General features: G+C 67.4%; 101 protein-coding genes and 1 tRNA gene (1 of these 102 cut by a window edge). 43 read left to right on the top strand and 59 right to left on the bottom strand.

Annotated features, from left to right (window positions below):
- The 10 genes from EJ903_RS00730 to EJ903_RS00770 all read right to left on the bottom strand — a co-directional run.
- Positions 1-252 (bottom strand): transposase (locus EJ903_RS00730; RefSeq protein ID WP_210211356.1); only part of this gene is annotated, 252 nt, incomplete at its 3' end.
- A gap of 62 nt (positions 253-314) precedes the next feature.
- Positions 315-509: a DUF6538 domain-containing protein gene (locus EJ903_RS28135; protein ID WP_377005523.1), complete on the bottom strand. Its 195-nt coding sequence runs from the start codon at positions 507-509 to the stop codon at positions 315-317.
- A 129-nt stretch (positions 510-638) separates the two neighbouring features.
- Positions 639-712 (bottom strand) — tRNA-Gln (locus EJ903_RS00735).
- Between the two features lie 179 nt (positions 713-891).
- The gene (gene bfr / locus EJ903_RS00740) at positions 892-1,368 is read right to left on the bottom strand and encodes a bacterioferritin (protein ID WP_126611188.1); all 477 of its coding nucleotides are present in this window, start codon (positions 1,366-1,368) and stop codon (positions 892-894) included.
- A 94-nt stretch (positions 1,369-1,462) separates the two neighbouring features.
- Positions 1,463-3,697: a 4-alpha-glucanotransferase gene (gene malQ, locus EJ903_RS00745; RefSeq protein WP_126611190.1), complete on the bottom strand. Its 2,235-nt coding sequence runs from the start codon at positions 3,695-3,697 to the stop codon at positions 1,463-1,465.
- Positions 3,698-3,852: 155 nt separating this feature from the next.
- A complete protein-coding gene (locus EJ903_RS00750) occupies positions 3,853-4,923 on the bottom strand; it encodes a response regulator (RefSeq protein ID WP_126611191.1) in 1,071 nt (356 codons plus the stop codon).
- 131 nt (positions 4,924-5,054) lie between these two features.
- Entirely contained in the window at positions 5,055-7,193 is a 2,139-nt protein-coding gene (glgX, locus tag EJ903_RS00755) for a glycogen debranching protein GlgX (protein WP_126611193.1), read from the bottom strand.
- A 405-nt stretch (positions 7,194-7,598) separates the two neighbouring features.
- Positions 7,599-9,854, bottom strand: a complete 2,256-nt coding sequence (gene glgB / locus EJ903_RS00760) for a 1,4-alpha-glucan branching protein GlgB (protein WP_126611195.1) — start codon at positions 9,852-9,854, stop codon at positions 7,599-7,601.
- A 129-nt stretch (positions 9,855-9,983) separates the two neighbouring features.
- A complete protein-coding gene (locus tag EJ903_RS00765) occupies positions 9,984-10,280 on the bottom strand; it encodes a hypothetical protein (RefSeq protein ID WP_126611197.1) in 297 nt (98 codons plus the stop codon).
- Positions 10,281-10,385: 105 nt separating this feature from the next.
- Positions 10,386-11,117, bottom strand: coding sequence for a DUF6065 family protein (locus EJ903_RS00770; protein WP_126611199.1), 732 nt, complete (start codon positions 11,115-11,117; stop codon positions 10,386-10,388).
- 247 nt (positions 11,118-11,364) lie between these two features.
- Here EJ903_RS00770 and EJ903_RS00775 point away from each other — a divergent pair, with 247 nt between their 5' ends.
- Positions 11,365-13,047, top strand: a complete 1,683-nt coding sequence (locus tag EJ903_RS00775; protein ID WP_158627855.1) for a methyl-accepting chemotaxis protein — start codon at positions 11,365-11,367, stop codon at positions 13,045-13,047.
- A gap of 38 nt (positions 13,048-13,085) precedes the next feature.
- Here the strand turns inward: EJ903_RS00775 and EJ903_RS00780 are convergent, their stop codons facing one another.
- Complete coding sequence (locus tag EJ903_RS00780; protein WP_126611202.1) at positions 13,086-14,063, bottom strand: threonine dehydratase; 978 nt, start codon at positions 14,061-14,063, stop codon at positions 13,086-13,088.
- 106 nt (positions 14,064-14,169) lie between these two features.
- On the opposite strand from EJ903_RS00780, the gene EJ903_RS00785 reads away from it, so the two are divergent.
- From EJ903_RS00785 to EJ903_RS00795, 3 genes are read left to right on the top strand one after another with little or no spacing between them, the layout of a single operon-like run.
- The gene (locus EJ903_RS00785; protein WP_126611204.1) at positions 14,170-15,048 is read left to right on the top strand and encodes a helix-turn-helix domain-containing protein; all 879 of its coding nucleotides are present in this window, start codon (positions 14,170-14,172) and stop codon (positions 15,046-15,048) included.
- Positions 15,049-15,102: 54 nt separating this feature from the next.
- Positions 15,103-16,221: a PLP-dependent cysteine synthase family protein gene (locus EJ903_RS00790; RefSeq protein ID WP_126611206.1), complete on the top strand. Its 1,119-nt coding sequence runs from the start codon at positions 15,103-15,105 to the stop codon at positions 16,219-16,221.
- 24 nt (positions 16,222-16,245) lie between these two features.
- Positions 16,246-16,605, top strand: coding sequence for a winged helix-turn-helix domain-containing protein (locus EJ903_RS00795; protein WP_126611208.1), 360 nt, complete (start codon positions 16,246-16,248; stop codon positions 16,603-16,605).
- 6 nt (positions 16,606-16,611) lie between these two features.
- On the opposite strand, the gene EJ903_RS00800 is transcribed toward EJ903_RS00795, so the two are convergent.
- Positions 16,612-17,007 (bottom strand): acyl-CoA thioesterase, encoded by a 396-nt coding sequence (locus tag EJ903_RS00800; RefSeq protein WP_126611210.1) that lies wholly within the window; start codon positions 17,005-17,007, stop codon positions 16,612-16,614.
- 110 nt (positions 17,008-17,117) lie between these two features.
- On the opposite strand from EJ903_RS00800, the gene parE reads away from it, so the two are divergent.
- Entirely contained in the window at positions 17,118-19,106 is a 1,989-nt protein-coding gene (parE, locus tag EJ903_RS00805) for a DNA topoisomerase IV subunit B (RefSeq protein WP_126611212.1), read from the top strand.
- A 92-nt stretch (positions 19,107-19,198) separates the two neighbouring features.
- Entirely contained in the window at positions 19,199-19,798 is a 600-nt protein-coding gene (locus EJ903_RS00810; RefSeq protein ID WP_126611214.1) for a hypothetical protein, read from the top strand.
- A 30-nt stretch (positions 19,799-19,828) separates the two neighbouring features.
- On the opposite strand, the gene EJ903_RS00815 is transcribed toward EJ903_RS00810, so the two are convergent.
- Together EJ903_RS00815 and EJ903_RS00820 are read right to left on the bottom strand one after the other, a co-directional pair.
- A complete protein-coding gene (locus EJ903_RS00815) occupies positions 19,829-20,539 on the bottom strand; it encodes an alpha/beta fold hydrolase (protein WP_246015042.1) in 711 nt (236 codons plus the stop codon).
- A 43-nt stretch (positions 20,540-20,582) separates the two neighbouring features.
- Complete coding sequence (locus EJ903_RS00820; RefSeq protein WP_126611218.1) at positions 20,583-21,137, bottom strand: isochorismatase family protein; 555 nt, start codon at positions 21,135-21,137, stop codon at positions 20,583-20,585.
- A gap of 218 nt (positions 21,138-21,355) precedes the next feature.
- On the opposite strand from EJ903_RS00820, the gene EJ903_RS00825 reads away from it, so the two are divergent.
- Both EJ903_RS00825 and EJ903_RS00830 read left to right on the top strand, forming a co-directional pair.
- Entirely contained in the window at positions 21,356-22,996 is a 1,641-nt protein-coding gene (locus EJ903_RS00825) for a DEAD/DEAH box helicase (RefSeq protein ID WP_126611220.1), read from the top strand.
- A gap of 4 nt (positions 22,997-23,000) precedes the next feature.
- Entirely contained in the window at positions 23,001-23,243 is a 243-nt protein-coding gene (locus tag EJ903_RS00830) for an Lrp/AsnC ligand binding domain-containing protein (RefSeq protein WP_126611222.1), read from the top strand.
- A 142-nt stretch (positions 23,244-23,385) separates the two neighbouring features.
- Here the strand turns inward: EJ903_RS00830 and EJ903_RS00835 are convergent, their stop codons facing one another.
- Complete coding sequence (locus EJ903_RS00835; protein ID WP_246015044.1) at positions 23,386-24,438, bottom strand: lytic transglycosylase domain-containing protein; 1,053 nt, start codon at positions 24,436-24,438, stop codon at positions 23,386-23,388.
- Positions 24,439-24,772: 334 nt separating this feature from the next.
- Between EJ903_RS00835 and EJ903_RS00840 the strand changes: the two genes are divergently transcribed.
- Positions 24,773-25,957 carry an efflux RND transporter periplasmic adaptor subunit gene (locus EJ903_RS00840; RefSeq protein ID WP_126611224.1) on the top strand — a complete coding sequence of 395 codons (1,185 nt, stop codon included), beginning with the start codon at positions 24,773-24,775 and terminating at the stop codon, positions 25,955-25,957.
- 5 nt (positions 25,958-25,962) lie between these two features.
- The gene (locus tag EJ903_RS00845; RefSeq protein ID WP_126611226.1) at positions 25,963-29,091 is read left to right on the top strand and encodes an efflux RND transporter permease subunit; all 3,129 of its coding nucleotides are present in this window, start codon (positions 25,963-25,965) and stop codon (positions 29,089-29,091) included.
- A gap of 15 nt (positions 29,092-29,106) precedes the next feature.
- On the opposite strand, the gene EJ903_RS00850 is transcribed toward EJ903_RS00845, so the two are convergent.
- Both EJ903_RS00850 and EJ903_RS00855 read right to left on the bottom strand, forming a co-directional pair.
- Positions 29,107-30,234: a patatin-like phospholipase family protein gene (locus tag EJ903_RS00850; RefSeq protein WP_246015045.1), complete on the bottom strand. Its 1,128-nt coding sequence runs from the start codon at positions 30,232-30,234 to the stop codon at positions 29,107-29,109.
- Positions 30,235-30,334: 100 nt separating this feature from the next.
- The gene (locus tag EJ903_RS00855) at positions 30,335-31,306 is read right to left on the bottom strand and encodes a DUF2061 domain-containing protein (RefSeq protein ID WP_126611228.1); all 972 of its coding nucleotides are present in this window, start codon (positions 31,304-31,306) and stop codon (positions 30,335-30,337) included.
- A gap of 398 nt (positions 31,307-31,704) precedes the next feature.
- Here EJ903_RS00855 and EJ903_RS00860 point away from each other — a divergent pair, with 398 nt between their 5' ends.
- Both EJ903_RS00860 and EJ903_RS00865 read left to right on the top strand, forming a co-directional pair.
- Positions 31,705-32,523: a TrmH family RNA methyltransferase gene (locus tag EJ903_RS00860; protein WP_126611230.1), complete on the top strand. Its 819-nt coding sequence runs from the start codon at positions 31,705-31,707 to the stop codon at positions 32,521-32,523.
- Positions 32,520-34,790, top strand: coding sequence for a helicase-related protein (locus EJ903_RS00865; RefSeq protein ID WP_126611232.1), 2,271 nt, complete (start codon positions 32,520-32,522; stop codon positions 34,788-34,790). The genes EJ903_RS00860 and EJ903_RS00865 overlap by 4 nt, the downstream gene beginning before the upstream one ends.
- Positions 34,791-34,815: 25 nt before the next feature.
- Here EJ903_RS00865 and EJ903_RS00870 read toward each other — a convergent pair whose 3' ends face one another.
- Together EJ903_RS00870 and EJ903_RS00875 are read right to left on the bottom strand one after the other, a co-directional pair.
- Positions 34,816-35,268, bottom strand: a complete 453-nt coding sequence (locus EJ903_RS00870; protein ID WP_126611233.1) for a DUF29 domain-containing protein — start codon at positions 35,266-35,268, stop codon at positions 34,816-34,818.
- Entirely contained in the window at positions 35,265-38,162 is a 2,898-nt protein-coding gene (locus EJ903_RS00875; RefSeq protein ID WP_246015113.1) for a [protein-PII] uridylyltransferase, read from the bottom strand. The genes EJ903_RS00870 and EJ903_RS00875 overlap by 4 nt, the downstream gene beginning before the upstream one ends.
- Positions 38,163-38,357: 195 nt before the next feature.
- Here EJ903_RS00875 and EJ903_RS00880 point away from each other — a divergent pair, with 195 nt between their 5' ends.
- Both EJ903_RS00880 and EJ903_RS00885 read left to right on the top strand, forming a co-directional pair.
- Entirely contained in the window at positions 38,358-38,684 is a 327-nt protein-coding gene (locus tag EJ903_RS00880) for a hypothetical protein (RefSeq protein ID WP_126611235.1), read from the top strand.
- Positions 38,685-38,879: 195 nt separating this feature from the next.
- Positions 38,880-39,224 carry a hypothetical protein gene (locus EJ903_RS00885; RefSeq protein WP_126611237.1) on the top strand — a complete coding sequence of 115 codons (345 nt, stop codon included), beginning with the start codon at positions 38,880-38,882 and terminating at the stop codon, positions 39,222-39,224.
- Positions 39,225-39,249: 25 nt separating this feature from the next.
- On the opposite strand, the gene EJ903_RS00890 is transcribed toward EJ903_RS00885, so the two are convergent.
- A complete protein-coding gene (locus tag EJ903_RS00890) occupies positions 39,250-39,759 on the bottom strand; it encodes a hypothetical protein (RefSeq protein ID WP_126611239.1) in 510 nt (169 codons plus the stop codon).
- Positions 39,760-40,061: 302 nt separating this feature from the next.
- On the opposite strand from EJ903_RS00890, the gene mutS reads away from it, so the two are divergent.
- Complete coding sequence (mutS, locus tag EJ903_RS00895) at positions 40,062-42,698, top strand: DNA mismatch repair protein MutS (protein ID WP_126611792.1); 2,637 nt, start codon at positions 40,062-40,064, stop codon at positions 42,696-42,698.
- Positions 42,699-42,762: 64 nt separating this feature from the next.
- Here the strand turns inward: mutS and EJ903_RS00900 are convergent, their stop codons facing one another.
- Together EJ903_RS00900 and EJ903_RS00905 are read right to left on the bottom strand one after the other, a co-directional pair.
- Positions 42,763-43,869, bottom strand: coding sequence for a fatty acid desaturase (locus tag EJ903_RS00900; protein WP_126611241.1), 1,107 nt, complete (start codon positions 43,867-43,869; stop codon positions 42,763-42,765).
- 167 nt (positions 43,870-44,036) lie between these two features.
- Complete coding sequence (locus EJ903_RS00905; RefSeq protein ID WP_126611243.1) at positions 44,037-45,293, bottom strand: Hsp70 family protein; 1,257 nt, start codon at positions 45,291-45,293, stop codon at positions 44,037-44,039.
- Between the two features lie 254 nt (positions 45,294-45,547).
- Here EJ903_RS00905 and EJ903_RS00910 point away from each other — a divergent pair, with 254 nt between their 5' ends.
- From EJ903_RS00910 to EJ903_RS00920, 3 genes are read left to right on the top strand one after another with little or no spacing between them, the layout of a single operon-like run.
- Positions 45,548-45,769, top strand: coding sequence for a sulfurtransferase TusA family protein (locus EJ903_RS00910; protein ID WP_246015047.1), 222 nt, complete (start codon positions 45,548-45,550; stop codon positions 45,767-45,769).
- A gap of 30 nt (positions 45,770-45,799) precedes the next feature.
- A complete protein-coding gene (locus EJ903_RS00915; protein ID WP_126611247.1) occupies positions 45,800-47,059 on the top strand; it encodes a DUF2478 domain-containing protein in 1,260 nt (419 codons plus the stop codon).
- 35 nt (positions 47,060-47,094) lie between these two features.
- Entirely contained in the window at positions 47,095-47,427 is a 333-nt protein-coding gene (locus tag EJ903_RS00920) for a DUF1244 domain-containing protein (protein ID WP_126611793.1), read from the top strand.
- 10 nt (positions 47,428-47,437) lie between these two features.
- Here EJ903_RS00920 and EJ903_RS00925 read toward each other — a convergent pair whose 3' ends face one another.
- Positions 47,438-48,064, bottom strand: a complete 627-nt coding sequence (locus EJ903_RS00925; protein WP_126611249.1) for a glutathione S-transferase family protein — start codon at positions 48,062-48,064, stop codon at positions 47,438-47,440.
- 131 nt (positions 48,065-48,195) lie between these two features.
- Positions 48,196-48,873, bottom strand: coding sequence for a substrate-binding periplasmic protein (locus EJ903_RS00930; protein WP_246015049.1), 678 nt, complete (start codon positions 48,871-48,873; stop codon positions 48,196-48,198).
- A gap of 438 nt (positions 48,874-49,311) precedes the next feature.
- On the opposite strand from EJ903_RS00930, the gene EJ903_RS00935 reads away from it, so the two are divergent.
- The gene (locus EJ903_RS00935) at positions 49,312-52,818 is read left to right on the top strand and encodes a response regulator (protein WP_246015051.1); all 3,507 of its coding nucleotides are present in this window, start codon (positions 49,312-49,314) and stop codon (positions 52,816-52,818) included.
- A 79-nt stretch (positions 52,819-52,897) separates the two neighbouring features.
- The gene (locus EJ903_RS00940) at positions 52,898-53,818 is read left to right on the top strand and encodes an ATP-binding response regulator (protein ID WP_126611253.1); all 921 of its coding nucleotides are present in this window, start codon (positions 52,898-52,900) and stop codon (positions 53,816-53,818) included.
- Here EJ903_RS00940 and EJ903_RS00945 read toward each other — a convergent pair.
- From EJ903_RS00945 to cobD, 4 genes are all read right to left on the bottom strand, one after another.
- A complete protein-coding gene (locus tag EJ903_RS00945) occupies positions 53,781-55,025 on the bottom strand; it encodes a PP2C family protein-serine/threonine phosphatase (RefSeq protein WP_126611255.1) in 1,245 nt (414 codons plus the stop codon). The two genes, EJ903_RS00940 and EJ903_RS00945, sit on opposite strands and share 38 nt — an antisense overlap.
- Entirely contained in the window at positions 55,015-55,320 is a 306-nt protein-coding gene (locus tag EJ903_RS00950; RefSeq protein WP_126611257.1) for an STAS domain-containing protein, read from the bottom strand. The genes EJ903_RS00945 and EJ903_RS00950 overlap by 11 nt, the downstream gene beginning before the upstream one ends.
- 168 nt (positions 55,321-55,488) lie before the next feature.
- Entirely contained in the window at positions 55,489-57,087 is a 1,599-nt protein-coding gene (locus EJ903_RS00955; protein WP_246015053.1) for a sensor domain-containing diguanylate cyclase, read from the bottom strand.
- A gap of 139 nt (positions 57,088-57,226) precedes the next feature.
- Positions 57,227-58,345 (bottom strand): threonine-phosphate decarboxylase CobD, encoded by a 1,119-nt coding sequence (gene cobD / locus EJ903_RS00960; RefSeq protein ID WP_126611261.1) that lies wholly within the window; start codon positions 58,343-58,345, stop codon positions 57,227-57,229.
- 70 nt (positions 58,346-58,415) lie between these two features.
- Here cobD and cbiB point away from each other — a divergent pair, with 70 nt between their 5' ends.
- Entirely contained in the window at positions 58,416-59,381 is a 966-nt protein-coding gene (cbiB, locus tag EJ903_RS00965) for an adenosylcobinamide-phosphate synthase CbiB (RefSeq protein ID WP_246015055.1), read from the top strand.
- A gap of 34 nt (positions 59,382-59,415) precedes the next feature.
- Here the strand turns inward: cbiB and EJ903_RS00970 are convergent, their stop codons facing one another.
- The 12 genes from EJ903_RS00970 to EJ903_RS01025 form a co-directional block, all read right to left on the bottom strand.
- A complete protein-coding gene (locus tag EJ903_RS00970) occupies positions 59,416-60,903 on the bottom strand; it encodes a cobyric acid synthase (RefSeq protein ID WP_126611265.1) in 1,488 nt (495 codons plus the stop codon).
- A 2-nt stretch (positions 60,904-60,905) separates the two neighbouring features.
- A complete protein-coding gene (gene cobO / locus EJ903_RS00975; RefSeq protein WP_126611266.1) occupies positions 60,906-61,529 on the bottom strand; it encodes a cob(I)yrinic acid a,c-diamide adenosyltransferase in 624 nt (207 codons plus the stop codon).
- A complete protein-coding gene (gene cobU / locus EJ903_RS00980) occupies positions 61,526-62,074 on the bottom strand; it encodes a bifunctional adenosylcobinamide kinase/adenosylcobinamide-phosphate guanylyltransferase (protein ID WP_377005531.1) in 549 nt (182 codons plus the stop codon). Before cobU ends, cobO begins: the two co-directional genes overlap by 4 nt.
- Positions 62,075-62,221: 147 nt before the next feature.
- Positions 62,222-62,500, bottom strand: coding sequence for a ribbon-helix-helix domain-containing protein (locus EJ903_RS00985; protein WP_126611267.1), 279 nt, complete (start codon positions 62,498-62,500; stop codon positions 62,222-62,224).
- A 191-nt stretch (positions 62,501-62,691) separates the two neighbouring features.
- Entirely contained in the window at positions 62,692-63,195 is a 504-nt protein-coding gene (locus EJ903_RS00990; RefSeq protein WP_126611268.1) for a pentapeptide repeat-containing protein, read from the bottom strand.
- Entirely contained in the window at positions 63,192-63,701 is a 510-nt protein-coding gene (locus EJ903_RS00995; RefSeq protein ID WP_126611269.1) for a thioesterase family protein, read from the bottom strand. The genes EJ903_RS00990 and EJ903_RS00995 overlap by 4 nt, the downstream gene beginning before the upstream one ends.
- Complete coding sequence (locus EJ903_RS01000; protein WP_126611270.1) at positions 63,698-64,105, bottom strand: HEPN domain-containing protein; 408 nt, start codon at positions 64,103-64,105, stop codon at positions 63,698-63,700. Before EJ903_RS01000 ends, EJ903_RS00995 begins: the two co-directional genes overlap by 4 nt.
- Positions 64,095-64,442, bottom strand: coding sequence for a nucleotidyltransferase domain-containing protein (locus EJ903_RS01005; protein WP_246015057.1), 348 nt, complete (start codon positions 64,440-64,442; stop codon positions 64,095-64,097). The genes EJ903_RS01000 and EJ903_RS01005 overlap by 11 nt, the downstream gene beginning before the upstream one ends.
- A gap of 78 nt (positions 64,443-64,520) precedes the next feature.
- Entirely contained in the window at positions 64,521-68,012 is a 3,492-nt protein-coding gene (gene metH, locus EJ903_RS01010; protein WP_126611271.1) for a methionine synthase, read from the bottom strand.
- Between the two features lie 39 nt (positions 68,013-68,051).
- Positions 68,052-68,525, bottom strand: a complete 474-nt coding sequence (locus EJ903_RS01015) for a DUF29 domain-containing protein (protein WP_126611272.1) — start codon at positions 68,523-68,525, stop codon at positions 68,052-68,054.
- Between the two features lie 74 nt (positions 68,526-68,599).
- A complete protein-coding gene (gene metF, locus EJ903_RS01020) occupies positions 68,600-69,502 on the bottom strand; it encodes a methylenetetrahydrofolate reductase [NAD(P)H] (protein ID WP_126611274.1) in 903 nt (300 codons plus the stop codon).
- Positions 69,499-70,482: an ArsR/SmtB family transcription factor gene (locus EJ903_RS01025; RefSeq protein ID WP_126611275.1), complete on the bottom strand. Its 984-nt coding sequence runs from the start codon at positions 70,480-70,482 to the stop codon at positions 69,499-69,501. The genes metF and EJ903_RS01025 overlap by 4 nt, the downstream gene beginning before the upstream one ends.
- A 386-nt stretch (positions 70,483-70,868) precedes the next feature.
- Here EJ903_RS01025 and EJ903_RS01030 point away from each other — a divergent pair, with 386 nt between their 5' ends.
- The 3 genes from EJ903_RS01030 (at position 70,869) to EJ903_RS01040 (ending at position 74,083) form a co-directional block, all read left to right on the top strand.
- Positions 70,869-71,651 carry an MlaA family lipoprotein gene (locus EJ903_RS01030; protein ID WP_126611277.1) on the top strand — a complete coding sequence of 261 codons (783 nt, stop codon included), beginning with the start codon at positions 70,869-70,871 and terminating at the stop codon, positions 71,649-71,651.
- A 139-nt stretch (positions 71,652-71,790) separates the two neighbouring features.
- Positions 71,791-72,423, top strand: a complete 633-nt coding sequence (locus EJ903_RS01035) for an MlaC/ttg2D family ABC transporter substrate-binding protein (RefSeq protein WP_246015059.1) — start codon at positions 71,791-71,793, stop codon at positions 72,421-72,423.
- Between the two features lie 181 nt (positions 72,424-72,604).
- On the top strand, positions 72,605-74,083 hold the full coding sequence (locus EJ903_RS01040) for a pentapeptide repeat-containing protein (protein ID WP_126611279.1): 1,479 nt from the start codon (positions 72,605-72,607) through the stop codon (positions 74,081-74,083).
- 6 nt (positions 74,084-74,089) lie between these two features.
- Here EJ903_RS01040 and EJ903_RS01045 read toward each other — a convergent pair whose 3' ends face one another.
- From EJ903_RS01045 to ettA, 3 genes are all read right to left on the bottom strand, one after another.
- Entirely contained in the window at positions 74,090-74,881 is a 792-nt protein-coding gene (locus EJ903_RS01045) for an SDR family NAD(P)-dependent oxidoreductase (protein WP_246015061.1), read from the bottom strand.
- Between the two features lie 64 nt (positions 74,882-74,945).
- The gene (locus EJ903_RS01050) at positions 74,946-75,773 is read right to left on the bottom strand and encodes a helix-turn-helix transcriptional regulator (protein WP_126611281.1); all 828 of its coding nucleotides are present in this window, start codon (positions 75,771-75,773) and stop codon (positions 74,946-74,948) included.
- A 77-nt stretch (positions 75,774-75,850) separates the two neighbouring features.
- Positions 75,851-77,527: an energy-dependent translational throttle protein EttA gene (gene ettA, locus EJ903_RS01055; RefSeq protein WP_126611283.1), complete on the bottom strand. Its 1,677-nt coding sequence runs from the start codon at positions 77,525-77,527 to the stop codon at positions 75,851-75,853.
- A 137-nt stretch (positions 77,528-77,664) separates the two neighbouring features.
- Here ettA and EJ903_RS01060 point away from each other — a divergent pair, with 137 nt between their 5' ends.
- The 3 genes from EJ903_RS01060 to EJ903_RS01070 all read left to right on the top strand — a co-directional run bounded on the left by EJ903_RS01060 (position 77,665) and on the right by EJ903_RS01070 (position 79,260).
- The gene (locus EJ903_RS01060) at positions 77,665-78,132 is read left to right on the top strand and encodes a YaiI/YqxD family protein (RefSeq protein WP_126611285.1); all 468 of its coding nucleotides are present in this window, start codon (positions 77,665-77,667) and stop codon (positions 78,130-78,132) included.
- 129 nt (positions 78,133-78,261) lie between these two features.
- Complete coding sequence (locus EJ903_RS01065; protein WP_126611287.1) at positions 78,262-78,786, top strand: GbsR/MarR family transcriptional regulator; 525 nt, start codon at positions 78,262-78,264, stop codon at positions 78,784-78,786.
- A gap of 96 nt (positions 78,787-78,882) precedes the next feature.
- Entirely contained in the window at positions 78,883-79,260 is a 378-nt protein-coding gene (locus tag EJ903_RS01070; protein ID WP_126611289.1) for a hypothetical protein, read from the top strand.
- A 101-nt stretch (positions 79,261-79,361) separates the two neighbouring features.
- On the opposite strand, the gene EJ903_RS01075 is transcribed toward EJ903_RS01070, so the two are convergent.
- Positions 79,362-79,622: a hypothetical protein gene (locus EJ903_RS01075; protein ID WP_126611291.1), complete on the bottom strand. Its 261-nt coding sequence runs from the start codon at positions 79,620-79,622 to the stop codon at positions 79,362-79,364.
- A 218-nt stretch (positions 79,623-79,840) separates the two neighbouring features.
- Complete coding sequence (locus EJ903_RS01080; RefSeq protein WP_126611293.1) at positions 79,841-81,244, bottom strand: FAD-binding oxidoreductase; 1,404 nt, start codon at positions 81,242-81,244, stop codon at positions 79,841-79,843.
- A gap of 449 nt (positions 81,245-81,693) precedes the next feature.
- Here EJ903_RS01080 and EJ903_RS01085 point away from each other — a divergent pair, with 449 nt between their 5' ends.
- Complete coding sequence (locus EJ903_RS01085) at positions 81,694-82,989, top strand: ATP-binding protein (protein ID WP_377005696.1); 1,296 nt, start codon at positions 81,694-81,696, stop codon at positions 82,987-82,989.
- 83 nt (positions 82,990-83,072) lie between these two features.
- Here the strand turns inward: EJ903_RS01085 and EJ903_RS01090 are convergent, their stop codons facing one another.
- On the bottom strand, positions 83,073-86,741 hold the full coding sequence (locus tag EJ903_RS01090; protein ID WP_126611295.1) for a hydantoinase B/oxoprolinase family protein: 3,669 nt from the start codon (positions 86,739-86,741) through the stop codon (positions 83,073-83,075).
- Between the two features lie 116 nt (positions 86,742-86,857).
- On the bottom strand, positions 86,858-87,421 hold the full coding sequence (locus tag EJ903_RS01095) for a GNAT family N-acetyltransferase (protein ID WP_126611297.1): 564 nt from the start codon (positions 87,419-87,421) through the stop codon (positions 86,858-86,860).
- 277 nt (positions 87,422-87,698) lie between these two features.
- Here EJ903_RS01095 and EJ903_RS01100 point away from each other — a divergent pair, with 277 nt between their 5' ends.
- The 6 genes from EJ903_RS01100 (at position 87,699) to EJ903_RS01125 (ending at position 93,460) form a co-directional block, all read left to right on the top strand.
- The gene (locus tag EJ903_RS01100) at positions 87,699-88,478 is read left to right on the top strand and encodes a TerB family tellurite resistance protein (RefSeq protein WP_126611299.1); all 780 of its coding nucleotides are present in this window, start codon (positions 87,699-87,701) and stop codon (positions 88,476-88,478) included.
- A gap of 97 nt (positions 88,479-88,575) precedes the next feature.
- Entirely contained in the window at positions 88,576-89,391 is an 816-nt protein-coding gene (locus EJ903_RS01105) for a hypothetical protein (protein WP_210211358.1), read from the top strand.
- Positions 89,392-89,490: 99 nt separating this feature from the next.
- Positions 89,491-91,317, top strand: coding sequence for an ATP-binding cassette domain-containing protein (locus EJ903_RS01110; protein ID WP_126611301.1), 1,827 nt, complete (start codon positions 89,491-89,493; stop codon positions 91,315-91,317).
- Positions 91,314-92,192, top strand: a complete 879-nt coding sequence (locus tag EJ903_RS01115; protein WP_126611303.1) for a DMT family transporter — start codon at positions 91,314-91,316, stop codon at positions 92,190-92,192. The genes EJ903_RS01110 and EJ903_RS01115 overlap by 4 nt, the downstream gene beginning before the upstream one ends.
- Positions 92,193-92,205: 13 nt before the next feature.
- Positions 92,206-92,952 carry an N-acetylmuramoyl-L-alanine amidase gene (locus EJ903_RS01120; RefSeq protein ID WP_126611305.1) on the top strand — a complete coding sequence of 249 codons (747 nt, stop codon included), beginning with the start codon at positions 92,206-92,208 and terminating at the stop codon, positions 92,950-92,952.
- A gap of 40 nt (positions 92,953-92,992) precedes the next feature.
- The gene (locus tag EJ903_RS01125) at positions 92,993-93,460 is read left to right on the top strand and encodes an NUDIX hydrolase (RefSeq protein WP_126611307.1); all 468 of its coding nucleotides are present in this window, start codon (positions 92,993-92,995) and stop codon (positions 93,458-93,460) included.
- 45 nt (positions 93,461-93,505) lie between these two features.
- Here EJ903_RS01125 and ychF read toward each other — a convergent pair whose 3' ends face one another.
- The 3 genes from ychF to EJ903_RS01140 form a co-directional block, all read right to left on the bottom strand.
- Positions 93,506-94,606: a redox-regulated ATPase YchF gene (ychF, locus tag EJ903_RS01130; protein WP_126611309.1), complete on the bottom strand. Its 1,101-nt coding sequence runs from the start codon at positions 94,604-94,606 to the stop codon at positions 93,506-93,508.
- A gap of 109 nt (positions 94,607-94,715) precedes the next feature.
- Positions 94,716-95,288 carry an aminoacyl-tRNA hydrolase gene (pth, locus tag EJ903_RS01135; RefSeq protein ID WP_126611311.1) on the bottom strand — a complete coding sequence of 191 codons (573 nt, stop codon included), beginning with the start codon at positions 95,286-95,288 and terminating at the stop codon, positions 94,716-94,718.
- Between the two features lie 100 nt (positions 95,289-95,388).
- Positions 95,389-95,982: a 50S ribosomal protein L25/general stress protein Ctc gene (locus EJ903_RS01140; RefSeq protein ID WP_126611313.1), complete on the bottom strand. Its 594-nt coding sequence runs from the start codon at positions 95,980-95,982 to the stop codon at positions 95,389-95,391.
- 153 nt (positions 95,983-96,135) lie between these two features.
- Between EJ903_RS01140 and EJ903_RS01145 the strand changes: the two genes are divergently transcribed.
- The 3 genes from EJ903_RS01145 (at position 96,136) to EJ903_RS01155 (ending at position 98,922) form a co-directional block, all read left to right on the top strand.
- The gene (locus EJ903_RS01145; RefSeq protein ID WP_246015063.1) at positions 96,136-97,104 is read left to right on the top strand and encodes a LysR family transcriptional regulator; all 969 of its coding nucleotides are present in this window, start codon (positions 96,136-96,138) and stop codon (positions 97,102-97,104) included.
- Positions 97,105-97,212: 108 nt separating this feature from the next.
- A complete protein-coding gene (locus tag EJ903_RS01150) occupies positions 97,213-98,463 on the top strand; it encodes an MFS transporter (RefSeq protein WP_126611315.1) in 1,251 nt (416 codons plus the stop codon).
- Between the two features lie 18 nt (positions 98,464-98,481).
- A complete protein-coding gene (locus EJ903_RS01155; RefSeq protein WP_246015065.1) occupies positions 98,482-98,922 on the top strand; it encodes a hypothetical protein in 441 nt (146 codons plus the stop codon).
- Between the two features lie 234 nt (positions 98,923-99,156).
- Here EJ903_RS01155 and EJ903_RS01160 read toward each other — a convergent pair whose 3' ends face one another.
- From EJ903_RS01160 to EJ903_RS01185, 6 genes are all read right to left on the bottom strand, one after another.
- The gene (locus EJ903_RS01160; RefSeq protein WP_126611317.1) at positions 99,157-99,585 is read right to left on the bottom strand and encodes a hypothetical protein; all 429 of its coding nucleotides are present in this window, start codon (positions 99,583-99,585) and stop codon (positions 99,157-99,159) included.
- Positions 99,582-100,127 carry a hypothetical protein gene (locus EJ903_RS01165; protein ID WP_126611318.1) on the bottom strand — a complete coding sequence of 182 codons (546 nt, stop codon included), beginning with the start codon at positions 100,125-100,127 and terminating at the stop codon, positions 99,582-99,584. The genes EJ903_RS01160 and EJ903_RS01165 overlap by 4 nt, the downstream gene beginning before the upstream one ends.
- A complete protein-coding gene (locus EJ903_RS01170; RefSeq protein ID WP_126611320.1) occupies positions 100,127-100,597 on the bottom strand; it encodes a hypothetical protein in 471 nt (156 codons plus the stop codon). The genes EJ903_RS01165 and EJ903_RS01170 overlap by 1 nt, the downstream gene beginning before the upstream one ends.
- Positions 100,598-100,865: 268 nt before the next feature.
- On the bottom strand, positions 100,866-101,588 hold the full coding sequence (gene phbB, locus EJ903_RS01175) for an acetoacetyl-CoA reductase (protein WP_126611322.1): 723 nt from the start codon (positions 101,586-101,588) through the stop codon (positions 100,866-100,868).
- A 170-nt stretch (positions 101,589-101,758) separates the two neighbouring features.
- On the bottom strand, positions 101,759-102,934 hold the full coding sequence (locus EJ903_RS01180) for an acetyl-CoA C-acetyltransferase (RefSeq protein ID WP_126611324.1): 1,176 nt from the start codon (positions 102,932-102,934) through the stop codon (positions 101,759-101,761).
- 112 nt (positions 102,935-103,046) lie between these two features.
- Positions 103,047-104,321: an alpha/beta fold hydrolase gene (locus EJ903_RS01185; RefSeq protein ID WP_246015066.1), complete on the bottom strand. Its 1,275-nt coding sequence runs from the start codon at positions 104,319-104,321 to the stop codon at positions 103,047-103,049.
- Between the two features lie 554 nt (positions 104,322-104,875).
- Here EJ903_RS01185 and phaR point away from each other — a divergent pair.
- The 6 genes from phaR to EJ903_RS01220 all read left to right on the top strand — a co-directional run bounded on the left by phaR (position 104,876) and on the right by EJ903_RS01220 (position 111,503).
- Positions 104,876-105,502 (top strand): polyhydroxyalkanoate synthesis repressor PhaR, encoded by a 627-nt coding sequence (gene phaR / locus EJ903_RS01195; RefSeq protein ID WP_126611328.1) that lies wholly within the window; start codon positions 104,876-104,878, stop codon positions 105,500-105,502.
- 331 nt (positions 105,503-105,833) lie between these two features.
- Positions 105,834-106,160 (top strand): ATP-dependent Clp protease adapter ClpS, encoded by a 327-nt coding sequence (clpS, locus tag EJ903_RS01200; RefSeq protein ID WP_126611330.1) that lies wholly within the window; start codon positions 105,834-105,836, stop codon positions 106,158-106,160.
- An 8-nt stretch (positions 106,161-106,168) separates the two neighbouring features.
- Positions 106,169-108,487 (top strand): ATP-dependent Clp protease ATP-binding subunit ClpA, encoded by a 2,319-nt coding sequence (gene clpA / locus EJ903_RS01205; protein WP_126611332.1) that lies wholly within the window; start codon positions 106,169-106,171, stop codon positions 108,485-108,487.
- A 168-nt stretch (positions 108,488-108,655) separates the two neighbouring features.
- Positions 108,656-109,510, top strand: coding sequence for an NAD kinase (locus tag EJ903_RS01210; RefSeq protein WP_174237225.1), 855 nt, complete (start codon positions 108,656-108,658; stop codon positions 109,508-109,510).
- A 56-nt stretch (positions 109,511-109,566) separates the two neighbouring features.
- A complete protein-coding gene (locus EJ903_RS01215) occupies positions 109,567-110,463 on the top strand; it encodes a CPBP family intramembrane glutamic endopeptidase (protein WP_126611334.1) in 897 nt (298 codons plus the stop codon).
- A gap of 80 nt (positions 110,464-110,543) precedes the next feature.
- Positions 110,544-111,503 (top strand): M14 family metallopeptidase, encoded by a 960-nt coding sequence (locus EJ903_RS01220; protein WP_126611336.1) that lies wholly within the window; start codon positions 110,544-110,546, stop codon positions 111,501-111,503.
- Positions 111,504-111,536: 33 nt separating this feature from the next.
- On the opposite strand, the gene EJ903_RS01225 is transcribed toward EJ903_RS01220, so the two are convergent.
- The 3 genes from EJ903_RS01225 to EJ903_RS01235 form a co-directional block, all read right to left on the bottom strand.
- Complete coding sequence (locus EJ903_RS01225; RefSeq protein ID WP_126611337.1) at positions 111,537-112,040, bottom strand: CreA family protein; 504 nt, start codon at positions 112,038-112,040, stop codon at positions 111,537-111,539.
- A 98-nt stretch (positions 112,041-112,138) separates the two neighbouring features.
- On the bottom strand, positions 112,139-113,239 hold the full coding sequence (locus EJ903_RS01230; RefSeq protein WP_246015119.1) for a DUF6352 family protein: 1,101 nt from the start codon (positions 113,237-113,239) through the stop codon (positions 112,139-112,141).
- On the bottom strand, positions 113,217-113,885 hold the 3' portion of the coding sequence (locus EJ903_RS01235) for an alpha/beta fold hydrolase (RefSeq protein WP_126611339.1). It continues 288 nt past the right edge of the window; the window shows 669 of its 957 coding nt (coding positions 289-957); its start codon lies off the right edge, out of view; the stop codon is at positions 113,217-113,219. The genes EJ903_RS01230 and EJ903_RS01235 overlap by 23 nt, the downstream gene beginning before the upstream one ends.

Here is a 113,885-nt window from a genome sequence, read left to right on the forward strand (position 1 = left end):
TTCCATCACGCTCGGCTCCGGCGTGATGGTCACCGCGACAAAGCCGGGCGGTTCGGCCACGGACGTCCCGCCGACCTTCATCAGGTCCCGCCAGCGATACAGCAGGCATTCGTGCACGCCCAACCGACGGGCCGACTCCGTCACCACCACGCCGGGCCGAAACGCCCCCTCCACCATCCGCACCTTCTCCGCCGACGTGCAGCTCCGCCGCCGTTCCCGGCCCGTCAAAACCTCGACCCGCTCATAAGCCATGACGTTTGCAACTCGTTTGCTGCCGCGCGATGATGCGCAACGCAAAACTCGGACGTCGGACCCTACTTTGCCAAGGCGGCACTCACCGGAGGCGTACTGTTGAGCGCAAGCCCCCGTCGGATGGCCGTGCGCCGGTCGCTCGTCTTGAGCGACATCTCGTATGTCGTCCGATGATCACCGCAGGGAAGAGCGCGCGGGCAGCGTCGGCGCCAATACCAGATACTGGAACGCAGGGAGAGGTGGGCCAGCTTCGCCACGCTCGGTCACTCCAGGCCGACCGGGGTGCGCGATCTGCGACAGCGTTGCGAGTCAGTTTCGCACACGCCCAGCGTTGCGGGGTGCGCACAGCCCGTAAGTTCCTGAAAGTGCTGACCGTTTGGAGAATATGGTTGGGGGACTAGGATTCGAACCTAGGCTGGCGGAGTCAGAGTCCGCTGTCCTACCGCTAGACGATCCCCCAGACCGTCACCGGAGCGGCGTTGTGTGCCGTGCTCCGTGGTGTGGGCGGGCTTATAGCAGTGGAGGGGTGGGTTGCCTAGAACTTTTTTCGCCGCTCCTCAAAAAAATGGCCGACGCTCGTGAGGAGCGTCGGCCATGGTCAACCGGTGGATGGAGCACACCGCCCCTTGGTCGCGGCTCTCAGCTGCCGCTGTGGATGTGCTGCTGCTGGTAGCCGGTGAGGCCGACGCGCTGGATCAGTTCCAGTTGGGTTTCCAGCCAGTCGATGTGCTCTTCGGTGTCTTCCAGGATTTCCACGAAGATTTCGCGGCTGTGGAAGTCCTTCACCGCCTCGCAGTCGGTGATGGCGGCCTGCAGGATGGCGCGGTTGTGCAGTTCCACGCCCATGTCGGCGTTGAACATCTCCGGCACATCCTCACCGATCTTCAGCTTGTGCAGGTCCTGAAGGTTGGGCAGGCCTTCCAGGAACAGGATGCGTTCGACCAGCTTGTCGGCGTGGCGCATCTCCTCGATCGATTCCTTGTAGACCTTGTCGGCCAGACGCAGCAGGCCCCAGTTCTTCAGGATGCGGGCGTGCAGGAAATACTGGTTGATCGCGGTCAGCTCGTTCGTCAGCACCGTGTTCAGATGCTTGATGATGGTGGGATCGCCCTTCATGTCCTAAACCTCCTGATGATCATTGTCAGCCCGTCGAACAGAGTTGCGAATGCGTCGCAAGTGCTTGAAACAACGGATGAATTTCTTCTGAGGCTTATTTAGCGGCCAATCCGTTGGACTGACCAGTGAGAGCGTCTCGCAAGGGTGCGACAATTTGTCGCACCTCCGAAAGAGCGTTCAAAACCTCAACCGGCTGGGTCAGGCGGCGGCGCCAGTTCGGGTGTTGATCGACGGTTCCGGGCAGGTTGGGTTGTTCGATTTCGCCCAGCATGTCTTCGATCTGCACCATGACGATGCGCGACGGGGTGCGGACCAGATAGCCGTGCAGGGCGGCGGCCAGCTCCGTGCGATAGGGTTGGTCGCCTTCGTCGTTGGGGTAGCTGGCCGGGCGCAGCCCCTGCCAGGACAGGGCCTGCAACAGCCGCCAACGGTCGACGCCACGGTCCCAGACATCCTTTTCCCGGCTTTCCGGGCTGGGGTAGAGGTCCAGGCGCTGCCGCCAGTCCAGATCGCGGCCGGTCCAGAAGCCCTTGAAGGTGGGCAGATCGTGGGTGCTGACGGTGGCCATGGCGTCGGTGGGGTAATCGCCGGGGGCCTTGAACGCGCCGTCGGCGTGGCGTTCGAAATAGAGCACGCGGTAGCTCAGCACGCCGGTGCGCTCCAGCGCCGGGCGGAAGCCGTCGGGGACGGTCCCCAAATCCTCGCCGATCACCACGCAACGGTTGCGGCGGCTTTCCAGCGCGACAATGCCCAGCAGATCCTCCAGCGGGTACATCACGTAAGCGCCGTCGCTGCCATCCTCCGGGATCCAGAACAGATGCTGCAAGGCCATGACGTGGTCGATGCGCAGCGCCCCGGCGTGGCGCATGTTGGCGCGCAGCAGCTCGACGAAGGGCTGATAGGCGGCCTCGCGCAAGCCCAGCGGCGACAGCGGCGACAGGCCCCAATTCTGCCCCTTCAGGTTGAATTGGTCGGGTGGCGCGCCGACATTCGCCCCCTGCACCAGAATGCCCGCGTCGCCCCAGGCCGCCGCACCGCCGGGATGGGCGGCAACCGCGAGGTCGCGGTAGAAGCCCAGCGGCAAACCGGCGGCGCGCCCGCGCGCGGCGGCCTCGCCCAGTTGGCGGTCGGCCTCCCATTGCAGATAAGCGTAGAAGGTGACGCGGTCGGCGCGCTCCTGGGCAAAGGCTTGCACCTCCGCGCTGTCGGGGGTCTGAAAGGCGGCGGGCCAGTTCCGCCACATCCACAGGCCCGGATCCTGGCGGTAGAACCGCTCGTGCAGCGCCTCGAACAGGGCGTGACGCTCCAGCGCCGCGCCCATCTCCTGGCGGAAGGCGGCGAAGGCGGTCTGGCGCGGGTGGTCGGCGGGCAGCGCGGCGAAGGTGGCGTGGAGCCGCTCCAGCAAGGGCAGCTTCAGCGCCGACACCGCCGGGTAATCGACCAGCTCCGCCGCGCGGGCGGCGGCGACCGCCGCCTGGAACTCCGGCGAAGCGATGCGGGCCTGGGCGTCGGGCGTGTCGGCCAGCTCCGGCACGCGGGTCACGTCGATGTACAGGATGTTGAGAAAGCTGCGGCTGGACGGCGAATAGGGCGCGATGTGGTGCGGGTCGGCGGGGTAGAGCGCGTGCAGCGGGTTGAGGCCGACCAGACCGGCCCCCAGCGCCGCCGCCGTCTCCGCGAAGCGGCCCAGACCACCGAAATCGCCCAGCCCCCAATCCGCGTCGCTGTTCAGGGCGTAGAGTTGCAGGCCGATGCCCCAGGTGCGGCCCGCCGGAACCACCTCCTCCACCGTCAGGCAGCGCTCGGGCGCGACGATCAGGCGGGTGTCGCCGCGCAGTTCCGGCGCGCCGCGCTTGGGGCGCAGGCTGACGGTCAGACGGTGATAGCCCTGGGGCAGACCGGCCAGCAGTTCCGCCGGAAAGGACCGCCGTTCGAAGGCGACGCCGTCCAGCTCGGTGCGGTTGCCAGCCGCCGGATCACCAACGGGCAGATCGCCAACCGGCAGCTTGCCGGTGCGCGCCCGCGCCTTGCCTTCGATCTCCAAGCGCCAGGACAGGGTCACAGCCTCCAACCCGGCGGGCAGCGACACCGACAGGTCGATCCCCTGCCCGTCCCGCACCACCCGCACCGGCGGCAGCAACCGACGCCACGCCCGCTGTTCGACCGACCGCAAGGACAGCTCCGCCTCGTCATCGGTGGCGGCGGGCAGCCCCATCGCCCCGACCAGCGCCCGCTTGGTCGCCGCCGAGGTCTCGCGCCGGTTGCCCCAAATGTCGTGGTAGAAGGGTTCAATCCCGACGAAATCGGCCAGCCGGTCGAGAGCGCTCATCCAAGAATCCCCGTGCGTTGTTCGGTCGCCTGCGTCTGCGGGCCGGGAACCGACGCGCCCACACGCGCCCTCCCCGCCCGAGGCAAAGGATCGCTTGGCTCCGGCGCAAGGTCCAGCCAAAGCGTGTGCAGGCGCACAAATTCCCTTGGAACGGGTTAGGGGGCCGAGGCTTGCGGTTGAGCGGCCCCAGCGCCAGCGGTGGGCGGAGCCGCCGCCCCGTCCTCCGCCGGGGGTGGGGCGGCCTGCACGGCCAGGGCGGCGGCCTTGGCCTGGGCCATCTGCTCCAGCCGGTTGCGGTAGCCGGTGACGGCGGTCGTCACCTCCCGCGTCATGTCGCCGAGCGAGCGGTCGGGATCCACCCCCTGCATCAGGGCGCGGGAGAGCGTCTGCAACTGCTCCACATCGTCGGAGTCGATCGCACCCTGTTCAGCGTGGGCGCGCAGCTTGTCGGCCAGCCGCTTGACCGATTTGGCGACGGTCTCGACGTGGGCGAGGCTGCCATCCTCCGGCAGACGGCGCAGCAGATCGTCGATGAAGCCGCCGATCCGCCCGATGTGGTCCAGGGCGGAGCGCTCCGCCACCGGGCGCAGCAGGCCCGGCTTGGCGAATTCGGCGAGAAAGGCCACCTGGATGGAGGCGCGGATCCGCTTCTGCTCGACGACGAAGGCGATGGCCTCCGCCATCAGGGGGCGGACGGCGGCGTGGCTCCATTGGCCGGTCGCCTTCATCCGCAGCGTGTTGGGGGCGTCGAGAACCGGGACCTGCGCGCCCTCGCGCGGGGCCTTGCGGCGGTCGGGGCCGGTGTAGTCGGCGGTGATGACGAAGCCCTTGCGCGCCTCGATCAGGGCGACCACCCGCTCCTTCACCTGCTTGGGCGACACGGGTTTCAGCAGCAGATCGTCGGCCCCGACGTTGGCGACGCGGCCCAGCAGCGCCGGGGTGGGTGCCCAGGTGGTGACGATCAGGCCGGTGAAGGGGTTGGGAACCCCCGGCTCGTTGCGCAGGGCGCGGATGAAGCGAAAGGCCTCATCCCCCTCCCCGTCGGCGTCGACCAGAATCAGATCGGGTGTGCCTGCGCTCATCAGGCCGATGGCGGCCTTGACCGAATCGAACAGCTCGATCCGGCGGAAACTCATCCGCGCCAGCACGTCGCGGAAGACCCGCGCCGTGTTCATTTGCGGGTCGATGATCGCGGCGTCCACCTGGGAAAAATCGTAATCCGGCATCGCTTTGTCCGACGGGTCGCAGGATCGTGCGACTCTAGCATGGTTTCACCACCGGCTGTTGCGGTTACTACGTCCCCGAAACAAAGGCCAGTGGGCAAAGCGGCGCACGCCCGATCACGGCGCGCGCCGTGTCACAGACCCGGCTGTTCGACCAGCGTGAAGACCAGCACGCTGCGCCCGTCGACCGGAACCGCACGACCGGACAGGTGCAACCGCTCGTCCCCGGCGCCGTCGGGCTGGCGGGTGTCGAGCGTGCAGCGCCAGCCGCGCCCGCCCGGCACATCGGGCAGGATCACCGGGACCGTGTCGGCGTGGGCGTTCAGCACGATCAGCAGCACGCCGTCGGTCAACGGCTGCCCATCGGGGCCGAGGTGATGGCCCGCCCGTCCGTTCAGCAGCAGGGAAATGCAGCGGGCCTGCGTGTTGCGCCAATGCTCGGCGGTCTTCTCCACCCCCTGGCTGTTGAACCAGACGATGTCCTTCAGCCCGTTGGCGGCGGTGTCGCGGCCATGCAGAAAGACCGGACGGCGCAGCACCGGGTGGGCCTTGCGCAGGGCGATCAGGCGGCGGACGAAGGCGAGCAGCCGGGCGTCCTGGCGCGACCAGTCGAGCCACGTCGTGTCGTTGTCCTGGCAATAGGCGTTGTTGTTGCCACGCTGGGTGTGGTTCAGCTCGTCCCCCGCCAGCATCATCGGCGTGCCTTGCGACAGGAACAGCGTGGCCAGCAGGTTGCGCTTTTGCCGGGCGCGGAGCGCGTTGATCGCCGGATCGTCGGTTTCCCCCTCCGCCCCGTGATTCCAGGAGCAGTTGGCGGAATGGCCGTCGCGGTTGTCCTCGCCGTTGGCCCAATTGTGCTTGTCGTTGAACGAGACCAGATCGTGCAGGGTGAAACCGTCATGGGCGGTGATGAAGTTCACCGAGGACCAGGGCCGCCGCCCGCGCTTTTCGAACAGGTCGGCCGACCCGGCGATTCGCCCGGCCAGCTCCGGCAGCATGCCGTCGTCGCCGCGCCAATAGCGGCGGACGGTGTCGCGGTAGCGGTCGTTCCATTCGGCCCAGCCGGGCGGGAAATTGCCGACCTGATAGCCGCCCGGGCCGACGTCCCACGGTTCGGCGATCAGCTTCACATCGGCCAGAACCGGGTCCTGCCGCACGGCGTCGAGGAAGCCCGAACCGGGATCATAGCCATAGGGTTCGCGCGCCAGCACGGTGGCCAGGTCGAAGCGGAAACCGTCGACGTGCATCTCCGTCACCCAATAGCGCAGCGAATCCATCACCATCTGCACGACGCGCGGGTGGGCGAAATTCAGGGTGTTGCCGGTCCCGGTGTCGTTGATGTAGTGGCGCGGGCTGTCGGGCATCAGCCGGTAATAGCTGAGGTTGTCGATGCCCTTGAAGGACAGGGTCGGCCCCAGATGGTTGCCTTCCGCCGTGTGGTTGTAGACGACGTCGAGGATCACCTCGATCCCCGCCTCGTGCAGGCGGGCGACCATCGTCTTGAACTCCGACAGCACACCGGTGTTCATGCAGCGCGGTTCGGGGGCGAAAAACCCGATGCTGTTGTAGCCCCAGTAATTGGTCAGCCCGCGCGTCAGCAGATGCTGTTCGTCGGCCATGGCGTGGACCGGCAGCAGCTCGATCGAGGTGATGCCCAGCGCCTTGAGATGCTCGATGACGGCGGCGGTGGACATGCCGGCGAAGGTCCCGCGCACCGGCTTGGGCACGTCGGGGTGCCGCATGGTGAAGCCGCGCGGGTGGGCTTCGTACAGGATGGTGTCGCTCCATGGGACCGGACGGTGGCGGTCATGGCCCCAGGTGAAGGCCCCATCGACCACCCGGCATTTCGGCATCCCGCGCGCGTTGTCGCGCCGGTCAAAGGACAGATCCTCGCGCGTGGATCCCACGCGGTAGCCGTAATGGGCATCCGACCATTTGAAGCCGCCGAACAGCGCGCGGGCGTAGGGGTCGATCAGCAGCTTGTTGGGGTTGAAGCGGTGGCCCTCCTCCGGCTCATAGGGGCCATGGACGCGGTAGCCGTAGAGTTGGCCGGGCCGGGCGTCGGGCAAATAGCCGTGCCACACCTCGTCGGTGTGTTCGGGCAGGGTGATGCGCTCCAACTCCCGCTGGCCGGTCTTGTCGAACAGGCAGAGTTCCACCCGCTCGGCGTGGGCGGAAAACAGCGCGAAATTCACCCCGAACCCGTCCCACGTCGCGCCCAGCGGGTGCGGCTTTCCGGGCCAGACGGCGGTGCGGGCGGCGGTCGAGGGCATCGGCGTCAATCCGGCAGACGGTGGGAGCAATAACGGGGGGAACAGGGCAACCCCTTGATCCCCATTAGAAAGCCTCGCGCGCCAACGTCAAGCGGGGATTGACGGGCCATCACCCCGCCGCCCCATCGCCGGGGACGGATCGGGGGCCTGTGAAACGGCGAATGGAACGTTTGAAACACCGTGCAACAGATTTCGCGCCCCTGTTCACCGGTTGCACGGGAGCCACAGCGGCGCGGCCTGCCTCTTGTCGAGAGCGGGGTGCCACGCCACGCAGCGGCGGCGGTCTGGTGGAAAACGGGGGGCATGGGACACTCCACGCGACGTGGTCACTCCTTCCTAAACCAGCCGGAAGGCTCCGGCAAAGTCCGCGCGGAAAATCCCGGAAGACGCATGCGGCGCGACCGGTCAGCCCTCCCACCGCTCAAGAATCAGCGTCGCCAGCGGCGGCAGGGTCAGGGTCAGGGAGTGGGTGCGGCCGTGCCAGCGCGTCGGTTCGGCCTCCACCGCGTCGCCGTTGCTGAGGTTGCTGCCGCCGTAAGCGGCGGAATCGGTGTTCAGCCGTTCGGTGTAGCGGCCCGGCAGCGGCACACCGATGCGGTAGCCATGGCGCGGGACCGGCGTGAAGTTGCAGACGACCACCACGATGTGACCGGACTCGTCGGCCTTGCGCAGGAAGGTGAAGACCGAATTTTCGCTGTCGTTCGATTCTATCCACTCGAACCCCGATGGGTCGCAATCGGTGCGGTGCAGCGGGGCAAGGTCGCGGTACAGGCGGTTCAGATCGCCGATCAGGGCGCGGATGCCCTGGTGGCGCGGCTGGTCCAGCAGATGCCAATCCAGGCTGCGCGCCTCGCTCCATTCCCGGCGCTGGGCGAACTCCGCCCCCATGAACAGCAGCTTTTTGCCGGGATGGGCGAACATGAAGCCGTAATAGGCGCGCAGATTGGCGAATTTCTGCCAGTCATCGCCCGGCATCTTCTCGATCAGCGATCCCTTGCCGTGCACCACCTCGTCGTGGCTGAGCGGCAGAACGAAGTTTTCGGAGAACTGATAGATCAGCCCGAAGGTCATCTGGTGGTGGTGGTAGCGCCGGTGGATCGGGTCGCACTGCATGTAGGACAGGGTGTCGTGCATCCAGCCCATGTTCCATTTGTAGCCGAAGCCCAGACCGCCGAGATAGGTCGGGCGCGACACCATCGGCCAGGAGGTCGATTCCTCCGCCACCGTCATGGCGCCGGGATGCTGGCCATAGACCAGCTCGTTCATCCGCTTCAGGAAGGCGATGGAGTCCAGATTCTCCCGACCGCCGAATTCGTTGGGGATCCACTCCCCCTCCTTGCGGCTGTAATCGAGGTAGAGCATGGAGGCCACCGCATCGACACGCAGGCCGTCCAACCCGTATTGGTCGAGCCAGAACAGGGCGTTGCCCAGCAGGAAATTCTGCACCTCGCGCCGACCGAAATTGTAGATCAGCGTGTTCCAATCCTGGTGGAAACCCTGGCGTGGGTCGGCGTGTTCGTACAGATGCGTGCCGTCGAATTGGCCCAACCCGTGCGGATCGGTGGGGAAATGGCCCGGGACCCAATCCAGCAGCACCCCAAGCCCGGCCTGGTGGCAGGCGTCCACGAACTCCTTGAACTCCTCCGGCGAGCCGTGGCGGCTGGTGGGGGCGTAGAGGCCGATGGGCTGGTAGCCCCAGGATCCATCAAAGGGATGCTCGGTGATCGGCAGCAGCTCGATGTGGGTGAAGCCCAGATCGGTGACGTAGGGGATCAGGCGGTCGGCCAACTCCCGATAGGTCAGGAAGCGGTCGCCCTCCTCCGGCACCCGCGCCCAGGATCCCAGATGCACCTCGTAGATCGACACCGGGGCGTTGCGCTCGCCGCTGTGCGCCCGATGCTCGCGCCACGCCCGATCCTGCCAGTCATAGGGCGGCAGGCCATGGATGATCGAGGCGGTGTGCGGGCGCAGCTCCGCCCGGAAGGCGAAGGGATCGGCCTTGGCGGGCAACAGGGTGCCACCGGGGCCGCGCACCTCGAATTTGTAACGTTGGCCGACGGTGGCGTGCGGCACGAAGATGTCCCACAGGCCCGACACGCCCCGGCGGCGCATCGGCAGGCGGCGGCCGTCCCAATTGTTGAAATCGCCGATGACCGACACGGTCCGCGCGTTGGGTGCCCACAGGGCAAAGGCCACGCCCGGCACGCCATCGACCGCGCGCGGGTGCGCGCCCAACCGTTCGAAGGCGCGCAGGTGGGTCCCTTCGTTCAGCAGATGGATGTCGAGTTCGCCCAGCACCGGCCCGAAGCGGTAGGCGTCGTCAAACTCCTCCGTCGCCAAGGGGAACTGGGCGCGCAGGCGGTAGCGGAACCGCTGGGTCCGGTCGGCCAGCGTGGCGACGAAAAAGCCGTCGTCGAGCAGGCGGACGGCCTCGCCCACCGGGTCGCCGCTGGCGCTGTCGATCACCCACAGCCGTTCGGCCCCGGGCACGAAGGCGCGGACCTCCACCGGCTGGCCCGGTCCGCTCTGATGCATGCCCAGCACGGCGAAGGGATCGCCATGCTCGGCCCGCGCGATGGCGCGCGCCGCGTCGCGCAGGGCGCGGTCGTCGGCCCGGCGTTGCTCCTCGGCGCTGTCCGTCGTCACCGCGTCGCTGGTCATCGGCTGCCCCCTGCCCTGTCGCTGTTGGTTGCCGCGCGCTGTGTCAGCGCGTGCGGCGTGATCGTTTGGCCCACAAGCTTACAGGGTTGCGCCCGGTCATACCACGCCCCAGCGGTCCCCGCCGCGCCGTCACGTCACCAGACGGGTCCGCCGCACCGCCCGCTCGCGCGGGGCGAAGCGGCCCTTCTGTTCGCTGGCGAGCGTCAGGGCTTCGTGCGCGATGCGTCGGCGGTAGTCGCGATCCACGCGCGCGAACATGCCGAAGGCGGTCTTCACCGCCTCCGGTGTCTTGGATCGGAGCGCCTCGCGCAGCGCGTTGCGCAGCATGCGCAGTTCCACAATGCCAGGCACGCAGGCCCGTTCGACCGCTTCCGCAAGGATTTCGATCGAACAGAGCGCCGCATCGTCGTCGAGCCAATGCTGCATTCCGAACAGCCTCGTCCCCGCCACGCCAAACCGTTGGATCAACCCGTTGCAATGTCTAACGATTGTGTGTGCGAATGACCAGACTTTCCGGCAAGGGAGAGGACGTTACCCCGCAGGAAACGGTTTCGGGCGCAGTTTGATTTCGTGGTCGGGCGGGCCGTCGCCGCCGTCGGGCATCTTTCCCCGGTAATAGCCCTTCTGCCAGCGCTCTTGCGCGGCGGTGCTGCCGGGGGTTTGCAGATCAGCGTTGAACTGGGTGCGCGAGGTCGCCCAGTGGCGGTATTGCGCCGCCGTTTCGGGATCGCTGTCCAGCGGGCGGATCTCCGGCTCCAGGCTTTCCAGCAAACCGCGCTGGATCGGCATCAAATGGGCGTAGGGTTCGCCACGCTCCCACGTCACCGGCACGCCGGGGGCGGTGAATTTCCAGTTCATGGTGAAGGGATAGGGCGACCAATCGGTTTCGATGATCCCCGACAGCCCCATGATCCCGTGCTTGGGGTGGTTGATCGGCCCCGTGACCATCAGATTGACCCCCGGCGGCGTGCGGAACAGCACGGCGACGTGAAAGGTCAGCACGCCGCTGCCGAAATGGCTGGCGGGAATCAGGGGATGCGGCTCTTCCGCCGTCACGGTGATGGCGTCCAGACCGCCCCCGCCGTCCCACACCGCCGTCACCCGGCAGGGGCTGCACACCTCCCACCCGTGCATGCTGGCGACGTTCAAGGGCAGGCAACGGTAGCCGTATTGTTCCGGCAACGCGTCGATCCAGTCGCGCGTCGCGCGCGCCGGGCGGATGTCGGGCATGGCCCCCGACAGCGGGTGTGCGATCAGAGTCATGGGACGCAGTCTGCCACAACCCAGGGGCACAGTTCACCCGTCCTTGTGCGGGGGGCAGGCCGCAAGGTCGGCGCGCGAAAGGCGTGGCGCGTTGTCGCAACACGGCCTCTAGGGTATACCCCAGCATGTTTTAACCTGGCGATGAGTCGTATGATTTTACGCATAACAAGCGGGCCATCGACGAGGTCCAACCTCGATCCCTTGTTTTTATGGCAAAATCAGACTTTCCGCCGAGGGTGCCATGCGCATGTCCGTCCACAGCATCCGTGCCAAGCTTCTCATCCTGCAAGCGCTGTTCATCGTCGCGATCCTCGCCGCCGGAATCTGGTCGGCCTACGCCAAGCGGGCGTTGATGATCACCGGCTACGAAAACTCGATTCGGGCGGTGGTCGAATCCGCGCTGACGATCACCAAATCCTATGACGAGCGCGCCAAAAAGGGCGAGTTCAGCAAGGAGGAGGCGCAAAAGCGCGTCAAGGATACGCTGCGCGCCGTCCGCTTCTCGGGCAACGAATACATGTTCGGCTATGAGTATGACGGCACGAACATGTTCCACCCGATCCGCGCGGATGTGGAAGGCACCAAGAAGCTGGCCGAGTTCAAGGACCCGAACGGCGTGTTCGTGGTGAAGGAGCTGGCCCGGCTGGCGCGGAACGGCGGCGGCTTCCTGACCTATCACTTCCCCAAGGCCACCGGCACCGAACCCCAGCCCAAGCTGGTCTACACCGTGGCGTATGAGCCGTGGGGCTGGCTGATCGCCACCGGCGTCTACATCGACGACGTCGATGCGGCGTTCCGCACCGTTCTGATGGAAACGCTGGCGGCGACGGCGCTGGGCGTGCTGGTGCTGGGGGCCATCGGCCTGCGCATGGCCTCGACCATCGCCAACGGCTTGAACCGCCTGAGCGCGGCCACGGAAAGCATCGCCAAGGGCGACCTGTCCACCAAGGTGACGGGCGACGAGCGGCGCGACGAGGTGGGAACGCTGGCCCGCTCCATCGAAATCCTGCGGCAAACGGCGGTCGAGGCCACGCAACTGCGCGCCAGCCAGGCGGCGATGGAAAGCCAGACGGCGGCGGAGCGGCGCAACGCCACCATCCGTTTCGCCGATGATTTCGAACGCACGGTCGGCGGGCTGGTCCGGTCGGTGGCCGAGGCGGCGAACAAGCTGACCTCCACCTCCAGCGCCATGAGCCAGGGGGCCGAACAGACCACCCATCTGATGGACAGCGCCGCCCAGGCGTCGGGCCACACCTCCGACAACGTCAACGCGGTGGCCGAGGCGACCGAACAGCTCGCCGGATCGATCCGCGAGATCGCCCAGCAGGTCGCCGAATCGACCGCCGGCTCCTCGCGCGCGGTCGAGGATGTCCGCCGCACCTATCAATTGATCGAGCAGTTGGACAACGTCGCCAAACGCACGGTCGAGGTGGTGGATTTGATCCGCAGCATCGCCGCGCAAACCAACCTGCTGGCGCTGAACGCCACCATCGAGGCCGCGCGCGCCGGGGAAGCGGGCAAGGGATTTGCCGTGGTGGCGAGCGAAGTGAAGAACCTCGCCAACCAGACCGCCAAGGCGACCGACGACGTGCAGGCGCAGATCGAGGCGATGACCAACGCCACCGCGTCGGTGGTGGAGGCCATGCGCGGGGTGGGCGGCGTCATCGAAACCGTCAACAGCGTGGCGTCCAGCATCTCCGCCGCCATCGAGGAGCAAGGGGCCGCCACCCGCAACATCAGCGCCAACGTGAACGAGGCCGCGCACGGCGTGGCCTCCGTCTCCAACAGCCTGACCATGGTGTGCAACCACGCCACGGCGACCGGCAGCGCGTCGGCGGAGGTTGCCGCCGCCGCGCGGGCCGTCTCCACCCAATCCGAACGGATGCAGACGGAGGTCGCGACCTTCCTGGCCCGCATCCGCCAGGGCTGACCCGTCGGCGGCCCCGTCACGCGCCGCGCGGCTCCGGGTTACGGAACGCGCGGCGTGCCGCCCGCCAGAACGGTGGCGAACGCGTCGCTGTCGATGTTGGCCCCGCTCAGCACCACGCCCACCGTCCGGCCGCGCAGGGCCTCGCGCTCCTGCATCACGGCGGCCAGCGCCGCCGCCCCGGCCCCTTCGGCGGCGTTGTGGGTGGTGCGGTACAGCAGGCGCATCGCCACCGCCACCGCGTCGTCGTCCACCGCGACGATGCGCGCGGCTCCCTTCGAATAAATCGCGAAGGCGTCGGGCACCGGAACCCGCACCGCCATCCCGTCGGCGAAGGTGTTGGCGGACGGGGTTTCGATCAGACGCCCGGCCTCGAACGACCGCTTGGCCGCCGCCGCTTCGGTGGACACCACGCCGACGATCTCGGTGCGCAGCCCCAGCGCGTCGCGCGCCGCGATCAGGCCACAGATGCCCGATCCGCAGCCGATCGGCGCGTAGACGACATCCAGGTCCGGAACCGCCGTGAACAGCTCCAGCCCATAGGTGGCGACGCCGCGCACGATCTCGGTGTGGAAGGGCGGGACCAGGAACAGCCCCTCGGCGTCCGCCCGCCGCATCGCCTCGCCGCGCGCCTCGTCGAAATCCCGACCGAACTCGATGACCGCGCCGCCCCAGCCGCGCATCGCCGCGTTCTTTTCAACGGAATTGCCGTGCGGGACGACAATCGTCGCCGACAGGCCGGCGGCGCGGGCGGCGCGGGCCTGACTCTGGCCGTGGTTGCCACGGGTGGCCGTCACCACGCCGCGCGCCTGCGGGTGGGCGCGCCGCAGCCATTCCATGAAGGTGATGCCGCCCCGGATTTTGAAGGCACCGGTCGGGGTATGGTTCTCGTGCTTGACCCACAGGGTGGTGCCGACCGCTTCCGACAGCAACGGCCAGTGGAGTTGCGGGGTGGGCAGCATATGGCGGTGGACGGTCGCCGCCGCCCGCTCCAGAGCGTCACGGGTGAACAGAGTCATGATCGGGATTTCCTGCTTGCGCGATGCCCCATCTTTCCCCTGAATCGCGGGAGCGCGCTTTCAGAATCCTGACACGAACGATCCGCGCCCAACCGGGAGGAAGCGCGTGGCGAGCGACGGCAAGGACACGGACCCGACCGAACCGATCCGCAAGCTGCGCCTGGGCCGCTGGACCGCCCAGCTTTTGCCGCGCCAGCCCTACGAAAGCCGTTACACGGCGGACCGCCCCGCGCTGGGCTTTTCCTTCGACCATCAAAGCGGCCACCATGCCATCGCCAGCGACCGGGTGACGCCGTTCCAGGCGATGCCGAACGGCCTGGCCTTCGTGCCCACCGGCTGCGACGTCTATTCCCAATCGCGGCGCGGCGGGGAGTATCTGGTGGTGAGCGGTTTCGATCCGCTCCATGATCTGGACCGCGACGGGGGCAAAAGCCTCCGGGATCCGTTCCGCGACCGCATCGACGCCCCGGCTGTGGTGGCCGCCCACGCCCTGCGGCGGACGCTGCTGCACCCCACCCCCGCCAACGCCCTGACCGGCGAGGCCGCCTGTCTGACCCTGCTCGACCGGCTGCGCGCGCCTTGCGGACCAGCGCCCGGCCAGCGCGACGCCGCGCGCTGGATGACCCCGGCCCGGTTGCGGATGGCGTTCGATGTGATCGAGGCCAAGCTCGACAGCGCCCTGACCGTGCAGGACATCGCCGACGCCCTGGGCCTGTCCGCCGGTTTCTTCGCGCGGGCCTTTCGCGCGGCCACCGGCCAGCCGCCCCACGCCCACATCATCGACCGTCGGCTGGCGCGGGCGCGGGCCGCGCTGGTCGCGGGAACGGGCGATTTGAGCGCGCTGGCGGTGGAGACCGGTTTTTCCTCCCACGCGCATTTCACCACGCAGTTCCGCCAGCGCTTCGGCCTCAGCCCGCGCGCCTTCCGCGACAGCCTGCGGGAACCTGGCCACACCCCTATTGCCCAAAAATCTGCTGTGGAATAGGGTGGCGGCGGAACCGTTCGCGCACTGGACGGTTCATCTTCTGGACAGGATTCCATGACCGCGCTTTCCGTTCCCCCGTCGCCCGCCCCCCGCTCCTGGCTCGATGAAGCGCTGCGCCGCATCGAGGCGGACGTCAACCGCTCCGCCGACACGCATCTGTTGCGCCTGCCGCTGCCCGCCACACCGGGCATCACCTTGTATCTGAAGGATGAATCGACCCACCCCACCGGCAGCCTGAAACACCGGCTGGCGCGGTCGCTGTTCCTCTACGGGCTGTGCAACGGCTGGATTCGCGAAGGGACCACGGTGATCGAGGCGTCGAGCGGCTCCACCGCCGTGTCGGAGGCTTATTTCGCCCAATTGCTGGAGTTGCCGTTTGTCGCGGTGATGCCACGCGGCACCTCCCCGGCCAAGATCGCGCAGATCGAGTTCTACGGCGGGCGCTGCCACATGGTGGAGCAGGCGTCGCAGGTCTGTGCGGAGGCCCGGCGGCTGGCCCGCGACGCGGGCGGCCATTTCATGGACCAGTTCACCTACGCCGAACGCGCCACCGACTGGCGCGGCAACAACAACATCGCCCAATCCATCTTCGAGCAGTTGGCGCGCGAACCGCAGCCGATTCCCGATTGGATCGTCTGCGGAGCGGGAACCGGCGGCACCTCCGCCACCATGGGCCGCTACGTGCGCTATCGGCGGCTGCCGACCAAGGTCTGCGTTCCCGACCCGGAGCATTCGGCCTTTTTCGAAGGCTTCCGCGACCAAAATCCGGCGGCGACGGTCGGGCGCGGCTCCGGCATCGAGGGCATCGGGCGGCCGACGGTGGAGCCGTCCTTCCAGCCCGGCGTCATCGACCGCATGATCCGCGTGCCCGACGCCGCCAGCGTCGCCGCCGCCTGGGTGCTGCGCGACCGGCTGGGCCGCTCCTGCGGCGGATCGACCGGAACCAACCTGATCGGTTCCATCAGCCTGATCGCGGAGATGGCGCGGGCCGGGCGGCGCGGCAGCGTCGCCACGCTGATCTGCGATCCGGGCGACCGTTACAGCGGGACCTACTTCAACCGCGACTGGCTGAACGCCGCCGGGATTGATATTGATCCCTGGATCGCGCGGGTGGAGGATTTCTTCCGCACCGGACAATGGAGCGACGACGGGCTGGATTCGGCGGCCCGCTGACCCGACACAGGCACAGGCCCCGGCATGACGCGTCTGCACATCCGCATCGATTTCGATCCCGCCGGGGCCATCGGACCGGGCAAGATCATGCTGCTGGAGCGGATCCGCGACACCGGTTCGATCTCCGCCGCCGGGCGGGCGCTGGGCATGTCCTATCGCCGGGCGTGGCTGCTGGTCGATGACATGAACCGCCTGTTCAAGGAACCGGTGGTCAACGCCGCCGTCGGCGGGCGTCAGGGCGGCGGAACCGTCCTGACCGCCTTCGGCGAACAGGTGATCGACCATTACCGCGCGGTGGAGCGGGAGGCGCGCGTCGCCACCGCCCACCGGCTGGCCGCCCTGCAAGCCATGGTCAACCCGGATTACCAGGCCGAGGAACCGTAAGCGCCCTCATTCCGGCGGCACCTCGCGCGGGGCGCGGTCCTCGCCGATGGCCACGTAGGTGAAGACGCCCTCCGTCACCTTGATCGCCTCCTCGCCGGAGCGCTGGCGGCGCACCCAGGTTTCGATGCGGACCCGCATGGAGGTGCGCCCCACCTTCTCGATGGTGGCAAAACAACTCACCTCGTCGCCGACGAAGACCGGCTTGTGGAAGGTCATCGCCTCGATCCCCACCGTGGCGACGCGCCCGCGCGACCGCCGCACGGCCACCGTTCCCCCGGCCAAATCCATCTGCGACAACAGCCAACCGCCGAAAATATCGCCGTTGGGATTGGTGTCGGCGGGCATGGCGATCGCCCGCAGGGCGGGACCATGGTCAAAGTCATAGGTGGCACCTTTGCTCATCGGACCCTCGCCGTCGTGAAAATTTGACGCAGCATCGCGCCGGACCTCGGTATATAAGCCCCACAGGATGCGCTTGCGCACCCCTGACGAAATTCCTACGATGCGCCCCCATGAGCGATCTTTTCGAGAACACCGGCCGCAAACCCGACAGCTACTCCGCCCAGGACATCGAGGTGCTGGAGGGGCTGGAGCCTGTCCGCCGCCGCCCCGGCATGTACATCGGCGGCGTGGACGACCGCGCCCTGCACCATCTGATCGCCGAAATCCTCGACAACGCGATGGACGAAGCCGTGGCGGGTCACGCCAGCCGGATCGATCTGGAGCTGATGGCGGACAACACGGTGGTGGTGCGCGACAACGGGCGCGGCATCCCCATCGACGACCACCCGAAATACCCCGGCAAATCGGCGCTGGAAGTCATTCTGACCACGCTGCACTCCGGCGGCAAATTCTCCAACAAGGTCTATGAAACCTCGGGCGGTCTGCACGGCGTCGGCATGTCGGTGGTCAACGCGCTGTCGGACCGGCTGACGGTGGAGGTGGCGCGCGACAAGCACCTGTTCGTGCAGGAGTACAGCCGGGGCGTGCCGCAAGGGCCGCTGACCGGCAAGGGCCACGTCAACCGGCGCGGGACCACCATCCGGTTCCATCCCGACGCCGAGATTTTCGGCGAGTCCGCCCGGTTCGAGCCGCACCGCGTCTACCGGATGGCGCGGTCCAAGGCCTATCTGTACCGGGGGGTGGAAATCCGCTGGAGCTGCGATCCGGCGATGCTGCCCGCCGATTCGACGACTCCGGCCAGCGAGACGCTGCATTTCCCCGGCGGCCTGCTCGATTACCTGACGGCGGCGCTGAAGGACCGCAAGACGCTGACCCCCGCCCCCTTCGCCGGATCGTTGGATTTCCCCAACGGTCAGGGCCGGGTCGAATGGGCGGTCGCCTGGCCCGACGACGACGAAGGCTTCTCCCACACCTATTGCAACACCGTTCCCACCCCGCAGGGCGGCACGCACGAGGCGGGGCTGCGCACCGCCCTGACGCGCGGCCTGAAGGGCTATGGCGAGCTGACCAACAACAAGCGCGCCGGGCAGATCACCGCCGACGACGTGCTGGGCGACGCCTGCGTGCTGCTGTCGGTCTTCATCCGCGAACCGCATTTCCAGGGCCAGACCAAGGAAAAGCTGGTCACGGCGGAGGCGCAGAAGCTGGTCGAGGCGGCGGTCAAGGACCATTTCGACCATTGGCTGTCGGGCAACCCGCCCTCGGCCAACGCCCTGTTGGACCGGCTGATCGAAAAGGCCGAGGAGCGGGCGCGGCGCAAGCAGTCCAAGGAGATGGGCCGCAAGACCGCCACCCGCCGCCTGCGCCTGCCCGGCAAGCTGGCCGATTGCTCGCGCAACTCCCCCGAAGGCACGGAAATCTTTCTGGTCGAGGGCGATTCGGCGGGCGGTTCGGCCAAACAGGCGCGCCAGCGCGAAACCCAGGCGATCCTGCCCCTGCGCGGCAAAATCCTGAACGTCGCCAACGCCTCCACCGACAAGATGAAGGCGAACCAGGAGCTGAACGACCTGACCCAGGCGCTGGGCTGCGGCGTCGGCAAGGAGTTTTCCACCGACAAGCTGCGCTACGAGCGGGTCATCATCATGACCGACGCCGACGTGGACGGCGCGCACATCGCCTCGCTGCTGATGACCTTCTTCTACCGGGAGATGCCGGGCCTGATCCAGAACGGTCATCTCTACCTCGCCCTGCCCCCGCTCTACCGCCTGAGCCACGGCAACAAGCAGGTCTACGCCCGCGACGACGCGCACAAGGACGAGCTGATGGCCCGCATGTTCAAGGGCAAGAAGCCGGACATCAGCCGATTCAAGGGCTTGGGCGAGATGATGCCCGCGCAGCTGCGCGACACCACCATGGATCCGGCCAAGCGCAGCCTGTTGCGGGTTGTGGTTCCCAACGCCGCCGACCCCGAAGAGCGTGAGGACAGCGAGCGCACCCGGTCCCTGGTGGAGGATTTGATGGGAAAACGCCCCGAGCTGCGCTTCAAATTCATCCAGGACAACGCCAAATTCGTGAAGGTGGACGACATCGACCTGTGAGGCGCACCGCGTGACCGGGCGCGCAAGGCCCCCTTGCTGGTCGCCGGGTTGGCGCGCCATAGTGGGGCGTCCTCATCCGTGGTTGGCCTTTGATGAACACCGAACGCGCACGCGCTGCACAGGGGCGGTTCCGCTGGATCGGCGGGGCGCTGCTGCCGCTGCTCGCCGCCCTGCCGGGCTGCGCGGAGCGGGTGGTGGCGGGCGACCCGGCTCCCGCCTATTCGATGAGCGAAGTGGCCTACGCCGCCAACGACCGCGACCTGCGCGTGGTGCTGCACGGCCTGCCTTTTGGCAGCGGCGCGGAGAGTCTGGCCCGCGCGGTGCTGCCGTCGATGCAGAACCGCATCATGGGGCTGCGCACCACCCTGACCACCACGCCAAACGACAGCGCCCGGCCCGATTACCGCGTTGTGCTGGTCTTCAACGCCACCGGCAATCTGCCGAGTTGGGGCGTTTGCCGTGACGATGCGGTGCCGACCCTGCCGCCGGGCGCGCCGCTGCCGGACAGCACGCTGGTCGTGCAGGGGGCCTTCTGCCGGGGCGGCGGGGCGCTGACCACCGCCACCGGCTGGCTGGACAACCCCACGGGGCTGGACGATCCAGGGCTGCGCCAGCTCATCAGCGACATGACCGTGTCGTTGTTCCCCACCCGGCGCAGCGACCGCGTGTGTTTTCTGCGGCCGGATTGCTGACGCCGCAACGCCCGCCGGCGCAACCCGGCGTCAGGGGCGCAGCAGCCAATCGCGCAGCAGCGCCGTCACCGCCACCGGCTGTTCCAGGCTGGACAGGTGGCCGCACTCTTCGATCAGGACCAGACGCGCGCCGGGGATGGCCTCGGCCATTTCCGCGTGCAGGACGGGCGGGGTCAGCGCGTCCTGACGGCCGCAGAGCACCAGCGTCGGGCAGGCGATGGCCGACAGGCCGGGGCGGCTGTCGGGCCGGGTGATGATGGCGGTCTGCTCGCGCAGATACCCGTCCACCCCCACCCGCTCCATCTGGGCCAGCACATCGTCGATCAGGGCGCGGTCGGCCAGCCGGTCGGGGTGGACCAGCCGCGCCAGGCCCGCCTGCATCACCGCCCGGTATTTTCCCTGCCGGGCGAGCGCCATCGCCTCGCGCCGGGTGGCGGTCTGTTCGGGCGTGTCGGCGCGGGCGTTGGTGTCGAGCAGGGCCAACCGTTCCACCCGCTCCGGGGCGCGGCGCAGAATCTCCAGGGCGACGTAGCCGCCCATCGACAGCCCGGCCACGGCAAAGCGCGGCGGGGCATTATCCAGCACCCGCGCGGCCATGGCGGCGATCGAATCCTCGCCGCTCAACACCGGAACCATCGGCAGGGCGATGTCGGCCAGATGGCGGGTCTGGTGCGCCCAGAGCGCCGCGTCCAGCGGCATGCCGGGCAGCAGGATCAAGGGGGTTCGGGAGGGGGTGCTCATCGTCAGCTCATCCTGTCCGTTTGCCGTCGACGCGGCGCACCGATCAGCGCACCAGCGCGCTGACCGCCTTGAACTGCGGGGTTCCCGCCCGCTCCATCCATTCGAACAGCGCCATTTCGGTGGTGACGACCGGCACCCCAGCCGCGCTCATCCGCGCGATGGCGGCGGCGTGATTCTCCGGCGTGCGCGACGACACCGCGTCGCCGACCAGCCAGGGCGACCGTCCGGCCTGCCGCAGCCCCAGCACGGTTTGCAGCACGCAGACATGCGCCTCCGTCCCGCAGACGACGATCTGGCGACGGCCCAACGCGGCCAGGGCGTCCAACGCCGCGTTGAAGGCGGGTTCGCCGGTGCAGGCGAAGGTGATTTTCTCGATGGTCGGGGTTCCGGCGGGCAGCGCGGCGCGCACCGACTCCACCGTCCCACCCAGCCCCTTGGGGTATTGTTCGGTGACGATCACCGGCACGCCCAGCAGCCCGGCCCCGGTCAGCAGCGTGGTGACGGTGCGCAGCACGCGGGCGGAGTCGTGGATGGCGGGCAACAGGCGGTCCTGCACGTCGACGACGACCAAAACCGACTCTTCGGCGCGGAGAATCATGGCTGCACACTTTTCCCTGAGGAACGGCACCGCGCCGCTCGGCCCATCAGCCTATCCCACAGGCGAATGTTCGCCAACCGCGCGCGTGAATCCCTTTATTTTCAGCCCAAAATGCGGGCGTCTATTGACATGAGGCCGCGATTACCTATTCTGCGGCACTGTCTAAGCGTCGAGCGTTGTTCGCTCGATTTGCGAACCCCAAAGCAGAAACAGGTTGGATGCTCTTTTCGGAACTTGGGCTCGGCCCTGACGTCCTGCGTGCCATCGAGGACAAGGGTTACACCCAGCCGACGCCCATTCAGGAACAGGCGATTCCCTGTGTCCTGCAAGGCCTGGATGTGCTCGGCTGCGCGCAGACCGGCACCGGGAAAACGGCTGGCTTCACGCTGCCAATGATTTCCATTCTGGCATCGGGCCGCGCCCGCGCGCGCATGCCCCGATCCCTGATTCTGGAACCGACGCGCGAACTGGCCGCGCAGGTTGCCGAAAGCTTTGAAACCTACGGCAAATACAACAAGCTCAGCATGGCCTTGCTGATCGGCGGGGAAAACTTCTCCGATCAGGTCAAGAAGCTCGACCGTGGGGTCGATGTGCTGATCGCGACTCCGGGTCGTCTGATCGACCTGTTCGAGCGCGGCAACATCATGCTGAACGACATCAAGATCTTCGTGATCGACGAGGCCGACCGCATGCTCGACATGGGGTTCATCCCCGACATCGAGCGGATCGTCAGCAAGCTGCCGAAGACCCGTCAGACCCTGTTCTTCTCGGCCACCATGCCGCCGGAGATCCGCCGTCTGGCCGACGCCTTCCTCACCCAGCCCAAGGAGGTGACGGTCGCCCCGCCCGCCTCTCCGGCGGAAACGGTGACGCAGGCCATGGTCCTGGTGAACGAGATGGACAAGCGCAAGGCGCTGCGCCATCTGCTGAACACCGAGGATGTGAAGAACGCCTTCATCTTCTGCAACCGCAAGCGCGACATCGCGGTGTTGCAGAAGTCGTTGGAACGGCACGGCTTCAACGTCGGCGCGCTGCACGGCGACATGGTGCAGTCCAAGCGCACCGAAACGCTGGAACTGTTCAAGAAGGGCGACATCTCCCTCCTGGTCTGTTCCGACGTCGCCGCGCGCGGCATCGACGTGCAGGGCTTGAGCCATGTGTTCAACTTTGACGTGCCGCTGAGCGCCGACGACTATGTCCACCGCATCGGGCGCACCGGGCGGGCGGGCAAGCAGGGGCGCGCCTTCATGCTGGCCAGCCCGGACGACGTCAAGCTGGTCGGCGCGATCACGCGCCTCATCAAACGGGAGATTCCGATGATCGCCGTCGACGGTCTCGAAACGGTCGAGTTTGGCGATGAGGATGCCGTGCGTCCCCGCCGTGGTGGACGTGGCGGTCATTCCGGTCGGGAACGGTCGGAACAGCGTGGCCGTGGTGGTCGCGACGAGCGTCCGGCGCGCGAGGAACGGTCTGACCGTCCCCAGCGTGAGGAACGGGCCGAACGCCCCGCCCGCGAAGACCGCGCCGAACGCCCGCAGCGCGAGGAACGGGCCGAGCGTCCGCAGCGTGAGGATCGTCCGCAACGCGACGACCGTCCCCAGCGCGAGGAGCGCCAGCCGCGCGAGTCGCTGGCCGCTGCCGAAGCCCGCCGCAACAACGGCGACAACCGCCGCGACCGGGACCGCAACCGCAGCCGTCGGCGCGACGAGGACGATGATGATGGTGTCATCATCGGCTTTGGCGATCACATGCCCGCCTTCATGCTGCGCTCGGCCCGCCCGCGCGTGGTGACGGAGGTGGTGGAGAACACCGCCGACGCCTCCACCAACACCGCCATCGAGTCGTCGCAAGAGGATTGAGCCGGTGCAGACCATCTTCATCATGGTCAAGTGCGAGCTGGGCAAGGCCTACGCCGTTGCCGATCAGGCCGTGCAACAGATCGAGGCGGTGTCGGAGGTGCATTCCATCTCCGGCCAATATGATCTGCTGATGAAATGCTATCTGACGCAGGAGGACGACATCGGCCGGTTCGTCACCGACCATGTCCAGACCCTGCCCGGCGTGCGCGACACCTTCACGCTGATCGCGTACAAGGCGTTCGCGTAAGCGGACGCAACAGTCAAACCGCTGCGCCCGACAGGGCTGGCGGTGATGGTCACGAAAAAGGGCGCTTTCCCGACCGGAAAGCGCCCTTTTCATGTTTGGCCGCTCGTGCTTGCGCGCGTTAGCCCGCGCGCTTGCGTGACGGTTACGACCCCGGGGCCAACGCCACGCACATGCTGCCCTTGCCGGTCAGGCTGCCGCAGCCCTTGGCGGTCTGCGAGATGAAGCGGATGACCACGCGCTGACCGGCGGCGACCGATTGCGGGGCCAGCAGCGCCTCGGCCACCTGGGTTTCGACGCTGCGCGCCGGGGCTGGGGCCGGAAGGGCGGCCACCTGAACCGGGGCGGGCTTCGGCACCGGCGCGGCGGCGGGCGGCTCGGCCTTGGCAACCACCACCGGACGCGGCTCGACCGGCTTGGCCGGGGCGGTGTCGGCGGGCGCGCTGGCAACCGTCACGCCGGTGTTGACCGCCACGGTGGTTTCCGTGCGTTCCGGGGTCTTGGCGACCGGGGCGGCTTCCGGGACCGCCATGGCGACCACCACCTGCCCTTCGCCCTTCTGCGGCTTGGGCGCGTCGTTGGGAACGACGGCGATCTCGATGGCCGAGGCCCCCGCCGATTGCGACGGCGTGCGCGGGGCCGACCCGCGCAGAACCGGGGTCAGGGCGGCGATGTACTGCTTGGTCTCGCGCGGCAGCCGCTGCTTGCCCGCCAGATGGCTGGCGTAGCAGGCCGGGCCGCAATTGTAGGCGGCCAGGAAGCCCGGCGCGCCGAACAGATCATACATCTGCCGCAGATAGGCCGTGCCCGCCATGATGTTGTCGCGCGGGTCCGCCGGGTCCGGCCCCAGGCCGTATTGGAAGCGCATCAGCTCATAGGTGCCGGGCATCACCTGCATCAGGCCGATGGCCCCGGCCGAGCTGGTCAGCGGCTTGCCGCTGCTGCTGGTCGCCCGGCCGTTGCTCTCGCGCATCATGACCGCGCGAATCCATTTCTCCGGCATGTCGTAGCGTTCGGACGCCTCGCGAATCAGCGGAACCCAGCGGCCCAGCGGATCCTTGGGATCGGGCACATAGGCCGTTTCCACCGTCCCGCTTCCGGTTCCCTGCGTGCCGTCCGTCGCACAGCCCGCCAGCCCGAAGGCAAGACACACCAAAGCACCAATCGTCGGAAGAGTCGCGAGAGAACGATGTTTCACGAGAACAGATCCCCGGTGGTGTCGCTGTGAAGCAAAGGTCGATGAGCTTTGTCGGTGCAGCGTGCGCCAGTGTCAAGCGACAACGGCACCAGGACACGCGAAGACTTCCGCTTTTCGCACGAGATCATGCGTGCATGGCTATTTCATCAAATCTCGGACATTGCGTCACACGACACGGATTCCGCCGGGCGCGTGCGCCGCGCGCGCGGCAAGCTTGACGCAAGCTTCGTATCACACCTAATCAATGGAGTTTCTTGCCTTTTGGTTTTTATCCGGGTAAAACGCGCCGCCGCCGGTCTCGCCGGTTGGCCACCGCCAACGCAGGACGCCCACCATGACCTCGCCGACCACGCACGACGTTCCCCGCAACGCAGCACCGGCGGCGCGGCGGCGATCCCGCTGGGTGTGGCTTCTGCTGCTGGTGGCGCTGGCGCTCGGCGGCGGGGCGGTGTGGCGCGCCCGGCTGGCGGGAGAGGCGGCGGCCACCGCCCCGCAAGCCCCGGCCACGCCCGCCGCCGAACGCCCGATTGAGCTGGCGGCCATCGAGGTGACGCGCGTCACCCCCCGCCGTCTGGCCGACACCGTGCGCCTCAGCGGCTCCATCACCCCATTGGAGCAGTCCTCCGTCAAGTCGGAGGTGGCGGCCAAGCTGACCGACGTGCTGGTGCGCGAAGGCCAGCCGGTGCGCAAGGGCGACGCGCTGGCCCGATTCGACACCGCCGACCTCACCGCCAAGCTGACTGAAAAGCTCAGCAATCTGGACGGGGCCAAGGCGCAATTGGATCTGGCGGCCAAGACGCGCGCCAAGAGCGCCACATTGCGCCGCAACGACATCGTGTCCGAAACCAATCTGGATCAGGCGCAAAGCAGCTTCGAATTCCAACAGGCGCAGGTCGCCGCGCTGGGCGCGCAGGTGGAGTTGGCGCGCAAGGCGCTGCGCGACGCCGTGGTGCTCAGCCCGATCAACGGCATGGTCGCCACCCGGTCGGTGCATCCCGGCGAGAATCTGGCGGTCAACGCGCCGATGTTCACCATCGTCGATCTCAGCCGGGTGGAGGTCGAAGCCACGGTTCCCGCCGACGAGGTGGCGCGCCTGCGCACCGACCAGCCGGTCAATCTGCGGGTGGAGGGGTTTGGCGACCGGCGATTCCCCGGCCGCATCGCCCGCATCAACCCGATGGCCAAGGCCGGGTCGCGCGCCATCCCCGTCTATGTCAGCGTGGACAACGCCGACGGATCGCTGCGCGGCGGCATGTTCGCCAGCGGCGAGGTGCTGGTGCAGGAGGCCGAACGGGCCGTCGCCCTGCCCCCGGTGGCGGTCCGCGCCGACGGCCAGGGTGATTTCGTGCTGGTCATCGCCGCCGATGGCCGGACGGAACGGCGGGCGGTGACGCGCCGGGGCCTGTGGGCGCGCGGTGATCTGGTGCAGGTCGATGGTCTGGCGGAGGGCGACCGCGTCGTCACCGGCAACCTGCCCGGCCTGACCGCCGGGCGCGCCGTCACCGTCATCGGGGGTTGAGCGCCATGCCGATCACCCGCATCAGCGTCGACAACCCGGTGTTCGCCACCATGATGATGGTGGCCCTGCTGGTGCTTGGGCTGTTTTCCTACAACCGTCTGGGCGTGGACCAGTTCCCGGACGTCGATTTCCCCGTGATCGTCATCTCCACCCAATATCCCGGGGCCAGCCCGGAAACGGTGGAAACCGACCTGACCCGCCCGATCGAGGACGCGGTCAACACCATCGCGGGGATCAAGACGCTGACCTCGCGCTCCTACGAAAGCCAGTCGGTCGTCATCGCCGAGTTTGACCTGAAGACCGCCTCGACCCAGGCGTTGCAGGACGTGCGCGAAAAGGTCTCCGCCATCCGCGCCACCTTCAACACCGACGTCAAGGATCCGCAGATCACCCGCTTCAACCCGGACGATCAGCCCATCCTGTCCATCGCCGTCAAATCCGATCTGCGCACCCTGCGCGATCTGACGACTCTGACCGATCAGACGATCCTGAAGCGCTTGCAGAATGTGCGCGGCGTCGGCAAGGCGACCATCGCCGGTGGGGTGAAGCGGCAGATCCAAATCCGCCTGAAGCCCGAACGGCTGGAGGCGCTGACCGTCGGCGTTGACGAGGTCATCCGCGCCGTGTCCAACGAAAACCAGGACCGCCCGGCGGGCACGGTGTCGGGCAACGGGGCCGAACGGGTGGTGCAGGTCGATGGCCGGGTCAGCGAGCCGCGCCAACTGCTGGACCTCATCGTCGCCCGCCGGGGCAACGCGCCGGTGCGTCTGGGGCAGGTCGCCGAGGTGATCGACGGGCAGGAGGAGCAGGACTCGCTCGCCCTGTTCAACGGCGCGCCCGCCCTGGCGGTGGATGTCGTCAAGGTCCAGGGGGCCAACACGGTGGAGGTGGCGCGCGGCCTGTACCGCGCCATCGCCGATCTGAAGACCGGCGGCGGCCTGCCGCCCGACGTGACGATGGAGGTGGTGCGCGACACCTCGCGCGGGATCACCAACTCGCTGAACAACGTGCAAAAGACGCTGGTCGAGGGTGGCGTCCTGACGATTGTCATCGTCATGATCTTCCTGGGATCCTGGCGCAGCACGGTCATCACCGCGCTGACGCTGCCGGTGGCGGTCATGGGAACCTTCGGCGTGCTGGCCGCCTTCGGCTTCACCCTGAACGTGATGACGCTGATGGCGCTGTCGCTGGCCATCGGCATCCTGATCGACGACGCCATCGTCGTGCGCGAAAACATCATGCGCCATCTGGGCAAGGGCCAGGGCCACCGGCAGGCGGCGTTGGACGGCACATCGGAAATCGGGCTGGCGGTGCTGGCCACCACGCTGACCATCGTCGCCGTCTTCCTGCCTGTCGCCTTCATGGGCGGCATCATCGGGCGGTTCTTCCTGCAATTCGGCATCACCGTGTCGGCGGCGGTGCTGATCTCGCTGTTCGTGTCCTTCACCCTCGACCCGATGCTGTCGAGCCTGTGGTACGACCCCGCCGCGCACGGGCGGCATGGCAACGGCCCGTTCGGCCGCTTCGCCCGCGCCTTCGAACGCGGGTTCGACGCGCTGTCGCACGGCTATGGCCGGGCGCTGGCCTGGGCCTTGCGCTGGCGCTGGCTGGTGCTGGTGCTGGCGCTGGGCAGCTTCGTCGGCAGTTTCCTGCTGGTCCCGCGCATCGGGGTGGAGTTCGTGCCCGCCGCCGATCTGGGCGAACAGGTGATCGATGTGGAGGCGCCGGTGGGATCCTCGCTGGACTACACCGCCGCGAAGATGCGGCAGATCGAATCGGCGGTGCGCGAATTTCCCGAAATCGCCTACACCTACGCCACGGTGAACACCGGGGTGTCGGTGGGGCGCAACCGGGGCAGCCTGTTCCTGCGCTACAAACCCATCGACCAGCGCAAACGCTCGCCCAGCGACCTCGCGCCGCTGCTGCGCGCCCGGCTGGCCGCGATCCCCGGCATCACCATCGGCATCGGCATCCCCGGCGTCGGCGGCGTGCAGAAGCAAATCCAGGTCTCGGTCCAGGGCCGCGACATCGGCGAGCTGGACCGCATCGCCAAGCACGTCACCGCCGCCATGGGCCGGATTCCCGGCTTCGTCGATGTGGACAGCAGTTTGAAGGCGGCCAAGCCGACCCTGTCGGTGCGGCTGAACCGCGATCTGGCCAGCGATCTGGGCATCGGCACCGCGCAGGTCGCCGCCACCCTGCGCCCGCTGTTCGCCGGGGACAAGGTGTCGAGTTGGAAGGCCCCGGACGGCGAAAGCTATGACGTGCAGGTCCGTCTGCCGGAGGGCGACCGGGTGGGCCGCCCCGATCTGGACCGGGTCTATCTGTCCGGCGGGACGGACGCCAACGGCGCGCCGCGCATGATCCCGCTGGCGCAGGTCAGCCGGGTGGACACCACGCTGGGGGCGTCGCAGATCAACCGCCGCGACCTGCAACGCGAGGTCAATGTGAGCGCCAACGTCCAGGGCCGGGCGGCGGGCGACGCGGGCAAGGATTTGCAGGCGGCCATCGCCTCCATCAGCCTGCCCCCCGGCTACCGCATCGTCTTCGGCGGCTCCACCAAGGACATCGCCGAGACCAGCAGCTACGCCGCGCAGGCGTTGGCGCTGGCGGTCATCCTGATCTACCTGATCCTTGCCTCGCAGTTCGGCAGCTTCCTGCAACCGCTGGCGATCATGGTGTCGCTGCCGCTGTCGCTGATCGGGGTGTTCCTCGGCTTGTTGGTGGCCGGGACCACGCTGAACATCTTCAGCGCCATCGGCTTCATCATGCTGATGGGGCTGGTGACGAAGAACGCCATCCTGCTGGTCGATTTCGCCAACCAGGCCCAGGCCAAGGGCAGCGACCTGCGCGCCGCCCTGATCGAGGCGGGCGTCATCCGCCTGCGCCCCATCGTGATGACCACCATGGCGATGATCTTCGGCATGATCCCGTTGGCGCTGGGCATCGGCGAAGGGGCGCAGCAGCGCGCGCCCATGGCCCACGCGGTGATCGGCGGCCTGATCTCCTCCACCATCCTGACGCTGCTGGTGGTCCCGGTCATCATGACCTACCTCGACGCGCTGTCGCGCCGGGCCAAGCGCTGGTTCGCCCACGCCGACCCCGACGCGCAAAGCCACGCGGCGGCGGAGTGACGGGCCTCCCCCCGTTTACGACAAGGCGGCGGTGCGCAGGGTGGCGCGCTGGCCGACCGCGTCGCGGTTGGCGGCCAACCACAGCTCCGCCGTCTGACGCCCGGTTTCGCGCAGCCAGCACAGAAAGGCCCAGTCCGTCACCAGCTTCGAATAGACGCCCAGATCGCGCAGGGCGGTGTCGGCCTCGATCAGATGCAGGCGCGGGGCGTCGGGCTGGGCGATCAGGCCGCGCAGTTCGGTGAGCAGCGGGGCGTTGAAGGTGATCTGGTTCAGGCGGGCGGCGATGGCGGTGGGCTGTTCGGGCGTGGTGGGGGCGGTCAGCGGGTTGATCGTGACCACCGCCACATCCGCCCCGGCGCAGGCGGCGACCAGCGGCACGACCGGCGGGTTGGCGACGTAACCACCGTCCCAGCACTCCACTCCGTCGATGGACACGGCGCGGAACAGGTGCGGCAAACAGGCCGAGGCCAGCAGGTGATCCACCCCGATCTGCGTTTCATCGAACAGCAGCAACCCGCCGCTGCGCACGCTGGTGGCGCTGATGAACAGGCGCAGGCCCGACTCGCGGATCAGCTCCGGCTCCACCAGCTCCGTCAACAGCGGGCGCAGCGGGTGGGTCTCCGCCCCTTGCGTCTGATAGGGCGAGACCCAGCGCCGCGCCCATTCCACCAGATGGCTGCCAAAGGCGTGATCGACGTTCCAACGGTCGCTGGCGATCCGCTCCCCCCAGCGGGCGAACAGGCGGGCCGACAGGCCGGGACGGATCGGCCCCAGTTGCCCCGCCGCGCTGATGCGCTCCCAAAAGCGATCCAGCTCGGCCCGCGCCCCGGCGCGTCCGCCGCGCGCCCAGCCTTGCGCCAGCATCGCCGCGTTCATCGCCCCGGCGCTGGCCCCGCTGAGACCGACCAGCGCGAAGGACTCCTCCTCCAACAACCGATCCAGCACGCCCCAGGTGAAGGCCCCATGCGCGCCGCCGCCCTGGAGCGCCAACGCCAACGTGCGGGGCGGCGGCGGTTGCGGTTCCGGCGTCGGCGCGGGCAAGGCGGCGGGTCCGGACGGGCGGACGGAAGCCGCGTCCCAGCCCCCATCCCATCCGGTGACGCGGTGCCGCAGGCTCTGCCAGAAACGTTTGAGGATCGGCACGACCGGACACTCCCCCGCGAAGACGGCTCCCGCTTATGCCGCACCGCAGCATGAGCCGTCCACCCGCCCCTGACAAGGCTGCCGTTCGGCCAGGAAAACGTCAGGACGCCCCATCCGCTCCCAGACCGGGGAGATCGACCGACCGGACCACCGGACCGCCGAAGCGTTCCCACGCCAGTTCATGGCCGATGTAGACGAAGGGGCCGATGACGAAGGCGAAGGCGGACAGACCGGCGGCGGCCACCGCGTCGCCGATCACCCAGTAGTTGGTCGAGAAATCGAGCGTGGTGACGATGCCGCGAAAGGTGATGGTCTTCCACACCGCCCGGCTCCATCCCCCGCCCTCCGGCCCCTCCACCGCCGCCGGGGTGGGCGCGGCGGGTGGCGTGGTCGACGCCCAGTCGGGCAGGCCCGTTCCCGTGGCCAGCCGGTTGCGGAAGCCACGTTCGATCTGATCCCACGCGCTGTTGACCCACCCCTCGTCGGGCGTGACCGGGGGGGTGTCGGGGGAACCGGCAAAGGCATAGCGGACCTGCACCGCGTCGCGCGGGTCGGTGACGCGAAAGGCGGCGGCGGCCCACCGCTCGGGCACGCGCCAGCCCTGGCGCTGCGCCTCGCCCAGGCTCTGCGTCCAGGCAGGATCAAGCGTTTCGCCCTCCGCCCCGGCCACCACGCTGACCCAGGCGCAGGAGCCGTCATGGTCGGAGGCGTAGCGCACGCGGGCCAGCGGCAGATCGCTGCGCTCGCAGGCCGGGGCCTTGCCCCACAACGGATCGGCCCCGGGGCTGGCGACCTGGATCAGCGCGGTGGCGTCCACCGCCCCGTCGCGCAGGCGCACCAGGCTGAGGCTGGTCACGGCCCCCGGCTTGTCGAAACCCGCCGGGGAATGGATGGCGCGCCCGGTCAGCCGCCAATCGCCTTCGGGCAAGGGCACCTGCTTGCCGTCCACGGTGACGCCGCCGCTCAACAGGCTGTTCGGGTCCAGCAGCGGCGCATCCGCCGCAACCGCCGCCGCCAGCGGCAGCAGCGCCAGCGCGCAAGCCGCGCCAAACAGAAGGGAACGCACACGCATCGGACGGGTTGGGCGCACGGTCGCTCTCCGGCATCACGGTCAAGGTCGCAAACGATTCGCAGCATCGCAGAAACCGGCGGGTCCGTCACAACAAGATTTGTTGACGATCCGCGGATTTTCCCGCACGGCAAAAGGTGACGTCGCTGTTGCTCGCCCCCGCGCTGATCCGTGATTGTTTTCCACGGCGACAACTCACGCACAGCCATCATCAACGCTTGCGGTTATTGCCGCAGAGACCCGATCCACGCCCATTTTTTACCCAACAACTGCCTGTTGCCCGATCAACGCCACCCCGATCACCCCCGCGCCGATCTGGCCCGCGCGGCTGGAAAGGCGGGGTGGAATGGTCTAAGCATGGCGCGCCCACCCTGCCCCCGCGCGTCAAAGGCCGCCCACCCGTGCCGATCCTCATCCCCATCGACGACCCCGACGACCCGCGCATCGCCCCCTACCGCGACGTGCGCGAACGCGATCTGGTCGGGCGCGAGGGGCGTTTCATCGCCGAAGGGGCGGTGGTGGTGCGCAGTCTGGTCGCCGCCACCGGCCATCGGGCGCTGTCGCTGCTGATCGCCGACAAGCGGGCCGACGCGTTGGCCCCGCTGCTGGCCCGCCTGCCCGCCGACACGCCGGTCTACACCGCCGGTCAGGCGCTGCTCGACCGTGTCGTCGGCTTTCCGCTGCACCGGGGTATTCTGGCCTTGGGCGAACAGGCCCCCGGCCCCAGCGCCGACGCCCTGCTGGCCGCCATGCCCGCCCGGGCGCGGGTGGTGATGCTGTTTGGCATCGGCAACCACGACAATCTCGGCGGCATCTTCCGCAACGCCGCCGCCTTCGGCGCGGACGGCGTCATTCTGGATTCCGGCTGCTGCGATCCCTTCTACCGCAAGGCGCTGCGGGTGTCGGTGGGGGCGACGCTGCTGGTCCCCACCGCCCGGCTGGCGGCGGGGGAGGATCCGCTCGCCCTGCTCGACGCCCATGGGTTCGAGGCGGTGGCCCTCAGCCCGTCGGGGGGCGAAACGCTGGCCCGTCTGGTCCCGCCCCGGCGCGCGGCCCTGCTGTTCGGGTCGGAAGGGCCGGGCCTGCCGCCCGCCCTGCTGGCCCGCGCCCGCAGCGTGCGGATTCCCATGGCGGGCGATTTCGATTCCCTGAACGTCGCCACCACCAGCGGCATCGTGCTGCACCATTGCGCCAGCGACGCGCCGGAGGAGCGGCCATGACCGACCCCAGCACCACGGACAAACCCGACGCGGACGGCCCCGAGGCGGACCCGCATCTGGTCCATGACCTCGCCATGGCTCACCCGGAGGTGACGACGCTGGCCGCCGCCGGGCTGTTGCGGATGACCGACGCGGAGGGCCGTGGGCTGGTGGCGCTGGGCCTGCCGCTGCCCAAGGGCAAGCGCGACCTGCTGGTTCCCGCCGACCGCCGCGCCGCCATCCTGTTGGAGATTCAGGGCCGCATCGACCGCGCCCACCGGCGCGACGCGCTGCTGGCGCAGGGGCGCCGGGCGCTGGCCGGGCGCGGCACCGCGCTGCTGGCCGCCGACCACAGCGTCCCCGATCACCGCACCCGCGTGCGCGCCGTGCGGGAGGAGGCGCTCCAGTGGCCCGGCCTGCCCACGCCGGTGCGGCTTCAGGTCAGCCGCAGCCTCGACGCGCTGGAGTTGGACGACCTCGACGACGCCACGCTGGCCGAGCGGCTGGAGCGCGACCCCACCCTGTCGCGCCGGATGGAGGACGCGTTGTCCCGCGTCGCCGCCGCCCTGCGCGCCTACGCCGACGACATCGGCGACCCGCCCGACGAGTGGGGCTTTCCCGCCTTCGCCGACCGGCTGGCCCGCGCCGCCCGCAACCGGCTGGACGCCGACGATCTGCTCGACCGGTGGGAGCGCGAGCACGACCAGTGGCGGCGCGATCGGGCGGAAGGGCGCGGCCACGCCTATGTCCGCCGCCATTTCGACCTGTCGCGCTTCGAGGGACTGTTCCCGATGGCGCGCGGCCTGACCCGCAAGCTGGTGCTGGTGATCGGCCCGACCAACTCCGGCAAGACCCACCACGCCCTGTCGGCCCTGCGCGCCGCCCGCGACGGCGTCTATCTCGCCCCGCTGCGCCTGCTGGCGTTGGAGGTGATGGAGCGGCTGAACGCCGACCAGACCCCCACCACCCTGGTGACGGGGGAGGAGGAGATCCGCACCCCCGGTGCCCGCCACACCGCGTCCACCATCGAACTGATGGATCCCAACCGCCCGGTCGCGGTGGCGGTGATCGACGAGATCCAGATGCTGGCCGATCCCGAACGCGGCTGGGCCTGGACCGCCGCCCTGATCGGTGTGCCCGCCGAAACCGTCTACATCCTGGGCGCGCCGGAGGTTCGCCCGCTGGTGGAGCGCGCCGCCGCCCATCTGGGCGAAACGCTGGAGGTGGTGGAGCTGGAGCGCAAGGCCCCGCTGTCCCCCCTGCCCCAGCGGCTGGATTGGCCGGACGTGGAGCCGGGCGACGCCCTGATCGCTTTTTCCCGGCGCGAGGTGCACAGCGTGCGCGACACGCTGCTGGCGCGCGGGCTGACCGTGGCCGCCGTCTATGGCGCGCTCGCCCCCGCCGTGCGTCGGCGCGAGGCCGCGCGCTTCCTGTCGGGCGAGGCCGATGTGGTGGTGGCGACCGACGCCATCGGCATGGGGATGAACCTGCCCTGCCGCCGCGTGCTGTTCACCGCGCTGGAGAAGTTCGACGGCGCGTCCGTCCGCCCGCTGACGGCGACGGAGATCAAGCAGATCGCCGGGCGCGCCGGGCGGTTCGGCCAGCATGAGGAGGGGTTTTACGGCGTCATCGGGCGCGGAACCCCGCAGGCGCTGCGCCAGTTGCTGGAAAAGCCCGACAGCCGCCTGCGCGCCGACGCGCCGCTGCCGGTCCGCCCGTCCCGCGCCATGCTGGCCCGGCTGGCCGACCATGTCGGGACCGCCGAAACCCGGCTGGTGATCGATTGCTTCGTCGCCGGGAACCGCAACGGCGGTGGCTCGGGTGGCGGTGGTGGCAACGCATCGCCCTTCCGCCTGTCCGATCTGTCCGGGCTGCGACGGGTGGCGCTGCTGGTGGATTCCCGGCGGTTGACGCTGGATCAACGGCTGGATCTGCTGCTCGCCCCCGCCGATCTGGAGGATGCCGCCGACGCCCGCGTCTTCGCCGCCATCCTCGACGCCATCGAACAGGGGGAGGTGTTGCCGCTGGGCCGCCTGCTGCCCGACCGGCTGGACGGGCTGGAGGCCGACGCGCTGGAAGCCTATTCCCGCGCCTGCGATCTCTATTTCTGGGCCGCGCGCAAATTCCCCGACGCCCTGCCCGACCGCGACCGCGTGCGCGCCGCCCGCGACGCGCTGGGCCAACGCCTGTCCGAAAAACTGTCCTCCCGCGCCCGCCGCCGCGAACCCCCGCCCGCCGCCGGGTTCCGGGGCGCACCGCGCAAACGCTTCGGCCCGAAACGGCGGTGAGGGGAACGACGGTGAGAGGGGCGGATCAGCCTTCCACCGGCTCCTCCGGCCAAAAGGCGGCGTCCATCATCTGGGCAAAGCTGTAGGGGCACTCCGCCGGGAACACGCGGCGGGGCAAGCCGGTTTCCTTTTCCGCCTCGATCAAGGCCAACCGGTAGGCGTCGCGGATGGCGTCGTCGAGTTTGGATTTGAGGCTGGGGTTGTCGTCCAAATGGCTGGACAGGCGGTAACGCTGCTCCTCGACGCTCAAACGCCAGGAGTTGCCGCGCAAACCAGGCTGGAACTGCCATTTCAGCAGATGCAGGGCCAGAACGACCAGGCGGTTGACCAGCTCCCGTTTTTCGCTCCGCCCCATGCTCTCGATCTCCTCGGCGATGTGGGCGATGTCGGCGTCGTTCAGCTTTCCGGCGCGCAGCAACGCCGCCTGCTGGGTCGCCCAGGCGTAAAAATCGGTGTCGTACAGGCTGTTGTCGGTCATGCCGCCCCCTCGCCCTCCGGGGTGGTTTCCGGGGTGGTGTCCGGCGCGCTCTCCGGGGCGGCCTTGCTGCGGGTGCGTTTGACCGGGGCGGCCGGGGGCGGGGCCTCACCCGACGGGTCGGCCAGCGCGTGCAGCAGCCGTTCGCGGATCTTCGCCAATTTGCCCTCGTGCATCACCTTCAGGCCGAAGACGTCCTTCACGTAAAAGACGTCGATGGCCTTTTCGCCGAAGGTGGAGATTTTGGCCGAGGAGATTTGCAGCGTCAGGTTCGACAGCGCGCGGGTCAGATCATAGAGCAGACCGGGCCGGTCGCGCCCGTTCACCTCGATCACCGTGTGGGTGGTGGAGGCGGCGTTGTCGATCAGCACGCGCGGCGGCACATGGAACACGCGGGTGCGGCTGGCGTGGGTGGTCTTGCGCGTCGCCAGCTCCTGCAACGGCTTCAGCTGGCCCGACAGCACCCGTTCGATCATCACCGACAGCTTGGCCAGCTTGTCGCCGCTTTCGAACGCCCCGCCCGCCCCGGCGTCCTGCACGGAAAACACGTCCAGCGCCATGCCGTTGGTCATGGTGAAGATGCGGGCGTCGACAATGTCCGCGCCGGACGCGGCAAAGGCCCCGGCGAGGCGGGAGAACAGGCCATGGTGGTCGCTGGCGTAGATCGTCACCTCCGTCACCGCGCGGGCGCGGTCGATGCGGGTGTCAACGGTCAGCTCGCGCCCGTCGCGTTCGGCCCCGCGCACGATGCGGGCGTGGTGGGCCAGCGTCTCGGCGTCGAAGGCCAGCCAATAGGCGGGATAGCCAAGCGTCTTGTGATGCTCATACGCCGCGTCGTCGAAATCGCGCAGCTCGTCGCGCAGGGCGGCCTGCGCCGCCTCGATCCGCCGCCCGCGCCCTTCGACGGTCATGCCGCCGGACATCAGCTCTTCGGAGCGGTTGTAGAGTTCGCGCAGAAGCGCGGCCTTCCAATTGTTCCAGCGCTGCGGGCCGACCGCGCGGATGTCGGCCACCGTCAGCACCAGCAGCAGGCGCAGGCGTTCGGGCGATTGGACCAGCGCCACGAAATCGCGCACGGTCTTGTCGTCTTCCAGATCGCGTTTGAAGGCGGTGTGCGACATGGCCAGATGCCAGCGGACCAGCCACGCCACCGTTTCGGTTTCCTCCGCCGTCAGGCCCAGGCGCGGGCACAGCTTTTCCGCCACCCGCGCGCCCAGCACCGAATGGTCGCCGCCGCGCCCCTTGGCGATGTCGTGCAGCAGCACGGCGACGTAGAGCGCGCGCTTCGACACGACCTTGTGGATCACCTCCGACGACAGCGGCAGTTCATTCACCAGTTCCCCGGCGGCGATCTTGTGCAGGATGCCCAGCGCGAACAGCGTGTGCTCGTCCACCGTGTAGACGTGGTACATGTCATACTGCATCTGCGCCACCACCCGACCGAAATCGGGGATGAAGCGGGCCAGCACCCCGGCCTCGTTCATCCGGCGCAGGGTGATTTCGGGGTCCTTCATCCCGGTCAGGATGTCCAGGAACAGCCGGTTGGCTTCCGGATCGACGCGCAGCTTCGGCCCGATGGCGCTGAGCGAGCGGGTGATGGAGCGCAACGCGTTGGGGTGGATGTCGATGTCGTTGAGCTGGGCGGTGTGGAACAGCCGGATCATGTCGATCGGCTTGTCCTTGAACTGCTTCTCGTCGCGGGCGTTCAACCGCTCGCCATCGACGACGAAGCCGTCCACATCCTTGCGCCGGGCCACCGTCGCCAGCCGCAGCAGGTTGAATTTCGGCGGGCGTTTCGATTCCGCTTCCAGCGCGGCGCAGAAGATGCGGGTCAGATCGCCCACATCCTTGGCAACCAGGAAGTAATGCTTCATGAAGCGTTCCACGCCCTTGGTCCCGGCGTGGTCGGTGTAGCCCATGCGCGCGCCGATGGAGGTCTGCACGTCGAACGTCATGCGGTCTTCCAACCGCCCGGTCAGGTAATGCAGGTGGCAACGCGCGGTCCACAGGAAATTCTGCGCCTTGGCGAAGCGCTGCGCCTCCTCCGGCAACAGGACGGAGCGGCCGACCAGATCCTCCACATTCTCCACGCGGTAGAGGTATTTGGCGATCCAGAACAGGGTTTGCAGATCGCGCAGACCGCCCTTGCCGTCCTTCAGGTTGGGTTCCAGCACGTAACGGCTGTCGCCCATCTTCAGGTGGCGGTTGTCGCGTTCGGCCAGCTTGGCTTCCACGAACTCCGGCCCGGTGCCGATCACCACATCCTTGTCGAAGCGGCGGCGCAGATCGGCGAAAAGCTGGCCCGGCCCCCAGAGGTAACGCGATTCCAGAATGGCGGTGCGGATGGTGACGTCGGCCTTGGACTGGCGGATGCAGTCATCGACGCTGCGCACGGCGTGGCCGACCTTCAGCCCCAAATCCCACAGGATGTAGAGCATGTATTCCACAACCTGCTCCACGCGCGGGGTGCGCTTGTAGGGCAGCAGGAACAGCAGGTCGATGTCCGACGCCGGGGCCAGCTCCCCCCGGCCATAGCCGCCGGTGGCGGCGATGTCGAACACCTCGCCCGCCGTCGGGTTGGCGGTGGGGAAGATGTGCATCACGGTGAAATCGGCCAGTGAGCCGATCAGCCGATCGACCAGATAGCAATTCTCCCGCACGCAGCTTTCGCCCGAGCCGCCCGCCTCGAACCGCCGCCGCACCTCCTCCCGCCCGGCGGCCAGCGTGCGGCGCAGGCAGGCGATCAGGGCCGGGCGCAGGCTGTCGCGGGTCCCATGTTCGGCGATCAGCGCCTCCAACTCCCCCGACAGCGCGCGGCGGGAGATGATCGCGCGCTTGTTGGGGATGCTGTGCGGCTTGGCGGGGGCCAGGGAAGCGGTGGCGCGTGCGGACAAAATCAAGGAACCGACCTCGCATCAACGGCTGTCCGGGTCTGGACAGGCCGTTCGGACTATAACGGCAAAGTCCCACCGTGGCATCCCCGATGACGGGACCGGGCCAACCACGCGGCGGCCTGTGACCGTCGTCACTGCCGACCCCGGCCGACCGGTTCAGGATGCTTCTGGAACGGCGGGGCGTGAGGGCGGCGGACCATGATCGACGGCATCGACAACGGGCGGCGGGAGTTGACGGCTCTGGGCGACGCCCTGACCAACGCGGAGCGCAAGCGGGTCGGCAGCGCGTCCCCCACCGCGCTGGCGGCGCGGCTGATGCGGGTGGCCCGGCATTTCCCCGGATCGGTCGATCACGCGCTGATGTGGCAGATCACCGATCTGGTCGCCGGGCGCGACATCGGCGACGCCTACAAGCTGACGATCATCCGCATGGGCTGGGCGTCGATCCTGCAAGCGGAGTTCAAGGCGCACGGCCTGCGGATCGTCGGCGCGGAGACCGTCCGCCCGCAAGCCCGCGCGGCCTGATCGCCACACCACACGGCACGCTTTTTCCCCGGCAGGCTTTACCCAGCGGGCAAAAACAACCGGGCGGCGGTTGCCCCTCCGCCCGCACCATCGCGCAGGGATCACGCGCCAGCGCTTTGATTCGCAATGATTTTTTGATGGTGGCACAACGCGTGCTTGCTCAAACGGCACCCCCGCCGTTTTGGGACGACCATCATGCAGGTTTCCGGTTACGCCAGCTACGCCACCAACCCCTACGCCCAAACCCGCGCGTCCTCGCGGACCAGCAGCACGGCGGCGGGGACGACGGATGAGAGCGCCAGCGGCAGTTCCGCGAGCAAGACCAGCGCCGCCGACGCCTTTCTGGCCGAAGCCAGGAAGACCCCGGCCCAGCGCATCCGCGAAGACTGGCTTGCCCGTCACAAGATGTCCGAAGACGACCTGAAGACGATGGACGACAAGCAGCGCGAGGCGGTCGAAAAGGACATCGCCGAAGAGATCAAGCGCAAGCTGACCGGGCAGGACAGCCAGCGCGGCGCGGTGGTCAATCTCAGCGCGTGAGACAAACCGCGCCGCGCGGCACCGCTCAAACCTCGCGCACCGACAAATGGACGTTCTGACCGCCTTCGCGTTCCAGCAGGGCGGCGGCGCGCACCTCCCGCTCGCCGTCGGTCACGGCCACCCACAGGATGACGCCCCCCGCTTCCAGGGCGCGGGAAAACTCGTCGGGCTTGGGGTGGCTGGTCAGTTCGTCCAGGTAATCCTTGATCGCGACACCGCCCAGGCTGGCGGCGACCAGGGCGGCAACCGCCGCCTCGATGGGGCCGCCGACGATGGCGATCAACCCGGCGGTGGTCAGGGGAAAGGCGTATTTCATCTCGCCCACCAGCCCGGTCAGCGCCTCGTCGCGCGGCTTGCCCGCCTTGGGGTCGGCGGCCTCCAACGAGGTGTGGCTGGCCAGGATCGACAGATCGGAGCGGTCGAACCCGTCGTCGATCAGGGTGGCGACGGCGCGGTCGAAATCCGCGCGGGTGGTGAACAGGGCCACGACCTCGCGCACCTCGCGGGGGGCGGCTTGTGCGGTCGATGACGTCATGATGGTCGGCTCCCTGGGAGTGTTTTGAGTCGCGCGGGCGGCGGATCAGTCCGCCATGGTCCCATCGCCGCGTTTCCATCATTGAACGCCCCGGCGCGCGCCCGCGTCAATGGTGGGGGCCATCGAAACGCAATCGTTGGTGCGCGTCCGATTGCCTCAGCGCCGATCCCCTCACGCCGCGTGTCGCTCCGGTCCCGACCGCGTGCTAGGGTGCGCGGCCTCGCCGCCTCTCTTCACCAGATCGAGCCTTTTCCGTGTCCGACACCGCCGCCACCATCATCATCCCGCCCGATGCCACGCCGATGATGGCCCAATATCTGGAGATCAAGCAGGCGCACCCGGATTGCCTGCTGTTCTACCGGATGGGCGATTTCTACGAGATGTTCTTTGACGACGCGGTGACGGCCGCCGCCGCGCTCGACATCGCGCTGACCAAGCGCGGGCAGCATCTGGGCGAAGACATCCCGATGTGCGGCGTGCCGGTGCACTCCCACGAAAACTACCTGCAACGGCTGATCCGCCAGGGCATCCGCGTCGCCATCTGCGAACAGATGGAAGATCCGGCGGAGGCGAAGAAACGCGGCTCCAAATCGGTGGTCAAGCGCGGGGTCATCCGCATCGTCACACCGGGCACGCTGACCGAAGACAGCTTGCTCGATTCCCGCTCCTCCAACTGGTTGGCCGCCATCGCGGAAACGGCGGGTGGGGTCGGGCTGGCGTGGCTGGAGATGTCCACCGGCGAACTGGTGGTGCAACCGGTGGAGCGTTCAAGCCTGGGGGCCGCGCTGGGCCGCCTGGACCCGCAAGAGGTGCTGATTTCCGAAAAACTGTCCCAGCAACCCGACCTGTTCGAGCTGTGGGCGGAGTGGAAATCCCGCCTGACCATCCAGCCCACCCCGCGTTTCGACAGCGAAAACGGCAAGCAGCGCCTGCACAGCCTGTACGGGGTCGGCACGCTCGATTCCTTCGGGGCCTTCACCCGGGCGGAGATCGCGGCGGCGGGCGCGCTGGTCGGCTATGTCGAGTTGACGCAAAAGGGCCGGGTGCCCCGGCTGTCGCCGCCCCGCCGCCTTGGCCCCGGCGCGGTGATGGAGATCGACGCCTCGACCCGGCGCAATCTGGAACTGACCCGGACCATGACCGGGGAGCGGCGCGGCAGCCTGCTCGCCACTATCGACCGCACGGTGACGGGGGCCGGAGCGCGGCTGCTGTCGGCCCAACTGTCGGCCCCGCTGACCGATCCCGCCGCCATCGCCGCCCGGCTGGACATGGTGGAGTTCGCCGTCGCCGAGGAGCGGTTGCGCGGCGATCTGCGCGACACCCTGCGCCGCTGCCCCGATCTGGAACGCGCGCTCACCCGCTTGACGCTGGGGCGCGGCGGGCCGCGCGATCTGGCCGCCGTGCGCGACGGGCTGATCCAGGCCGCCATCGTCCGCCAGTTCCTGACCGACGCCCGCCCCCTGCCCGCCGGGTTCGACCGGCTGGACCGGCGTTTGGGCGAACACAGCGAGCTGATCGGCCAATTGTCGGCGGCCCTCGCCGCCGATTTGCCGTTGCTGGCGCGCGACGGCGGCTTCATCGCGCGCGGCTATTCCCACGCGCTCGACGAGCTGGTGACGCTGCGCGACGAAAGCCGCCGCCTGATCGCCGGGTTGCAGAGCGGTTACGCCGAGCTGGCCGGGGTGCCGTCGCTGAAGATCAAGCACAACAACGTCTTGGGCTATCACATCGAAGTCACCGCCACCCACGCCGACAAGCTGATGACCGGCAAGGGCCGCGAGACCTTCATGCACCGCCAGACCATGGCCAACGCCGTGCGCTTCGGCACCGTCGAGCTGTCGGACCTGGAGCGCCGGATTTCGGAGGCCGCCGACCGGGCGCTGGCCGTGGAGGTCAGCCTGTTCAACGATCTGGTCACGGCGGTGTCGGCGCGCGCCGACGCCATCGCCCAGACCGCCCACGCCCTGGCCGAACTGGACGTGGCGACCGCGCTGGCCGAACTGGCGGTGGAGCGGCGCTACACCCGCCCGCTGGTCGATGATTCGCTGGCCTTTTCCATTCGGGGCGGCCGTCATCCGGTGGTGGAAGCAGTGCTGGACGCCGCCCAGGCCGGGCCGTTCGTCGCCAACGATTGCGATCTGGCCCCGGACAACCGGCTGTGGCTGCTGACCGGTCCCAATATGGCCGGCAAATCGACCTTTTTGCGCCAAAACGCCCTGATCGCCGTGCTGGCCCAGATCGGCAGCTTCGTGCCCGCCGACCACGCCCACATCGGCGCGGTGGATCGCCTGTACAGCCGCGTCGGCGCGGCGGACGATCTGGCGCGCGGGCGGTCCACCTTCATGGTGGAGATGGTGGAAACCGCCGCCATCCTCAACCAGGCCGGGGCGCGGGCGCTGGTCATCCTGGACGAGATCGGGCGCGGAACCGCCACGTTCGACGGGCTGTCCATCGCCTGGGCCTGCGTGGAAAGCCTGCACGACGTCAACCGCTGCCGGGCGTTGTTCGCCACCCATTACCACGAACTGACGATGCTGGCGTCGAAGCTGCCCGCCCTGTCCTGCCACACCATGCGGATCAAGGAATGGCAGGGCGACGTGGTGTTCCTGCACGAGGTGACGTCCGGGGCCGCCGACCGCAGTTACGGCATCCACGTCGCCAAGCTGGCCGGGCTGCCCCCGGCGGCGGTGGCGCGGGCCGAAGCGGTGTTGAAGCTGCTGGAATCGGGCGACCAGAACGCGGCGATCCACCGCTTGGCCGAGGATTTGCCGCTGTTCAGCGCCGCCCTGAAGCGCCCGCCCGCCCCGGAGGCAGCCGCCACGGCCCCCGCCGGTCCCTCCCCGGTGGAGGAGGCGTTGCGCGCGCTCGACCCCGACAGCCTGACCCCGCGCGCCGCGCTGGAGGAGCTGTACCGCCTGCGCGGCCTGCTGGGGGCGTAACAAAAACGCCCCTCCTCCGCGCGGGAGGAGGGGCGTCGGAACGCTCAAGAAACCGATGAACGCCTTACGCCGCCGCCCGCAGGTCGCGGAAACCGATCATGCGGCGGTTGTCCTCGTCGATCAGGGCCAGCCGCACGGTGGCGAAGCTTTCCCAGATGCCCAGCTTGGCCACCTTCTGGAAATCCTGGATCGCCAGATGGCAATCGCGCAGGCGGTAGTTCGGCACGCGCGAGGCCAGATGGTGGACGTGGTGATAGCCGATGTAGCCGGTCATCCAGTGCAGCCAGCGCGGCAGATCGTAGAAGGAGCAGCCTTCGATGGCGGCGTCGTGGAAATCCCACTCCTTTTGCGTCCGCCAATAGACGTTTTCAAACTGGTGCTGCACGTAGAACAGCCAAATCCCGATGGTCGCGGCCAGGATCACCACCGGCGCCCAGATCATCAGGACGTGCAGCGCGCCAAAGGCCAGCATGAACAGGGTCAGGCCGGTGCCGATCATGACGTTGGTGGACAGAACGCTGATCCACGCCTTCGGGTCGCGCTCCTGCCCGCTCAACGGAAAGCGGAACTTCCACATGAACAGCACCGTCGGCCCCAGGCCGAACAGCACCAGCGGGTGGCGGTAGACCCGGTAGACAAAACGCTGCCAACGGCTGAGCGCCAGATACTCGCGCACCGTCAGGGTGTTGATGTCGCCGGTCCCGCGCTTGTCGAGGTTGCCGGAGGTGGCGTGGTGCACCGCGTGGTCGCGCCGCCACACCTCATACGGCGTGACGGTGAAGACGCTGAGGCAGCGCCCGACCAGATTGTTGGCCCAATCCTCCTTGAAGAAGGAGCCATGGCCGCAATCATGCTGCAGCACGAACAGGCGGGTCAGGAACAGCGCCGCCGGGATCGCCAGCAGCAGGCTGAGCCAATAGCCGACCTCCAGCGCAAAGCCCATGGCGGCGACCAGGGCGGCCAGCGGCAGCAGCGTGCTCACCAACTGGCCCAGGCTGCGGCTCGCCACCGGGGTTTTGAAATCGGCCAACCGCTCGGCCCACAGACGGGCTTGGGCCTTGCGGTCGCGAAGGGTGGATTGCGGGGAAACGGAGCCGGTCAAAACGGCAGAAGCGGTGTCGGGGCGCGACGCGGGTGCGCCGAGATCCAGCGCCTGGGCAACAACGGTCATTGCGAAGGGGTTTCCGCGATCAAAGGTGGCCTTGGGACCATCCCGTTCGCGGGACCGTCCGCGTGGCAAAATACCTGAAGAGACGGCGGATTTCCGTCGCAAAAACACGGCGCGACAATTTTTCTAAAAATCGCGTCCGTCCGGGTCAATCCGCGCAACGCCTTGGCTCACCCCCCGTAACGCCGTTGCGCCTCCACGGTCAGGCCCAAACCGACGGAGCCGAAAATGTTGCCCTCGACCACGCGGGCGTCGGGCGCTTCGGCCAGGATCGCCGCGCGCACCTGCGGCAGCAGGGTGGAGCCGCCGGTCAGGAACACCGCGTCGATGCGGTCGGGCGTGACCCCGGCATCGGCCAGACAGTCGCGAATCCGGTTGCCGATTCGCGCCGCCAGCAATCCGGTGGCCCGGTTCAGGCCGGGCACATCGACCGGCAACGCCAGCGACCCCTCGCCCCAATCCAGGGCCAATTGGGTTTCGGCGTGGTCGGACAGGGCGATCTTGGCCCGCTCCACCGCCATCGCCAGCGCGTGGCCCTGGCGGTGCTCGACGATGCCGATCAGCCGCTCGATCTTCTCCGGGACCGCCGAATCGCGCATCAGCCGTTCCAGCTCGGCCAGCGCCTTGGTGGTGTAGAGGAAGTTGATCTTCGACCAGGTGGCCAGATCGAAATAGACGCTCTTCGGGGCCAGCAGCCCGGCCCGCTTCAGCGCGCTGCCGTGCCCCAGCTCCGGCATGGCGGTGGCGAGGCTGAAATCGCGGTCGAAGTCGGTGCCGCCGACGCGGATGCCGTCGTTGGCCAGAATGTCGGCCGACCGGTCGGGCTTGCCGCGCCGCTCCGGCCCGATGCGCACCACGGAAAAGTCGGAGGTGCCGCCGCCGATGTCGGCGATCAGGGCCAACTCCTCCCCCGTCACCCGCTGTTCGTAATCCAGCGCGGCGGCGATGGGTTCGAACTGGAAGGAGACGTTGCGGAAGCCCGCCGCCCGCGCGATCGCCCCCAGCGTCTCTTCCGCCGCCGCGTCGCCCGCCGGATCGCCATCGACGAAATGGACCGGCCGCCCGACCACCACGTCGCCCAGCTCCGCGCCCAGCGTCGCTTCCGCCCGCCGCTTCACCGTGTCGAGAAAGGTGCCGATGACCGCGCGGAAGCTGATGCGGCCCTTGCGCAGGGCGGTGTCGGCGTCGATCAGGTCGGTCCCCAGCATCGACTTGATGGAGCGCATCAGACGCCCCTCGACCCCGGACACATAGGAATCGACCGCCGCCTGCCCGATGGTGACGGCGTCGGCCTCGAAATCAAAGAAGACGGCGGTCGGCAGCGTCGTGCGCGGTCCGTCGAGCGCCAGCAGCCGGAAGCCGCCCGCCGCGTCCTGCACGCCCAACGTGGTGTTGGAGGTGCCGAAATCCAAACCGCATGCCGTCATCGCCCAACCCCCGCCGATCTGACCGCCGTCCCACACCATCCGCCGACGCAGTGGAACGCCGCAAAAGGGGCGAGCGTATAGACGCTCCCGCCCCGCCGATCAAGCCACAGTTTTGCACAGGGACGCCCGGAGTCCGAGGGATGGACGCAACCGGCTGGAGGTGGGGGGCGGAACCCGCTACAGTCGGTGACGTTATGCAGGAATCAACGCCAGACAGACGGGGACCACGGGCGGTGACGGTGAAGGAACTGGACGTGACCGGGCTGCAGTGCCCCTTGCCGATCCTGCGCACCCGCGCGCTGCTGGACCGGATGGAACCGGGGGAGGAGCTGGTGGCTCTGGCGACCGATCCGGCGTCGGTCATCGACTTCAAGCATTTCTGCAACACCACCGACAACCGGTTGCTTGCCCACGAAACCCGCCCGCACCCGGACCACGGCACCCTGTTCGTCTACCGCATCCGGCGCGGCGGCTGAGGCCGACACCAGACAGCAAGGAGCCGCCCGATGCCGCCGCAAGACCCCACATCGCCGATCACCACCCCGCTGCCGCCCGCCGTTGCGCCGCCGCTGCGCCCCGGTGCCGTCATCCACGGCCCCGGTTCGGCGGGGGTGGACGCGCTGCTGGAGGGCTTCGCGGCGGAGCTGAAGGCGCGTGGCTTCCGGGTCGGCGGTCTGGTCCAGCGCAACCATGGGGCCATCGACGATTGCGCCGAGGTGATGGAACTGGTGGACGTCGCCAACGGGCGGGCCTTTGACATCACCCAGCGGCTGGGCCGGGAATCGCAATCCTGCCGGGTCGATCCCACCGGCGTGGCCGACGCCAGCCAGGCGGTGCGCCGCGCCGTCGCCGACCGCGTCGACCTCCTCGTCATCAACAAATTCGCCGGTCTGGAAGCGCAGGGCGACGGGCTGGCCGACGAATTTCTCTCCGGCATTGCCGAAGGGGTTCCGGTGCTGACCAGCGTCGGCAGCCGCTATCTGAACGAATGGCAGGGCTTCACCGGCGGCTACACCGACCTGCTGACGCCCACCACCGACTCGCTGTGGCGCTGGTGGGGGCCGCAGCGCCTCTATGACGATCTGCTGCACGGGATGGCCGACGCCGAGGTGCGCAAGCTGGTGGTCGGGGCCAAATGGGTGCTGGTGGAAACCGCCCACGGCATGGGGGTGGCCGCCCGCCAAGGGGTGGAAACCGAACCGGTGGACCCCATGCGTTGGGCCGGGCTGGGTCTGCGCGATCTCGCCGCCCTGGCCGCCCGCGCCTGGGACCCGCTGGACATCGCGGTGGGGGTGGCGGCGATCAACGCCCATTGCAACCGCCCGGACCTGACCGGCGCGCCCGGCAACGGGCTGGATCTGTTCGCCGGGGTCGAGGGCCGCGTCGTGGTGATCGGCGGTTTTCCCGGATTGGCCCGCCGCCTGCCCCGCGCCCAGGTGATCGACCTGACGCCGCGCGCGGGCGAACACCCCGAACCGGCCAGCGACTGGCTGTTGCCGGGGGCCGAGGCGGTGGCCGTCACCGCGTCCGCCTTCGCCAACCGCACGCTGCCCCGCCTGCTGCGGCAATCTTGCGGCGCGCGGATGGCGATGATCGGACCCGGCACGCCGCTGACCCCACGCCTGTTCGCCTATGGCCTGCAATCGCTGGCCGGATTCGTCGCCGAAGACCGCGCGGCGGTCGCCCGCATCATCGCCGAAGGCGGTGGGTCGCGTGACTTTCTCCCCCATGGGCGGATGGTCACGCTTCACCGCCCCTCCATATAACTCGCCAGACCCTTCGCAACCGAGAGACCATGACCATGGCCGATCTGGATCCCCAGACCCGCATCGAACTGGAAGCCGCCGCCTTTCGCGGGTTGGTCGCGCATCTGCAAAAGCGCACCGACGTGCAGAACATCGACCTGATGAATCTCGCCGGATTCTGCCGCAACTGCCTGTCGAAATGGCTGGCCGCCGCCGCCAAGGAGCGCGGCGTCGCCTTCAGCGACGACGACGCGCGCGAGGCCGTCTATGGCATGCCCTACAGCGAGTGGAAGGCCAAGCACCAGTCACCGGCCAGCGCCGAACAGCAACGCCTGTTCGAGGAGTCCAAGCCCCTGCACGCCGACATCAGCGGGCACAACGCCCGCTGACGCCCCCCGCTCAGGGGCTGACGAAGAAGGGCTGGGCGATCTCCTGAAACACCGCCAGCCCTTCGCAGGCGTCCGCGTGCGCGGCCAGCGCCGCCCAGCGCGTGGCGTCGAACACGTCCGGGTGCGCCTCGCGCACAAAGCGCAGGACGCAGCCGACGGCGATGTCGGCGTGACCCATCCGATCCCCGAACCACCAGGGTCCGGGCCGCGCCGCCCGGTCGGCGTTCAGCGTGTCGAGCACGCCCGCCACCTGGGAGGTGCAGCGCTCCACCCACGGGCGTGAACTGTTCTGGTGCATGATCCGCTCATAGACCAGGCTCACCGCCTTGTCGCCCAACCCCATCGCCAGAGTCGCCACCTTCAGGGCGCGCCGCCGTTCCACCCCGGCGTGGGGAAACAGCGCGCGCTCCGGCCCGGCCAGCTCGTCCAGCCAATCCAGAATGATGGCGCTGTCGATCAGCACATCGCCGTCGTCCAGCACCAGCGTCGGCACCCGCTTCAGCGGGTTGTAGGCCGCCAGCGCGTCGGCATCGCCAAACACCGACCAGGGGCGATGCTCGAACGCCATGCCATAGAGCCGCAGCGCGATGGCGACGCGGCGGACAAAGGGCGAGTCATACTGACCAATCAGAATCATCGGGCGGCTCCGTCGAACGGGTGTGGATGAGGCGGATTCTCATCCGAGGTCGGATGGTACCACACCACCACCCATCGGCACCCCCAACCGTCATGCGGTCCGCACAACCCACCGTCCCGTCGCATCCCACCTCAATCGCGGGCGACGATGGGCGACAGCTTGTAGCGTTCCGCCGCCGCCGCCAACCGCCCGTCGGCCTTGATCGCAGCCACGAAGGCGTTGACCCGCGCCAGCCACGCGTCATCCCCCGGCACCACCGCGTAGGCGTAGGGGGTGGGCTGCACCGGCTGGTCGGGCACGATCAAATGCGCCCAGGGGTGAAAAGCCAACATGCGCTGGCCATAGGGGTAGTCGGTCAGGAAGGCGTCGGCGCGTCCGGCCTGCACCTCCTCCTCCCGCTCCTGCGGGCGGGTGACGGCGACGATGCGGGCGCGGGTCATGGCGTTGCGGGCGTAGCCGTCCATGAAGGTCCCGCTTTGCACAACCACGACGTTGCCCTCCTGGTCCAGATCGGCCCATTTGCGGATCTGCGTGTTGGTCTTGGTGGTGACGGCGTAAATGCCGCTGCGCAGGTAGGGCGCGCTGAAAGCCACCTGCGCGGCGCGGGCGGGCGTGGCCCCGATGGCGAACATGCCGATGTCGCAGCGATCACCGCGCAGATCGTCGATGAAGCGTGGGAAGCTGGTTTCGACGAACTCCAGCGCCACGCCCAGATCAGCGGCCAGCGCCCCGGCCATGTCGATGTCCACCCCCTCCAGCGCGTTGGTGCGCGGGTTGCGGAAGGAAATGGCGTAATAATCCGGCCACATGCAGACACGAAGTTTCTTGTCAGCGGCAATTTTCTCCAGCCGCCCCGTTGCGTTCGCGCTGCAAACACCAAACGAAGCGACAATGAACAATGCGGTGACGAACGTAAAAAGACGGTGGGCACGGGCGTTCATGGCGTCCCCTTCGCGTTGGTGTCTCAACCCGATCTTTCCGGGAGAGTCCCCGGATTGCCAGTCAGAGCAACAGGATACCATCACAAACGCCGCAGGGGCAGCGTATGCTTTGCGCAACTCTGCAACCGCTGTTACCATATGCCCCGGTTGTTCGCGATGAGGCGAACCCCCAATCATGCCCAGGCCCCTGCCTTTGCCCCCTGCTCTTCCCCTTAGCGCCGGAACGCCGCCCTGACCGCGCCTGCCCCGCCCCCCGTCCCCCGCATCGGCCTGAAAGACCTGTTCCTGCACCGGGGTGGGGTGCTGGTGTTCGGCCTGTTGGCGGTGATCGCGCTGCTGGTCAACCTGGCCTACCAGTCCACCGTCGTCCGGCGGGCGACCCTGGACCAGACGCGCGCCAACCTGACCAGCCTGACCAGCGCGCTGGAGGCATCGACCACCCGGACCATCCAGGCGGTGGACATCACCCTGTCGTCGATCATCGACAGCGTCGGCGACAGCGATCTGATGCGCGCGGACAACGGGAAGGACGAGATCGCCGCCCTGCTGAAGGACCGGCTGCGGCGATCCCCCCACCTGCGGGCGCTGGCTCTGCTGGACCGCAACGGCCGCTTGCTGCTGAGCACCGACGGCGCGCCGCGCGACCCGGTGTTCCTGGCCGAATTCGACATCGTCCGCAACCACGCCCAGGATCGGAACTCCGCCCTGGTGATCGGCGCGCCGATTCCGGGCCGCAGCCTGCTGACCGCCAACAACAAAATGGAGTTGTCGGGCCGCTGGCTGCTGCCGATGAGCCGCGCCCTGCGCGACGCCGACGGGGCCTTGGCCGGTGTGGTGGTGGCGACCGTCAACCCCGATTATTTCCAGGGGCTGTATCAGACCTTGCGGATGTCGGACAGCGCGCGGGTGGCGCTGTACCGGTACGACGGAACCCTGCTGATCGCCCAGCCGCAGCCCAACGCGCCGGGCGATCTGCGCATCGGCGGATCCGCCGCCGCCGCCCCGCTGTTCCGCGCCCGCCTGCCCGCCGCCGAACACGGCGTGTTCGACGAGGTTGGAGGCGATGGGGCCGATGGTCCGACCCGCATCACCGCCTACCGCACGACGCCGACCTGGCCGCTGGTGCTGGCGGTCAGCGTCGACGAGGCGACGGAGCTGGCGGTTTGGCGCGACACCATCCGGCAATCGGGCCTGTTGGCCGGAGGCTTCATCCTGCTGATCCTGCTGTTCGGCGTGCTGCTGGCGCGGTCGACGACCACGCAACGGCGGCAGGCCGCCGCGCTGGAGGAAAGCAACGCCCGGCTGCACGCCATCCTCGACACGGCGGTGGAGGGCATCCTCACCGCCCGCCCCAACGGCGTGATCGAAAGCGCCAACCCGGCGGCCCACGTCATTTTCGGCTGCCCGCCGGGCGGTCTGGTCGGGCGGTCGATCACCGACCTGTTGCCGCCGGAGATGCGGGCGGCGCAAACCCGTTTCCTCGACGACATCGCCGCCGGGACCAAACAGTACCGAACCGGCTTCAGCCGGGAATTGACCGTCACCCGGCTGAACGGGGAGCGTTTCCCCCTGCTCTTTTCCGTGGCGGAGATCCAGACCGCCGCCGGGCCGCTCTACGCCGCCATCATGCGCGACCTGACCGACGCCAAGCGGGCCGAACAGGTTCTGCTCGACGCCAAGCTGCGGGCGGAGGATGGCCAGCGGGTGAAGATGGAATTCCTGGCGACGATGAGCCACGAAATCCGCACCCCGATGAACGGCGTCATCGGCATGGCCGGGCTGCTGCTCGACACGCCGATGAACGACGAGCAGCGCGGTTTTGCCACGACCATCCGTGATTCGGCGGAATCGCTTCTGGTCATCATCAACGACATCCTCGATTTCTCGAAAATCGACGCCGGGCGGCTGGATCTGGAGATCGACGATCTGGAGCTGGTCCCGCTGGTCGAAAGCGTGCTGGAGATTCTGGCCCCGCGCGCCGCCGCCAAGGGGCTGGAATTGGCCAGCTTCGTCCCGCCACCGCTGCGCCGCCCCTATCGCGGCGATTCCGGACGGTTGCGGCAAATCCTGCTCAACCTCGCCGGCAACGCGGTGAAGTTCACCGACCAGGGCAGCGTCACCATCCTGCTGTCCGAAGAGCTGGGAGAGGCCGGAACGCCCCAGCTCCGCTTTGAGGTGCGCGACACCGGCATCGGCATCGCCGAGGAGGACCGCGCCCGCCTGTTCACCATGTTCACCCAGGTCGACGCCTCTCCCGCCCGGCGGCACGGCGGCACCGGTTTGGGGCTGGCGATCTGCAAGCGGCTGGTCGAGCTGATGGGCGGGCGGATCGGGGTGGACAGCCAGGTCGGGCATGGCAGCGTTTTTTGGGTGACGATCCCGCTGGAGCGAAGCACGGCGGTGGTCCAGACCCCCGCCCCGATGGCCGACTGGACCGGACGCCGGGTTCTGGTGGTCGACGATGTGCCGGTGAACCGCGATCTGCTGGCGCGTCACCTGTCCAGCTTCGCCATCGAAACCGAAACCGCCGAAACCGGGGACGAGGCGCTGGCCCGCATGATCGCGGCGGCCGAGGCCGGGCGACCTTTCGACGCCGCGATCCTGGACCATCGGATGCCGGGCATGACCGGCCCACAACTGGCCAACCGCATCCGGCAGACACCGGGCCTGTCGGGGGTGCGCTTGGCGCTCGCCACCTCCCACCTGTTCCCGACCGACGCACCGGACGGCGACCCCGCCGACGCCGCCCCGGTCGAAGCCAACCTGACCAAGCCGATCCGCTTCAGCGCCCTGTGCCAGGCGCTCGCCACCGTGCTGGACCGGCGCGCCGGAGGGGAAACGTCCCAGGCCGCGCGCGCCGTCATCGCCCCACTCCCCCCCGCCGTTCCCGCCACACCGGCGTTCCAGGCGCGCGTCCTGGTGGCCGACGACAACCCGGTCAACCAGCAGCTGACGCTGGCCCTGCTGCGCCGGGCCGGGCACAAGGCCGAAGCCGTCTCCAACGGCGAGGAGGCGGTGGAGGCGGTGTCTTCCCGATCCTACGATCTGGTGCTGATGGACGTGCAGATGCCGGTGATGGACGGCCTGAGCGCCACCCGTGTGATTCGCGGCCTGTCCGGTCCACCCCGCCACATCCCGATCATCGCGCTCACCGCCAACGCCATGCAGGGCGATGACGCGGTGTGTCTGGAGGCCGGGATGGACGATTACCTGTCCAAACCGATCAACGCGCGCAAGCTGGCCGAGGCGGTTCTGCGCTGGGCACGCCGAGCCGGTGCCCCCTGCGCGCCCGCCGCCATTGTTGGCACACCGCTGCCCAATCTTGCCCCTTGCGGTCCAACGCTTGCCCCCGGTGCCCCGGCGCGCCCTGCGCCCTGCGCCCCGCGCGCAGCCGATCGCCCGTCGCCCATCGCCTGGACGCCCCCCGACCCGGCCGAGGATCCGTTCAACCCGGTCAAACGGGCGGAGTTGCTGGCGGTTCTGGGGCCGGACGGCTTGGTGATGCTGATGAACGCCTTCTTCGCCGACGCCCCCCGCCACATTGATCTGCTGCGCGTTGCGGTTGTGGAATCCGATCATGAATCGGTTGCCCGCGAAATCCATGTGATCAAAGGATCGTCGGCGAATGTGGGGTTGGGGCGGTTGTCAAACCTTGCCGAGCAACTTGAGGCTGCAATTCGCCTGAAGAACTGGGCGGATGTGCGCCCGGAACATGTGGACGGACTTGCGGCGGAACTGGCCCATGCGCATGTGTGGAACGCGCGATTCTGTGGCGCGGCTGGCGCTGTTGTGTCGCCGGAGGCCGTTTCTTAGCGAACCTTTGACGGCACGGATGATCTGTGGCAGTTGAACACACGACCACCGCACGCACCATCAGGAGAAGTCCGCGATCATGGCCGAACCCGTCACAGCTTTGGTGGTCGATGACGAGGAAATGACCCGCGCCATCGTGGCGGGTTATCTGGCGCGCATCGGCTACCGCACGCTGGAGGCGTCCTCGATCGCCGAAGGGTGGGCGATCCTGTCCAACCCGGCCCACACCATCCACGTCGTGCTGCTCGACCGCCGGCTGGAGGATGGCGACGGGTTGGAGCTGTTCGAACGGATGAAGTCCCTGCCGACGCTGGCCGAGATTCCGGTGATCGTGCAAACCGTGTCGGACAGCAGCGCCGACATCGCGGCGGCGATCCGCGCCGGGGTGTTCTATTATCTGATGAAGCCCTACGACGGTGCCCTGCTGCGCTCGGTCGTGCGCTCGGCGGAGGAACGGTCGGGCCGCTTGCGCAGCCTGCAAGGCGATTTGCGCTCACGCGCCGACGCCATCGCGCTGCTGCGCGACGCCCGTTTCCGCTTCCGCACCCCGCAGGAGGCGCAAAATCTGGCCATCACCCTGTCCACCATCGCCGACACCGCCCACAGCCTGACCTTTGGCCTGTCGGAAATCCTGATGAACGCGGTGGAGCATGGCAATCTCGGCATCGGCTATGACGCCAAGAGCGAGTTGAAGGCCAATGGCGGCCTGATCCGCGAGATCGAAGCCCGGCTGGCCTCGCCCGAACATCGGGACAAATACGCCACCCTGCATGTGGAGCGCAGCGACACCCGCGTGTCCTTCACCGTCACCGACATGGGCCAGGGCTTTGATTCAAGCCGCTATCTGACGGTGGACGCCTTCCAATCGACCGCCACCCACGGACGCGGCATCGCGCTGGCCCGAATGGTCGGTTTCGATCAACTGACCTATGTCGGCACCGGCAACCGGGTGATCGGCGTGGTCAATCTGGATCGCCCGGCGGATCCGGTCGCCGACTGATCCACAGCGCGGTCAGATCGTCGGCCAACGGGCGCGGCATGCTGGTGAAATAGCGTTCCAGCAATTGCCGCAACGGCCCGCCTTCCAGGTCGGCGTCCTCGTCCAGCCCGCTGACCAGATCCACCACCCCCTGATAGCCGAAAATCTGCCCCTCCCAGTCGCGCGCCTCGAACAGCGCGTCGCTGAACAGGAACAGGAAGGACCCCGGTGGGAACGCCATCGCGCGGTTGCGGTAACTCGCCTTGGGTGACACGCCCAACGGCAGGCCGACGCTGGCCCCGACCTCCAGCCCGCCGTCGGGCCGCCCGATGATCGGTTTGGGCGCACCCGCCGTGGCGTAGACCACGGTCCCGGCCCGCACATCGATCACCGCGTAGATCATGGTGGCGAATTGGGTCTCGGGCAGCAGCCCCACCAGCAACCCGTTGATGGCGGCCAGGGTTTCCGCCGGATCGTCGCCGGGCAGCGCGATCTTGGTCAGCAGCGCGTGCAGACGGAAGGTGTTGAGCGCCGCCGCCACACCATGGCCGGTGAAATCGCACAGGAAGACGGCGAAACGGTGGTCGTCGAGGGCGCGCGCGCCCCAGATGTCGCCGCCCAGTTCCGAACTCGATTCAAAATGGCTGTCGAGCCGGATGGCGTAGCGCCGCTCCAGCCCGCCGCACTCCGCCAGCGTCGGCAGCAGATCAAGCTGCATGTCGCGCGCCAGCGTCATCCGCTGCACGGCCCCCGTGTGGTAGGTCTGGAGGCTGCCGATCACCGCCTGAAGCGACCGGTTGAGCGCGCGGTTTTCCAGATGCACCCGCAGGCGCGCCGCCAGTTCCGGCCGTGTCACCGGGCGGGGGATGAGGTCGGTCGCCCCCGCCTTCATCAAGGCCAGCCGCTCCCCCGCCCCGGCAAAACGGCCCAGCACCAGGATCGGCGCGTCGCGCATGCCGGGCAGCGCGCGCAGCCGCGCCAGCAGGTCCAGCCCGTCGGTCAGGATGCCCAGATGCAGCACCAGCAGATCGGGGGCACCTTGGGCCACCATCGCCAGCAGCGTGTCGGTGTCCTGCGCCACATCCATCGCCCGCACGCCGATGGTGCTCAACGCCGCGCGCAGCACCGCCAAAGCGGGCGGGCGGGGATGGGCAATCAGGACCCGCTGCCCCCCCACCGCGCGGGCGGCGTCGGGCGCAGCGGCGGCGGCGGTGCGGTCAGAACTCACAGGGGATGATCGTGTGGAATTCGGAGATTTCGATCATGTCGCGGACCTGCCCGCGCGGGTGCTTCATCTTCAACTGCACCGACACACGGTTCCCGGCGTTGTTCGCCAGCACCAACAACCCCAGCCCCGCCGAATCGATGAAATCCAGACCGCCAAGATTCAGCACGCATTCGACGATGCCGTCCTTTTCCATGCCGTCGATGATCTGGCGAAAGGCGTCGTTGGCCTCAAAGGTCAGTTGCCCGCGCAATTCCACCTCGCGGACCCCGGCCTGATCGCGAACCGTGTAGTTCATACCCCACCCACTTCCCTCGGATCCGATGCAAACGCGCACACCAAAGGATGAACAGGGTATCAGAACATGTCCATGAAAACGATGAAAACAGGGGCGCGCACAACCGCCCCCGATGGCGGTGGCCCCGATGGCGGTAGGGCGCAACGGCCGACCCGGCTCCGACCACCATCAGACGGATTGCATGCCCGGTTCATACACGACCACGCGGTTCCGCCCTTCCCGCTTGGCGCGGTACAGCGCCAGATCGGCGCGGTGGATCGCCTTCTCCAGCGTGTCGGACGCCCCTTCCAGCCCGGCAATGCCGATGCTGGTGGTCAGATGGAACGTGGTTCCGGGGGCCGGGATCGCCATCCGGGCCAGATTGCGCCGCACCCGTTCGGCCACCACGCGGGTTTCGTCGGCGGTGGCGCCCGGCAGGACAACGACAAACTCCTCCCCGCCCAGTCGCCCCAACAGGTCATACTCGCGCAGGATCGCCTGACAGCCGCCCGCCACCATCCGCAACGCGTCATCGCCGGTGGCGTGGCCGTAGGTGTCGTTGATCTTCTTGAAGTGATCGACGTCGAGCACGAACACCGCCAACGGTTCATGAAAGCGGTGGGCACGGGCCAATTGCTGGCGCGCCAGCTCCATGAAGGAACGCCGGTTGTGGATGCCGGTCAGCGGATCGCGCGACGCCATGTCGCGCAACGCCTCTTCCATGTTGCGGCGTTCGGTGTAGTCGTAAATCCAGGCGAGGTTGACCGGCGCGCCTTGAATCACCGCCTGATTGACGGTGAACAGCGTCCAGAAGGGCGACCCGTCGGCCTTTTTGAACTGGACCTCCATGTTCACGACCGCGCCGTTGCCGCGCAGCCGTTCCAGAACCCGTTGGCGCTGGTGGTCGTCCAGATAGTAATCGCGCGCCCGGCTGCCGATGAGCTGGTCGCGCGACAGGCCGATCAACTCGGCAAAGCGGGTGTTGACGAAGACGATGCGCCCGTCGTCGCGGCGGGACACCGACACGCCGATCGGGCTTTGCTCCAGAATGGCTTCCAGCCGCGCCTCGTAGGGCTGTGATTCGGTCAGGTCGTGCACCACGCCGACGATGCCGCCCGGCGCACCCAGACCATCGCGGTAGGACGCCTTGGACAGATCGATCAGGCGCAGGTTGCCATCGGCCAACGGAACCGCCTCCTCGTACCGTGTGGCCGCGTCGGTTCCCAGCAGCAGGCGGTCCTGTTCGACATGGGCCTGCGCCACCCCCGACCGCATCATGGCGAAGGAGGTCTTGCCGAGAAGCGCCTCCCGCATCAGGCCGGTGTAGCGTTCGAACGCCTGGTTGCAGGCGGTGAACACCCCCTGGGCGTCCTTGATGAAGGTCGGGACCGGCAAAATCTCGAACAGCGCGTCCAACTGCGCGACACGGCCTTGCAGAGCGATTTCGCGGCGCACCTGGGCGTCGACATCGGTGAACAGGTGCAGACGCAGCGCCTCTCCCGCCGGGCCGTCCACCGGCTGGATCGTCTCGGCAAACCAGCGCTCCGCCCCGTTCCGGTCGCGCAGCGCCCGCAAGCCGGGGCGCTCGCCCCCACCGGTTCCGTGGAACGACTCCAGCGGGCGGCCCAGAAGGTCCGGATCGGCAAGGCCAAGATGGGTGCGCAGCGCGCCGTTGACGTAACGGATCACGCCCGTGGCGGACGCCACGCACGCGCAAATCGGCAGATCGTCGTACACGCGCCACAGATCGCGCCGCGCGTCACCGCACCCACCCTCAACAGTCGCCACACCATGACCCACTTTCACCATAGGGGTGAGTGTCCCACAAAATATTATTGCTCCGCAATGATGGTATTTGACAAATATTGTTTGCTGTCCAACCATCGCCCCAACCAATCGTTGGCGCGACTCCAAATCCCCTGATTGTTCAAGGGGCTGACGGATTTTCACGTTTCAGAACGCGGTCGCAGGCCTCGGTCAGCCGCTGGGCCGACGCCGCGTCGGGTGGCAGGCCCAACCGCAACCACTCCGCCTGACGCTCGAATCGGCGGACCAGGAGTCCCGCCGCGCCCAGCCCCCGGTACAACGCCGCCGCGCGATGGTCAACCACCAGGCGGAACAGACTGGTTCCCCCCACCACCCGCAACCCCAGCGCCGCCAGCCGCGCGTCCAGCGCCGCCGCCGCGTCGGCCAGCCGTTGGCGGGTGGCCACAGCCCACGCCGCATCGGACAAGGCGGCGGTCGCCACCACCAGCCCCGGTCCCGACACCGCCCATGGCCCGATGGCCGCCCGCAGCGCCGCCGCCAGCGGCTCCGCGCACAACGCGATGCCCAGGCGCAGCCCCGCCAGCCCATAGAATTTGCCGAAGGAGCGCAGCACGATCAGCCCCGGTTGATCGGTATGCCCCGCGACGCTGGCCACCGGATCGGCGTCGGCGAACGCCTCGTCCACCACCAGCCACCCGCCGCGCGCCGCCTGCCGCTCCGCCAGCGCCAGCAGATCGGCCACCGGATGCACCCGGCCATCGGGGTTGTTCGGGTTGACAACGACGATCACCGCCGCCCCCGCCGCGTCGGCGTCCGCCAGCGTCGCCACCTCCCCCACCCGGTGCCCGGCCGCGGCCCAACAGGCCGCGTGCTCGGCGTAGGTCGGAGTCACCACCACCACCCGCCCCGGCGGACGCAGGCGCGGCAGCAGTTGAATCAACGCCTGCGAGCCGGACGCCGCCGCCACATGATGGGCCGAGGGCGCGCCGTAGCAGGACGCCGCCGCCGCCCGCAACCCGGCCTCCGCCCCGCGCGCGGGCAAACGGTTCCAGGCGTCGGCGGGAATCGGCGGCAGCGGATAGGGCCAGGGGTTGATCCCGGTGGACAGATCGATCCAAGGCAGCGGCGCGGTGGGGAAAGCCGCGCGCGCGCCGTCCAGATCGCCGCCATGCAGAATCCCCGGCCCGGCCCGGCCCAAGTCCACACCGGTGTCCGCACCCGTGCCGAGGCCCGCGCCCGCGCCGTCTGTCCCCTTGGTTGCCGTCCTGCTTTCGGCCATGATCCCCGCCATTGCACCCACCCATCCCCGCGCCGCCGGACCGGCGCCTTTGCCAGAAAGCCCGCCGCCCGTGTCTGCCTTTCACCCTGTATTGCTCGCCACAGCGCTGCTTGTCGAGGCGGCGGTCGGTTTTCCCGATGCGCTGTACGCGCGCATCCGCCATCCGGTGGTGTGGATCGGCGCGCTGATTTCCCATTTGGACCGCGCGCTGAACCGGGAGACGGACTCCTTTGACCGCCGCAAGGCGTCGGGCGCGCTGGCGCTGCTGGCGCTGCTGCTGGTCGTCGGCGGCACGGCGGCGGCGGTCGCCGGGCTGTGCCGGGCGCTGCCGCTGGGTTGGCTGCTGGAAGCGGCCCTGGCCTCCACCCTGCTGGCGCAACGCAGCCTGCACGAGCATGTCGCCGCCGTGGCCGAGGGATTCCGCAAAGGCGGCCTGGACGGCGGACGGGAGGCGGTGTCGCGCATCGTCGGGCGCAACCCGGCCAGCCTGGACGAACCGGCGGTCTGCCGCGCCGCCATCGAAAGCCTTGCGGAGAATTTTTCCGACGGCATCGTCGCCCCGGCCTTTTGGCTGCTGGTGGGCGGGCTGCCCGGCATCGCGCTCTACAAGGCGATCAACACCGCCGACAGCATGATCGGCCACCGCACCCCGCGCCACGAGGCGTTCGGCTGGGCCGCCGCCCGGCTGGACGATCTGGTCAATCTGCCGGGGTCGCGCCTGACCGCGCTGCTGCTGGTCGCCGCCGCCCGCCGCATCAGCGCCGACGCGGCGGCGCGGGCCTGGACGGCGGTGCGCCGCGACGCCCACCGCCACCGCTCCCCCAACGCCGGATGGCCGGAAGCGGCGATGGCCGGGGCGCTGGATCTGCGGCTGGGCGGCCCGCGCGTGTACGGGGCCACCCGGATCGAGGATGTGTGGTTGGGCAGCGGGCGCACCGCCGCCACCCCGGCCGACATCGATTCGGGCCTGCGCCTCTACCGTCTGGCCTGCCTGCTGCTGGGCGGCGGGGCGGTGGTGCTGGCGGTGGTGGGTTGAATCCGGTTCCGAAACGACGTTCTGTAAACGCTGCTCATTCCGCTGTCGCAAGAAACGCGTCGATGTCCATTTCCCGCTCCAGACGGTCGGCGATGGCGTTGAGCGCGTCCTCCACCGCCGCGTCATAGGACAGGCCGGACACCCGTCCGCCCAACCCGGACAGGCAGGCGGCACGGAAACCGTCGGCGGTGAACAGGCCGTGCAGATAGCAGCCCTGCACCCGCCCGTCGGTGGAGGTGGCACCATCGCTGGTCCCGCCGTCCAGATCGAGCATTGGGCGGGCGCAATCCGGCCCCTGCGTGCGGCCCATGTGCATCTCATAGCCGGACACCGCCGCGCCGGTCGCGCGCTCCACCCCGCGCGCCTCCTCCAGCACCTTCGGCCCCTTCAGCACCGTGTCGACGGCGAGCAGCCCCAGCCCGGCGGCCTCGCCCGGCGGTCCTTCGATGCCGTCGGGGTCGGCGATGGTCCGACCCAGCATCTGATAGCCGCCGCAAATGCCCAAAATCCGCCCACCGCGCCGGGCGTGGGCCAACAGGTCGATGTCCCAGCCCTGCGCGCGCAGAAAGGCCAGATCGGCGATGGTCGCCTTGGTCCCCGGCAGGATGACCAGATCGGCGGCGGGCAGCGGACGGCCCGGCGGGACCATCATCAGTTCGACCCCCGGTTCCTGCGCCAGCGGATCGAAATCGTCGAAATTGGCGATGCGCGACAGCATCGGGACCGCCACCCGCAGCGCGCCGCCGCCAGCCTCGCCTCGCGTCCGGGGGCGGTCGAGCGCCACCGCGTCCTCGGCGGGCAGAGTCGCCGCTTCCTTCAGCCAGGGAACCACGCCGAAGCTGGGCCAACCGGTGCGATCGGTGATGACGCGCAGGCCGGAATCGAACAGGCGGACGTCACCCCGGAATTTGTTGATGACATAGCCCTTGATCCGCGCCCGCTCCTCCTCCGGCAACAGGGCGTGGGTGCCGACGAGGCTGGCGATCACCCCGCCACGGTCGATGTCGCCGACCAGCACCACCGGAACCCCGGCGGCGGTGGCAAAGCCCATGTTGGCGATGTCGCCCGCGCGCAGATTGACCTCCGCCGGGCTGCCCGCCCCCTCCACCACCACGATGTCGGCCTCGGCGCGCAACCGCGCGAAGCTGTCGAGCACGGTGCCGAGCCATTCGCGCTTGCGCGCCTGATAATCGGCGGCCCGCGCGGTCCCCACCACGACGCCGCGCACGACGATTTGCGAGCCAACATCCGACTGCGGCTTCAGCAGCACCGGATTCATGTGGACGGTCGGGGCGACGCCGCAGGCCCGCGCCTGCAACGCCTGCGCCCGCCCGATCTCCCCGCCGTCGGCGGTGACGGCGGCGTTGTTGGACATGTTTTGCGGCTTGAACGGCCGGACGGACAGGCCGCGCCGGGTCAGCGCCCGGCACAGCCCGGCCACCAGCAGCGATTTGCCAACGTCCGACCCGGTCCCCTGGAGCATGATGGCGCGCCCCGGTCTGGCCCCAGCGGGTGTGACCATGCTCAGAACTCGATCCCGGCCTGGGCCTTGATCCCGGCCTCGAACGGGTGTTTGACCAGCGTCATGTCGGTGACGAGGTCGGCGGCGGCGATCAGTTCCGGCTTGGCGTTGCGCCCGGTGACGCAGACGTGCAGGTCGGGCCGCCGCGCGGCAAACACCGCCAGCACCTCGTCCAGCGGCAGGTAATCCATGCGCAGGGCGATGTTCAGCTCGTCCAGCACGATCAGGCGGTAACGCGGGTCGTCCATCATCGCCTTGGCCTTGTCCCACGCGGCTTGCGCGGCGGCGATGTCGCGGGCGCGGTCCTGGGTGTCCCAGGTGAAGCCCTCCCCCATCGTGTAAAAATCGACCAGATCGTCGAAGCGCTCCAGCGCCACGGTTTCGCCGGTGGACCAGGCCCCCTTGACGAATTGGACCATGCCGACCCGCATGCCGTGGCCGACCGCCCGCATCATCAGCCCGAAGGCGGCGGTCGATTTGCCCTTGCCCTTGCCGGTGTGGACCATCAACAGGCCCTTCTCCATGGTCTTGGAGGCCAGGGCGCGTTCCTGCAACGCCTTGCGGCGCTTCATCTTTTCGGCGTGGCGGCGGTTGATCTCCGCCTCATCAACGGTGGGGTCGGTCACAGGGCCTGTCCTTTTGCGTAAATCGGCAGCCCCGCCACGGTCAGAACGACGCGGGGGGCGATGGCGGCGATGGCCTGATGCAGCCGCCCGGCGTGGTCGCGGAAGCAGCGGGCCAGCGCGTTGTCCGGCACGATGCCCAAACCGACCTCGTTCGACACCAGCACCACCCGCCCCGGCAGCGTCGGCAGCAGGGCGACCAGCGCGGCGGTGTCGGCGGCGATGTCGGCGTCCTCGTCGGCGAGCAGGCGATTCGTCAGCCACAGGGTCAGGCAATCGACCAGCAGAGCGCCGCCCGCCGCCGCGTGGGCGCGCAAGGCCCCGCACAGGTCAAGCGGCTCCTCCACCGTCCGCCAGTGCGGCCCGCGATCGGTGCGGTGCTGGGCGATGCGGTCGGCCATTTCCTGGTCCCAGGCCCGCGCGGTGGCGATGTAGACGCGCGGCCCGTCCAACGCCGTGACCAGCCCCTCGGCAAAGCGGCTCTTGCCCGACCGCGCGCCGCCCAGCACCAACGTCAGGTCGGGGATCGGGGGAACAGCGGTCATCATGGGCAGGCGTCTCCGGCGGGCGGTGCGGGCGGATGCGGACTGTCGCAAACCCAACCCGATCCGTCAAACCCGCCACGGGGCCTTGGCCCAAACGCAAAAGGCCCCTTCCACCGGAAGGGGCCATGCGGCAAGGCACGTGACGTGACCTTATTGGATCGTCGCACCGGCGGGCATCGCCCGTTCCACCGCGCGGGTCATGCCGTAGCTGTCCAGGCCACGGACCAGACGGCGGTAATAGCCGACGATGTACACCCGCAGCGCGCCGGTCAAATGAGCCTCACCACGGGTTTGATCGATTTCCGTCAACAGGGAATGGATGGTCATGGCCCGGCGCTGGGCAATGTCCTGCGCCGCGTCCCACAATTCCGGCTCCATCCGCAAGCTGGTGCGACGGCCATCCACTTTCACATTCCGGCAAATCAGCATATCACGCCTCCATCATCCGACACCGGATGCATACCCGCGCAATACACCCCGCCGCAGTGAAGTCTTTCACAGCCGGGCCGAAACAATGGTCAGAATACGGTTCGGTAGGGAATAGCCAAGGGCATAGGCCCTTTCTCCAAAGGCCGCGCGACACCGGACCAAAGTCGAAAAGGCGTTGAGAACCCAGCGTGTCAGTGGCATTCCCCGACCGAACGCGGGCCGCACAGCCGCGCGCCGTCGGTCCAGCGCGCCCCACTCAGATCGGCGTTGTGCAGGTCGGCCCCGCCCAGCTTCGCCCCACTGAGATCGGCGTTGGCCAGCGATGCGCCCACCAACTTGGCGTTGCGCAGATCGGCGTCGCGCAGGGAGGCTCCGGCCAGATCGGCGCGGGTGAAATCGACCTCAATCAGGCGTGCCCGGTCAAACCGCGCGCCAACCAAGGTTGCGCTGATGAATTTGGCGCGGTAGCCATCGGCGTCGCTGAGGTCGGCCCCGGTCAGGTCGGCGCGCTGAAAGCTGCTGTCGCGCAGCATCGCCCCGGTCAGGCGCGCGCCCGGCATCGCCTGCCCGTCAAAGGCGCAGCGCCGCCAGACCACGCCCGCCTGCGCCACCCCGTTGCAATCGGCCAGCGCCGCGCCGGAGACCGTCACCAGAAACAGCCCAAACACCAGGGCGGGGAAAGGTCGCTGCATCATCCCCTTGAGATGGGGAGTTCAGAGGCGGGCGCAAGGGCGCGCACCGCCCGCCCCGCCTGCGGCGGACACGGCAACAAGGCGTGCGCCGCCACCATCGCGGCCAGGGCGGCGGCGGCGGACGGTTCAAAGGAGCAGGATTTTCGCGTCGTCAGATCGACGTGCAGCAGCATGAATTCCGCCGTCGCCGCCAGCGTCCCATCGCCCGCGTGGTGCATCTGGTGGAACAGGTGCAGCCGCTTGCCGTCCGCCCCCAGCACCAGCGTGGCGAAGCGCAGCGGATCGCCCTCCACCACCTCCCGCGCGTAGGTCAAATGCGCGTCAACGACGAACAGGGAGCGCTGTTCCGCCGCGACATAGGCCCGCCCCAAGCCAAAATGGTCGAGCACCGCGTCGGTCGCCTGATCGAAGGCCAACAGGTAATAGGCCACGTTCATGTGGCCGTTGTAGTCGATCCACTCCGGCCGGACGGTGGCGCTGTGCAGGGTGAGCGGTGCGGGGGTGGTCATTCGGCAAATCCCAAAAAGCGCAGGATGTCGGCCCGCACGGTCTCAATCTCGCCCAACCACGCAACAACCTCCTCAACCGTGGGATCGTCGGGTGGAGCGTCAAACAGATCCGTTGCTGGATAGCGGTAGGCGACGGCCAGTTCGGTAAAGCGTTGGAAGGGAACCAAAACCGGGCGCAACGGATGGTCGGCGGGCAACCGCCCGGTCAGCATCGACAGATCATGACTCTTGGGTGGGTGAAGCCCGGCGGCGACCAACAGCGCCTTCACCAGCTTTTCCGCCGCCTGCTGGCAGTGGAAGGCAGCCCCCGCCGGCTCTGGGTCGGGGCCGACGATGGCCTTGCGGATGATGGCAAGATCACGGTCGGCCACCCCGATCCAGGACCGGACAACGTCACGCTCCATAGACACGGACGCCGTTGTGGTTGGCTTCGTAGCACAGCGTGCCAACCGAATCCTTGTAGCGTTCGAATCCGTTTCTGGAGCAGGGAACGATGTCCGCCGGAACGCCGGTGTCACGGTTGGCCGCAAACGCCCAACGCAGGCTGCGCTGTTCCTTGGGCGTGTCGTCAGGGACGATCACCAACAGATCGTAATCGCTGTCTTCGTGGCAATCACCGCGCGCCCGGCTGCCAAACAGATAGACGGCCTCCGGCTTCAGCGCCGGGATGATCCGGTCCAGCAGGATGCGCAGCTTTTCATCATCGACCACCGCCATGCCCACCACCATCCGGGTTGCCACCGCCCGCCCATCCTAACACAGGATGGGCGGGCGGTGGTTGCGGGCTTTCACGCGGTCAGAAACGCTCTGACCCCGGTGTTACACGCTGAAATACTTCGCGCGCGGGTGGTGCAGGACGATGGCCGAAGTGCTCTGTTCCGGGTGGAGTTGGAACTCGTCGGACATCTCGACGCCGATGCGGCCCGCGTCGAGCAGTTTCAACAACTGCTCCTGGTCCTCCAGGTTCGGGCAGGCCGGGTAGCCGAAGCTGTAGCGGCTGCCGCGATAGGACTGCTGCAACAGCTTCTCCTTGTCGCGGCTGTCCTCCGCGCCATAGCCCAGCTCGGCGCGGATGCGGGCGTGGACGTATTCCGCCATCGCTTCGGTCATCTCCACCGACAGGCCATGCAGGTAGAGGTAATCCTGATAGCGGTTTTCGGCGAACCATTCGCGCGCCACATCGGCGCAATGCTGGCCCATGGTGACGACCTGAAGGCCCAGCACGTCGCGTTCGCCGTCGTTCACGTCACGCAGGAAGTCGGCGATGCACTCGCCATCCTCCTTGCCCTGGCGCGGCAGGGTGAAGCGCGCGACCTCCGTTTCACCGTTCTCGGCGAAGAGGATGACGTCGTTGCCGTCCGCCGCCGCCTTCCAATAGCCGTAGACGGCGGTCGGGCGCAGAATCTCCTCCTTCGCCGCGATCTGCAAGATGCGGTCGAGCACCGGGCGAAGCTCCTTCTTCGCCCACTCCTTGAACTCCTCGAACGACTTGCCGTCCTTCCGGTAGCCCCATTGGAGCTGGTAGAGCATCCGTTCGTTCAGATACGTGACCAGCGTCTTCAGCGGCACATGGTCGATGACCTTCGGCCCCCAGAAGGGCGGGGTCGGCACCGGCACGCCCTCGCCCAGGCGGCGGCGGCGGGCGCGCGTGGCATCCTTGTCCACCGGGCCGGTCGCCGCCCCGGTCGCCTGCCCCAGCACGCGGCGGCGGTTGACCGCCTTGCCCGACCGCTTGGCCTGGATGATGGCAAGCTGCTGGTCAAAGCTGCCGTCCACCACCTTGTCCATCAGGGTCAGCCCGTCGAAGGCGTCGCCCGCGTAGGCGACGCGGCCGGAGCCGTAGGAACCGACGCAATCGCCCTCGACATAGGCGCGGGTCAGCGCGGCCCCGCCCAGCAGCACCGGCACCTCCAGCCCCTCGCGCGTCATCTCTTCCAGGTTCTCGCGCATGACGACGGTGGATTTCACCAGCAGCCCGGACATGCCGATGGCGTCGGCCTTGTGCTCCTTCGCCGCCTGGATGATCGCCGTCACCGGCTGCTTGATGCCGAGATTGACCACCTTGTAGCCGTTGTTGGTCAGGATGATGTCGACCAGATTCTTGCCGATGTCGTGGACGTCGCCCTTCACCGTGGCGAGCACCATCGTGCCCTTTTGCTGGCCCTCCACCTTCTCCATGTGGGGTTCCAGCCAGGCGACGGCGGCCTTCATGGTTTCCGCCGATTGCAGGACGAAGGGCAACTGCATCTTGCCCGCCCCGAACAGCTCGCCCACCACCTTCATGCCGTCGAGCAGATAGGTGTTGATGATCTCCAGCGGCGAATGAGTCTTCATCGCCTCGGTCAGGTCGTCTTCCAGGCCGGTGCGGTCGCCATCGACGATGCGTTCCTTCAGCCGTTCCTCGACCGTTTCGGCGCGCGCCTTCTTCTTGGCGTCCGCCGCCTTGCGGCCTTCGAACAGGGCGATGAAGGCTTGCAGCGGGTCATAGCCCTCCGCCCGCCGGTCGAAGATCAGATCCTCGGCGGTCTTGACCTCCTGTTCCGGGATCTGGTGCAGCGGCAGGATCTTGGAGACATGGACGATGGCCCCGGTCATCCCCTTCTTCACCGCGTGGTCGAGGAAGACCGAGTTCAGGACGTGGCGCGCCGCCGCGTTCAGACCGAAGGAGACGTTGGACAGGCCCAGGATGATCTGGCAGCCCGGCATTTCGCGGGCGATCGCCTCGATCCCCTCCAGCGTCCAGATGGCGAGCTTGCGGTCGTCCTCGTTGCCGGTGGCGATGGTGAAGGTCAGCGGGTCGAACAGCAGGTCGGCGGGGGCCAGCCCATACTCGTTGACCGCCAGATCATAGAGCCGCTTGGCGATGGCGAGCTTGCGGTCGGGGGTCTTGGCCATCCCCTCTTCGTCAATGGTCAGCGCGATCACCGCCGCGCCGAATTTCTTGGCCAGCGCCAGCCGCTTGCGCGCCGGTTCCTCGCCATCCTCGAAATTGATCGAGTTGAGGATCGCCTTGCCGCCATACAGCGCCAGCGCCTTTTCCAACACGATGTATTCGGTCGAATCGATGACCAGCGGCGACGTGACGGAGCCGGAGAAGCGCGACACCACCGCCTGCATCTCCGCCACCTCGTCGCGCCCGACAAAGGCGGTGCAGACGTCCAGCGAATGGCTGCCCTCCTTCACCTGCTCGCGCGCCATGTCCACGCAGCCGTCCCAATCGTGACGCTCTTGCAACTCGCGCCATTTCTTGGAGCCGTTGGCGTTGCAGCGTTCGCCGATGGCGAAGAAGGCGTTTTCCTGGCGCAGCGTGACCTGCGAATACAGCGAGGCGACCGCCGGAACCCAGTGGACCGTCCGCCCCTTCGGATTCGGGCGGTGCGACCCGGCGGGGGCCAGCTTGCGCAGCATCTGGTTGGCGGCGCTGATGTGCGGCACGTTGGTGCCGCAGCAGCCGCCGACCAGAGTGACGCCGTCCTCCACGACGAAACGCTCCAGCCAATGGGCGAAATCATCGGCGCGCAGCGGGTAATGGGTCTTGCCGTCCACCAGCTCCGGCAGACCGGCGTTGGGCTGGACCGAGATCAGGCCCGGCCAGTTCTGCGACAGCCAGCGCACATGTTCGCTCATCTCCAGCGGGCCGGTGGCGCAGTTCAGCCCCATCAACGGCACGTCGAGCGCCTGGATGACGGTGGCCGCCGCCGCGATGTCGGTGCCGACCAGCAGCGTGCCGGTGGTTTCCACCGTCACCTGCACGAACACCGGGACGTCGGCCTTGGCGTCCGCCCGCGCGCGCTTGATGCCGTTGACCGCCGCCTTGATCTGCAAGGGGTCCTGGCAGGTTTCCACCAGAATGGCGTCGGCCCCGCCCGCGATCAGCCCGGCGGCCTGGACGTAAAAGCTGTCTTCCAACGGCTGGTAGGCGATGTGGCCCAGGCTGGGCAGCTTGGTCCCCGGCCCGATGGAGCCGATGACGAAGCGCGGCTGCCCGTCGGTGAAGCTCTCCGCCGCCTCGCGCGCCAGCTCGACGGCGCGCTGGTTGATTTCAAAGGCTTTGTCGCCAATGCCGAACTCGCCCAACGTCACCGGCGAGGCGCCGAAGGTGTCGGTTTCCACCATGTCGGCCCCGGCCTCGAAATAGCCGCGATGGATCTCGCGGACGATGTCGGGACGGGACAGCGGCAGGATGTCGGTGCAGTTCTCATGCCCCCAGTAATCCGCCTCGACGTCAAGGTCAAGCGCCTGGATGCGGCTGCCAAACCCGCCGTCGCACAGCAGAACGCGGTCACGCAGGATGTCGAGGATGTGGGGCATGGGAGAGGCTTCTTGTCCGTGGCTTGAGCGGGTTCGGGTTCAGGCGGAAGGATGACGGTGGGCGGGCCACCACTCATCATCCAGCAATTGGTCCAAGGTGTATGGGCAATCGAGGGGCAGATCAGCGGCGGTGATGCCGTCCTGTTCCAGGCCATCGGCGGCAAAAGCACGGCCACGGCGGTGGCATTTGGCCAGATCGAGCTTGCCGCGCAGGCTGGGGCTGGCCTCCAACGCGTCGTTGGCCTGGTTGCGATGCTCGCGCACCGACCGCCGCCAACCGGCGCGCGGGCCTTGGGCAGGCGAATGCTCCAGCTTCAGGAGATGTTCGATCACGCGGGTCAGCGCGCTGGTCAGCGCGTTGGCTTCCGACCGGCCCATGCTCTCGATCTCCTCGGCAACCTGATCCCAATCAATGGGCATGTTGGGGCGTTCCCGCGCGGCGTCGCGCAGCAGGCGGGCCTGTTCTTCCGTCCAGGCGAGGAAATCCGTGTCGTAACCGATCCGGTTGTCCATGATGCCTCCCTCCGCCGTGCTGGGCCGCGAGTGTAGCACGCCCCTCCCCCCCCGTCTTGACCCGGTGGCCCGGATCAGCGCCCGGCCCCGTCCACGCCATCGCCCGCCGGGGCGGCCTGCGCCTTCACCCCCAGCATGCGGCAGATGGCGATGGTCAGGTCGGAGCGGTTGAGGGTGTAGAAATGGAAATCATTCACTCCCTGGGCCTGCAAGGCCTGGCACTGCTCCGCCGCCACCGTCGCGGCGACGAGCTGGCGGGTCTCCGGATCGTCGTCCAGCCCCTCGAAGGTTTCGGCCAGCTTGGCGGGCATGGAGGCCCCGCATTTGCCGGCGAATTCCACCGCGCGGGCGAAGTTGGTGATCGGCAGGATGCCGGGCACGATCGGCACGGTGATGCCCGCCGCCGCGCAGCGGTCGAGGAAACGGAAATACACATCGTTGTCGAAAAAGAACTGGGTGATGGCGCGGGTCGCCCCGGCGTCCACCTTGCGCTTCAGATTGTCCAGGTCGAACTGGGCGCTGGGCGCGTCGGGATGGCTTTCGGGATAGGCGGCGACGGAGATTTCGAAATCGGCGATCCGCTTCATCCCCGCCACCAGATCGGCGGCGTAGGCGTAGCCGCCGGGGAACGGCTCATAGGCCCCGCCCACCCCGCCGACGGCGTCGGGCGGGTCGCCGCGCAGAGCGACCAGATGGCGGATGCCCGCGTCCCAATAGGTCCGGGCGATGGCGTCGATCTCCGCGCGGGTGGCCCCGACGCAGGTGAAATGCGCCGCCGCCGGAATGCCGGTTTCAGCCTGGATGCGGCAGACCGTGGCGTGGGTGCGCTCGCGGGTCGAGCCGCCCGCGCCATAGGTCACGGACACGAAGCTGGGCGACAGCGGGGCCAGACGGCGGATGGACTGCCACAGGCTTTGCTCCATCTTCTCCGTCTTGGGCGGAAAAAATTCAAAGCTGACGGACGGCGTGGCGGTCATGACGGAACTCCGCTGAACGAAAGGGCGGGGGTGGAGGCGGACGGCCCGGCCGCCGCAAGGCGGATGGCGGGCCAGATGGAGACGGTGAGGGGATCGCCGGGCAGATGCACCACCGGGCCGCAAGACAGCCCGGCCTGACGGCACCAGCCCGCCACCTCCTCCTCGGCGAAGCCGAGACGGCGGTGGGCGTGCTCCTCGCGCAGGGTTTCCAGCGTGTGGGGCGCGAAATCGACGATCAGCAACGCGCCACCGGGGCGCAGCACGCGCGCGGCCTCGGCCACCGCGTCGGCGGGCGTCTCGGTGAAGTGCAGCACCTGATGGATGATGGCGGCGTCAAAGGAGCCGCCGGGAAAGGGCAACTGGTAGAGGTCGGCCTGCCGCACATGGCAATGGCGCAGGCCCGCCCCCTCCAGCTTGGTGCGGGCGACGGCCAGCATCTCGCGCGATTGATCGACGCCGGTGGCGCGCTGGGCGCGCGGCCCCAGCACCTCCAGCATCCGCCCGGTTCCGGTGCCGATGTCGAGCAGCGACTCCACGCCCGCGTCGGGGAACAGCCGCAGCAACGCCGCCTCCACCTCGCGCTCGGCGATGTGGAGGGAGCGGATTTCGTCCCAGCGCGCGGCGTTTTCACGGAAATAGGTGGCCGCGCTCTCCGACCGGCCGCGCTTGATCGCCTCCAGCCGTTCCAGATCCAGCGCCTGGGTGGGATCGGATGCCGGAATGGCGTCCACCAGCACCCGCGCCAGCTCCGCCGACGGGCCTTTCTCGGCCAGCCGGAAAAAGGCGAAGGTCCCCTCGCGGAAACGGTCGAGCAGCCCGGCGTCGCACAGCAGTTTCAGGTGGCGGGAGACGCGCGGCTGGCTCTGCCCCAATATCTGGGTCAGCTCCGTCACCGTCAGCTCGCCATGCGCGCACAGCGCCAGCAGCCGAAGCCGCGTCGGTTCCGCCGCCGCCTTCAGGGTCGCAAGCAGATCGTCCATCGCCCCTTCACCCGACTTCCTTACACCTGGATTCCGACGCGGGTCATCCGCGCATCCGCCATTCTGGATACAGATATAAAGATATCTTTATGCGTCGTAAACTGGATTCGTCAGGGTCACACCCAAAGGCGTCGCCAAGCACTGCGGCAGGGCCGCCACAGGTGACGCAAGGTCTGTGGCCTGGGTGCCACGACACTGGTCAAACCAACGGCTGTGTGCTAGTGGACGAAAAGGTGGAAATTGGGTGATTTCTCGCACACACTTTTCACGCACGCGCCGCCGCCTCTGTCATGCCCCTTGGGTTCCCGCCGCAGGACCCGATGGACCCGATGGGGAAGACCGGCGATCCGACCCGAGTTGAGCCTCCAGAAAAGAGCCGTCGCACCATGAAGCTGGCCAGTCTCTCACGCTCCATCCTCCGCTCGGCCGCCGTCGCCGCCTTTGCCCTGTCCGTGTCGGCCTGCGCGACCAAGCCCGGCGACTCCGGTGCCAAGGACGCCGCCTACGAGGTCAACGACCCGTTGGAAGTGCCGAATCGCTTCGTCTTCGCCGCGAACGAGGCCATCGACACCATCGCCCTGCGCCCCGCCGCCGAGGTGTACACCGTGGTCGTCCCCGATCCGATCCGGGACGTGATCCACAACTTCATCGACAACCTGATGGCACCGCTTTACATCGCCAACAACCTGTTGCAAGGGAATTTCGAGGGCGCGCAGCACGCCACCGGCCGTTTCCTGACCAACACCATCCTGGGTGCCGGCGGCATCGCCGACGTCGCCACGCAGGCGGGCATCCCCAACCGGCCCGAGGATTTCGGCCAGACCCTGGCGGTCTGGGGCCTGGACAGCGGCCCCTATCTGGTGCTGCCGCTGCTCGGCCCGTCGAATCTGCGCGACGCGGTCGGCTATGGCGTGGACAGCGTCGCCGATCCGGTCCGCGTCTGGGGTTACGCCACCAGCAACAAGGGCGCGTTGACCGGCCGTGCGGTTGCCAACGCCGTGGATCGCCGGTCGCAGGTGCTGAAGGAAGTGGACGATCTGCGCCGCAACTCGCTCGACTTCTACGCCACCGTGCGCAGCCTGCACCAGCAGCAGCGGCAGGCGGAGATCGAGAACAAGCCGGTCAGCGGGCCGGAGTTCCCCGATTTCACCTCCGCCCCGAAGAAGTGATCCCCGAAACGCTGTGATCGGGCGCATGGCCGCCGTTCCCGCCGGGGACGGCGGCCAAACCCTTCGATCCCGATGTTTCTTTGCCGCTCCGGGTATTTGACCGTTGACAACCCACGACCAGCCGCCACTTCATGATCCGATGATGCTGACACGTCGCCTGTTTGTCGCGTGCGCGGCCCTGCTCGCGGTGAGCAGCGGGGTCGGCCCCTCCCTGATGTCCCCGGCCCACGCCCAAAGCGCGGATCCGGGAGCCAGTGCGTTCATCCAAAAGCTGGGGAACGACGCCATCGGCACCTTTTCCAACAAGAGCCTGCCGAAGGAGCAGGCCTTGCAACAGTTCCGCGCCCTGCTGCACAAGGGCTTCGATGTTCCCTACATCGGGCGTTGGGTGCTGGGCCGCTATTGGAATCAGGCGACCGAGGCGCAGCAGGCCGAATACCAGAAGCTGTTCGAACAGCTCATCGTCGGCACCTACGCCGAACGATTCCTGGAATATTCGGGCGAAACCTTCAAGATCGCCGGATCGCAGCCGGAAGGCGAAACCGACACGATGGTGACGACGCAGATCGTCCGTCCGAGCGGGCCGCCGGTCAACGTGAATTGGCGCGTTCGCAAGAAGGACGCCGATTACAAGATCATCGACGTCGTGGTCGAGAATGTCAGCATGGGCGTGACCCAGCGGCAGGAATTCGCCTCCGTCGTCCAGCAGAATGGCGGAAAAATCGACGGGCTGATCCAGGCTCTGCGCCAAAAGGTCGGCAAGGCGGGCTGATTGTCCCGCTCCGGTCCCCGGAATCGCTGACACCAAGGGCCGCTCCATCGGGGCGGCCCTTGGTGTTTTGCCGTGGGGAATCCGTGACGCGGCGGTGCGAAACCGCTATCCTTGCCGCCATTGCTTGCGTCACGATGATTTGCTTTGCCCATTCCAGGGCACAAACGGGACTCTTACCGCCATGGCCGAACGCGCTCCGTCCGAGGTCGAGGAGATCAAAAAGATCATCCTGTCGCATCAGGCGTGGCTGAAGCGGCCCAGCAGCGGCAAGCGCGCCGACCTCAGCTTTCGCGACCTGTCGCGGCTCAACCTGGAACGGGTGGCGCTGTCGGGGGCCAAGCTGGCCGGGTGCAACCTGTCCAACACCCGGATGGTGCGGGCCGATCTGACCCAGGCCGATCTGTTCGGCGCGGACATGGAGGGGATCAACCTGTCGGGCGCGGCGCTGACCGGGGCCGATCTGCGCGGGGCCAACCTGCACCGGGCGCAATTGACCGACGCCAACCTGCGCGGGGCCGATTTCCGCGCCGGGGAGTTGATGGACGATTCCAACACGGCGCACGGCGGCGGAACCACCCGGCTGACCGAAGCCAAGATGGAACGCTCGATCCTGGCCGGGGCGAATTTTTCCGGCTGCGACCTGACCGGGGCCGACCTGAACGACGCCGACCTGACCGGGGCGGAGCTGACCTCGGCGGTGCTGATGGGCACGGATTTTTGCGGGGCGACGCTGGACGGGGTGGTGTTCGGCAACACGGTGATGGATCAGGCCACGCTGACCCGCACCTACATCCCCTTCGCCCTGCCGCCCGAGGCGATCATCAAGCCCAACTACAGCGCCATGCCGGTGGCGGAGTTTCTGGAACGGGTCGCCGCGCACGAGCGGTGGGTGGACAGCGGCGGGGCCGAGGGGGCGCGGCTGGATTTGGATCTGGTGTCGGTGGCCGGGGCCGATCTGCACGGCCGCACGCTGGCCGCCGCCCGGCTGCGGCGCTGCCGCCTGCCCGGCGCGCGCCTGACCAGGGCCAATCTGGACATGGCCGAACTCTCCTACATCGACCTCGACGAATCCGACCTCAGCGACGCCAGCCTGCGCGGGGCCACCCTGCGCCGCGCCTATCTGGCCCACACGCTGTTCAACCGGGCCGACGCCAGCCCGACCATGCTGGCCGGTGGCCGGGCCTGGCCCGCCAATTTCGAAGGGGCCGATTTCTCCGACGCCGACCTGCGCGAGGCCCGCATGGGCGACGCCGTGGTGCGCGGCGGCGTCTTCACCAACACGCTGACCGAGAACAGCGGCATCGACATCGCCAACGCCGGGGCCGTCACCCCGCCCCCGCCGGAAGAGCGGCGGCGGCAAAAGCGCTTCGTCCGCCCCGGTCTGGTCGTCCACACCGAACACGGCGTGTTCCCCGCCCGCAACTGGTCGGTCGGCGGCCTGTGCCTGCTGGCGGTCAACCAGCCCTACCGGCGGGGCCAGAGCTTTCAGGCCCGCGTGGTGATGGCCGACCGCGAGGATGTGGCCGCCGTCGCCAATCTGGTGGTGCTCCACCGCGACGAGGAGCGCGGCCAACTCTCCGTCCGCTTCAACCAATATGGCGACGATCTGAAAGCCCTGCTGAAAACCGCCTTCCTGGAGCATCAGAAGCTGGCGGGGTAAGGCCCCTCACGTCGCCAGGAATCCGCCATCCACGCACAGATTGTGGCCGATGACGAAGGACGCCGCGTCGGACGCCAGCCACAGCACCGCCCGCGCCACCTCCTCCGGCTGACCCAAACGACGGGCGGGCAAGCCAGCCGCCACCACGTTCATATCGGCGATCTTGGATCCCAGCATCATCGGCGTTTCGACCCGCCCCGGCGACACCGCGTTGATCCGAACGCCGAGCGGCGCGTTTTCCAGCGCCGCCGTGCGGGTCAAGGCCAGCGCGGCGGCCTTGGAGGCCGCGTAAAGGGCCAAACCGGGGTTGGGGTTGCGCACACCGCTGACCGACGCGTTGTTGACGATCACACCGCCACCCTGCGCCCGCATCACCGTGATCTGCGCCCGCATCGCCTGAAACAGGGACCGGGTGTTGGTGGCGAACACGCGGTCGAACACGTCGTCCGGCTGGTCGGCAAGCGGCGCGCGCGCCTCCTGCCAACCGGCGTTGTTGAACGCGATGTCCAACCGCCCGAACCGTTCCACCACCGACGCCACAACGCCGTCCAGCGCGTCCGGGGCGGTCACGTCGGCGGCCAGAAACACCGACCCGGCACCACCCGCCGCGTCACAATCGGCGACCACCGCCTCTCCGCGCGCGTGGTCGCGGCCAACGGCCACCACCGTCGCCCCCGCCGCCGCAAAGGCCCGCGCCGTCGCGGCGCCGATCCCGGAGGTTGCCCCCGTCACCAGCGCGATCTTTCCCGTGAAATCCGCCATCACCCGCCCCTGCTCCGTCTGTGCGACACCGGGCAAGCCTGCCCGATCCGGGCCGATCCGCTCTTGGCGAAAATTGACAGACGAGCCTCATCGGGCACGGTCATCCCCGCATGGCGCGGGCGTAGCACAGCGGCGTGATGCCGTAGGTCCGCTTGAATTGCCGGGTGAAGGCGCTTTGATCGTAAAAGCCGACGGCCAGCGCTGTGTCGGCCAGTGGCTCCCCCCGTTCCAGCCGCAGGGCCGCCGCCAACAGCCGGGTTTGCGTCAGATAGGCGTGTGGGGTCAGCCCCGTGACCTGCTTGAAGGCCCGGATGGTCTGGAACACGGTCAGGCCGGACACCCGCCCCAAATCCTCCAACGTCAAACGCTGGTCATGCGCGTCGTGAATCAGGGCGATGGCCTGGGCGATGCTGGCCCGCCGACGGCCCGGTGCCCGCCTGGGCCGGTCCGTCGCGTGACGGCCGACCAGACCGCCGAAGCTGAGCGCCAACAGCTCCTGCCGCAGCAGCGGATCGTCCGCCCCCTCCATCGCCCGGTGCAGGCGCAGGAAAGACGCGGCCAGCGCCGGATCCGTGACCAGATTGTTGCGGAAATAGGGTTCCTCTGAAACGTCGAGCAGCGACATCACCGCGCTGATGGCCGATGGCCGCAGGTAGAAGGAGCGGTAGCGCCACCGGTCGCTGCGCCCCATCCGCCCGGAATGGGGTTCCAGCGGGTTGAACACCAACACGGCCTGCCCCGTCGCCTCGGCGGTCAGGCCACGGCTGTGAAACTCCGACCCGCCCGCTTCGGTGATGGCAATGACCCAGGCCTCGTGGAAATGCGGGGTGTAATCATGATGGGTGAAATCGGCGTGCAGCAGCCGCAGACCAGGAACGTCCCGGTCCCGCCAATAGCGCGCCCGGTTTCCCGCCACCCCGTCGGCCATCGCCCCTCCCCCAGAAACGGCAACGCCCCTTCCCCCGGATGGAGGAAGGGGCGTTGCCCGTCAGGGTGTCACAGCCGTCAGCCGCGAACCAGCGGCTTGTACTTGATGCGGTGGGGCTGGTCGGCCTCCGCGCCCAGGCGGCGCTTCTTGTCGGCTTCGTAATCCTGGAAGTTGCCTTCGAACCATTCGACGTGGCTGTCGCCCTCGAAGGCCAGGATGTGGGTGGCGATGCGGTCGAGGAACCAGCGATCGTGGCTGATGACCACGGCGCAGCCCGCGAAGCCTTCCAACGCGTCTTCCAACGCGCGCAGGGTGTCAACGTCCAGATCGTTGGTCGGTTCGTCGAGCAGCAGGACGTTGGCACCGGACTTCAGCATCTTGGCGAGGTGGACGCGGTTGCGCTCACCGCCCGACAGTTGCCCGACCTTCTTCTGCTGGTCCGGCCCCCGGAAATTGAAGCTGGAGACATAGGCGCGGCTGGGCATGGTCTTCTTGCCCAGTTCGATCACGTCCAGACCGTCGGAGATTTCCTCCCACACCGTCTTTTTCGGATCGAGCGAATCGCGGCTTTGGTCGACGTAGCCCAGCTTCACCGTGTCGCCGACGCGGAAGGCACCGCCATCCGGCCCTTCACCGCCGGTGATCATGCGGAACAGCGTGGTCTTGCCGGCCCCGTTCGGGCCGATGACGCCGACGATGCCGCCGGGCGGCAGGCGGAAGGACAGATTGTCGATCAGCAGGCGGTCGGCAAAGCCCTTGGAAATGCCTTCGGCCTCGATGACCAGATTGCCCAGGCGCGGCGGGGTCGGGATGACGATCTTGGTCTCGCCCGCCGTCTCCTTGGCGCTTTCGGCCAACAGGGTTTCGTAGGCGGAGATGCGGGCCTTGCTCTTGGCCTGACGGGCGCGCGGCGACTGGCGAATCCATTCCAGTTCCGTGGCCAACTGCTTCTGGCGCGACTCCTCCTGACGGCCTTCCTGCTCCAGGCGCTTTTGCTTCTGCTCCAGCCAGGAGGAGTAATTGCCCTCATACGGGATGCCCGCACCGCGATCCAGTTCCAGGATCCAGCCGGTCACGTTGTCGAGGAAGTAACGGTCGTGGGTGACGAGGACGACGGTCCCCTTGTAGTCTTCCAGATGCTTTTGCAGCCACGCCACCGATTCGGCGTCGAGGTGGTTGGTCGGTTCGTCGAGCAGCAGCAGGTCGGGCTTTTCCAGCAGCAGGCGGCACAGCGCGACGCGGCGCTTTTCACCGCCCGACAGCTTGTCCACGGTGGAATCGCCGGGCGGGCAGCGCAGGGCGTCCATGGCGATTTCCACGGTGCGATCCAGGTCCCAGGCGTCGGCGTGGTCGATCTTTTCCTGCAACTCGGCCTGTTCGGCCAGCAGCGCGTCGAAATCGGCGTCGGGGTCGGCCATCAGTTCCGACACGGCGTTGAACCGGTCCAGCAGCGCCTTGGTGTCGGCCAACGCCTCCAGGACATTTTCCTGCACGGTCTTGGTCGGATCGAGCTGCGGTTCCTGCGGCAGATAGCCGACCTTGGCCCCCTCGGCGGCCCAGGCCTCGCCCGAAAAATCCTTGTCGATCCCGGCCATGATCTTCAGCAGCGTGGACTTGCCCGCGCCGTTGACGCCGAGAACGCCGATCTTCACGCCCGGCAGGAAGGAGAGCCACACGCCGTCAAGCGTCTTCTTGCCGCCTGGATAGACCTTGGTCAGGTCCTTCATGACGTAAACATACTGATAGGACGCCATGCGCCACTCCGACCTTTGCACCGGGGAAAAGAAAAAAGCGTCGCCACGCGGCTGCGCTTCGCTCGGCTCCGGTTTTAGCGCATAAGGGCGCGGGACGGAACCATGTTGACAGCCAGCCACAGCCGGAGGACGCATCCGTGGTCGAGATTTATGTGGACGCCGACGCCTGCCCGGTGAAGGCCGAGATCTACCGCGTCGCCGGGCGCACCGGCTGCAAGGTCTGGCTGGTCGCCAACAGCCCGCTGCGGCTGCCGACGGATTGCGTGGCCGAACTGGTGGTGGTCAGCGACGGGTTCGACGCCGCCGACAACTGGATCGCCGAACACGCCGGGCCGACCGACATCGTCGTCACCGCCGACATCCCGCTGGCCGACCGCTGCGTGAAGCGCGACGCCGTGGTGATCGGCCCGACCGGGCGGCCCTTCACCCCCGACAGCGTCGGTTCGGCGCTCGCCACCCGCGCCCTGATGCAGGATTTGCGCGACATGGGCGTGGTCAGCGGCGGCAACGCCCCGATGACCCAGCAGGACAAATCCAAATTCCTGCAAGCGCTGGATCAGGCGGTGCAGGCGCTGAAGGCCGGGCGGCGGCCAAAGTTCCGCTGACCGACACGCCGTTGATCGGTGGTCCACCATCCGCAAATCCCCTTGACGGCGGAGCGTGCTTTCTGTAATTTCTGAGTTAACAGAAATTACAGACCAAACCACAATCAGACCGAACCACACGAGGCCGCGATGATCCTGACTCCAACCATGGAGCGCTTTGTCCTTCATTGGGGGGAGATGGGCACGCGCTGGGGCGTCAACCGCTCCGTCGCCCAAATTCACGCCCTGCTCTATCTGTCCCCCCAGCCGCTTCCGGCGGACGAGATCACGGAGATCCTGTCCATCGCCCGGTCGAACGTCAGCACCAGCATCCGCGAGCTTCAGAGCTACGGTCTGGTCTCCGTCGTCCACGTCATGGGCGACCGCCGCGATCATTTCCGGGCGGAGACCGACCCCTGGTCGATCCTGCTGCTGATCGCGGAGGAACGGAAAAAACGGGAGATCGACCCGGCCATCGCCATGCTGCGCGCCTGCACCGCCGAGGCCGACGCCGACCCCCGCATCGATCCCGAGATCAAGGCGCGGATGACCAGCATGCTGACCTTCATGGAGGACATGTCCGGCTGGTACGATCAGATGAAGCGACTGCCGCGCTCCACCTTGCAGAACATCGTCCATGTCGGGGCCAAGATCGTCGGCTTCCTGAAGCGCTGACCGTCCCCCACTCCGGGCATCCGGCCAATCAACGCGCCGATCCACGCCTTGAAATTTCTGTCTGTACAGAAACAACTGTCTGAAATGGAGGTTGCCATGTCCCTCGCCCCGAACACCCTTCTGGCCCTGGGCCTTGCGGCGGGAAGCGGCGGCCTGATCGCCGCCACCCTCCTCCGCCCGCTGTCGGCGCTGGCCGCCGACATCAGCGGCGGCGCGGATCACGGCCATTTCTGGGCGCGCTATTGCGGCGTACTGACCGTTCTGGCCTCCGTCCTGGGGACCTGCTTCGTCCTGGCCTACCCCGAAAGCGACGCCAACGCCGGGCTGCTGGTGGAACGCTGCCTGTTCTGGTCTGGCCTGTTTCTGGGAATCACGCTGTTGCTGCTGGGGCGCGGCCTGTCGCCCGCCCGCGTGCTGCGCGCCCGCAACGCCGCCCCGCCGTGCCAGAAAGACAAGGCTCCCCCGGCGCTGTGATGCGGGCGTTCTGATGCGTCAAACGCGCATGGCCCGGACGACGCCGTCCGGGCCATGCGATTCGTCAAACACCCATCATCCAACAGCCCGCAAGGGCGGGTTCACAACCAACCCGCTTCCTTTTCGCAGGCCTTGCGGGATTCAGGATTCGCCTTTTCCCATTCGGTGATGGAGCGGGTTTCGTTGTCGCTCATCTTGTTGTTCATGCAGGTGCAGTATTTGGTCACGACGTCCGGCGACACCTTGGCGTCGGCATTGTCCTTCTGGCACTGGGCGACCCATTTCGCGTTGTCGTCGGCCTGGGCGATCCCGCCCATGCACAGCACACCAAGCGAGAACAGAGCGATGGCGACAGACTTCATGGCGAATCTCCCCCTGGGTTTTGGGGCCGGTCGGGTGCTGGCACAGCTCCGCGACCGGCGCACGGTTTCCCCACGGTGCCTTGATAATCCCATCGCTTCAATCGCTTAATTTCGCTCAATCAGGGTTTCCCGCAGCTTTCTTGCGCCGCTTCGCCTGAGACATGAGGCCGCAGGGGGGGGGTGAGTCACCCCCCTTGCACGCAACGGACTGCGCCCGGTCAGACGCGAACGACCTTGCCAGGGTTGAGCAGATTGTGCGGGTCGAGCGCGCGCTTGACGTCGCCCATCACGGCGAAGGCGTCGCCCGCCTCCTGCTCCAGGAAGGCCATCTTGCCGTAACCGATGCCGTGCTCGCCGGTGCAGGTGCCGCCCATCGCCAGCGCGCGGGAGACCATGCGGTCGTTCAGGCGCTGGGCCTCGGCCATCTCCTCCGGCTTGTCGGGATCGATGACGTAGACGAGGTGGAAATTGCCATCGCCGACATGGCCGACCATCGGGGCCAGCATGTTCGACTCGGCCAAGTCCTTCTTGGTTTCCAGGATGCAGTCGGCCAGACGCGAAATCGGCACGCAGACGTCGGTCGGCCAACCCTTCGACCCCGGACGCAGCGCCAGCGCGGCGTAATAGCCATCGTGCCGGGCCTGCCACAGGCGGGAACGGTCCTCGGGACGCGTCGCCCAGGCGAACTCCATCCCGCCATGCTCCTGCGCGATGGCGGCGGCCATCTCCGCCTGCTCCTGCACCCCGGCTGCGGTGCCGTGGAATTCGAAGAACAGGGTCGGGGCGACGGCGTAGCTCAATTTGGAGTATTTGTTGACTGCGTCCATCTGGACCTCGTCCAACAGCTCGATGCGGGCGACCGGGATGCCGACCTGGATGGTCTGGATCACCGTGTTGACCGCACCGCGAATGTCCTGGAAGGCGCAAACCGCCGACGAGATCGCCTCCGGGATGCCGTAGAGCTTCAGCGTCACCTCGGTGATGATGCCCAGCGTGCCTTCGGAGCCGACGAACAGCCGGGTCAGGTCATAGCCCGCCGCCGATTTGCGCGCCCGCCCACCGGTCTTGATGATGCGGCCATCGGCCAGCACCACGGTCAGCCCCAGCACATTCTCGCGCATGGTCCCGTACCGCACGGCGTTGGTCCCGCTGGCCCGCGTCGCCGCCATGCCGCCCAGCGAGGCGTCGGCCCCCGGATCGATGGGGAAGAACAGGCCGGTGTCGCGCAAATGCTCGTTCAACCGCTTGCGGGTCACGCCCGCCTGAACGGTGACGTCCAGATCCTCCGGGCTGACGCGCAGGATGCGGTCCATGCCCGACAGGTCGATGGTGATGCCGCCGTGCAGCGCGGCGATGCCGCCCTCCAGCGACGTGCCGGTGCCAAAGGGGATGATCGGCAGCTTGTGCTTGGCGCAGATGGTAACGATGGCGCTGACCTCCTCGGTCGAGCGCGCGAAGGCCACGCCATCGGGCGGACAGGGCGTGTGATAGGACTCGTCCTTGCCGTGATGGTCACGCACCGGCCCCGAAATGCTGAACCGGTCGCCCAGCAGCGCCGTCAACTCGGCCCGCGCGTCGTCGGTCAGCGCCGCGCGCGGCTGGGTGGTGGCGATGGCGGTCATGGGCGGTGTCCTCCCCGGTGTCGGCTGATGGGATGCTGCGGATGGGTTTGTTGCTATGACCAAGGAAGGCTACGGCGTCGGCCAAGCCGCTGGCAAGACACCGGCAACGCAGGGGTGGGATGCGGCGGGGCTAGATTTTCCAAAGGCTTTATGATGTCTTTGTACCGACATATGCAATTTCAAAAGGCGGAGCGAGCATCATATGCATTCAAAACAGTCAGACTCATCGTCCAATGCGGCTAAAAATTTATCAAAGGAACACGATCTTGGCGTGAGCATGAAGTTATTCACCTAACATCAAACGGAACCAAAACAAAATAATTCAATACTTTCACGGAGATAAAATTGCCAAGCTTACTGAATATCTCTTATGAAGATGCCCTGAATCTTTGCTCAAAACAAGAGAGCGATTTATTTGACAGAAAAAAATTGAAATAGACGGAAGAGGAATTCAAAAAATAGCAGTGGCATTTGCAAACTCCGATGGAGGGGAGTTTGTTATTGGAATAGCCGATGACTCCCAAGAACCAATCAAAAGTAAAAGATGGTGCGGAGCAATATCTATAGAGTCTTTCAATGGCCACCTTCAGTCATTGTTTAATCTTAACCCAACACTTGACTTCCGACATGAATTTTTGACCGCAAATGGAATGAATGGTATTGTTCTTAGGGTTTTTGTCGACAAGTCGTCTGAAGTTGCAAAGCGGAGCGATAGCAATGTTTATCAAAGAGTAGGAGCACAATCACTTCCTGTAACGGATCCTCAGGCAATTACAGCCCTTGCATTTGCCAAGGGCGCTGTGAGCTATGAAAGCAGCCTGCTTAACGGCGTTGAACCTGAGGAGATTGTTGAATCTGACCAGATGAAAAAATTTGTTAGCGAAATTTCTCCACCTCAGGAAGCCCTTGCATTCTCAGTAAACGAGGGATTGGTTAATCGGAGAACTTTCTGTCCAAACTGCGCTGGCGTTCTTTTATTTTCCGATGCTCCTCAAGCAGTTTTCCCAAAGCGATGTGGTGTGAAAGTTGTTTTTTACGATACAAAACTTGAAAAGCCCGAGAGAGAGCATCTCAAGAAAAATATTACCTTGACTGGGCCGCTTTACGAACTAGCACACAAAACTGCCGAAGAAGTATCAACAATCATGTCAAGCATAAGCATCATAACGGCCAATGGAATGGAAAAAGTGTCATACCCACCAGAGGCCATTTGGGAAATTTTAGTCAATGCCATTATTCATAGGGATTACTCTATTGCAGACGACGTTCATGTCGTTATATATCAAAATAGAATAGAAGTTATAAGCCCAGGAAAACTCCCTGGATTTGTAAACATTAATAACTATCTTGATGTTCGATACAGCCGAAACCCCAAAATTGTTCGCACGCTAGCAAGGTACAAAACACCTCCCAACAAAGATCTTGGAGAAGGATTAAACACCGCCTTCCAAAAAATGAAAGAATGGAGGTTAACAGCCCCCGTTCTAACTGAGAGTGGAAATTATGTGAAGGTCGTGATTTCCCATACCCCTCTAGCTTCCCCAGAAGAGCTTGTTCTTGATTACCTGAAATCAAACGGAATTATAAAAAACAGAACAGCGCGTGAACTAACCGGCATTCATTCAGAAAATCAAATGAAGGAAGTTTTTTATAGGTTGCGAGATCAGAATTTAATTGAGCGGGTACCAGAAAAGAGAGGAAACGCTGCAGCGTGGAGATTGATAGAAAACACGCCCAACCAATAATGCACTGTGCAATTGTCGTCAAAAATTGATAGGAGGCGTGGTATCAGATCTCTAATCTGATACCACGCTAGCTCTATATTCGATCAGGACGCCATCACGTCGCCGTAGCCACCGCCGCCCGGCGTTTCCACCACCAACGCGTCGCCGGTCAGCACCGCCACGCGGTCCTGCGGGGCGAGTTCCTGCACCGCGCCGTCGGCGCGCAGCAGCCAGGTGCGGCCCACCGCCCCGTCCATGCCGCCGCTGAGGCCGAAGGGGGCGACGCGGCGGCGGTTGGACAGGATGGCGGCGGTCATCGGCTCCAGGAAGCGCAGGCGGCGCACCACCCCGTCGCCGCCGCGCCAGCGCCCGCCACCGCCCGACCCGCGCCGGATGCGGAAGCTTTCGACCAGCACCGGGAAGCGCCATTCCAGCACCTCCGGATCGGTCAGGCGCGAGTTGGTCATGTGGGTCTGCACCGCGTCGGCCCCGTCAAAGCCGTTGCCCGCCCCGGCCCCACCGCAGATGGTTTCGTAATACTGGTGCCACTGGTTGCCGAAGGTCAGGTTGTTCATCGTCCCCTGGGCCGAGGCCATGACCCGCAGCGCGCCGAACAGGGCATCGACGATGCACTGGCTGGTTTCGACGTTGCCCGCGACCACGGCGGCGGGCGGCTTCGGGGCCAGCATCGAATTTTCGGGGATGACGATCTCGATGGGGCGCAAACAACCCTCGTTCATCGGGATGTCGTCGTCCACCAGGGTGCGGAAGACATAGAGCACCGCCGCCCGGCAGACCGCCGACGGGGCGTTGAAGTTGTTCGGCAGTTGCGCGCTGGTCCCGGTGAAATCGACCTTGGCCGACCGTTTGCTGCGGTCGATGGACACGATCACCTTGATCGTCGCCCCGTTGTCGAGCGACACGGCAAAGGCCCCATCGCGCAGCACGCCGATGGCGCGGCGCACCTGCTCCTCCGCGTTGTCCTGGACGTGGCGCATGTAGGCGTTGACCGTCGGCAGGCCGTGCAGGCGGACGATGCGGTGCAGGTCGCGCGCGCCCTGCTCGTTCGCGGCGATCTGCGCCTTGAGGTCGCCGATGTTCTGCGCCGGGTTGCGCGCCGGATAGGCCCCGGACTTCAGCAGCTCCAACAGGGCGGCCTCGCGGAACTGGCCGTTCTCGACCAGCGGCACGCAATCGAACAGCACGCCCTCGTCGGCGATGGTCAGGCTGTCGGGCGGCATCGAGCCGGGGGTGATGCCGCCGATGTCGGCGTGATGCCCGCGCGAGGCGACGAAGAACAGCAGCTCCCGCCCGGCCTCGTCAAACACCGGCGAGACGACGGTGATGTCGGGCAGATGGGTGCCGCCATGATAGGGATCGTTGAGCGCGAAGACCTCGCCCGGCGCGAAGACACCGTTGCGCCGCTCCTTCACCGCGCGCACGCTTTCGCCCATCGACCCCAGATGCACCGGCATGTGCGGGGCGTTGGCGATCAGCCCGCCGTCGCGGTCGAACAGGGCGCAGGAGAAATCCAGCCGCTCCTTGATGTTCACCGACCGCGCGGTCTTTTCCAGCGTCACCCCCATCCGTTCGGCGATGGACATGAACAGGTTGTTGAACACCTCCAGCGTCACCGGATCGACCTTGGTCCCGGCGGACAGGCGCTGGTTGACCGGCTCCAGCCGGGTGAGGACAAGGTGGTTCTTGCGCGTCACCTCGGCGATCCAGCCCGGCTCGATCACCGTGGTGGCGACCGCCTCGGCCAGCACCGCCGGGCCGACGATGCGGTTGCCGGGCTGCAACTGGGCGCGGTCGTACAGCGGGGCCTCGCGGTCCTTGCCGCCGGTGTGCAGCGTCACCGTGGCCAGACGGCGCGGCAGCGCGCCGGTGGTGCTGGTCACGTCGGGATCGTCGGGCGCGTCGGTGCGGCCCACCGCCTCCAGCGTCACCGATTCGACCTCCAGCGCCGAACCGGGGGTGAGGAAGCCGTAGCGCTGGCGGTGCGCCGTTTCGAACGCCGCCGCCATCACCACGCGCGACCCGAAGGGAACCGCCAAGGTGGTGTCCGACCCCGACGCCTTGATGTTGACGCGGCGGTGGATCAGTTGGCGTTCCGGGGCCACGCCCTGGCGCGCCAGTTCGGCACGGCCCTCGGACTCCAGATCGGTGAACAGCAGGGTCAGGCGATCGACCACCGCGTCGCTCAACGGGCCTTCGATGGCGCGTTCGCGGATGGCGACGATGTCGGCCAGCCCGATGCCATAGGCCGACAAAACGCCCGCCTGCGGGTGCAGGAAGACGCGCGTCATGCCCAGCGCGTCGGCCACGGCGCAGACATGCTGCCCCGCCGCGCCGCCAAAACCGTTCAGCGTGTAGCCGGTGACGTCGTGGCCGCGCTCCACCGAGATTTTCTTGATGGCGTTGGCCATGTTGTCCACCGCCACCCGCAGGAAGCCTTCCGCCACCTGCTTGGGCGTCATGCTGGTTCCCAGCTTGGCGTTCACTGTGGCGGCCAGTTCGGTGAAGCGGGCCTTCACCACCTCGGCGTCCAATGGCTGGTCGCCGGTGGGGCCGAAAACGTGGGGGAAGAAGCGCGGTTGCAGCTTGCCCACCATCACGTTGCAGTCGGTGACGGTCAGCGGGCCGCCACGCCGGTAGCAGGCCGGGCCGGGGTTGGCCCCGGCGCTGTCCGGACCGACGCGGAAGCGGGTGCCGTCGAAGACGCAGAGCGAGCCGCCGCCCGCCGCCACCGTGTGGATGTTCATCATCGGCGCGCGCACCCGCACCCCGGCGACGATGGTGTCGAAGGCGCGTTCATACTCCCCGGCGTAGTGCGACACGTCGGTCGAGGTTCCGCCCATGTCGAAGCCGATGACCTTGTCGAACCCGGCCATCCGCGCCGTGCGCACCGCGCCGACCACGCCGCCCGCCGGGCCGGACAGGATGGCGTCCTTGCCCTGGAACCGCGCCGCGTCGGTCAGGCCGCCGTTGGACTGCATGAACATCAGCGGAATCGCCCCGGCCGGGCCGCTGAGATCGCCCGCCAGCCGGTCGACGTAGCGGCGCAGGATGGGCGACAGATAGGCGTCGGCAACCGTGGTGTCGCCGCGCCCGACCAGCTTCATCAGCGGGCTGACCTGATGGCTGACCGACACCTGCGTGAAGCCGACCGCACGGGCCAGCGAGGCGACCTGACGTTCATGCTCGGGGTAGCGGTAGCCGTGCATCAGCACGATGGCGGCGGCGCGGTAGCCCGCGCTGAACGCCTCCTCCAGCCCCCGGCGGACAACGTGCAGGTCGATGGGCTTCAGCACCCGGCCGTCGGCCATCACCCGTTCGGGCGCTTCGACAACGCGGGCGTAGAGCTGTTCGGGCAGTTGGATGCGGCGGGCGAAAATCTTGGGCCGGGCCTGATGGCCGATGCGGAGCTGATCGCCGAACCCTTCGGTGATGACCAGGACGGTGGGTTCCCCCTTGCGCTCCAACAGGGCGTTGGTGGCGACGGTGGTCCCCATCTTGATGGCCTCCACCGCCTCCACCGGCAGGGGATCGCCGGGCTTCAGCCCCAAAAGGTCGCGCACACCCTGGACGGCGGCGTCGGCGTAGCGCTCCGGGTTGTCGGACAGCAGCTTGTGGGTGACAACCGATCCGTCGGGGCGGCGGGCGACGATGTCGGTGAAGGTGCCGCCACGGTCGATCCAGAATTGCCAGCGTGCCTTCCCGACCGGGGCCGCGCCGTTCTGATCCACACCGTCACGCTTGTTTCCGTCCATGCTCGCACCCACGCTGGCCCGGCGCGGCGGACATGCCACGCTCGCCGCCGGAGTTTCGCCATCCGGCGGCCAACGTCAACGGCTTGATGCGGGTGCGAGCGGATTTCGCGGGCCGATCAGGCCGCCACGCGGTCGGTTGCGCCGCTGGCGAAGCTGGCCAGCAGGGAGTTGAACGCCCCCGCCCCATCTTCCAGCGCTTCGAGCGCGTAGGAGAATTGGTTGGGCGGCGGCAGGTCGAAGCTGGCGGCGATTTCGCCGCACTCCAGGGTTGCCCGTCCGCCGAATCGGCGGGCCAGCGCCCGCATCCGCACATTCTCGGCCAGGCATTGGATGTGGACCCGGCCGATGGAGCGGTTGCGCGCCACCGTCAGGGCGCGGCGGATCAGGATGCTGCCGATCCCCTGCCCTTGCAGCTCCTTTTCCACGCTGACGCCGAACTCGGCCTCGTTCGGCCAGAGGATGCGGTCGCTGCACAGCTCCACCGCCGCGCGCAGTTCGCCGTTCAGAAAGGCCCCGATCAGGATCGTGCGGCTCCAGTCCAGGCCTGCGCAGTGGCGGGCCACCGACTCGTCCGACAGGGTGCCGGTGAAGCGGGCGTAACGGTCGGCGCGATCCAAGCGAAGAAGATGCGCCCGGTAGAGCGACCGTTCGGTCGGCAGGATCTTGCGGATGACAGTCATGGCGTTCACTCAACGGTTTTCGAATTGAAGGTTTTCAAATTGCAAAACCGCATCGAACAGCGCGCGTCCCAAACGGATCGACCTCACCAGCGCCAGAGCGGTGGTGCGGATCCGATGTCTTTGTTGCGTTGCAGCATAAACCATTCGAAGATGATCGCAAGCGATCATCGAAAGGCGCGGAACCGAACACAAACGCGCTGTGGCGGCACCGCCACAGTTGGCCCAACGTCATCAAGCCCTTATGCTGGGGCTTCACTTCCTATGGCGGATCACGGCGATGAGCATCTGGGGCAAGATTCTGGGCGGCGCTGCGGGCTTTGCCATCGGCGGCCCGCTGGGCGCGTTGCTGGGCGCGTTGGCCGGGCACGCGGTGGACCGGCGGATGAGCGACGGGTGCGAACCGACCGCCCCGGCCAGCGCGGAGGACGCCACAGCGGCGGCCACCCAATCCATCGCCTTCACCATCGGCGTCATCGCGCTGTCGGCCAAAATGGCGCGGGCCGACGGGGTGGTGAAACGGGTGGAGGTGGACACCTTCAAACGCCTGTTCCGCGTGCCACCGGAGGAGATGGAGAATGTCGGGCGCGTCTTCGATCTGGCCCGCCGCGACACCCACGGTTTTGAGGAATACGCCCGCCAGATCGCCGCGCTGTTCGAGGACCGGCATGCGGTGCTGGAGGAACTGCTCGACAGCCTGCTGATGATCGCCGAGGCCGACGACGAACTGCACGAGACCGAGGTCGCCTATCTGCACGCCGTCGCCGGAATCTTCGGCTTCAGCGACGCCGAGTTCGAACGCATCATCGCCGGTCATCACCGGGCGGGCCAAGCGACGGAGGCCGACCCCTATCAGGTGTTGGGCGTGGCCCGCGACGCCGACGACGCGGCGATCAAGGCCGCCCATCGCCGTCTGGTGCGCGAACACCACCCGGACCTGCTGGTGGCGCAGGGCCTGCCGCAGGAGTTCGTCGATCAGGCCACCCACAAGCTCGCCCTCATCAACGCCGCCTACGACCGCATCAAGAAGCTGCGGGAAGGCGCGCCCGCCATCGCGTGATCCTCCTGGCACCGCGACTCATCCGCGATTCCGCTTGCGGATTCTCCCGTTATCTGACGTACCCTGACCGTCGGATCAGGATGGGGAGGGGCATGGAATGGCACGCCAAATTGCCGGGGGCCGGATGGTCAAACAGTGGGTTGGGTGCGGGCTGTTGGCGGGGCTGTTGACCGGCTTGCCCGCGCTGGCCTGGGCGCAAAGCACCGCCGCCACCGCTGCCGCCACGGTGAACAGCGCCGCCGTCAACCTCACGCTGCCGGTGGTGCTCGCCGCGCTGGTCGGCGGGCTGTTCGTGCTGGCCTTCTTCCGCCGCTTCGGGCGCGATCCGGTGACGCTGGTCCCCGATGTGCCGATGCCTGCGGGTTATGTCGCCCCCTACAGCCTGTCGCGCTTTCAACTCCTGTGGTGGAGCGGGGTGGTCGCCGCCTCCTACACCTGGCTGTTGCCGATCACCGGCTCGATGGACACGATTTCGACCGGGGCGATGGCGCTGATGGGAATCGTCGGCGGCACCTCCGTCCTTGCCGCCACCCAGGACAACCGGCCCAGCACCAAGCCGGACGACGACGGGGCCGAACGCGCCAAACATTGCGCGAATTACCGGACCGCCGCCGCCGCCAGCCCGCCCGACACGGCGATGATGGCCTCCTGCGTGGCGGAGATTTACCCGCCCTCCCAAGGGGTGCTGACCGATCTGTTGACCGATCTGCACGGCTACAACATCGCCCGGCTGCAATTGCTGATCTGGACCATCGTCCTGGGCCTGTCCTTCCTGTTCGAGGTGGCGCACAACCGGGCGATGCCGGAGCTGTCGGCCAACCTGCTGGCGCTGACCGGCATCAGCAACGGGACCTATTTCGGCTTCAAGATGCAGGAAAAGCAGGTGGCCCCCGCCGCCCCGCCAACCGCCTGACGCGCAACCCGGACCCGGCGCAATTGACCGTCGCCGGATGGGGGAGGACCGCGCTATAACGCCGGTCTTCCCTTCCGCAGTCCGGCGCACGAACGGTCCATGGCTCCTCCCGCTCCCATCACGGCCCTTCAGGGCGTTTCCGTCACCTTTGGCGGCCGTCCGCTGTTCGAGAGCATCGACGTGTCCATCGGGCGCGGCGAGCGCATCTGTCTGGTCGGGCGCAACGGCTCGGGCAAATCGACGCTGCTGAAGGTGCTGGCGGGCCAGATCCTGCCCGATTCCGGCGCGCTGTTCGTCCAGCCCGGTGCCCGCATCGCCTATCTGCCGCAGGAACCGGACTTCACCGGCTGCGCCACCGTGCATGATTACGTCGTCCAGGGTCTGCCCGCCGACGAGCAGGACGAGGCGCACCGGGTGGACGCCGTGCTGGACCGCTTGCAGGTGGCGGGCGACCGCGACCCGCGCACCCTGTCGGGCGGGGAATCGCGCCGCACCGCGCTGGCCCGCACCCTGGTCGGCAACCCCGACGTCATGCTGCTGGACGAGCCGACCAACCATCTGGATTTGCCGACCATCGAATGGTTGGAAGAGGAGCTGTTGGCCTATCGCGGCGGCCTGCTGCTGATTTCCCACGACCGCAGCTTCCTCAACCGGTTGGCCAAGCGCACCCTGTGGCTGGATCGCGGGACCGTGCGGGCGACCGATCGCGGCTTTTCCGAATTCGAAACCTGGCAGGCCGAGGTGTTCGAGGCCGAAGAGGCCGCCGCCCACAAGCTCGACCGCAAGATCGAGGCCGAAACCAAATGGATGCGCGAGGGCATTTCCGCCCGGCGCACCCGCAACATGGGCCGCGTGCGCAACCTCTACGCCCTGCGCGACGATCGGGCCGAGCGGATCCAGGGCGGCCAGCAGGCCAAGCTGGCGATCGCCGAGGCCGAACGCGGCGGGCGGCTGGTGATCGAGGCGACCGGCATCACCAAGCAATTCGCCTCCGACAGCGGCGTGAAGACCATCGTCCGCGATTTCTCCACCCGCATCCTGCGCGGCGACCGCGTGGGTCTGATCGGGCCGAACGGGGCGGGCAAATCCACCCTGCTGAAGATGCTGACCGGCCAGATCGAGCCGGATTCCGGCACCATCAAGCTCGGCACCAACCTCGACACCGCCTATTTCGACCAGCGCCGCGACGGGCTGGATCCCGAGGACACCATCCGCAAGGTGCTCTGCCCCTTCGGCGGCGACGCTGTCATGGTGAACGGCCAGTCGCGCCACGTCGCCGGTTACATCAAGGATTTCCTGTTCGACACCCGCCAGTTGGACAGCCCGGTCAAGGCGCTGTCGGGCGGGGAGCGCAACCGGCTGCTGTTGGCCCGGCTGTTCGCCAAGCCCAGCAACATGATGATCCTCGACGAGCCGACCAACGACCTCGACATGGACACGCTGGATCTGCTGGAAGACGTGCTGGGCGATTACCAAGGCACGCTGCTGCTGGTCAGCCACGACCGTGACTTCCTCGACCGGCTGGTGACGAGCACCATCGCGGTGGAGGGCGACGGCGTGGTCGTCGAATACGCCGGTGGCTATTCCGATTACCTGACCCAGCGCCCGGCCCGCGCCCCCGCCGCGTCGGCCAAGCCCAAGGCCGCCGCTCCCGCCCAGCCCGCCGCCGCCAAGCCGCGCGGCAAGCTGAGCTACAAGGACCAGCGCGAGTTGGACGAGCTGCCGACCCGGATGGACCGCCTGTCCGCCGAGATCGCCGCGCTGGAAAGCGCCATGGCCGACCCCGACCTGTTCAGCCGCAACCCGGCCAAGTTCCAGAAGACCAGCGAACAGCTTCACGCCAAACAGGCCGACCTGTCCGCCGCCGAAGAACGGTGGCTGGAGTTGGAAGCCCTGCGCGAAGAGTTGGAAGGCGGCAAATCATGACCCTGATCCACGCCCTGCAAGCGCTGCTGGTCATGGCGCTGTGGGGGTTGAACTTCGTGGTGTCCAAATGGGCGCTGCATGATTTTCCGCCGCTGTTCCTGATGGCGGTGCGTTTTGCCCTGGTGTCGGTGCTGATCGTCCCCTTCTTCCGCATCCCGCGTGAGAAGATCCTGCCGGTGGCGCTGCTGTCGGTGACGTTGGGCAGCATCCATTTTCCGCTGATGTTCAACGGGTTGAACGGCATCGACGCCGCCACCGCCTCGCTCGCCGTGCAGGCGCAGGTTCCCTTTTCCTCGCTGCTCGCCGCCGTGGTGTTCAAGGACGCGCTGGGCTGGCGGCGTGGCGTGGGCATGATCGCCGCCTTCGCCGGGGTGCTGGTGATCGCCGGAGAGCCGCGCCTGGGCAACGCCCTGCAGTCGCTGGCGATGCTGCTGGCCGCCAGCCTCGCCTTTGCCGTCGCCAGCATCCAGATGAAGTTGATCGGTGCCGTGAACGGCTTTGCCGTCAACGGCTGGATGGCGCTGATGGCGATGCCGCAATTGCTCATCCTGTCGCTGCTGTTCGAAACCGGGCAGGTGGAGGCGGTGCAGAACGCCAGTTGGCTCGGCTGGGCCTCCATCGTCTACATGGCGGTGGCCGTCACCATCCTGGCCTATGGCTTCTGGTATCCACTGCTGGCGCGTTACGATGTGAACCAGACCATGCCCTATCTGCTGACCGTGCCGGTGTTCGGCGTGGCGGCGGGGGTGCTGCTGATGGGCGACCCGGTGACGATCAATCTGGTCATCGGCGGCGTGTTGACCATCGGCGGGGTGGCGATCATCGTGAAACGCCGCCCGCGCACGGTCAGCGAAACCGTGACCAACCCGACCTGACGCCCATACCGCCATGATCGAGGCTCCGCCCGTCCCGCGCTGGATCGACCGCCCGTCCCCCAACCACGGCCCCCGGGAAGACGGAACACGGGCGGAAGCCGGGCGGGTGGAGCTGTTGATCCTGCATTACACCGGGATGCCGACCGCCGCCCACGCGCTGGACCGGCTGTGCGACCCGGCGGCGCAGGTCAGCGCCCATTACACGGTGGACGAGGACGGGACCGTCTACGCCCATGTGCCGGAGGACCGGCGGGCCTGGCACGCCGGGGTGTCGCACTGGCGCGGCCGGGGCGACGTCAACAGCCGCTCCATCGGGGTGGAGATCGTCAATCCCGGCCACGAGTTCGGCTACCGCCCCTTCCCCGCCGCGCAGATGGCGGCGGTGGCGGACCTCTGCCGCGCCATCATCGCCCGCCACGCCATCGCCCCCGCCGATGTGCTGGGCCACAGCGACGTGGCCCCGGCCCGCAAGGAGGATCCGGGGGAGCTGTTCGATTGGCCGGGGCTGGCCGCCCAAGGCGTCGGCCTGTGGCCGCAGCCGACCGAGGCCGATTGCCAGCCGGGCGATGCGGCCTTGCCCCCGGAGGCGGTGGCCGCGCTGCTCGACCGCTATGGCTACAACGCGGCGGAACCACGGGCGCTGTTGAGCTTTCAGCGCCATTTCCACCCGCAGGCGCTCGCCACCCCCGCCGACGCCGGTCAGCCGACCGCCGAGACCATCCGCCGCCTGCGCGCCCTGCTGCGCCAAACCGGCCGCTGACGCCCGCCCCCGCCCCTTCCCCGTCCACACAGGTGTTGCCATGACCGACGCCGCCGACCGTTCCAGCCGCGAATACCCCGACCGCCCGTGGGTGGGCGTGGGGGTGGTGACGTGGCGCGGCGACCAGGTGCTGTTGATCCGCCGGGGCAAGGCCCCGCGCCTGGGGCAATGGAGCTTGCCCGGCGGCGCGCAGACCGTCGGCGAGACCGTGTTTGAAACGGCGGTGCGGGAGATGCGGGAGGAAACCGGCCTGACGGTGACGCCCACCGGGATCATCACCGTGGTGGACGCCATCACCCCCGACGCGGAGGGCCGCGTCCACTATCATTACACGCTGGTCGAGGTGTCGGCCGAATGCCCGGACGGCGAGGCGGTGTGCGCCGACGACGCTCTTGAAGCCCGCTGGGTCAGCGTGGAGGAGGCCGGAGCGCTGGTCCCCTGGGACGAAACCCGCCGCGTCATCGCCCTGTCGGCGGAACAGCGCGCAACCGCGCGGCGACGGGGGTAACACGCCCCTCCCCCGCCCGGTCGGACGGAGGAGGGGACGGCATCATCAGACGTTGAAGCGGAAATGGAAGATGTCGCCGTCCTGGACGACGTATTCCTTGCCTTCCTGACGCATCTTTCCGGCGTCCTTGGCCCCCTGTTCGCCGCCCAAGGTCACGAAGCTGTCGTAATCGATGGTTTCGGCGCGGATGAAGCCGCGTTCGAAATCGGTGTGGATGACGCCCGCCGCTTCCGGGGCCTTGGCGTGGCGGCGCACGGTCCAGGCGCGCGCCTCCTTCGGGCCGACGGTGAAGAAGGTGATGAGGTCGAGCAGCTTGAACCCGGCGCGGATCAGCTTGTTCAGGCCGGTTTCCTCCAGCCCCATCGATTCCAGGAATTCGGCCTTTTCCGCCGGGTCGCTCAACTGCGCGACCTCCGATTCGATGGCGGCGGAGATCACCACCATTTCCGCCCCTTCCGCCTTGGCCTTTTCCGCCACCTTGGCGGAAAACGCGTTGCCGGTGGCGGCGGCGGCTTCCTCGACGTTGCAGACATACAGGACCGGCTTGGCGGTCAGCAGCATGAACTGCTTGAACACCGGGCGTTCTTCCGGGTCCAGCTCCACGACGCGGGCGGGCTTGCCGTCCTGCAGGACCTTCAGCGCCCGTTCCATCAGGTCGGCCTTGATCTTGCTGTCCTTGTCGCCGCCCTTGGCCTTCTTCTGAAGGTTGGTGATCTGGCGTTCCAGGCTTTCCATGTCGGCGAGCATCAGCTCGGTCTCGACCACCTCGGCGTCGCGCAGCGGGTCAACGCCGCCCTCGACGTGGGTGATGTCGTCGTCCACGAAGCAGCGCAGGACATGGACGATGGCATCGACCTCGCGGATGTTGGCGAGGAACTGGTTGCCCAGCCCTTCGCCCTTCGACGCGCCCCGGATCAGACCGGCGATGTCCACGAACTCCAACTGCGTCGGAATCGTCTTCTGCGACTTGGCGATCACCACCAGCTTGTCCAGCCGGGGATCGGGAACGCTGACGCGGCCAACGTTCGGTTCCTTGGTGCAGAAGGGGAAATTCGCCGCTTCGGCCGCCTGGGTGGCGGTCAGCGCGTTGAACAGGGTCGATTTGCCAACGTTGGGCAGACCGACGATACCGCAATTGAAGCCCATGGGGTGGGTGCTCGCCGTCAAAAATACCGTGGATTGACGCGCTTTATCCTACTTTGGGGGGCAAAGCGCAAACCCTTTGGCGGGCGGCCCACCCAGGCCACCCAGCCCCTCAGCGCCCCGCCGTCGCCAGCGTCACCTTGTTCATGAAGTTTTCCGGCTGGCCCTCCACCAGCAGCGGCAACCCGTCGGCCACCGCGTCCAGCAGCGGGTCGATCCAGGCCTGATCGGCCTTGGCGAAGTCGTGCAGCACATAGCCGCTGACCAAATCCTTGTTGCCCGGGTGGCCGATGCCGAGCCGGACGCGCCAATACTCCTTGCCGATGTGGCTGTCGATGGAGCGCAGGCCGTTGTGGCCGCCATGGCCGCCGCCCTTCTTCACCCGGATCTTGCCGGGGGGCAAATCCAGCTCGTCATGGATGACCACGACGTTTTCGGGCTTCAGCTTGAAGAATTGCAGCGCCGCGACCACCGATTGGCCCGACAGATTCATGAAGGTGCCGGGTTCCAGCGCCAGAACCTTGTCACCGCCCACCGTGCCTTCGGCGGTCACGCCCTGGAAGCGCTTCCTCCACGGGCTGAAATTGTGGCGGCGGGCGATGGTTTCGGCGGCCATGAAGCCGATGTTGTGGCGGTTGCGCGCGTACTCCGCGCCCGGGTTGCCCAATCCGACCAAGAGAAGCATGGCCCCTGCCGTCCCACCTGAATGAATGCCGATTCCACAAACAAAAGCGGGGGGCCGAAGCCCCCCACCTTGATCTCAACCGAAGCGGAAACGTCGCCGATCAGGCGGCGTTGTCTTCCGACTTCAGGCCCGACGGGGCGACGATGGTCGCAATCGTCAGATCCTGCTCGTGCGAGACGGAGACGATGCCTTCCGGCAGCGTGATCGCCGAGATGTGGATCGACGCGCCGACGTCGAAGCCCTCGCACGACACGGTGATGTGCTCGGGGATGTTGTCCGCCGGGCATTCCAGGTCGAGCGAGTGGTGAACGATGTTCAGCACGCCGCCGCGCTTCAGGCCGGGCGACTTGTCCTGGTTGACGAACTCAACCGGGACATGCACGACGATGCGGGTGTCGCTGGTGACGCGCAGGAAATCGACGTGCAGCGGGAAATCCGTCACCGGGTGGAACTGGACATCGCGGGGCAGCACGCGGTGCGCGACGCCGTCAACGGTGACGTCGTACAGGTGCGTGAAGAAACCCGGCTGATGCAGCACGCGGGTGAACTCGAACTTCTCGAGCGAAATGGTCAGGGGAGCCTGCTTGCCACCGTAGATGACGGCCGGAATGCGGCCATCGCGACGGGTTTGGCGGGCGGTCCCCTTGCCGGCCCGTTCGCGCCCTTCGGCGCCGAGCGGAATGATCTTGGTCATGACGGATGCTCCAAAAAGAAAAGCGCGCCGGCCTCCAGGGGTGCCGACGCATGGGCGCGGTGCATAAGCCATCCCGGCCCACCCGTCAAGAGGCTGCGGCGCGGCGCGCGCCCTTCAAATCCACCGCTTGACCCCGGCGGCCAGCGGTCCACCATGACCGAAAAGGACGGGGGGGATTTCATGCAGCGGTCGGCGATGAAGCTCAACGAGATTCACACCTTCGTCGCGGTGGCGGAGGCGCAATCGGTGCAGGAGGCCGGGCGGCGGCTGGGGCTGACCCAATCGGCGGTCTCGCGCCTGATCCAGCGGTTGGAGGCCGAATTGGGCGTGACCCTGTTCGACCGCCAGACCAAGCCGCTGACCCTGACGCGCGACGGCGACCTGGCCCTGGCCCACGCCCGCCGCATCCTGAACGCCGCCACCGACCTGTCCGACGCGTTTGCCGGGTCCGCCGATCCGCAGGGGCTGCTGCGATTGGGGATGGCGCATGTGTTGACCACGCTGACCGCCGGGCCGCCGCTGGACGAACTGCGCGCCGCCTTCCCCGGCCTGACCATCCGCCTGCACGCCGATTGGAGCACCCCGCTGATGGAGCAGGTGCGCAGCGGTGCCCTGGACGGGGCCGTGGTTCTGCTGTGCGAGGGGCAAAGCCCGCCCGACGATCTGCCCTGCCAGCGTCTGGGGACCGAGCCGGTCAGCGTCATCGCGTCGGTCGCCCGCGCCGCCGCCGGGCCGTGGAGCCTGGAGGCGATGAACCGCGTCGGCTGGGTGCTGCAACCCGACGGCTGCCGCTATCGCACCGCGCTGGCGGCGGCCCTGACCCCGCTGGGGCAGCGGCCGAACGTGACGGTGGAGTCCTTTGACCAATCGCTGCTGCTGTCGTTGGTGGCGCGCGGCATCGGGTTCGGGCTGGCCCCCCTGCGGCTGCTGGGCGACGACCGCGTGGCCGAGCGGGTGCGGCCGGTGGACGCGCCGGATTTGCGGCCAAGCGTCACCGTCTGGCTGGTGACGGCGCGGGTGGTCGGGCGGCTGAACGCGGTGTTCGACCGGTTGGAACGCAGCCTGACCGCCCAGATGGCCCCCGCCGCTGCCGATCCACTGCTGTATTCCGCTGCGGAATGATAATGCGACCCTTTATGAATTTGTCGCGCTGCGGGCGCGGGTCTATCGTTTGATCCTGACCAACATGGCGACACCACGCCGCCCGTCCCACCATGGGGAGAGACTCCGTTGACCACCACCCCCACCTCCACGGCGTCCTCCTGGCGGACGCCCGCCCTGGTCGTCGTCTGCGGCTGTCTGATTTCGATGCTGGCCTTTGGTCCGCGTTCCAGCATGGGGCTGTTCATCGGCCCGCTGTCGGACGCGCATGGCTGGGGCCGCGATGTGTTCGCGCTGGCGATGGCGATCCAAAACATCCTGTGGGGGGCGGGCGGCCCCTTCGCCGGGGCGTTGACCGACCGGTACGGCCCGGCCCCGGTGCTGGCGGGCGGCGGGCTGCTCTACGCCGCCGGGCTGGTGCTGATGCCCTACGCCCAGACCAGCGTCGAGCTGTATCTGACGGCGGGTGTGCTGATCGGGCTGGGCCTGTCCGGGGCCTCCTTTGGCATCGTCATCGCCGGATTCACCCGGCTGCTGCCGCCGGAAAAGCGGACCTGGTCCATCGGCATCGCCACCGCCGCCGGGTCGATGGGGCAATTCCTGTTCGCGCCGATGGGGCAAGCCTTCATCGCCGGGTTCGGCTGGCAGACCGCCTTGGTCCTGCTGGGGGCGGCCATGCTGCTGACGCCCGCCCTGGCCTGCGTCTTCCCCGGCCCGCGCGGCATGGCGGCGGCCAACGCGCCCGCCGTCACCGGGGCCAACGTCGGCTATGTCGCGGCGGTGCGGCAGGCGTTCCAGCACCGCAGCTATGTGCTGCTGGTCGTCGGCTTTTTCGTCTGCGGGTTCCAGTTGGCCTTCATCACCACCCATCTGCCGCCCTATCTGACCGCCGCCGGGATCAGCCCGTCGCTGGCCGCCTGGGCCTTGGCGCTGATCGGGCTGTTCAACGTCGTCGGCTCCTACAGCTCCGGCGTGTTGGCGGGGAAGGTCAGCAAACGCTATCTGCTGTGCGGCAACTACTTCCTGCGCGGGGTGGCGACGGCGGCCTTTGTGCTGCTGCCGACCACGCCGGTCACGGTCATCGCCTACGCCGCCGCCATGGGGCTGCTGTGGCTGTCCACCGTGCCGCCCACCTCCGGGCTGGTCGCGGTGATGTTCGGCACGCGGTACATGGGCACGCTGTACGGCTTTGCCTTTTTCAGCCATCAGGTCGGCGGCTTCCTGGGCGTGTGGCTGGGCGGGGTGCTGTACGAGCGCACCGGGTCCTATGACGTGGTGTGGTGGCTGGGCGTGGCGCTGGCGATGGGGGCCGCCCTGATCAACCTGCCGATCGTCGAGCGCCCGGCCCCGTCGCTGGCCGCGTCCGACGCCAAGGCCTGAGCGCCGACCCGGCCCATTATGATGACCGACCAGCCCCACCCCACAGCACCCGCCCCGTCCACCCCGCCGCCGGATCCGTTTCCGGCGGGGTTCGGGCATGGCCTGGCCATCGGCTTTTTCGTGGTGGTGCTGGCGGTGTGGGCGGCGGTGATGACGCTGTCGCTGCGCCAAGCCGCCCTGCCCGACGAGCGCGACGGCCTGCTGTTGGCCGTGTTCCACCCCGGATCGAGCCAGGAGGACGCCTTCCGCGCCATGGTCGCGGCGGGCGGCGAGCCGGTGCGGACGACGTGGCTGGGCTTTGCCTATGTTGCGCGCGGCCTGGAACCGGGCTTCGTCGGCCGCCTGAAAGCCGAAGGCGCACTCGCCGCCTTCGGCGACCTCCCCGTCGGCCCCACCCTGGGCGGCTGTGCCGCGATGCCGGTGGACACGGCGAAAATCGCGGCGACGAAGTTGCAGTAGACCCAGGTTAACAGGGTGCGGAAAAAGGCTTTTGCGTCGCAAGGGAGGGGACTTTCTGGCAAAATTAGGAAAGGCCGAAGCAAGATACTGGTGGTATCTTGCGAGGTCTTGACGCGATATTGCCAGAAAGAACCAGACCGCAGCAGCAAAATGGTTTTCCCGCACCCTGCTAACAGTCAAAACAATATGATAGAACGTAGCAGAGCTTTGTGCATGCTTTCGCCGCCTGTATTTTTATGCGTCGACTTGTTGCCCTTCAAGGAACATGGCTTTCGACAACGCTTCAAAAAACTGCTGGTAGGGAGTCGGGTCCTCAACGGGGGTGATGTTGTACTGTGCATTGGCCCGAACGAGAATCTGCGTGGTTCCGCGCGGACGGATTGTCACGGTGATGCGCAATGCGTACCCATTCAATTTCGTCGCGCTGACAGTGCCCAGCGTTGCATCCGCTTTATCGACAACGAAAGCCAAATCTTGAAGGGTCCCAATGATGGTGCGCAACATCTTATCGCGGTCGGTGGTCTCGTAGGCCCGCGTTTGATAGGCCCGCAGTTGAACCTGAGATTTCGACGTATCCAACACTTGAGTCCGCGAATCTGTCTGGCAACCTGCCAGACAAAAAACCAGAGCCATCAGGGGAACGATAGCATATTTTTTCATCATTTTTGAATCTCATTGGCTGTCAAGAAAACAGACTGTGACAGTTTATCGAAGAATTGCTGGTACATCGCTGGATCAGAAAGACCTTCAATCTTAGACAGTTGATTCTGATCATTCCAGACAATGCGTTGGAAAGTCACACGGACGGCGGTGTTTTGGGAAGACGAAGGTCTCGTCACGAGACTGACCCTGATCTTCTGCTTAGTATCAATTGGCATACGCGCGCCGAACAGCACCGCCATCATGATTGCCCCGGCCACTTGCCCAGCTTCCGTTGCATCCCGGTCTTTGCTTGCCACAATAAGTCCGGCGGGGACTGCGGTTTCGTCGATGGAGAAACCCAAATCCTGGATCACGGCAGCGCTGGCTTGAAGAAGCTTCGCTTCATCAGCCGTTTCAAAGCGGCGAGTCTGCATCTGCCGCTCCTTCAGGCTTTCTTTGGAAAGCTGAAGCGCTTCCTTTGGAATGGTTTGTTGGCAACCAGTCATCAAGGTTGCAGCTGCAACAAGAACAGCTATTGTTTTTCTATTCATGCTTTTTCTCATCAAAAGCTCGACGAGCGATATGCGAAATCTCGCACGCGCTTGGCATCATCGAATTTTATGATAATGGTCAACGTTCGCTGTGTGGTTGACGAGGCTCCGCTCGACTGGCCATAGCCCGGAGCGATGCCTCCACCAACCATGCCAGCAGCGCCGGCAACGCCCCCAAGTATCAACGCCGACACACCACCTTGTGAGGTCGAGTACGCCGTCTCGGTCGCAATCTTGTCGTAAATCCAGTTCTCGCGCCGAAGGTCGTCCGTCGTAACCATGTTCGGCGAGCCAAGAGCCTGAACCACATCCGCCGATGACATACCGACGCGTATTTCACGCTGCACTGTACCGATCGTGACACGATCCCCAACCGGGTTAGACACGGCGGCACGATGCTGCTCAGTCGACATACAGCCAACCAACGTCAACGCGATTACAGCGCCCCCGACAACAATCCCCAACAATCGAATCTGCTGCATTATACACAAATCCCCCAAGAGACAGCGCATGGCACACTACTAAGAATTTTAATTTCTCGCTACAAAATTTTATTGAGGGCGACCTCCTTAAAGAAAAACAGCTAAAAGAAAGTTGCGTTCTGCGCATTTCGCTTTTGTAACCATTCACATCATCACCTCAGATTTCTCAAAAGGATCCAGCCCAAAAACAAAACCCTTCCCCCGCGTGACCGCCGGGGAAGGGCTTCGTCTCTCACAACCTCGACCGGCGCGCGAACGCCGACCGTGATCAATACATGTGCTGGCCGCCGTTGACCGACAGGGTCGAGCCGGTCATGAAGCCGTTGTCGTCGGCAACGAGGTACAGGACGGCCTTGGCGATTTCCTCCGCGCGGCCCAGGCGGCCGACCGGGATGCGGGCGACGATCTTTTCCAGCACGTTGGCGGGGACGGCGCGCACCATGTCGGTGTCGATGTAGCCCGGCGCGATGGCGTTGACGGTGATGCCCTTGGCCGCGCTCTCCTGCGCCAGCGCCTTGGTGAAGCCGTGGATGCCCGACTTGGCGGCGGCGTAGTTGACCTGACCATACTGGCCGGCCTGGCCGTTGACCGAGCCGATGTTGACGATGCGGCCGAAACCGCGCTCGCGCATGCCGTCGATCACGTTGCGGCACATGTTGAAGCAGGAGGACAGGTTGGTGTGGATCACCGCCTCCCACTGTTCATAGGTCATGCGGTGCATGACGCCGTCGCGGGTGATGCCCGCGTTGTTGATCAGCACCTCCACCGGGCCGAGATCGGCGGTGATCTTGGCGATCCCCTCCTTGCAGGCGTCAAAGCTCGACACGTCGAACTTGTAGGCCGCGATGCCGGTGCGCGCGGTGAATTCCTGCGCCGCCGCATCGTTCCCGGCGTAGGTGGCGGCCACCGTGTAACCGGCGTTCTTCAAGCCAACGGCGACCGCTTCGCCGATGCCGCGAGTGCCACCCGTAACGACTGCAACACGAGCCATGATCGTACTCCCCAGATTTGTTTTGATCAGTTTTGCTGTTGACGGTGTGTTGGTCCGCAGGGGCTGTATTCTTGTTATTGGGCCGAACGAATCACCGTCCGTCAACCCCCACGGGTGGCTGAAGCGACGACGGGCCGCGCCCCGAAACCGGAGCGCGGCCCGTCACCGGATCAATCGCGCTGGACGCAGAGGGCGATGCCCATGCCGCCGCCGATGCACAGGGTCGCCAGACCCTTCTTGGCGTCGCGCTTCTGCATTTCGAACAGCAGGGTGGTCAGGACGCGGGCACCCGACGCACCGACCGGGTGGCCAAGGGCGATGGCCCCGCCGTTGACGTTGACCTTGCTGACGTCCCAGCCCAGATCCTTGTTCACCGACATGGCCTGCGACGCGAACGCCTCGTTCGCTTCGATCAGGTCGAGGTCGTCGATGGTCCAACCGGCCTTTTTCAGGGCCAGACGCGAGGCCGGGATCGGACCCGTGCCCATGATCGACGGATCGACGCCAGCGGTCGCCCACGACACGATGCGGGCCAGCGGGGTGACGCCGCGCTTGGCCGCGTTTTCCGCGCTCATCAGCACCAGGGCGGCGGCCCCGTCGTTGATGCCCGACGCGTTGCCCGCCGTCACCGTGCCGTCCTTCGAGAAGGCCGGGCGCAGCTTGGCCAGCGACTCAGCGGTCGTGCCGTGCTTGGGGTATTCGTCATCGGACACGACGACGTCGCCCTTGCGGCCCTTGATCGTCACCGGGACGATCTCGTCCTTGAAACGACCGGCCTTCTGGGCGGCTTCGGCCTTTTGCTGCGAGGACGCGGCGAAGGCGTCCTGCTCTTCACGGGTGAACTGCCACTGGGTGGCGATGTTCTCCGCCGTAGTCCCCATGTGATAGCCCTTGAAGGCGTCGGTCAGGCCATCGACCAGCATGGAATCGACCAGCGAGGCCGTGCCCATCTTGGTGCCGTTGCGCAGGTGCATGGTGTGCTGCGCCTGGCTCATGCTTTCCTGGCCACCGGCGACGATGATGTCGGCGTCGCCGTTCTTGATCGCCTGGAAGCCCAGCGCGACCGCGCGCAGGCCCGAACCGCAGAGCTGGTTGATGCCGAACGCGGTGGCTTCCACCGGAATGCCCGCGTTGACGGCGGCCTGACGGGCCGGGTTCTGGCCCTGACCGGCGGTCAGAATCTGCCCCAGGATGACCTCGTTCACCTCGGCCGCGTCGGTCTTGGCGCGGGCAAGCGCCTCACGGATCGCGATCTCGCCCAGCGCGTGGGCCGACAGGCTGCTGAGAGCACCGTTGAAGCTGCCGATGGGCGTGCGCGCCGCAGCGGCGATGACAACCTCGGTCATGGTAACGCTCCTCGATATGGGACGGTTTTATTATGACGCTGGTGAAACGCAGGCAGTCCAGACACCTTAAAGTGCGATTGCGCCGCAATGCAAGACGCTAAAACAGCGCTGGCTATCCTGTCGCAGAGAGCCATCGGGCCAATGGTTGCCACGCGCCAACCTCCGCACCGGCGCTGACCACCATTCCAATATGACCCAAAGGCGGCACGATCATTTCCGCATGGGGTATCACTTTTGGCAGAGCCATGGCGGAGGCGGGCGGCACGATGCGGTCGCGTTCGGGGATCAGCGCCAGTGTGGGGACCATCAAACGGGCGGGATCGACCGGCAATCCGCCGACCAGCCAGTTGCCCGTCGCGGTGTCGTTGCGGCCATACCAGCCCTCCAGCGCGTCGCGCGCCACCGCCGCGACCAGCGGCACGCCGTCGTTCAACCAATCCTCCAGCGCGACGAAGGCGGCGGCGGCGGGGCTGGCCGGATCCATGCGCGCGAATTGGCTGAATTTCTTCAGCGCCAGCATCGGATCGAGCTGGGCGAACAGCGCTTGCAGGGCGTCGGTCGGCAGTTCGCCCCACCGCTCCAGCGCCGGGCCGAAGGGCTGGAAGAAGGCCGCCGCCCGCTTGGCGACCGCCGCATCCTCCGCGTGGAAATCCCAGGGGGTGGCGAGCAGACCCAGCCCGGCCACCGACCGGGGCCGCCGCAGCGCCAGCGCGGTGGTCAGCAGCCCGCCCATGCAATAGCCGACGAGGGGGACCGGCCGCCCGGTCGCCTCCACCACCGCGTCGAGCGCGCGTTCCAGCCGCCCGGCGATGTAGTCGGTCAGGGTGAAACGGCGCTCCAGCGGCCCCGGCGTGCCCCAATCGATCAGCAGCGGGCGGATGCCCTGCTCCGGCAACCAGCGCATCAGGCTTTTGCCCGGCGACAGATCCAATATGTAATGACGGTTGACCAGCGACGGCACGAACAGCACCGGACGCCCACCCGGCGGCCCGTAATCCAGCAGCCGCGTGCCGCCTTCGCGCCAGACCACCGGCGGGTCCGCAAGGTCTCGGTGGTGGGGGTGGTGGCGGTAACGCTCGATCCCGGTCAGCACCGAATCGATCCGCCGCCGCATCTCGCGGTCAACCGCCTGGCGCAGGGCCTCGCCGCTAGAGGTCTTTTGGTCGCTGGCCTTTGGGTCGCGCGGCTGGCTTTCGAACCGGGCGATCTGGCGGCGCAACTCCTCCGCCCGCTGGCGCAGCGGCGGCCTCCATGGCAGCCAACCGCTCTTCAAGAGCGGCAATCCGCCCGAGGAGGACAGCAACATCGCCAGCGCCACGTTCAGATGCAGGCTGAGCGGGCGCGGCCCCCGGCGCAGCTGCGTGCCATCCGCCCGATGCCCGGTCATCGTGGGCCTGTGGGCTGGTTCGGGGTGCGGGCGGCTGCGGCCATGCGGGATCGGTCGCCGGGTAAGGGGAAGACGGGGACGGGCCGAACCCGTTCGGGCCAGACCCGTAAGGAGCGGCCCCAAAAGGAGCGGAAGAAGCGAAGCCCGCCGGACCAAAGGCGAACGGGGCCATCGCCGCCGCCCCCTGCCCCATCATCTGAAACAGCCGGGCCATCATGTCCGCCGCTTCGGGATCGGCGGCGGTCGCCGCCCATTGATCCTGCCACAGGTCCAGATAGCGGCGCGCCAGCGTTTCCAGGGACGGAATGTCGGGGTCGGACGGGTCGGCCATGGCCCACACTATAGGCAATCCGGCGACCGCTTGACCAGCGCGGATGCGCGCGCCATCAAATCGTCATCCACGCGCAACGGTGGGGCCTTTGCTTGCGCCCGCCCCCCGCGACCCCATGACGCGGCGCAAGGCTGGACAAATTGCTGTTCCTTCGAGTAGTCCTAGGAACGGATTGATGTCCGCCGCCCCTTCTTGAAACATCCCTCTTCTGAAAGATTTCGCGATGGCCGACCGGGAAGATCAGAAATCCGCACCGATCACGATCAAGAAGTATGCCAACCGGCGGCTTTACAACACGGCCACCAGCAGCTACGTCACGCTCGATCATCTCTGCCAGATGGTGAAGGACGGGTTGGATTTCGTCGTGTACGACGCCAAAACCGGGGAGGACATCACCCGTTCCGTCCTGACCCAGATCATCGTGGAAGAGGAAAGCAAGGGGCAGAACCTGCTGCCCATCAGCTTCCTGCGCCAGTTGATCGGCTTCTACGGCGACAACATGCAGTGGGTGGTTCCGCGCTATCTCGAATATTCGATGCAGTCCTTTTCCCGCAATCAGGATCAGGTGCGCGATTATTTCCAAAACACCATCGGCGGCATGTTCCCCTTCGGTCGCCTGGACGAGATGAGCAAGCAGAACCTGGCGATGTTCGAACGCGCCATGCGCATGTTCACCCCCTTCGGCCCGGTCGGGGCGTCGGATGAGCCGCCGCCCGCCGCCCGCCCGGCGGCACCCGCCGCCGCCACGCCCTCCAGCGGCCCGACCTTTGACGAGCTGCAAAAGCAGATCGACGCCCTGCAAAAGCAGATCGCCAGCATCAACATCCCCGGCAAGCCCGACGGAAAGTAACCCCGCCGCGCGCCGTCTTTCTGTCTGAAAGCGGCCCCGAACGCCCTCCCACGAACGCCGATGGCCCCCGCGCCGTCGGCGTTTTTGTTTGCGCGCGCCGCGCGTGCGTTCGGGACCACCCCGTAAGGGCTGCCGCCAATTGTGCGGCGCGCGGATTGAGCGCCTGATGTGGGGGTGCGGTTCTGGAAACGGAGCGCCGCACGGCAAACCCGCAAGACAGACCTTCCACGGAGCAAATCTCAGCCACGCGCACGCGGCCCCTTCCCTCAGCGCCCGAAATGCCCATATCATCACAGCACGAGAGTGCATCAGACGACATTTGATTGAGACCATGGGCGATTCGGACAAGTTCGGCAACGGCGGACCCAACAGCGGCGTGGTCATCAAGACCAAGCCGAAAACGAAAAAGCCGTCGATGTACAAGGTGTTGATGCTGAACGACGATTACACACCGATGGAATTCGTCGTCCTGGTTCTTGAACGCTTCTTCAGCAAATCGCGCGAGGAAGCGACCCGGATCATGCTGCATGTGCACCGTCGGGGCGTGGGGTTGTGCGGCGTGTTCACCTACGAGGTGGCGGAGACGAAAGTCACGCAGGTGATGGACTTCGCGCGCCAGAACCAGCACCCGCTGCAATGCACGTTAGAGAAGGACTAGACCCATCCATGCTGTCGCGTAACCTGGAACAGACGCTGCATCGGGCCTTGGCCCACGCGAACGAGCGCAGGCACGAATACGCGACGCTCGAACATCTGCTGCTCGCGTTGACCGACGACACCGACGCGACCGCCGTTTTGCGGGCTTGCGGGATCGATCTGGACCGCCTGCGCGCGGAACTGACCGAATACATCGACAACGAACTGGCGAACCTTATCACGAGCAGAACCGACGACGCCAAGCCGACGGCTGGCTTCCAGCGGGTCCTGCAACGTGCGGCCATACACGTCCAGTCCTCGGGACGTGAGGAGGTGACGGGCGCCAATGTGCTCGTCGCATTGTTCTCGGAACGCGAGAGCCACGCCGTCTATTTCCTGCAAGAGCAGGAAATGACCCGGTTCGACGCGGTGAACTACATTTCTCACGGAATCGCGAAGGCTCCGGGCCGCACGGAAACCAAGCGGGTCTCGGGCGCCGACGACGAGGCGGCGGCGGAGAAGGTCGTGAAAAAAGGCAGCGAAGCACTCGACGCCTATTGCGTCAACCTGAACAAGAAAGCCGCCGGTGGGAAGATCGACCCGCTGATCGGGCGGGAGCAGGAGGTCGAACGGACCATCCAGATCCTGTGCCGACGGTCGAAGAACAACCCGCTGTATGTCGGCGACCCCGGTGTCGGCAAGACCGCCATCGCCGAGGGGCTGGCCCGCCGCATCGTCCAGAACGAGGTTCCGGAGGTGCTGCGCAACGCCACCATCTTCGCGCTCGACATGGGCGCGCTGCTGGCTGGCACCCGCTATCGCGGCGATTTCGAGGAGCGGTTGAAGGCCGTCGTCTCGGAGTTGGAGGCGACCGAAGGGGCCGTGCTCTTCATCGACGAAATCCACACGGTGATCGGGGCCGGGGCGACCTCCGGCGGGGCGATGGACGCCTCGAACCTGCTGAAACCGGCCTTGGCGTCGGGCGCGCTGCGCTGCATCGGCTCGACCACCTACAAGGAATACCGCAGCTATTTCGAAAAGGACCGGGCGCTGGTCCGCCGCTTCCAGAAGATCGACGTCAACGAACCGTCGATCGAGGACGCGATCAAGATCCTTCAGGGCCTGAAGCCCTATTACGAGAAGCATCACAAGGTCAGCTACACCGCCGACGCCATCCGCTGCGCGGTGGAGCTGTCGGCGAAGTACATCGGCGACCGCAAGCTGCCCGACAAGGCCATCGACATCATCGACGAGGTCGGGGCGGCGCAAATGCTGCTGCCGGAGAACAAGCGCAAGAAGAAGATCGGCGTCAAGGATGTGGAGGCGGTGGTCGCCAAGATCGCCCGCATCCCGCCGAAATCGGTCAGCCGCGACGACCGCGAGACGCTGCTGAATCTGGAACGCGATCTGAAAACCATGGTGTTCGGCCAGACCAAGGCCATCGACGCCCTGGTGTCGGCGATCAAGCTGGCGCGCGCCGGCCTGCGCGAACCGGAAAAGCCGATCGGCAATTACCTGTTCATCGGCCCGACCGGCGTCGGCAAGACCGAGGTGGCCCGCCAGCTCGCCATGACGCTGGGGATCGAGCTGACCCGCTTCGACATGTCGGAGTATATGGAGCGGCACACGGTGTCCCGCCTGATCGGCGCGCCGCCGGGCTATGTCGGCTTTGACCAGGGCGGCATGCTGACCGACGCCATCGACCAGCACCCCCATTGCGTGCTGCTGCTGGACGAAATCGAGAAAGCCCACCCGGATCTCTACAACATCCTGTTGCAGATCATGGATCACGGGAAGCTGACCGACCACAACGGCAAGATTGTCGATTTCCGCAACGTCATCCTGATCATGACGTCGAACGCCGGGGCCGCCGACATGGCCAAGCCCGCCATCGGTTTCGAGCGGGAACGCCGGGTGGGCGAGGACATGGAGGCGGTGGAAAAGCTGTTCACCCCGGAATTCCGCAACCGGCTGGACGCGATCATCCCCTTTGCCCCGCTGACCCAGGAGGTCATCAGCCGCGTGGTCGACAAGTTCATCATGCAGATGGAGGCCCAGTTGGAAGACCGGGGCGTGTCCATCGAGTTGAACGACGACGCCCGCGAGTGGCTGGGCAAGAAGGGCTACGATCCGCTCTATGGCGCGCGTCCGCTGGGCCGCGTCATCCAGGAATACATCAAGAAGCCGCTGGCCGAGGAGCTGCTGTTCGGCAAGCTGTCCAAGGGTGGTTTGGTCAAGGTCACGGTGAAGGACGACAAGCCCGCCTTCGATTACGCCGAAGGAAACCGCAGCAAGCGCGGCTCCAGCGACGACGACGAAGAGGGGCTGGTCAGCGAAATGGCGGAGTGACCGCATCCTTGACCACGCGACGCGTTGCGACGGGGGGCCTTCGGGTCCCCCGTTTTGCGTTGGACCCGGTTTTGCCAGTCGGCGTGAGCCTTCGCGCCTCATCTTTTGCGCCGCACAGGCGATGAGCGCCGTTTCCCCGTCGCTTGGTCCTGCGCTATGGTCGGGGCCATGATCGACCCCGTCGCGCATCTCACCCTGCCCGCCCAGCCCGCGCACACCGTTTCCGGCCCGGCTTTGCCCGCCCCGGACGCGCTGCGCATGGCCTTCGTCAGCGCCGACACCGACGAGGCGCGGGCAGCCCGCACCCGGCTGATCCACCGCTACGGCAACGCGCCGCTGACCGACGCCGACGCCATCGTCGCGCTGGGCGGCGACGGCTTCCTGCTGGAAACGCTGCACAAGGCGCTGTCGTTCAACCGCACCCAACCCCTGCCGGTCTATGGCATGAATCGCGGCTCGGTCGGCTTCCTGCTCAACGCCTACCGCGAGGACGAGGTGGCCGAGCGCGTGTCCGCCGCCCAGCATGTCCAGTTGAACCCGCTGCGGATGATCGCCACGCGGGTCAACGGCGAGCGGGTGGAAGCGCTGGGCATCAACGAGGTCTCCCTGCTGCGCGAAACCCGGCAGGCGGCCAAGCTGCGCATTTCGGTGGACACGGTGGTGCGGCTGCCGGAGCTGATTTGCGACGGCGCGCTGGTCGCCACCCCGGCGGGCAGCACCGCCTACAACCTGTCGGCCCATGGCCCCATCGTGCCGCTGGGGGCCGGGGTGCTGGCGTTGACCCCGATCAGCGCTTTCCGCCCCCGGCGCTGGCGCGGCGCGCTGCTGCCCCACACCGCCAAGATCACCTTCGACATTCTGGAAGAGACCAAGCGCCCGGTCAGCGCCGTCGCCGACTTCACCGAGGTGCGCGAGGTGCTGCGGGTCGAGGTGCAGGAATGCCGCGACGTCGCTCTGACCCTGCTGTTCGACCAGGAACTGAATTTCGAGGAGCGCATCCTGAAGGAGCAATTCGCCCCCTGATGGACGCGCGCGCCGCACCCGCCGATCGGCCCAATGATCCGGGCACCGATCCAGCCGTGACGCACACGGTCCTCACCCGTCTGGCCGACGCCGCCGAAGGGGTGATCCGGCAGGAGCCGGGGGCGGTGGAAGCGGTGTTGGCGCTGGCGGGCGACTCCAGCCTGCCGCCCGATCACCGGCGCGCCGCCGAGGCGGTCGGCATGATGATCGTGAAGCTGGAAGCCCGCGAATATGATCTGGAGCTGCGGAACGAACGGCTGGAGGCCGCCGCCCGCCTGCGCGATCAGGCCAGCCTGATGCTGACCGTCTGCATCCTGCTCATCAGCGGCTACACGCTGACCTTTGCCACGCTGCGCGGGCTGCTGCGCATCAACGGCTCCGATCTGGTCAGCACGCTCTACAATCTGGGGGTTCTGGCCGTCATGCTGGGCGGCTGCGCCGCGCTGGCCCGCCTCAGCCGCCTGCCGATGGCCGCCTTTGGCCTGACTCTCGTCGGGGCGAAACGCTCGGTGCGGGAGGCGCTGGTGATGACCGTCCTCATCAGCCTGATGATGACCGGGGTGAAGGCCGCCCTGCCCGCCTCCGTCACCAGCGCCCAGCCCTTTTTCAACTGGGCGAGCCTGAGCGGGACACACGGGGCGGTCATGCTGGCGGTCTACGCCCTGTCCAGCCTGTTGCAGGAAGGGTTGGCGCGCGGCGTGATGCAGGGGATGTTGGAACGCCTGCTGGTCGGGCGTTTCGCTGCGCCCCTCAGCGTCCTGTTGGCCTCCACCATCTTCGCAACGATGCACGTGCATCTGTCCCCGCTGATCGGGCTGGCCGCCTTCACCCAAGGGCTGGTTTTCGGCTGGTTCTACCGCCGCCACCGCTGCCTGATCGGCGTGACGCTGGCCCATTTCCTGTTCGGGGCCTACACGCTGAGCGTCCTGGGCTATGACTGGATGCTGTATTGATCGGCGCGCGCACCACTGGCGCGGCGGCGCGGCGTCGGCCATACTGATCCGCACCGGCCAACGACGCCCGAGCCAACCGCGTGACCGATCCCCTGTTCGCCCCCATTGAACTGACTCCACCGGACATCGCGCCCTACCGAACGGGCAACACCGGGCTGGACCATGTCATCACCCTGACGGCGGAGGAGCCGGGGCCGCATGTGGTGCTGAACGCGCTGGTGCACGGCAACGAGATTTCCGGGGCCATCGCGCTCGACCATCTGCTGCGCCTGCGGTTGAAGCCGCTGCGCGGTCGCCTGACCTTCGTCTTCGCCAACACCGACGCCTATCAGCGCTTTGACCGCCAGACCCCCTACGCCTCCCGCTTTGTGGACGAGGATTTCAACCGGCTCTGGTCGGTCGAGCGTCTGGACGGGCGGTGCGACAGCGTGGAGCTGCGCCGCGCCCGTCGCCTGCGCCCGCTCTACCAGTCCGCCGATCTGCTGCTCGACCTGCATTCGATGACCGCCGACACCGCGCCGCTGACCTTGTGCGGACGGACCACGCGCGGGCGCGATCTGGCCCTGGGGCTGGGTCATCCGGCCTGGGTGGTGGCCGATGGCGGCCACAGCGGCGGGCGGCGCCTGATCGATTTCGGGGCCTTCGCCGAGCCGGAGGGCGCGCGCACGGCGATCCTGGTGGAATGCGGCCAGCATTGGCGGGCCGACACCGCCGTCGTCGCCCTGGAAAGCTGCCTGCGCCTGCTGCGCGGCCTGGAGATGATCGACCCCACGGTCGGCCCGCGCCTGCTGCCGCGCGCCGACCCGCAACGGCTGGTCGATGTGACGGAGGCGGTGACGGCCAGCAGCGACCAGTTCCGCTTCACCGCCCCCTTCATCGGGCTGGAGGTGATCGGGCGGGCCGGGACCGTCATCGGCTGGGACGGCGATCGGGCGATCCGCACCCCCTACGACGATTGTGTCCTCATCATGCCCGCTCTGCGGGTCAAGGCCGGGCAAACCGCCGTCCGGTTGGGGCGAATACTGCCGCAGCCGGACTGACGGTACCGCCGCCGGTCCCGCGACCGTCGGGGATCACTTCACCGTCGGTTTGCCCTTGCTCCATTGGGCGTTGGCGCTGAACAGCGGCACGGTGGAGATCGACATCTTGGCCGAGGCGTTCGTCACCTGACGGCTGTAGACGACATAGACCAGCGTGTCGTTCGCCCGGTCGTAGATGCGACGGATCGCCAGGGATTTGAAAATCAGGCTCTTGCGTTCGGAAAACACCTCCTCCCCCTTGGGCGAGAGGTCGATGTCGCCGACCGTCACCGCCCCGGTCTGGCGGCAGGCGATGGAAGCGTTGGAGGGATCCTCGAACCAATTCCCTTTGGACAGCCGGTCGATCAGGCTGCGGTCGAAATCGACCAGATGGCAGGTGACCCCCTTCACCTTCGGGTCTTCAATGGCCTGGATTTCCAGCCCGTTGCCGGTCCAATCGTTGGAAAAGCGCCCCACCACGGAATCGGCGGCGGCGCTGTGGACCAACCCCACCACCGCCAGCGCGGCCAGAACAGACATCGACACCAGGCTGCGCATCACAACACCGCTCCCATCGGGTCCAAGGAAATAACCACGCTGTAGATCGGGAGACCCCACCGCACCGTCAAGCGCCCGGATCAACGATCCCGAACAGATCACATCGCCGAAGGCGGCCCCGACGCCACAGGCAAATTGACCAGCAGGTTTTGCGGCTTCAACCGCAGGCGGTTCGCCTCCGTCATCGCCAGCCCGAGATAGACCGGCCGCCCGGCCAGATCGGGGCGCATCGCCGCCGGATCGGCGAACTCCAGCCGGAACAGGGCGAGGATGCGGGCCAGCCGTCCCCCATCCACCGGCGCGCCGGTGTAGAGATCGTTGAGGATCGCCGTGGCGGCGCTGTCCAACCCGACATGCCAGACCCACCGCTCGTCATGGATCGCCTGCACCGGCTGGACCGACACGACGATGCCCAGGAAATGCGCCACCCAGCGTTCCAGCACGCGGGCCAGCGCATCCAGCCCCGCCGCCGCGAAGGTGATGTCGAGCACGGTGTCGTGGCGCTCGTCGCGGCCCCAATAGGCCGGGTGATTGGTTTCGTCGAGAATGTCGAGATCAACGGCGCGCGGCGCGGTCCCGGCCTCCACCACCAAGCGCCCCAGGCTGCCGAAGCCGCCGGACGCGGCCAGCGTCTCCACCGTTTCGGCGTCGGCCAACCGGACCCGGCCATCGGCCACCGACACGCTTTGCTCGCGGAAAAACAGCTCCGCCGCCCGCGCCCGCAGGCCCGACGGCGTGCCGTCGAGGATGCCGCGCAGGATGACGTGGACCAGCTGGTCGATGAACAGGCCCGGCACCCCGCGCGCGCCGGTGCGGAACAGGTCGAGGTAACAGCGCTCCAGCGTGCCCGCCGCCAGCAGCCGGTCGCGGAACGCCAGCCAGACCCGCCAATTGTCGCGGGCGTCGTCGTCGGCCAGCGCGGCGAGCAGGCCGGGCGGCACCGGGCGGGCGGGATCGTCGAGCAAGCCGTCGTGCAGCGTCCGTTCGGCGTCGCAGGCGTCGTCCGGCGGGCGGATCTCCGGGCGCAGCAGATAGGCGCGCAGAAACTCCGGCGTCACCGCCCAATGCGTCACGCCCTCGCGCCCGGTGTCGGCGCGGCGCAACAGCCGATGCCCCGACGACACCCAGAAATCGGTCATGCCCTGCACCGTGTGGTCTCCCTTGCTGCCCGCCGCCTCATCCGACACCCCGGTCGCCACCGGACGCAAGCGTCGTGTTCAAAAACGCGTCGATGTCCGCCCACACCCGGTCGCGGATGGCGTCGCGCTCCATCAACAGCTCGTGTCTGGCCTCCGGGTGCTCGACGAGCGTGGCGTGACCCAGACGGGTGGCGACCCGCCGATGGGCGTCGGCGCGCACCACCCGGTCGCCCGGCGCGCTCAACAGCAGCACCGGAACCGTCACCCGCTCCAGCGGCAGATCCCGCACAACCGCGTCCTCCGCCCGCAAGGCCGCCGCGATCCAGCCATAGCTGACACCACCGACCCGCAGTTCCGGTCTGGCGGTGTAGGGGCCGTGAAAGGCGGCGTAGCGCTGGGGATCGGAGGTGATGGGGTTGTCGGGGGTGAAGCGCCCCTCCGCCGGGTCGTAATCCCCCTGGCCGGGGGCGTAACGCTCCCCCCAGCCGAGGGCCACCGCCAGACCGGCCAGCGCGCGCGCCACGACGCGCGGCAGCGGGCCGAAATGGATGGCGTGCATCGGGGCCGACAGGATGACGGCGTCGCACACCGCCGGAACCGCCGCCGCGTGGCGCGACAGGAACAGGGTGGCGACCAGCCCGCCCATCGAATGGGCCAGCAGCACCAGCGGGCGGTTCCCGGCGCAGGGCCGGGCCACCCGCGCCAC

Source organism: Azospirillum griseum (assembly GCF_003966125.1).
GTDB classification, from domain to species: domain Bacteria; phylum Pseudomonadota; class Alphaproteobacteria; order Azospirillales; family Azospirillaceae; genus Azospirillum; species Azospirillum griseum.

What these genes read in the sequence shown, in the direction of transcription:
- EJ903_RS00780 (WP_126611202.1), bottom strand. Translation starts at nt 14,063, where the DNA reads ATGACTCTGTTCACCCGTGACGCTCTGGAGCGGGCGGCGGCGACCGTC.
- EJ903_RS00770 (WP_126611199.1), bottom strand. Translation starts at nt 11,117, where the DNA reads ATGACTCTGATCGCACACCCGCTGTCGGGGGCCATGCCCGACATCCGC.
- EJ903_RS00970 (WP_126611265.1), bottom strand. Translation starts at nt 60,903, where the DNA reads ATGGTCACACCCGCTGGGGCCAGACCGGGGCGCGCCATCATGCTCCAG.
- cobU (WP_377005531.1), bottom strand. Translation starts at nt 62,074, where the DNA reads ATGATGACCGCTGTTCCCCCGATCCCCGACCTGACGTTGGTGCTGGGC.
- EJ903_RS00885 (WP_126611237.1), top strand. Translation starts at nt 38,880, where the DNA reads ATGCAGGTTTCCGGTTACGCCAGCTACGCCACCAACCCCTACGCCCAA.
- mutS (WP_126611792.1), top strand. Translation starts at nt 40,062, where the DNA reads ATGATGGCCCAATATCTGGAGATCAAGCAGGCGCACCCGGATTGCCTG.
- EJ903_RS01070 (WP_126611289.1), top strand. Translation starts at nt 78,883, where the DNA reads ATGTCCCTCGCCCCGAACACCCTTCTGGCCCTGGGCCTTGCGGCGGGA.
- clpA (WP_126611332.1), top strand. Translation starts at nt 106,169, where the DNA reads ATGCTGTCGCGTAACCTGGAACAGACGCTGCATCGGGCCTTGGCCCAC.
- EJ903_RS01160 (WP_126611317.1), bottom strand. Translation starts at nt 99,585, where the DNA reads ATGATGAAAAAATATGCTATCGTTCCCCTGATGGCTCTGGTTTTTTGT.
- EJ903_RS01030 (WP_126611277.1), top strand. Translation starts at nt 70,869, where the DNA reads ATGAAGCTGGCCAGTCTCTCACGCTCCATCCTCCGCTCGGCCGCCGTC.
- EJ903_RS01210 (WP_174237225.1), top strand. Translation starts at nt 108,656, where the DNA reads ATGATCGACCCCGTCGCGCATCTCACCCTGCCCGCCCAGCCCGCGCAC.
- metF (WP_126611274.1), bottom strand. Translation starts at nt 69,502, where the DNA reads ATGACCGCCACGCCGTCCGTCAGCTTTGAATTTTTTCCGCCCAAGACG.
- EJ903_RS00825 (WP_126611220.1), top strand. Translation starts at nt 21,356, where the DNA reads ATGCTCTTTTCGGAACTTGGGCTCGGCCCTGACGTCCTGCGTGCCATC.
- EJ903_RS01165 (WP_126611318.1), bottom strand. Translation starts at nt 100,127, where the DNA reads ATGAGAAAAAGCATGAATAGAAAAACAATAGCTGTTCTTGTTGCAGCT.
- metH (WP_126611271.1), bottom strand. Translation starts at nt 68,012, where the DNA reads ATGCCCCACATCCTCGACATCCTGCGTGACCGCGTTCTGCTGTGCGAC.
- EJ903_RS01170 (WP_126611320.1), bottom strand. Translation starts at nt 100,597, where the DNA reads ATGCAGCAGATTCGATTGTTGGGGATTGTTGTCGGGGGCGCTGTAATC.
- EJ903_RS00800 (WP_126611210.1), bottom strand. Translation starts at nt 17,007, where the DNA reads ATGAGCAAAGGTGCCACCTATGACTTTGACCATGGTCCCGCCCTGCGG.
- parE (WP_126611212.1), top strand. Translation starts at nt 17,118, where the DNA reads ATGAGCGATCTTTTCGAGAACACCGGCCGCAAACCCGACAGCTACTCC.
- EJ903_RS00890 (WP_126611239.1), bottom strand. Translation starts at nt 39,759, where the DNA reads ATGACGTCATCGACCGCACAAGCCGCCCCCCGCGAGGTGCGCGAGGTC.
- EJ903_RS00990 (WP_126611268.1), bottom strand. Translation starts at nt 63,195, where the DNA reads ATGATGCAGCGACCTTTCCCCGCCCTGGTGTTTGGGCTGTTTCTGGTG.
- EJ903_RS01040 (WP_126611279.1), top strand. Translation starts at nt 72,605, where the DNA reads ATGGCCGAACGCGCTCCGTCCGAGGTCGAGGAGATCAAAAAGATCATC.
- EJ903_RS01100 (WP_126611299.1), top strand. Translation starts at nt 87,699, where the DNA reads ATGAGCATCTGGGGCAAGATTCTGGGCGGCGCTGCGGGCTTTGCCATC.
- EJ903_RS01000 (WP_126611270.1), bottom strand. Translation starts at nt 64,105, where the DNA reads ATGGAGCGTGACGTTGTCCGGTCCTGGATCGGGGTGGCCGACCGTGAT.
- EJ903_RS00775 (WP_158627855.1), top strand. Translation starts at nt 11,365, where the DNA reads ATGTCCGTCCACAGCATCCGTGCCAAGCTTCTCATCCTGCAAGCGCTG.
- ychF (WP_126611309.1), bottom strand. Translation starts at nt 94,606, where the DNA reads ATGGGCTTCAATTGCGGTATCGTCGGTCTGCCCAACGTTGGCAAATCG.
- EJ903_RS00905 (WP_126611243.1), bottom strand. Translation starts at nt 45,293, where the DNA reads ATGACGGCATGCGGTTTGGATTTCGGCACCTCCAACACCACGTTGGGC.
- EJ903_RS00915 (WP_126611247.1), top strand. Translation starts at nt 45,800, where the DNA reads ATGCCGCCGCAAGACCCCACATCGCCGATCACCACCCCGCTGCCGCCC.
- EJ903_RS00810 (WP_126611214.1), top strand. Translation starts at nt 19,199, where the DNA reads ATGAACACCGAACGCGCACGCGCTGCACAGGGGCGGTTCCGCTGGATC.
- EJ903_RS00985 (WP_126611267.1), bottom strand. Translation starts at nt 62,500, where the DNA reads ATGCTGATTTGCCGGAATGTGAAAGTGGATGGCCGTCGCACCAGCTTG.
- EJ903_RS00750 (WP_126611191.1), bottom strand. Translation starts at nt 4,923, where the DNA reads ATGCCGGATTACGATTTTTCCCAGGTGGACGCCGCGATCATCGACCCG.
- EJ903_RS01120 (WP_126611305.1), top strand. Translation starts at nt 92,206, where the DNA reads ATGATCGAGGCTCCGCCCGTCCCGCGCTGGATCGACCGCCCGTCCCCC.
- EJ903_RS01075 (WP_126611291.1), bottom strand. Translation starts at nt 79,622, where the DNA reads ATGAAGTCTGTCGCCATCGCTCTGTTCTCGCTTGGTGTGCTGTGCATG.
- EJ903_RS00820 (WP_126611218.1), bottom strand. Translation starts at nt 21,137, where the DNA reads ATGATTCTCCGCGCCGAAGAGTCGGTTTTGGTCGTCGTCGACGTGCAG.
- EJ903_RS01050 (WP_126611281.1), bottom strand. Translation starts at nt 75,773, where the DNA reads ATGGCCGACGGGGTGGCGGGAAACCGGGCGCGCTATTGGCGGGACCGG.
- EJ903_RS01140 (WP_126611313.1), bottom strand. Translation starts at nt 95,982, where the DNA reads ATGACCAAGATCATTCCGCTCGGCGCCGAAGGGCGCGAACGGGCCGGC.
- EJ903_RS01125 (WP_126611307.1), top strand. Translation starts at nt 92,993, where the DNA reads ATGACCGACGCCGCCGACCGTTCCAGCCGCGAATACCCCGACCGCCCG.
- EJ903_RS00845 (WP_126611226.1), top strand. Translation starts at nt 25,963, where the DNA reads ATGCCGATCACCCGCATCAGCGTCGACAACCCGGTGTTCGCCACCATG.
- EJ903_RS00900 (WP_126611241.1), bottom strand. Translation starts at nt 43,869, where the DNA reads ATGACCGTTGTTGCCCAGGCGCTGGATCTCGGCGCACCCGCGTCGCGC.
- EJ903_RS00950 (WP_126611257.1), bottom strand. Translation starts at nt 55,320, where the DNA reads ATGAACTACACGGTTCGCGATCAGGCCGGGGTCCGCGAGGTGGAATTG.
- bfr (WP_126611188.1), bottom strand. Translation starts at nt 1,368, where the DNA reads ATGAAGGGCGATCCCACCATCATCAAGCATCTGAACACGGTGCTGACG.
- EJ903_RS00920 (WP_126611793.1), top strand. Translation starts at nt 47,095, where the DNA reads ATGGCCGATCTGGATCCCCAGACCCGCATCGAACTGGAAGCCGCCGCC.
- phaR (WP_126611328.1), top strand. Translation starts at nt 104,876, where the DNA reads ATGGCCGACCGGGAAGATCAGAAATCCGCACCGATCACGATCAAGAAG.
- EJ903_RS00940 (WP_126611253.1), top strand. Translation starts at nt 52,898, where the DNA reads ATGGCCGAACCCGTCACAGCTTTGGTGGTCGATGACGAGGAAATGACC.
- EJ903_RS00765 (WP_126611197.1), bottom strand. Translation starts at nt 10,280, where the DNA reads ATGCAGCATTGGCTCGACGACGATGCGGCGCTCTGTTCGATCGAAATC.
- EJ903_RS01090 (WP_126611295.1), bottom strand. Translation starts at nt 86,741, where the DNA reads ATGGACGGAAACAAGCGTGACGGTGTGGATCAGAACGGCGCGGCCCCG.
- EJ903_RS01015 (WP_126611272.1), bottom strand. Translation starts at nt 68,525, where the DNA reads ATGGACAACCGGATCGGTTACGACACGGATTTCCTCGCCTGGACGGAA.
- EJ903_RS01145 (WP_246015063.1), top strand. Translation starts at nt 96,136, where the DNA reads ATGACCGAAAAGGACGGGGGGGATTTCATGCAGCGGTCGGCGATGAAG.
- EJ903_RS01225 (WP_126611337.1), bottom strand. Translation starts at nt 112,040, where the DNA reads ATGCGCAGCCTGGTGTCGATGTCTGTTCTGGCCGCGCTGGCGGTGGTG.
- EJ903_RS00930 (WP_246015049.1), bottom strand. Translation starts at nt 48,873, where the DNA reads ATGTGGCCGGATTATTACGCCATTTCCTTCCGCAACCCGCGCACCAAC.
- cobD (WP_126611261.1), bottom strand. Translation starts at nt 58,345, where the DNA reads ATGGCCGAAAGCAGGACGGCAACCAAGGGGACAGACGGCGCGGGCGCG.
- EJ903_RS01110 (WP_126611301.1), top strand. Translation starts at nt 89,491, where the DNA reads ATGGCTCCTCCCGCTCCCATCACGGCCCTTCAGGGCGTTTCCGTCACC.
- glgX (WP_126611193.1), bottom strand. Translation starts at nt 7,193, where the DNA reads ATGCCCTCGACCGCCGCCCGCACCGCCGTCTGGCCCGGAAAGCCGCAC.
- glgB (WP_126611195.1), bottom strand. Translation starts at nt 9,854, where the DNA reads ATGACCAGCGACGCGGTGACGACGGACAGCGCCGAGGAGCAACGCCGG.
- EJ903_RS01035 (WP_246015059.1), top strand. Translation starts at nt 71,791, where the DNA reads ATGATGCTGACACGTCGCCTGTTTGTCGCGTGCGCGGCCCTGCTCGCG.
- phbB (WP_126611322.1), bottom strand. Translation starts at nt 101,588, where the DNA reads ATGGCTCGTGTTGCAGTCGTTACGGGTGGCACTCGCGGCATCGGCGAA.
- EJ903_RS00790 (WP_126611206.1), top strand. Translation starts at nt 15,103, where the DNA reads ATGACCGCGCTTTCCGTTCCCCCGTCGCCCGCCCCCCGCTCCTGGCTC.
- EJ903_RS00870 (WP_126611233.1), bottom strand. Translation starts at nt 35,268, where the DNA reads ATGACCGACAACAGCCTGTACGACACCGATTTTTACGCCTGGGCGACC.
- EJ903_RS01185 (WP_246015066.1), bottom strand. Translation starts at nt 104,321, where the DNA reads ATGACCGGGCATCGGGCGGATGGCACGCAGCTGCGCCGGGGGCCGCGC.
- EJ903_RS01025 (WP_126611275.1), bottom strand. Translation starts at nt 70,482, where the DNA reads ATGGACGATCTGCTTGCGACCCTGAAGGCGGCGGCGGAACCGACGCGG.
- EJ903_RS00795 (WP_126611208.1), top strand. Translation starts at nt 16,246, where the DNA reads ATGACGCGTCTGCACATCCGCATCGATTTCGATCCCGCCGGGGCCATC.
- EJ903_RS00855 (WP_126611228.1), bottom strand. Translation starts at nt 31,306, where the DNA reads ATGCGTGTGCGTTCCCTTCTGTTTGGCGCGGCTTGCGCGCTGGCGCTG.
- EJ903_RS01180 (WP_126611324.1), bottom strand. Translation starts at nt 102,934, where the DNA reads ATGACCGAGGTTGTCATCGCCGCTGCGGCGCGCACGCCCATCGGCAGC.
- EJ903_RS01080 (WP_126611293.1), bottom strand. Translation starts at nt 81,244, where the DNA reads ATGACCGCCATCGCCACCACCCAGCCGCGCGCGGCGCTGACCGACGAC.
- EJ903_RS00995 (WP_126611269.1), bottom strand. Translation starts at nt 63,701, where the DNA reads ATGACCACCCCCGCACCGCTCACCCTGCACAGCGCCACCGTCCGGCCG.
- EJ903_RS00865 (WP_126611232.1), top strand. Translation starts at nt 32,520, where the DNA reads ATGACCGACCCCAGCACCACGGACAAACCCGACGCGGACGGCCCCGAG.
- EJ903_RS00815 (WP_246015042.1), bottom strand. Translation starts at nt 20,539, where the DNA reads ATGAGCACCCCCTCCCGAACCCCCTTGATCCTGCTGCCCGGCATGCCG.
- clpS (WP_126611330.1), top strand. Translation starts at nt 105,834, where the DNA reads ATGGGCGATTCGGACAAGTTCGGCAACGGCGGACCCAACAGCGGCGTG.
- malQ (WP_126611190.1), bottom strand. Translation starts at nt 3,697, where the DNA reads ATGAGCGCTCTCGACCGGCTGGCCGATTTCGTCGGGATTGAACCCTTC.
- pth (WP_126611311.1), bottom strand. Translation starts at nt 95,288, where the DNA reads ATGCTTCTCTTGGTCGGATTGGGCAACCCGGGCGCGGAGTACGCGCGC.
- ettA (WP_126611283.1), bottom strand. Translation starts at nt 77,527, where the DNA reads ATGGCGTCCTATCAGTATGTTTACGTCATGAAGGACCTGACCAAGGTC.
- EJ903_RS01115 (WP_126611303.1), top strand. Translation starts at nt 91,314, where the DNA reads ATGACCCTGATCCACGCCCTGCAAGCGCTGCTGGTCATGGCGCTGTGG.
- EJ903_RS01155 (WP_246015065.1), top strand. Translation starts at nt 98,482, where the DNA reads ATGATGACCGACCAGCCCCACCCCACAGCACCCGCCCCGTCCACCCCG.
- EJ903_RS01095 (WP_126611297.1), bottom strand. Translation starts at nt 87,421, where the DNA reads ATGACTGTCATCCGCAAGATCCTGCCGACCGAACGGTCGCTCTACCGG.
- EJ903_RS00840 (WP_126611224.1), top strand. Translation starts at nt 24,773, where the DNA reads ATGACCTCGCCGACCACGCACGACGTTCCCCGCAACGCAGCACCGGCG.
- EJ903_RS01065 (WP_126611287.1), top strand. Translation starts at nt 78,262, where the DNA reads ATGATCCTGACTCCAACCATGGAGCGCTTTGTCCTTCATTGGGGGGAG.
- EJ903_RS01105 (WP_210211358.1), top strand. Translation starts at nt 88,576, where the DNA reads ATGGCACGCCAAATTGCCGGGGGCCGGATGGTCAAACAGTGGGTTGGG.
- EJ903_RS00880 (WP_126611235.1), top strand. Translation starts at nt 38,358, where the DNA reads ATGATCGACGGCATCGACAACGGGCGGCGGGAGTTGACGGCTCTGGGC.
- EJ903_RS00925 (WP_126611249.1), bottom strand. Translation starts at nt 48,064, where the DNA reads ATGATTCTGATTGGTCAGTATGACTCGCCCTTTGTCCGCCGCGTCGCC.